Genomic DNA, 112384 nt, shown 5'->3' on the forward strand with positions numbered 1-112384 from the left:
GGGGCTGCCGGCAATACAGTGGGTGGATATGCGGCTGATCGCTGGAACCATCGGCGCTTCCTCACCATCGTCCTGGCGGTGCTGGTCGTGAGTTTCGGTGCTCTTCCGCTGATCCCGGCGTTCCTGCCGGGACTGGCCGGCTGGATCGGGGCAGGGCTGGTGCTGGTGCTGTGGGGCGTTTTCGGCTGGGCTTTCCCGGCGGTGCAGCAGGTGCGCCTACTTGCCATCGACCAGCGCCTGGCCTCGGTCCTGCTGGCCCTGAACGCATCGGCCATCTATCTCGGCACGGCGGCGGGCGCGGCCATCGGCGCCGTGGTGGTCGAGCGCTATTCGGTCCAGGCCGTCGGCTGGGTGGGAGCCGGCACCGAGGTACTGGCGCTCGCCATTCTGCTGGCGACAACCTATCGCCCGGCGCGGGTAACACCGGTGGAGGAGGCGGCCTGCGCCGTCGTCCACCAGGATGCGGCGGAATGACCTCACCGAGTCCGAGCCAAGGCGAATGAACGACAATCTCCTATTTATCAGAGAGATAGGCGAGTTTGTGTAACGGCATCCCGTGATCGCCCGGTCGCAAAGATGGGGAGGACTCAGGCTCATCGCGCCGGAAGTCCTACCCAAGACCTGCCGCAGGCCTTATGTGAGCGTTCGTCTCCTCGGGCAAAGCGCGTTTGAGCAAAACGCCGCCTTGCTCCAACGCCGCGCCCTGACGCGGCTTTGCGATTTTCGGCGAGTGCGCCAGATCGCAATGTATTGGGAATGTACGCCATGGATGCAATCGAGCTTCTGAAGACCCGCCGGTCGGTGCCCCCAGCCATGTTGTCGGCACCGGGGCCGGATGCCGCCCAGCTCGAGACGTTGCTGACCCTCGCAACGCGCGTGCCCGATCACGGCAAGCTCCACCCTTGGCGCTTCGTGATCTACCAGGGCGCCGCGCGCGAGAAGGCAGGGCAGGTCGTCTATGATGCCTTCATGGCTGCTTGTCCCGATGCGGACGAGGGGACCCGCAAGAAGGAATCGACGCGTTTCACCTTGGCGCCGCTGGTGATCGGCGTGGTATCGACGGCTGCCAACCATGTGAAGATCCCGCTCTGGGAGCAGGAGCTGTCGGCCGGGGCGGTCTGCGAGAATCTGGTCATCGCCGCCCATGCGCTGGGCTTCGGAGCGAGTTGGCTCACGGGCTGGATGGCTTATGACGAAAGAGTGCTCGCCAGGCTCGGTATCGGTTCGCACGAGAAGCTCGCCGGCTTCGTGCATATCGGTACACCCAGAGAAACCGTGCCGGATCGGCCGCGTCCCAAGCTCGAAGATCTCATAACTTACTATGGTCAAAATGCAGGTAATTAATTACCTCATATGTAAGTTATTGTTTTTAAAGATAAAAATTTGACACGTGCTTAAAATATCGCGTTGACGCCTATTCGGCTGTCGTGTAGAAGCACTCCAACTCGGCGGCCCCTCAGGCCGCCTTGTCGTTTTCAACCGTCGGATCGACAGCGCAACCATAGGCGACACCATGTCCACCTTTACGCTCAAGACCGCCGATATCGAGAAGAAGTGGGTCATCATCGACGCCAAGGGTCTGGTCGTCGGTCGTCTGGCTTCCGTGATTGCAATGCGCCTGCGCGGCAAGCACAAGCCGACCTACACGCCCCATCTCGATTGCGGCGACAACGTGATTGTCATCAATGCGGAGCAGGTGGTGTTCACCGGCCGCAAGTACAATCAGAAGGTCTATTACCACCACACCGGGCATCCCGGCGGCATCAAGGAGCGCAGCGCCAGGTTCATCCTGGAAGGCAAGTTCCCTGAGCGTATCGTCGAAAAGGCCGTGGAGCGCATGATTCCGCGTGGTCCGCTCGGCCGCAAGCAGATGCTCAACCTGCGCGTGTACAAGGGTACCGAGCATCCGCACGAGGCTCAGCAGCCCGAAGCGCTCGATGTCGGCGCCATGAACGCCAAGAATGTGAAGGGCTGATCCGATGGCCGATACGCTCAATTCGCTGCAGGCTCTCGGCGAGGCTGCCGCCGCCGCCGAAGCGCCCAAGCATGTCCAGAAGCTGGACGCCCATGGCCGCGCCTATGCCACCGGCAAGCGCAAGAACGCCATTGCCCGCGTCTGGATCAAGCCGGGTGCCGGCAAGGTCACGGTCAACGGCCGTGAACTGGACGTTTACTTCGCCCGCCCGGTGCTGCGCCTGCTGATCCAGCAGCCGCTCACCGTCGCCAACCGCACCGGCCAGTATGACATCAACATCACCGTCGCCGGCGGTGGTCTGTCCGGCCAGGCCGGCGCCGTGCGCCACGGCGTCTCCAAGGCCCTGACCTATTTCGAGCCGGAACTGCGTCCGGCTCTGAAGAAGGAAGGCTTCCTCACCCGCGACAGCCGCGTGGTCGAGCGCAAGAAGTACGGCCGCGCCAAGGCTCGCCGTTCCTTCCAGTTCTCGAAGCGCTAAGCTTCCGGACAGGACTTACGAAAACCCCGCTTCGGCGGGGTTTTTTGTTGGCTGGCTTATGGCCGTGGCGAAGCGGTCGAGCCCCGGACCACAAGCTCGGTGGCAAACTGCCGTCGGCCGGTCTCGTCGGGCGTGTCGAGGATCATCTCGACGGCGAGCTGGCCCATCGCCGCGATCGGCTGGGCAATGGTGGTAAGCGGCGGTTCGGAAAAGGCGCTTTCCGGCACGCCGTCGAAGCCGATGACCGAGACATCCTCCGGCACCGACAGGTCCCGCTGGTGCAGCCATTCGAGGGCGGCGAAGGCGATCCTGTCTGACATGGCCAGCAGGGCGGTCGGTGGGGCAGGGGCTGCGAAGAGCTGAGCCATCGCGACGTTGACGTCCGTTTCCTCGTTCTGCGTTTCGAAAATCGGCACGATGCGGGTATCGATGCCATGCTCGGAGAGACCGGCGAAGTAGCCGAGTACACGGTCGCGCGAACTCGAATAGACCGCGGCTTCGACCTCCTGCATGGTGGCAGGCCCGGTCCGGTCGTCGGCGAAGGGCATGGACAGGATGGCGAAGCGCCGATGGCCGAGGCTTGCCATATGCGCCGCTGCTGCCTTGGCGCCGGCGAAATTGTCGACGCCGATGGCCGCGATGGCTTCGTCGCGCGTGCCCAGATGCAGAGCCACGAAAGGAAGTTGGCGTTCCCGCGTCAGCTCCACCAGCCGCGGGCCCTCGTCGATGCAGAACAGGATGAAGCCGTCCACCAGGGCGCTCTGCACATTCCAGGCCAGTTTCTGCTCGTTCATGGCCGAGACCAGGGCAATGCCCGCGCCGCGTTCGTCGCAGGCCTTGGAAATCGCCGCCATCATCAGGCGGGCGAAGGGATCTTCGAAGAAATAGGACAGGGGTTCGGCCGTAACGATGCCGAGGGCGTTGACCTTGCCGGCGCGCAGCAGGCGCCCCTTCGGATCGGGCCCGCGATAGCCGAGGGAGGCGGCGACCGCCTCGACGCGCTCGCGGACTTCCGGTCGCACCAGACGCGGGCGGTTGAAGACGTTCGAGGCGGTGCCCTGCGACACGCCCGCCGCCTTGGCCACATCCGCGAGCCGTATGACCTTATCCAAGGGGCTTCTCCCATTGCGTTAGCGCCGTGTTCGGCATGGCAGGCGTGCCTAACCGACCTCGACGGACAGCGCGCTGCCGATAGTGCACCTTCCCGCCTGCTCCCTTCGGCGGGAAGGCGATGCGACCGACTGTAGCATGTCGTTGGATCGATTCAATTTTGCTTGACCCAGAGCAGGTTTTCCGTTAATTTTTGAATCGATTCAATTGATCGTAAAAGAGTTCTTCGCCCGCAGCTTGCGGGTTGTTTTTGCGCAAGATATTGAATCGATTCAATAAATTCGACCACGGAGCATCCGTCATGATTCCCTCGAGCTATTTCTTCAAGACGGCCTATCGGCGTCGCTGGGAGCAGCCGGTCTCGCCGGAAGCAACACCGGCCGTCCAGCCGAACCGGGCTTGGTACAGCACCCTGGCGACGGCGATCAGCCATTGGCGCGCACCCAAGCCTTCCGGGCGGGGCGGACGCAAGGGGCGGTGAAGAAGCCACGCTCCCCAGCCATCACCCGCCGTGATCCTGCCTGGGCCGGGCAGCGGCCGTCGATCTGTGATCGCTGATCGTCGAGTTGAACACCAGACTATCCGAAGAGAGCAAGGGACATCGCATCGAAACCTCCGAACCGCGTCTCTGGTCGGATTCCCCGCGCAATGGGTGCAGTGGAAGATGCCGCCCCGAACAACTTCTATGGCAAGCTCGGCCCCTGTCGATTCGGAACCGTGCCATGTCCTTCAGCGTCCGCGATATCTGGTTCAAGGGTTACCGTTCGCTGCGCTCCATCCATTTCGAGGTCGGCGACCTCAGTGTGTTCGTCGGTGCCAACGGCACCGGCAAGACCAACCTCTATCGCGGCTTGCAGTTGATACAGGCGGCGGCACAGGGCAGCTTCGCCCATGAGCTGGCTCGCGAAGGGGGATTGGCGGCCGCGCTGTGGGCTGGCATGCGCCCGAGAAACGAGCCGGCCCGCATCCATCTCGATGTCGGCTTGATCAGTGACGGTGCCCGCTATCGCTACCGGATAGAGGCCGGGCTGGTGCAGCAAGCCGGCGGCGTCATTCTCGGCACGGGCTTTCTCGGCGAGCCGCAGGTCAAGGTCGAGACGCTCAAATTCAGCCATCGCGGCCGCGAACAGACGGTGCTGGAGCGCAAGGGACCGGCCGTCAGCATCGCCGGCCCTGATGGCAAGCGGCGCCCGTTCGGCGTGCCGCTATTGGCGTCGGAAACCGCTTTGGCGACGCTGCACGACGCCGATCGCCTGGCCGACCTTGCCTCCGTGCGCCGCACTCTCTTGGAATGGCGTTTCTATCACGGGCTGCGCACGGACCGGGATTCGGCGCTGCGCCAGCCCTGCTATGCCGTCACCACGCCGACCCTAGCTTCCGACGGCCACGATCTGGCGGCTGTCTTCGCCACGCTCGTCCATATCCGCGCCGATGGTGAGGCGCTGTTCGACTCTGTCGACGAAGCCTTTCCCGGTGCCCGCCTGGTGGTGCCGATGCCCGATCGCATGGCCTCCTTCGGCATGATCTTTCCCGACAATCCCAAGCGCGTCTACGAGGCGAGCGAACTCTCCGACGGAACCTTGCGCTATCTCGCGCTGGCCGGAGCGCTGTTGTCCGCACGCCTGCCGCCCTTCATTGCCTTGAACGAACCGGAAGCCAGCCTGCACCCCGATCTCTTGGCTCCGCTCGCCGGCATGATCGTGCGCGCCTCGCGCCGGACCCAAATCTGGCTGGTGACCCATTCGCAAGCCCTGGCCGACGCCATCGAAACCCTCTCCGGCGTGCCGGCGCACCGTGTGATCAAGCGCGGCGGCGAAACCTGGCTTGAAGGTCTGCGGCTATCGGGCGATTTCGCCGAGGATGACCAGGCAGATCCCCCTTGATCGAGCCATGGGCGCGATCAAGGGGGATCTGCAAGATATCAAACAGCTGCAGAGTTCCCGGCGAAACCCATTCGCGGGCCTCGCCGGGAAACTCTGCTTGGAGAGGGAATTCGATATGGCGTGCTCAGCGAGCGCCATATTGCTCGTCGCTGACCTGTTCGAGCCAGTCGACGGCTTTGCCGTTCAACTGCTCCTGGATGGCGGTATGGGTCATTGCCGTGGTGGCAGCGGCGCCGTGCCAATGCTTCTCGCCGGGGGCGAACCAGATCACGTCGCCCGGCCTGATCTCCTCGATCGGGCCACCCTCGCGCTGAGCCAGGCCGCAGCCTGCAGTTACGATCAGGGTCTGACCGAGTGGATGGGTATGCCAGGCGGTGCGGGCACCAGGTTCGAAGGTGACGCTGGCGCCGATGACGCGGGCCGGTTGCGGTGCGCTGAACAGGGGATCGATCCGGACAGTGCCCGTGAACCAGTCCGCAGGTCCGCGCCCGGAAGGCTGCGAGCCGCTCCGCTTGATTTCCATGATGATCCTCGCGATCGATGGGAGAAGGCTGGATCTTAGCGGTGATGGCTGCGTCGTCATAGTCCATTCAGACCCGCCCCTCGCCGGTATGGCGAGAAGCGGGTCCAGCCGGGAACCGCGGTGGGATCAACCTGCAAGCCGGGGATCACGTCGAACGCGGCTAGCGTCGAAGGCGCGCCTATTGGGTGACGGCTTCCGAGGCGTATTTGAAGGCTGGCGCTGCTTCCAGCTGCTCCTTGGTCATCGCCAGCATGCCGCGGGCCGGATAGTCCCGTACCTGGTTGACGGGCTGGGTCTCGGGAGTCACGGGCGCTGCCGATGGCGTGCCTGCAGGTGCCGGAGCGCCAGCGGCGGGTTGGGCCGGGGCCGGAGCGGCGTCCGTCCAGGTTATGGCGGTGTAGGGCAGGGCGACATTCTTTTCCCCCATGCCCAGGAAGCCGCCGACGCCGATGACGACGCCGACGACCGTGCCTTTCTTGTCGACCAGCACGTCGTTGACATTGCCGACATTCTCATCCTTGGCATTGTAGATCTTGACGCCGACGAGCTGGCTGGTCCGGTATTGGCCGGGCTCGGCCTTGGTGACGAAGGACACCGCCCCCACTAGGGCGGGGGTGGTCTGCTGCGCCAATGCCGCGGTGGGCAAGCCCAGCAGGGTGACGAGGGCGACGGTGCAAGTGGCTTTTCTCAGGATCATGGAAACCTCCTTTGATGAGCCGTTCCACCCCATAAAACCAAGCTGGCGATGCGATGTTCCAACGAAACCGGCTCGACGGCTCCATGTGAGGCCGAAACCGCGCCATCGGACATATTCCCTTTGTCACGCATTGCCCTTAAAGCCAGGGGCGATATTCGTAAGCAAAACGCTAAGCAGATTCCTCCTGATCGGGCCACGGGCGCAATCAGGAGGAATCTGCAAGATATCAACATTTGCAGAGTTTCCTGGTGAGGCCCATCCGTGGGCCTCACCAGGAAACTCTGCTTGGAGGAGAATCCCATGGCTGGTCCCACTGATGATCCCAAGCGCCCGCGCCCGACCGACAATGCCGTCTTTCGCAAGGAGGTGCTCGGTGGCGCCACCGAGCCGACCTATGGAGGCATCCTGTCCTTCATGCGCCGGCGTTATCAGCGTGACCTGACCGGTATCGACGTTGCCGTCTGGGGCATTCCCTTCGACGCGGCGGTGTCCAACCGACCCGGCGCCCGCTTCGGACCCCAGGGGGTGAGGCGCGCTTCGGCGATCTTCGATGGCGACCCGCAATATCCCTTCCAGGCCGATCCGTTCGAGCAACTCGCCGTGGTCGACTATGGCGATTGCTCCTTCGACTATGCGCGCCACGGCGAGATCCCGGCCTGCATCGAGACGCAGGCGCGCGACATCATCGACACCGGCACCATGCTATGCTCGATCGGCGGCGATCACTACGTCACCTGGCCGTTGCTCAAGGCCCATGCCGCCAAGCATGGTCCGATGGCGCTGGTGCATTTCGACGCCCACCAGGACACCTGGTACGACGACGAAGGGCGCATCGACCACGGCTCCTTCGTGGCGCGCGCCGTGCGCGAGGGCATCATCCTGCCGGAGCGCTCCATCCAGATCGGCATCCGCACCCATGCGCCGGATGATTGCGGCATCGAGATCCTCTATGGCGAGGATCTGGAAACGCTCAGCGTCGCCCAGGTGGTCGAGCGTATCCGCCAGCGGGTCGGCGATGCCAAAGCCTATATCACCTTCGACATCGACTGCCTCGATCCGGCCTATGCGCCCGGCACGGGCACGCCTGTCGCCGGCGGTCCCTCGTCGCGCCAGGCGCTGATGATCCTGCGCCGGCTCGGCTTTCTCGACATCGTCGGCTGCGACCTGGTGGAAGTCGCACCTGCCTATGACCATGCCGATATCACCTCGATTGCGGGCGCGACGGTACTTCAGCATTATCTGGGCTTGATTGCCGAGCGGAAGCAGGGCAAAGCCGGGGCATGAGCAAGACGCCCAAGAACCCAACGGCCAAGAACCCGACGTCCATGAGCAACGAACGCAAGAACTCGCTGACCTACGCCGACGCCGGTGTCGATATCGATGCCGGCAATGCCATGGTCGATGCCATCAAGCCCCTGGTCCGCGCCACTCGCCGCGTCGGCGCCGATGCCGAGATCGGCGGCTTCGGCGGCCTGTTCGATCTCAAGGCCTGCGGCTTCAAGGATCCTGTCCTGGTCGCGGCCAATGACGGCGTCGGCACCAAGCTGAAAGTCGCGATCGAGACCGGCATCCACGACACTGTCGGCATCGACCTGGTGGCGATGTCGGTCAACGATCTGGTGGTGCAGGGCGCCGAGCCGCTGTTCTTCCTCGATTATTTCGCCACCGGCAAGCTGGCGCCGGGGCAGGGCGTTGCCATCGTCAAGGGCATCGCCGAAGGCTGCAAGGATGCCGGCTGCGCCCTGATCGGCGGCGAGACCGCCGAAATGCCGGGCATGTATGCCGATGGTGACTATGACCTCGCCGGTTTCGCGGTCGGCGCCGTGGAGCGCGATGCCATCCTGCCGCGCGGCAGCGTGGCCGAAGGTGATGTCATCCTCGGCCTGGCTTCCTCAGGCCCGCATTCCAACGGCTATTCGCTCATCCGCAAGATCGTCGAGCTCTCGGGTCTCGGCTGGGACGCTCCGGCGCCTTTCGCCGAGGGCAAGACTCTCGGCGAAGCGCTGCTGACGCCGACGCGCATCTATGTCAGGCCGTTGCTGGCGGCGCTGAAGGCGACGGGTACGGCCGTCAAGGCGCTCGCCCACATCACCGGCGGCGGCTTCCCGGACAATATCCCGCGCGTGCTGCCGGATGGCATCGCGGCGTCCATCGACCTCTCGTCCTTCACCCCGCCGCCGGTCTTCGGCTGGCTGTCGCGCACGGGTGGCGTCGAAGCGCATGAGATGCTGCGTACCTTTAATTGCGGCATCGGCATGATTGTCGTTACGGCCGCGGCCGATGCAGAGGCCGTCGAAGCTGCTCTCGCCGAAGCAGGCCTGCCACCGGTCCGTCTCGGCACTGTGGTGACGCAGGACGGCGCCGAACGCGTCGGCTATCGCGGCACGCTGTCGCTATGAAGGGACGCAAGCGCGCCGCCATCCTGATCTCGGGGCGCGGTTCCAACATGGCCGCGCTCATCGAAGCTGCGAGGGATCCGGCCTATCCAGTTGATATCGTTGCGGTGATTTCAAACCGCCCAGGAGCGCAAGGCCTGGCTCGGGCACGCGAGGCCGGCATCGCCGCCGAAGCTGTGGACCACAAGGCTTTTGCCAGCCGCTCCGATTTCGAGGCGGCGCTGGAAGCGCGGCTGGAAGCCCATGTCGTCGATCTTGTGGTGCTGGCAGGATTCATGCGGTTGATGACGGCGCCTTTCGTGCAAAGCTGGACCGGGCGCATGATCAACATCCATCCGGCCCTGCTGCCGGCCTTTCCGGGGCTTGCCACCCATGAGCGCGCGCTCGAGGCCGGGGTGCGCCTGCATGGCTGCACCGTCCACTATGTCACGCCCGGCATGGATGAGGGGCCGATCATTGCGCAGGCGGCAGTGCCCGTGCTGCCCGGCGACACGGCTTCGGATCTTGCTGCGCGCGTGCTGCTTGCCGAGCACAAACTGTATCCGGCAGCTCTCGCCCGTGTGGCGCGTGGTGAGGCACCGGTCATGGGCGAGCGCGTCGAGATCGCCCCCGGCGATCTGCTGTTCTGCGAGTGACATCGGCGACCGCGTCGCCACCCTATTGTCCGACCCGAACTGTCTTTGACCCAGTTTTTCTCATTTAGGATTTTCGAGGAGCCAGAATGTCGATCATGAACGGTGTCGCGCTTCGCATGAAGAGGGAAACGGCGCTGTCATCAGCCGCTGCGTGCTGCGCCGTCCTGTTGGCCCTCACCAGTGCTACATCTGCCTCGGCCGAACCGGCCACGGCGGAAGGCGCGCGCAAACTGACCGAGACCTTCCAGTCTTATATCGGCTCCGTACCGTTCGAAAAGGGCTTCATCGCTATCGCGCCCAAGGACGACGGTTACGATGTGACCCTTTCCTTCGATGGCACCAAGCTCGACGCCGCCAAGGGCAAGGGCGTCGCCGAGGTCTTGCGCATCAATCCTTACGTGGTGCGCCTGACGCCGCAGGCTGACGGCAATTGGGCTGTGAAGAGCGGCCCGGCGCCCATTGCCGTGGCCTGGAGCCGGGTCTGGAAGGAAAGCCCGGAGACCGGCAGCCTGAATTTCACCGCCTGCGCCAGCCAGGGTGTGTTCGCTCCCAAGCTGATGAGCTTTGCGACCCTGACGGCCGGCTGCGACGGCAGCGCCGCGACGGTTCGCAATCATGATGCCGACATTGATCTGTCGACCGGCAAGTTCGGCTTTGCGACCAGCAGCAAGCCCGATGCGAACGACGGCGTCGACGTCAAGTTCGACAGCGAGTTGCAAGGGCTGAAGGGCAAGGTCCAGGACAAGAAGGATCAGCAATTCCCGGTATCGTTCGAACTGGCCGGCGGCCAGCAGACGTTTTCGGCCACCGGTATGCGCTTCGCGGCGATCTATGATCTCGTTGCCTTCCTGCGCGAGCACCCCTCCAAGGGGCAGATCGTCCTGGCGCAGGACGACCTCAAGACCAAGCTGCGAGCCGCCTTGCCGTTCTGGCAGGAGGTTTCGAGCACGTCCCACATCGAAGACCTCGTGGTCACCCTGCCGTTCGGCCAGGTCAAGCTGGGCAAGGCCCGGCAGGCCTACGGGCTCACCGGCCTGGTGAAGCAGGGCTACTATTCCGACGCACTGAACTATTCCGGCCTCGAGATTCCTGACGTCGTGGTGCCCGAATGGGCCCGCTCGCTGATCCCGGCCCAGGCGAACTACGCCACCAAGCTGTCCCTGAACGGCCTCGACGGCATGGCAGACGTGCTGATCCGGGGCCTCGATGCCACGCAGGATCCGCCCTTCAGCAAGATGATGGCGGTGGCGCTGATGACGCGGCTGCTCGACGGCGACCTCAATTACAAAGTCAATTTCGACATCACCGCTCCCGGCTACACCTTGAAGGGGGATGGCAGCGCGGCGGTCAATCCCGAGCCGACGGCCAGCCTTTCGGTATCCGCCACCGGCTTCGACGCGGTGATGGAGAATCTCGGCAAGGCCGATATCGAGGATGCGCGTAAAGTGGTGTTCTTCCTCTCCTTCGTGAAGGGACTCGCCAAGGAAGAGGCGAACGGGCAACTGGTCTGGAACGTCTCCTACGACATCGTCACGCATAGCGTGAAGGTCAACGACCAGGTCTTCCGCCTGCCACAGCCGGACTAAGTCAAGTCTTGCCGGCGGTGCGCCTGCGGCCGATGAAGGTCGTGAGGCCGCCCACCAACAGAAAGGCCGTGCCGAGCAAGGCGGCAAGGCCTGTGAAGAACCAGCGCCCGAGCAGGCCGTCGAGCGTGGCGTCGGTCGGAATGGCCGGATTATAGGCGACGGTCACGCTGTCGCCTTCGCGCAGGAGGGAACTGCGCACGAGGTTGGTGAAGCGGATGACACTGCCTTGCGGTGTCGAAAAACTGACGACCGGATAGGGATTGACCGAGACGATGGTGCCGGCGGCCGAGGCCGTACGAGGGCTGCGCCGTTCGCTCATGCCGAGCACCGGGGCGGCAAGCAGCCCGGCGAAGCCCAGGATGAGGAAGCTACGCCCCACGATCGACAGGGCTGCCGGGCCTCGGACACGTCGCACGCTCACCATCATGTCATTCCAGTCACAATTCCGATGTCCGGGGTTTACGGCACTTGCCGCTCCGAGGGAACAGGCGGGTTGCGAGATCGGCCGGCAAGCGGCCCGGCGGGAATGCGTTTCGTTTTAGCAGTGCAGTCGCGCTTCCATGTTCACGCCGTGAAGCAGACGTCATTGCGAGCGCAGCCAAGCAATCCGGTCTTGGGTATGCGGCAAATCTGGATTGCTTCGCTGCGCTCGCAATGACGATATTCCGGGTTCGCAATCAAACGGCTGTCGCCCTAGAACAGGATCCGCCTCAAAGGACTGGGCAGCGAGGGCAGTTGCCGCAGCAACCGATCCAATGAAAAGCTGCCGGATCCTGCAATCGACAGGACGAACATGCCGCCGGCGATGGCGAGGTCCTTCTCGAAATGCAGCAATTCGTTCTGGCTTGAAAAGTCCATATGGAAAAGCGTCGCCGTGGCGAGGCAGAACAGGCCGAGCAGAATGGCGCCGATGCGGGCGAGAATGCCGAGAGCGAGGGCCAGGCCCGCCCCCAATTGCAGTGCTATGACGCCGACGACCATGGGGGCGCTGATGCCGACCACGGCCATGGCCTGGACGGTGCCCGTGAAATGCATCGCCAGGGTTGTCCCTTCGTGAACGAAGATCAAGGCGAGCAGCAATCTGCCGGCGAGCAGCACGGCATTGGTGAGTCCTGCCTTGATCTTGCTGATTTGAGTCATCGCAGCCACCTCCGACCGAAAAAGGGCGGCAGGCGCGTTGGCGCCTGCCGGCCCACACGTCATTTCGTCACCTTGGTGTCGATGGCTTTCTGTAGGTCCTCGAGTTCCTCGCAGCCCTGGGGACACAGCTTGCCGAGTTCCGACAATTGCATCTTGGCCTTGTCGACGTCGCCGGTCTCGACATAGAGCTCACCGAGATATTCTCGGGCGGCCTTATGACCGGGCTGCAGTTCCAGCGCCTTGGTGTAATAGGTCAGCGCCGTTTTGTAGTCGCCGGTCTTGCGCAGCGTGAAGCCGAGCAGGTTGTAGACATCGGCCTGCTGGGTATCTTCGGCCAGGCCCCGCAGTTCCTCCAGGGCGCCGGTATAGTTCTTGGCTTCGATCTTGGCCTTGACGGATGTCAGGTCCGGCGCGTCGGTGGATTCGATATTGTCGACGGCATAGGCGGGTATCGAGAGCAGCGTGGTGGTGACCGCGGCCAGTGCCAGCGTGGCCACCGCTGTCGCGACTGCATATTTCAGCATGGTTTTTCTCCTGATGGCGGAATGTCGGTTTTCAGAGCTGTGCGGTCGGCGTGAAGCCGTAGGCATTGCCGTCCTTCACGAAGGTGCCGCTGCCGGGGAATGGGAAATGCGAGCCGCAGATCCTGATGTTGTCGGCGATCACCCGGTCGATGAGCTTGCGCCGTGTTCCGATGGCCATCGGACCATCCTGGTCATAGGCGCCTTGCCAGTCCGGGTGGGGGGCAAGCAGAGCGGGCACATACATGATGTCGGCCGAGACCATGAACTGCTCGTTGCCGGAACCCATGAGATAGACGGAGTGTCCTGGCGTGTGGCCGGGCGCCGACAGGATCTGGATGCCGGGCGCGACTTCGGCCTCGTCCTGCACCAGCTTCCAGTTCTTCCATTTCGGAAAGTTTTCGACGATGCGCTTGCCGGCGGGGCGCCGCCCTTCCGCCAGCTTCTCGACGCGCGACGGGTCCGTCCACCAATTGTATTCGGCGGCGCTGACGATCAGTTCCGCATTGGGGAAGACGGGCGCATTGGTGCCCTTTTCCATCAACCCCCACACATGATCGGGATGGAAATGCGAGATCAGGATGGTGTCGATGGCCTTGTAGTCGATACCGGCTGCGGCCATGTTGGCCGGTAGATGCGTGGCATTGGCCTGCCATTGTCCGACACCCGAGCCGGCATCCATCATGATCAACTTGTCATTGACCTTGAGCACGACCACCGTGAGAGGGATCGGCATGAACTCGGTGGTCAGGCCGGCCTTGGACAAGGCCGCCTTGGTATCTTCCACCGATGCGTTCTTGATGAAGGTCGGGTCGTGGGGCTTGCGCCAAATGCCATCATAGATGGCCGTCACCTCGATGGATCCGACCTTGTATTTGTAGAAGCCCATGCTGGGCTCGACGGGCGTCTGGGCGAGGGCAGGGGCTATGAATTCAAGTTTTCCCGCCAGGCCGAACGCTGCGGCTGCCGCCGCAGAACCCAGCACCGAACGGCGCGTCATCTTCAGCATTCTGGTCACTCCTGTTCAACGGCTCATGCCGGACGGTTGCACTGCCTGTCAGTGCCTCCGCTGAGTGACCAGACCTGGGGACGCATGGAATTATTCCCGTCCGTCGCAAAGTTTTTTCGATCTCCGGGATTCGTGTTGTCGGCGCGCCAGTCCGTGGGGATCGAACTCGACCGTTTCATCCCTCGATGTAGGGCACGGTCGCCGTGCCCTTCCGCCGCCTCATGCGCTCCGTTCGCTGCCTGAAGCGGAAGAGCGGGCAAGATGGGCTTTCACGAAGTCGATCCAACTGCGCACCTTGCGTGGCAGCTGTCCTGCGGCCGGGTAGAGCGCATAGACATTCTGGGCGGGAAAGCGATAGTCCGGCAATGCGTCCAGCAAACGCCCCTTAGCCAGATCGTCCTGGACGAGCCATTGCGGCAGCAGGGCAAAGCCAGCGCCCCGCAGGGCAAAGGCGCGCAGGATCGAAGCGTTGTCGGCGAGAAGGCATGGTTCGCCTGCCGGCCGATAGGCATGGCTGCCACCGGCACTATCCTTCAGGTCCCAGGCAGGCACCTGCTCCAAACGCCGATGCCCGAGCCGCGGATAGTCGTCGAGCGCCGTGGGCGTGTCGATGCGTTTTCGGCCCGATGCGGCAAGCAGGTCGGGTGCGATGACGGGACGCATCTCGAATGTGTCCAGGCGGACGGCCTTGTAGCCGAGATCGCGCAACCGGCTCAGCTCTCCCAGGCGGATGGCCACGTCGAAACGCTCGCGCACGAGATCGGTCTCGAGGGAATGCGTCTCGATCTGGACCCGGAGGGCCGGATGCAGGCGCATGAAGGCCTGCAATGCCGGCACGATCCGCGTCAGACCGTATTCCACCGTGGTGGTGAGGCGCAGGGTTCCGGTGAGATCCGCATGCTCGCCGCGCGCCTCCTCGATGGCGAGACGCGCAGTCTCCAGCATGTCGACGCAACGCGCGTAGAAACGCTCGCCTGCCGCCGTCGGCACTACGCGCCGCGTGGTGCGGCTAAACAGGGGAATGCCGAGATCCCCTTCGAGCTGCTTGACGTTGAAGCTCACCACCGCGCGGGCCTGGCCGATACGGGTGGCGGCAGCCGTAAAGGAACCGGTCTCCACCACGGCACGGAAGATTTCGAGACGGCCGAGGCTGATCAAACTCGTTCTCCATTGTCAAAAATAATACGCCAATATTGTCCAATTATTCGACTTATTTATCGTATTGGCAATCGCTAGGTCTGGGGCAGTTCATCAGCTCTCCATGTCGGTCATGTCGGTTCGTTCAAAAATTGCCATCGTCTACCTGCTGGGCTTCGGCCTCGACCTCGCCAACATGTTCGTCATCAATGCGGCCTATCCGGCTCTCGGGCGGGAATGGCAGGCATCCCCGGCGCAATTGGCCTGGACCGGCAATGCCTACATGCTCGGCCTGACCGTGGTGATCCCGCTCGGCGTCTGGATGGCTGCGCGCTGGGGCGAGCGTCGGGTCTTGCTGGTATCCCTCGGTGTGTTTGCGCTCGGGGCAGGCGGTTCGGCTGTTGCAGGGTCCCTCGCTGCCTTGCTGGCCTGGCGCCTGGCGCAGGGACTGGGAGGCGGCGCGCTGATCCCGGTCGGGCAGGCGATGGCCTACCGCGCCTATCCGCCGAGTCAGCGCGCCGGGCTGACATCCCTGGTGATGATGGTTGCCCTGATCGTCCCCGCCCTGTCGCCGGCGATCGGAGGCGTCGCCGTCGATTTCCTGTCCTGGCGCTGGATCTTCATCGGCATGCTGCCCGTGGCCGGTCTCGCCTTCTGCCTCGTGCAGCTCTGGCTGCCGAGAACGGAGCGCCAGGAGGATCCAGGTCCCCTCGACGTCTCCGGATTCGCGACCAGTATCACCGCCCTTGTCGCGCTTCTGCTCGGGCTGACCTGGCTCGGTGAAGGCGAGCAGGCCTGGCTCGCAAGCGTCGCCATCGGCATCGCCATTCTGGCCGGGACACTGCATGTCAGGCGCGCTTTGGGCAGGTCACAGCCCTTGCTGGAGCTCAGGCTGCTGTCGCGACCACTGCTGCGTGGACCGGCCATCGTCTATCTGTGCGTACCCGGCGTTTTCGTTGGCGTGAACCTGGTCGCCTCCCTCCATCTCCAGGGCGAGCTCGGCCTCACGGCTTCCCAGACGGGAGCCCTGATGATTCCCTGGTCGATCGCGGCTTTCGCAGCGATCTCCTGCACGCGTCTCGCGATTTCCCGATCAGGGCCGGTGCCCCTGCTCGTGGCCGGGATGCTGGTCCAAGCGGGGGGCATCCTGCTGCTCTGCGCCGGTGGTGACTGGCTGATCCCAGCCTATCTCGCGATGGGGTTCGGCGGCAGCCTGTGTTCGAGCGCGGCTCAGAGTGCGGCCTTTCTCGACGTGCCGCATCGGCAGATGGGCCAGGCCAGTGCGCTGTGGAACATCAATCGCCAGTTGAGCTTCTGCCTCGGCGTCGCGGTGATGAGTTGCCTCGTCGGCAACTTCACGGGGACACTGGGCCCGTCGGCGCCATCGCAGGCCTATCTCCATGCCTTTGTCGCGGCCGCGGCGCTTTCGCTTCTGCCCCTGCCGGGGATTCTCCGGCTACCGAACCTCCAGGCCCGGCGCCTGTTGGGCCATGTGGTTCATTCCGAAACCGAATAGGGAGAACAAACATGCATGATTGCTTTGCCCAGGAAGTCATCGACACCTGTGTCGAAATCCGTCTGTGGCTGTCGGGAGAGGGAAATGAAACGCACTTCTCCAGTTTGCTCGAGCGCTTCTCGCCTGCCTTCACCATGGTGACCCTCTCAGGAGCGCAGATCGACTATGAGGGCTTGCAAACCTTCTTCATTCAGGCTCGCGGCAGTCGGCCCGGATTGCGGATCGTGATCGACGAGCTGGAGACGCTGCTCGGCAACGAGGACGGGGCCGTCGTCTCCTATCGCGAGCGGCAGGAGAGCGCCTCGGGTGGGACCACCATGCGGCGATCGACCGCCGTCTTCACGCGTGACGCACAGGGCTCCGTGCAATGGCTGCGTCTGCAGGAAACGCCGTGCCTCTGAGGCGGTGGTGCGATCACGCTGGCCAAGCCTGTTCCGCCTGCAGGAGATCTTGCAGGGATTGGCGAATAGCCGGGGTACAGGCGAGGACCTTGTGGTCCTGCAGCAGGCCAGGTCCGCGCGGAAAATCGCGAGCCCAACCTCCAGATTCCTCGACCAGGAGCAGGCCGGCGAGCACGTCCCAGCTCTTGAGGGAGAGCTCGCAAAAGCCGTCGATACGGCCGCAGGCGACCTGGGCGAGCCCCATCGCCGCCGAGCCGTTCTGGACGAAGGCATAATCGTTTGCGAGGAGGTGGCCGATCAGCCCGAGATAGTCGGCGGTGGGGTGCCGAAGCGAATATCCCGCATCGACAACGGCATCGGAGGGACCACGTGTCGTGCGAACGCTGATGGGGCTCCCGTTGCAAAAGGCGCCCTGGCCGCGCCGGGCGCTGAAGATCTCGTCAGCGATCGGATCGTAGACGACGCCGCTCTCCGTCCTGCCGTCGACGCAAAAGGCGATCGACACGGCGAAGTGGGCGATGCCGCGGGCAAAGTTCAGCGTGCCGTCGATCGGATCGATGACCCACAGATGGCGTGCGGGCGAGCCGCCGGTTTCTTCGGTCAGTATGCCATCGGCCGGGAACGCGCCGGCAAGTTGATCGATCAGGAAACGATCGATTTCCAAATCGGCCTGGGTCACCGGATCGTGCCGGCCTTTTTCGAAGCTGGACAGCGCCTCGTCGGAGCGGAAGTAGCGACGCGCGATCGCTCCGGCCTGCCGGGCGCAGTCCTGGGCGAAGCGATGCCGCCGGTCGATGTCGTCGCCGATCACGATTTCCGCTCGCGCCTTGCCACCAGGGAGCGTTTCACGTCCTCCTCCGCCTCCTCGAGCAAGGAGGTGATGGCCTTGGCGGTCGCGATCGGATCTCGCTTTGCAATGTTGTCGACGACCGCCTGGTGCAGGGCGAGCGAGTGGCTCTGGCCCTCGGGATTGTCGTCCGTCAGGCGAAAGCTGATGACCAAGGCGGTCTCGATCAGCGCGGCGAGGGAGCCGATCAGCTCATTGCCGGACATGCGCAGGATGGCTTGATGGAAGGCAAGATCGGGTATGGCGAAGCGTTCGCTGTCGTCGCCGGCCTGCTGCATTCGCGAGAGCAGGAGGCGCAACTGCGCGACCTGCTCATCGGTCGCCCTCTCGGCGGCCAAGGCGGCGGCCATCGGCTCGATGGCGCGCCGCAGCTCGAACAGGGAACGGGCCTCCTCGGCCGTGGTTCTCGGCCCGTAGCGCCAGACCAGCACGTCGGGGTCCAGGAAGTTCCAGTCCTCTCTGGCGCGCACGCGCGTGCCCACCTTGGGGCGCATCTCCACCATGCCTTTATTGGCGAGCACCTTGACGACCTCTCGCAGCACCGTGCGGCTCACGCCATGGGCGGCACTCCAGTCATCGGCATTCGGCAATTGATCGCCCGGGGCGAGGTCGCCCCGCACGATGCTCTGGCCGATGTCGTTGAGAAGGCGCGAATAGAGGCTGGTGCCAGTGGCGTTCCCTCCCAGAGAGCTCATGGGTGAAACCTTGGAAGGAAAGGCTGCATTCTTCATTCTATTCCTGTTAGCGGCGTATCACGCCGCGGATAAGCAGCTTGGGACGATGGCGGTGAGGTGGCATGGCAAACTTGCCTTGACCAAGCTGCCTCGTCCAATCCTCACCGCGCCGGTATCCTTCAGATCACAGCTTCATGTCGAGATTGACCTTGAAGGCATGGCCCTGGGTGTGGCTGGCAAGCTGGCCGGAATAGGAGGCTCCCAAAGTTGTGTTGGGCGCAAGCGCGATGTCGACGCCAGCCTCGACCGCCAGCGCATCCTTGGCGAGCGGCGCGCCCGCTATCGTGAAGGACGAACCATTGTTGAAGGCGAGCTTCGCATTCTGGGTCACGTCGTCGAAGGCGTGCTGCCAGCCGAGCGTGCCGCGCAGGGTCAGCGTGGTCCCGGCGACGTCGAAGCCGGTCGAGGCATGGAGCCCCAATGTGGTGTAAACGGTGTCCGCCGAACTCTTCTGGCTGGTCAGCGCCGCTGTGGTGCCGCCCTTCTCGGCAAAGCCTTGCGTGTCCAGATGGACATAAGCGAGATTGGCGAAAGGCTCGAAGGCGCTCCGACCGAGATCGAAGCGATAGCTGAGCTCACCGAAGGCCTGTGCCGTCGCAGCATTGTACTGCCCCGAAAGCCTTTCGCGGAAGGCCGGGAATACGACATCGCGCTTGGTGTCGACATTATGCCAGCCATAGATGGCGCCGGTACGAAAACCGAGCCGGCCCCATTGCGTGCCGCCATAGAGGCCGAGCTGATAGTTGTTGCTGGAGCCGTCGGAGGTCCGGGCGGAGACGTCGAAACTCGTATGGCTGTAGCCGGCGAGGACGCCCACGCGCCAGTCCCCGACCGGTGCATCGATACCGCCGATGAAGCCGCCGCTGGTGCGGTCGAAGGAGGCGGCGTCGCCCGAACCCTTGGCCCGGCCGGTGGCGGCGAAGGGCGTGCCCCAGACGACGATGCCGTCGGTGTTGCCTATGGCCGCGCCGCCTGACGTTCCGGCGATACCGCCGAAGGCCGAGCGCAGGCGTCGGTTGGCGGCATCGCGTGGGTAGCGGCTATCCTCGAGGAAGGCGCCCTTGATATCGGCATGGATCTCGCCCGAGAGCGCATTTCCGTAGGGACGCACATAGCGGTAGAAGCCGATTGCGGTCTGGCCGGGATGGTTCGGATCTTCCTCGCGATTCAGGATGTGCATCGACCAGCCGTCGGGCGTGTTCTTGAAGACCAGGCCTTCGACTTCCTGCTCGCCATTGGTCTTGAGATTGCCGATGAGCTCGACCTGGCCGGTCACGAGATTGGCGCGATAGATCAGCTTCTGGTCATTATCGGTCGAAAAATACATCCAGCCGTTGAAGATCTTGCCACCCTGGGCCTGATCGATGGTCTGGGACAGGGGAATGTATTTCTGGAACGACCAGTCTGAAAGGTTGTAGACGGCGAGTTCCGTTGCATTTTCATAGGCCATGCCGTAGCCGACGCCGTTCTTGGCGTCGACGGCCACCCAACTGGCGATGTCATGCGTGCCATGCGGAGGATTGAGCGGAAAAGCCTGGCCGAGATAGGTCAGTGTTTTCGCGTCATAGATCGCGAAGACCGGCCTTTCATATTTGCCATTGGTGGTCGGCGAACGGTTGCTCGTGTCCAAAGAGATGTAGAGCTTGCCGTCGGCATAGTCGATGTCGCCGATATGGTTGAGCCCGATATCGGAATATTGGGAGGGATTCTTCAGCGCATCCGGAATGGCTGAGGTAACCAGCAATTTCGGATCGAAGGAGCCGTTGGTCATTTCCAGGGCATTGGTGCCGGAAAAATACCAATTGGTGCCGTCGGTGGTGACGCCCTGGCCGCGTGAGGCATCGACGCCCGAGAACAGTGATTTCTCGACCATGATCCAGGGTTCCACCGCCAGCGCGGGCAGGCTGGTGGCACCGAGCATCGACAGACCGACGAGGCATGGCCATGCGGTTCTGCTGAGCCAAGGGCGGAGTCCGGCACAGGCGATGGGAGCGAAGGTAGTCTTCTCAGGCGGTTTGCTCGACGTATCAAACGGTGTGGCAGGCATGGTCTCGATCTCTCGGGGCAGGTTCTTGTGAGTGCACAGCGGCGCCCGCCGGCCTTGCGGCCGGCGATGACGTGCGAAAATGCGGCTATGACGAAGTGTCCCGGCCGGCGGCGGCAACAGCCCGGCCCTGGATATTGGCGAGGATTTGGAGGAGACGCGCCAGTACAGATGAACTCGGACTGGCGCGTGTCAGGTACAATCAAGGCATTGGCTTGAAGACATGTACCGGCATCCGCGGTGCGGATGATGTGATCTCGGCGAAATAGCGGGCTGAGTAAGAATTCCTATCGGTGGTCACTAAGCGTGGTCACGAGCAGGCTGCCTCGATGCCATCCGTCCGGTCCGATGGGTAGGATGGCCGGGTGCTTGCTCGATGAGATGCTTCATAGAGACGGCCCGTGACAATAGTATGAATAATATGAAGAATGAAGAAGGTGGTCGCGGTGACAGGCCAAGGCAGCCTTGTCGGCGAGTGGCGGCTTCAAAGCACCTGATTTGTAGTGCGAGGTTTTCTTATTCCGCAGCCGCGCGGTTGAGCGAGGCGATCAGATCGGTGAAACGTTCGCCCTGCACCGCGACGTGATCATAGAGGCGTGTGGAGGCGAGGGCACTATCGCCGGCCAGCAGGGCGTCGACGATGGCTTCGTGCTCGGCCAGCGAGGTGCGCATGCGGTTGCGTACACGGAGCTGGAGGCGGCGGAAGGGAGCGAGGCGTTTGTGCAGGGCGATGGCCTGCTCGGCGATGAAGTCATTGCCGCTGGCCACATAGATGGCGCGGTGGAAGCGTTCGTTCTCGTAGTAATAGACGTCCATGTCGCCGCTGTCGGCCGCCTTGCGGCAGGCTTCAAGCGTCTCTCCCAGCGCGGCCTCGTCGCTCGGCAGCAGGCGGCGGGCGGCCAGGCGCCCGCAGATCGCCTCAAATTCGGCCATCAGGCTGAACATGTCGATCAGGCGCTTGGGATCGGGGGCGCTGACGATGGCGCCACGGTGCGGGCGGATCTCGACCAGACCGGCAGCCGCCAATTGCTGGAGAGCCTCGCGGATCGGCGTCCGCGACACCCCGAATCTGGCCGCCAGCGAGACCTCGTCGAGCCTGTCGCCGGGCTTGGACACCCCTGTGGCGATTTCTTCTTCGATCTGGTTGCGCAGGCGGGTCGCGGGTTTTTCGCTCATGGCCGATATCCTCCGCAATTTCGTACGACTCTCAAGGTGATGGAGTCAATCTCGCAAAACTTGTATACAATTTTATTGTAACTGTTTCAAAACTGCAATAATGGTGAATGCAACCGCAGGCGGAACCAGCCAGCCTCGGATGGATGAGAGGAAATCGCCATGTCGCTTGCCTTGAGGCAGATGTCGCTTACCCGGAGGCAGATCCTGACTGCCGCACTTGCAACGCCATTGATCATCCGGTCGGCCGGGGAAGCCCGCGCCGCCACTACATTGAAGATGTCGCATCAGTTTCCCGGCGGCACCGTCGAGCAGGGGGATTTTCGCGATCGGCTTTGCCGCATCTTCGCCGCCGAGGTGGAAAAGCGCACCAGCGGCGCCTTGAAATTCGACGTCTACGCCAATGCCTCGCTGATGAAGACCAATGCGCAGTTCTCGGCCATGCGGCGCGGCGCCTTGGACATGTCGCTGTTTCCCGTCGCCTATGCCGGGGGCGAATTGCATGCCACCAATCTGGGCCTGATGCCCTGCCTGGTGACGAGCTATGAGCAGGGCGCCGCCTGGAAGAATGCCGAAATCGGCAAGGCGCTCTCCGGCATCCTGGAGGCCAAGGGCATCAAGATCATCGCCTGGGTCTGGCAGGGCGGCGGCGTGGCCTCGCGCGGCAAGCCGGTGCTGACGCCCGACAGCTCCAAGGGGCTGAAGATCCGTGGCGGCAGCCGGGAAATGGATCTGATGTTCACCGCCGCCGGGGCGCAGGTCTCTACCATGCCTTCGAACGAAATCTATATCGGCATGCAGACCAGTGCGCTCGACGCCGCCGTGACCTCGTCGACCAGCCTGATTTCGTTCCGCCTGGAGGAACTCGCCAAATCGCTGACCTCGGCGCGAAAAGGCTCCTTCTGGTTCATGCTCGAACCGCTGCTGATGTCCAAGACGATCTTCGACGCCCTGCCTGCCGATCAGCAGAAGGCGCTCCTGGATGTCGGCATCGAAATGGAAGGCTGGGCCACCAAGCAGGCGCAGCACGACGACGAGGAGGTCGCCAAGGTCTATGCCGCCAAAGGTGTCGAAGTCGCCGATTTCAGCGCGACCGACCTCGCCGAGTGGCGCAAGGTCGCCGAGGCCAGTTCCTGGAAGGATTATGCGGCGCGCTCGAGCGAGGCCGCGGAGTTGCTGAAGCTAGCACAGAAGGTGGCGTGAGATGGGCGGCTCGATCCAGCACGACGCCATTCTCGCCGCCGACGAAACCCGCCCGGCGGAACAGGCGGGAGCGGTGCGGCGGGTGTTCGGGGCTGTCAACGCCGTCGCCTTTCGGCTCTCGGCCGTGGCTCTGCTGGCGGCGGCTGTGGTCCTCACCTTCGGCGTCATCACCGGGCATGTGACGCGCCAGTCCGTGCTCTGGCAGGACGAAGTCACCATCTACCTGATCGCCGGTGCCATCTTCCTGTCGGCGGCCTCGGTGCAGGCGGTACGCGGCCATGTCGGGATCGACATCCTCGACCATTGGCTGCCGGCGACCGCCGGCACCAGGCGGCTGGTCGTCGATGCGCTGGTGCTGTTCTTCTGCGTGCTGTTCGCCTGGAAATCGGGCTCGCTCCTCCATGAAGCCTGGGTGGACGAGCAGACTTCGCACTCGGCCTGGGGCCCACCCTTGTGGATTCCCTATTCCCTGCTGACGGCAGGCATGGTGCTGCTGGCTGCGCAGGTCGCCCTGCAGGTGGCGGAACGATCGCTGCCGGTGTGCATCATCGTGCTGCTCGCCGTGCTCGCCTTCGCCCTGTGGTCGCGCCCACCCCTGCCGCTACTAACCGGCCTGCCGCAATGGGGCATCGGCGTTGCCTACTGTACTGCGACGCTGATCGTGCTGTTCTCGGGCATGCCGATCGCCTTCGCCCTCGGGGTGGTGGCGCTGACCTTCATGATCCTGTTCATGCCGGCCGCCTCGATCGACACGCTGGCGCAGAATTTCTACGAGGAACTGGCCAATGTCATCATCCTTGCCATCCCGCTCTTCATCCTGAAGGGGGCGGCGATCGGTCGTTCCAACGCCGGCAAGGATCTCTATTCGGCCTTGCATGCCTGGCTCCATCGCATTCCTGGTGGGCTCGGCGTGGCCAACACGGTCGCCTGCGGGCTGTTCGCTGCCATGGCCGGCTCCTCGCCCGCCACCTGTTCGGCCATCGGCGCCGCCGGCATCCCAGAGATGCGGGCCCGCGGCTATTCAGGCGGCTTTGCCGCCGGCATCATTGCGGCCGGTGGCACGCTCGGCATCCTCTTGCCGCCCTCGGTCACCATGCTGCTCTATGCGGTGGCGGCAGAGGTATCGCTCGGCAAGCTGTTTCTGGCCGGAATCGGCCCGGGCCTGCTCCTGATGACGATGTTCGCCATCTACGCGATGCTGCATTACCGCAAGGAGAAGCGGCAGGCCCTGGTCCAGGCCGAGCGCACCGGCGTTCGTTCGGCCATCCTGCACGAGGAGAGCTACTCCTTCGCCCAAAAGCTTCGCATGGTCGGCTGGGTGGTGCCCTTCGTCTCCATCCTCGCCGGCGTGATGGTGGTTCTCTATGCCGGCTGGGCGACGCCCTCGGAGACCGCCGGCGTCGGCGCCGTGCTGGCCCTGGTGGTGATCTCGGCCATGTACGGCATCTGGCGGCCTTCCAAGGTGATGCCGATCCTTTCGGGCACGCTCAGGGAATCGACCATGCTCTTGATGATCATCGGCATGTCGCTGCTCTATTCCTATGTGATGAGCTATCTCCAGATCAGCCAGTCGGCGGCAGCCTGGATCATCAGCCTGAACCTGTCGAAATGGCTGCTGCTGACGGCGATCCTGCTCTTCGTGGTGGTCCTCGGCTTCTTCCTGCCGCCGGTCTCGATCATCCTGATGACGGCGCCGATCATCCTGCCGCCCTTGAAAGCGGCCGGCTTCGACCTGATCTGGTTCGGCGTGGTGATGACCATCGTCATGGAGATGGGCCTGATCCATCCACCGGTCGGGCTCAACATCTTCGTGATCAAGAATATCGCGCCGGATATCCCGCTCGGGGATATCATGCGCGGTACACTGCCTTTCGTCGGATTGATGGCGGTGGCGGTGGTGCTGGCCTGTCTGATCCCCGGCCTCGCCACCTGGCTGCCCGATCTGATCATGGGGTAATCCATTGACAGGGTATGGTGAACAGCGATGAGCAGAAACTTCCTGCAGGAATTCCTGGAAGCGGTCGCCGAACGGGGGAGGGGCCTCATCGGCCTCGACCGCCCCTCATCCCAGGTGCGATCGGCCGATCTGCTGGCTCTCAGCAATGCGTTGCTGACCGGCCGGGGCGAGGTTTCCGGCGTCGCCTTAGCGCAGCAATGGCTCGATGCCTATGCTGCGGCCGATGACGAGCATCGCCGCCGCCATCTGGCGGCGCTGGCCGAGGACTTCGGCGCCGATCAGCCGCGCCTGGATGCGGCGATAGAGGCCTATCTCGGTGACAAGTCTCCCCGGACCATGGCCGAACTCAGCGCCGCTGCCGAGCCGAGGCGGCAGGAGCTCTTCCGCCGGCTCAACCGCCCCGCCGGCGGCACGGCCGCCTTGGTGCGCCTGCGCGAGGACGTCCTCGCCAGCCTGCCTGACAATGAGGAGTTGGAGGCTCTCGATGCGGATCTCGCCCATCTGTTCTCGTCCTGGTTCAACCGGGGTTTCCTGATGCTGAAGCGGATCGACTGGACGACGCCGGCGAACATCCTGGCCAAGATCATCCAGTACGAGGCCGTGCACACCATCCATAGCTGGGAGGATTTGCGCAGCCGGCTGGAGCCTTCGGACCGGCGCTGCTTCGCCTTCTTCCATCCGCAGATGGCGGACGAGCCGCTGGTGTTCGTCGAGGTCGCCCTTACGCAGGACATACCGGCGACCATCGCGCCGCTGCTCGCCCTCGAGCGCAAGCCGATCCGGGCCGAGGATGCGACCACGGCGGTGTTCTACTCGATCTCCAACTGCCAGGTCGGCCTGCGTCGCGTTTCTTTCGGCAATCTCCTGATCAAGCAGGTGGTCGAGGAACTCCGGCGCGATCTGCCAAAGCTGAAGAGTTTCGTCACCCTGTCGCCGGTTCCCGGATTCATGGGCTGGCTGAAGCGGGAACTCGCCAAGGAGGAGCCGCATATTCCAGGCGTGGCCGACCTCACGGTGCTGGAGGGGCTGTTCCGGCCTGCGGAGCACGGGGGAACCGGGCCGGCAGAGGCCATGCGTGAAGCGCAACTCGCGGCCGCCGCCCATTATTTCCTGGTGGCCCGGACACCATCGGGTGCGCCGATCGATCCGGTGGCGCGGTTCCATCTGGGCAATGGCGCTCGCCTCGAACGCATCAACTGGCGGGGTGACGTCTCGCCGAACGGGTTGCGCCAGGCCGGCGGTCTCATGGTCAATTATCTCTATGATCTCGATGCCATCGAAGACAATCACGAGGCCTTCGCCAATCAGGGCGTGATCGCCGCGAGCCCGGCCGTGCGCAAGCTTCTGAAAGCTACGGAAACGAAGCCGGTGCGTCGCAAGACAGCCGTACCGGCCCTGCCACCACCCACCCGCAGCGCCGATCCGGCCCCGCGACCTCGTCCCAATCCCTGAGGAAATTTGCGTGTCGAACCATCTGTTCAGCCTGATCCGTTCCCGGATGCCCGAAGCGGGGAGACCCTTCCTGACCCTCTCCGACGGCAGCGGCTTCGACTATGGCGCCGTGCTTGCCTGGTCGGGACGCTATGCCAACGCCCTGCGCGGCTACGGGGTCGAGACCGGCGACCGCGTGGTCGTCCAGGTCGAGAAGAGCCCACAGGCGGTGTTTCTCTATCTTGCCTGCCTGCGCGCCGGCGCGGTGTTCGTGCCCCTCAACACCGCCTACACCAAGGCGGAGCTCGACTATTTCGTCGGCGATGCCGAACCGCGCCTGCTGGTTTGTGCGCCTGAGAAGGCGGATGAACTGGGCGAGATCGGCACCCGGCTCGGCGCTGCCGTTGCAACCCTGGGAGGCCGTGACGACGGCTCGCTCGCCGAGGCAGCCAGGAGCGCGCCGGAAGCCTTCGACGACGTTGCGCGCGGCGAGGACGATCTGGCGGCGCTGCTCTACACCTCTGGCACTACCGGGCGCTCCAAGGGTGCGATGTTGACGCATGGAAACTTGGCTTCCAACGCCGTTACCCTGGCCGCCTATTGGCGCTTCAGCCAGGCCGACGTGCTGCTGCATGCCCTGCCGATCTTCCACACGCATGGCCTGTTCGTGGCCATCAACACCACGTTGATGGCAGGCTCCTCGCTGATCTTCCTGACGCGCTTCGATGCGGCGGAGGTGCTGCGCCACCTGCCCGAAGCAACCTGTATGATGGGGGTGCCGACCTTCTATGTCCGCCTCCTTCAGCAGGAGAGCCTGACGGCCGAGGCGACCGCCCATATGCGGCTGTTCGTGTCGGGATCGGCGCCCCTGCTGTCGGAGACCCATGAGCAATGGAAAGCGCGCACCGGCCATGCCATCCTCGAACGCTATGGCATGACCGAAACCAACATGATCACCTCCAACCCCTATGACGGGGCGCGCGTGGCTGGTGCGGTCGGCATGCCGCTGCCGGGCATCTCGCTGCGCATCACCAAACCCGAGACGGGCGAGGCCTTGCTGCAAGGCGAGATCGGCATGATCGAGGTGAAGGGCCCCAACGTATTCAAGGGCTATTGGCGCATGCCGGAAAAGACCAAGTCGGAATTCCGGCCCGACGGCTTCTTCATCACCGGCGACCTCGGCAAGATCGATGCCCAGGGTTATGTCCACATCGTCGGACGCGGCAAGGACCTGGTGATCACCGGCGGCTACAACGTTTATCCCAAGGAAGTCGAGACGGAAATCGATGGCATTCCCGGCGTGTTCGAGAGTGCCGTCATCGGCGTGCCGCATGCTGATTTCGGCGAGGGCGTGACGGCCATCGTGGTGCGCAAGCCCGGCGCCACCGTGGAGGAGCGAACGATCCTTCAGACCCTGGAAGGGCGCCTCGCCAAGTTCAAGCAGCCCAAGCGCGTGCTCTTCGTCGACGAATTGCCGCGCAACACCATGGGCAAGGTCCAGAAGAACGTGCTGCAGACGACCTATCGCGATCTTTACGCGCGGGGGTGATCGATATTGTCATCCCGGACGCGTTGCAGCACGAAGTGATGCAGCGCACGTCCGGGATCGCAAGTCGGATGAGGCCATATCTCGATGCGGTCCCGCATCTGCGGCGCAGCATTGCATGCTGCACCGCGTGCGGGATGACATTCAGCCGAGCTTCGGCTCGAGCTGGGTCGACCAGAGCGAGGCATCGGCGGCGTCGCGCAAGGTGACGGTCATCACCCGCGTGTCGGCGGCGATGGCGACATGGCCGAAGAACTGCAGGCCGGCCGCGGGCGACAGGTTCTGCTGGCCGCCTTCCGGCGCCTTCACATATTTGAGCTCGGGCCCGAAGGTCATGTCGAGGTCGTTCGGGCCGAAGGTGCCCGAGTGGAGCGGGCCGGAGACGAACTCCCAGAAGGGATCGAAGTCCTGGAAAGCCGCCTTGTCCGGGTTGTAGTAATGGGCGGCGGTGTAGTGGACGTCGGCCGTCAGCCACACCGTGTTCTTCACGCCGGCCGCCTTGATGAAGCGCAGGAGATCGGCGAATTCGAGCTCGCGGCCGAGCGGCTTGCCATTGTCGTTGTTGGAGACGGCTTCGAAGCCCTTCTTCTGGTCGGCCTTGTCCCACACCACCAGAGCGAGCGGCATGTCGGCGGCGATCACCTTCCAGGTCGCCTTGGAGTTGGCGAGTTCGCGCTTGAGCCAGGCAAGCTGCTCGGCGCCGAGGAAGGCGGCTTCCCCACCTTCCGTGGCCTGCAGATTGTCGCCGTTGGGGCCGCGATAGGTGCGCATGTCGAGCATGAAGACGTCGAGCAGCGGGCCATAGGGGATCTTGCGATAGACCCGGCGCGGCTCGGCCAAAGTGGTGGCGATCGGCATATATTCGTGGAAGGCCTGTGCGGCGCGCGCCGCCAGGGCCGCAATCGACTTTTCCTTGTAGCGATCGTCGCTGAGCAGGTCCTTGGAGGACGACCAGTTGTTGGTCACCTCATGGTCGTCCCACTGGGTGATGACAGGAACCTGCTGATAGAGCGCGCGGAAATTCTTGTCCATGAGGTTGTATTTGTACTGTCCGCGATATTCGTCGAGGGTCTCGGCGACCTTGGACTTTTCCGGCGTGACGATGTTCTTCCAGATGGTGCCGTCAGGCAGCTTCACCTCGGGCTTGATCACGCCGTCGGCATAGATGTTGTCACCGGAATGGATGAAGAAATCCGGGTTGTGCTTGAGCATGGCCGAATAGATCTTCATGCCGCCACGGTCGGCATCGATGCCCCAGCCCTGGCCGGCGGTATCGCCGGACCAGACGAAGGAGACGTCACGCAGCCCGGCCGGAGCCGAGCGCAGATGTCCGGTGACGACCTCGCTCTCGACGCCGGTATGGGCGAGATCCTGGAAGCGCACGCGGTAGAAGATCTCCTGGTCCGCCGGCAGGCCTTCCGCCAGGATCTTCACGGTGTAGTCCGTCTCGGGGGAGGCCGTCACCGTCGGCAGCCGGTTCACGGTCTTGAAACTCTCGGTGGTCGACCATTCGAAGATCGCATTGGCTGGGCGGTCGGTGCGCGACCACAGCACGGCTCTGTCGCCGGCTACGTCGCCCGACTGCAGGCCGGCCGTAACCTGGGGACGATCGGCGGCACGGGAGACCCCCGGCATCGCCAGCGAACCCGTTGCACCGAGAAGGCCGGTTGCGGCGGTTGCGGTCAGGAAGCGGCGGCGGGACAAAGGTCTTTCGATGAAGCGCATGGCGACTCTCCGGCTTGAATTGCGCTCCTTCTTGGCCACCGACATGACAGAGGCATGTCAAATAGTTGGAGGAATTGTAAACTGTGCTCGAGAGGGGCGGTGAACGGGTCTCATGCGGTGGCCTGCAGCAAAAATTCACAGGCGGCGCGCATCGGGTTATGGCATAGGGAGACGGGGATCTTCCATGCAGCAGACCGGGTATTTTATGACTTTCTTGAAGAAATCTGAGCGTAAGCACCGTGTTGCGCGCAAGGCAATGCTGGTGAGCGTCGCGCTGATCGGGTTGGTCTCGCCGCCGGCAATGGCAGAACCTGCCACCGAGCAGGGAGCCAAGGCGATCCGAGAAGAGATTGCTCGCTATCTTGGCCCGAAAGTGATCGAGAAGGGTATTGTCACGGTCAAGCCCAATGGCGACAGCTACGATCTCGTCTACGATCTCAGCAGCAGCAAGCTCGGCCTGCCTGCTGACGGTGCACAATTCAGCTTCGGTCCGCTTGCCACCCGCCTTACGCCGCAGGGAGGTGGCAAATATGTCTTCGAGCAGACGGTGCCTTCGCTCGATTTCGTCTACAAATCGGCCAAGGCCGGCCCTCAGAGCGAACTGGTCCAGCGCCTGAAGAATTGCATCGGAAAGGGCATTTTCGACCCTAAGGCCGTGCAATTCACCGATCAAACAATGAGCTGCGAGTCGGCCGTCTTCACGATGCGCTCGCCCATCGAGGACATCGACGCTAGCATCGGCAAGATCGATTTCACCATCACCGGAAAGGTGGGGGATGCCAGCAAGACGGACCTGAACATGACGGGCGACCTCCTGGACCTCGTCGAGACGGTCACCGTCAAAGATCCGGCCAACCCTGCCCCTCCCATGGTGCTGCGCGCCGATCGCGTGCACGAGACCTTCGTAGCCAGTGGCTTCAGCAGCCCGCAGTTCATGCAGGCCCTCGCCTATTTCGCGGCCCGCAAGGCTGGCGACAATGGCAAGGCGGCCCAGGAGCAGGCGCGGGCCAAGCTGAAGGCCGTATTGCCATTGTGGCAAACGCTGACGGCGCAGATCCGCTATGACAACATGACGGTGGGGACGCCCAAGGGCATCATCAAGATTGCCTCGGTTGATACCAATCTCGCCTCGAACGGCTTGGTGAAGACAGGCAATGTCGGCCTGAATCTGGCCATGAGCGGCCTCGTCCTGCCGGACGGCATGATGCCAGACTGGGCCAAGTCCCTGGTGCCGGAAAAAGCTACCCTCGATTTCAACCTGACAGGGCTCGATCTCGAGACGATCGCCGGCAAGATGATCGAGGCTGGCACCGATGCAAAACCTGCCCAGGCCGACGCGTTAAAAGCGGTGCTGATGCCCTTGCTTCTGGCGAACCAGCCCAAGCTCACCTTCGGCCAGAGCCTGACGGCGCCTGCCTATGATGTGAAGGGGCAGGGGGAAACCTCACTGTTGCCCGCCCAGCAGGGCAAGGCGACGGTCTCTACCTCCAATCTGGATGGGGTCGCCGCCGCTCTCGGCAAGGCCGGTGGCTCCGACCCCGGGCCGCAGCGCGCCACCATGGGCATCGCCTTCCTGAAGGGCCTGGCGAAGACCGGGCCGGATGGCCGGCTGACCTGGGATATCGACTTCGACAGTCTCGCCCGCAAGGTCACGGTGAACGGCCAGTCCTTCGGGCCGGGTGCGCAGAAATAGGGCACCTTCAACCTGCAAGCTGTGCGTTCGGAGGGCGGCCTTCCCTGAAAGGCCGCCCTCTTCGCGTCTAGAGCACCGAGGCGATCAGGCAAGCTCCTTGGCCAGCAAATGGCGGACTTCCGTTACCAGGGCCGATTCGCCGGCCTGGGGCGGCAGGATGGAGAATTCGATGTCGGGCATGGCCGGAAGGCCGAAACCGGCGTCGAGAATGGCCATGCCAGCCGGTATGGCGGAACGGTTGAGGCAGGCCACGCCCAGGCCGGCGGCGAGCGCCAGATGCAGGCCGGCGACCCCGGCAGCCGAATGGGCGATCTCATAGTCGATATCGCCCTGGTTGAGCGTGCGGATGATCAGGCGCTGCAGCGCGCAGGCCTCGGGAAGCACCACCAGCGGCAGGCGCTGGCTGCCATCGAGCGCAAGGGTGGGAGAGGCCACCCACGACAGGGGTTCGCGGCCGAGCCGGATGCGGCCGTCCTCGCCCGGCGTGTCGTCGTCGAGAAGGCGCATGGACAGGCCGATGTCGAAGTCGCGGCGGCTCTCGATCATCAGGCTCTGGCGGGTGGCGACATGCAGCCTGAGTTGCGGATAGCGCTCGCGCAGGCGCTTGAGCAGCAGCGTGATCGTCGCCGGGCGGAAATAGTCGGTGATGGCCAGGCGCAGATCGCCGGCAAGTGGCATGCCCAGGACATCGCGAAAAGCTTCCTCGCTGAGCGCCAGCAGCCGGCGCGCATGCACGACCAGGCGCTCGCCCGCCGGCGTGAGGCTTGCACCGAGTTTGCCGCGCACCAGCAAAGTCACGCCGCAATGCTGCTCGAGCTTGCGCATCTGTTCGCTGACGGCCGATTGCGAGCGGTGGACCCGTGGCGCCGCTGCCGACAGGCTGCCTGTTTCGGCGATGGCGACGAGCGTTTGCAGCAGGTCGAGGTCGAAGGGGCGCATTTATCCATCCTATTTTCCGATGGATAATATCGTATCTTCCTGCTTTTCCGAATGAAAGCTTCACTTCATACAGGCGCTGTCCCCCATGAAGGAGCTGACATGCCCGGTATCTTTCTCACCGTTTCCGGCCAGGCCGACGGCAGCCTCACCCGCCGCCTTGCCGACGAAGTCGCGCGTCTCACCTGCACCGTCCTGCGCAAGGAGCCCGATCGCACCCTGGTGACGGTCGACTATCTGCCGCATGAGCAATGGTTCATTGCGGGGCAGTCCCTGGCGGAGCTCGGCAAGAACTCGTTCCGCCTGGAAGTGACGGTCACCGACGAGACCAATACCCGGGAGGAGAAGGCCGCCTTCCTCGCCCAGGCCTTTGAGCTGCTGTCGGGGATAATTGGAAACGTTCATTCCCATTCCAATGTCCACATCGTGGATTGCCGGGCGACGACCTATGGCTATGGCGGCATCACCCAGGATCGCCACTACCATGAGAGCGCGAGAGGATGACCGCCTCGGCGAGCAGTCGGAGTTTCGAATGTCTAGTCTACGTTTGTATATGTTCCAGTCCGGCACCCAGCGCTGCAAGCTGCACCACATCAAGATGAACCAGGGCGAGGGGGAGGACTGCGAGATCCCGGTTCCCTGGTTCCTGGTGATGCATCCGAAGGGAGCCGTGCTGATCGACGGAGGTCTGGCGGCTGAAGGCCTTGCTGATCCCGGTGCCTATTGGGGTGGCAGCGTCGAAGTCTTCCGGCCGGTGATGACGTCCGAACAAGGCTGCCTCGCCCAGCTTCAGGCTCTCGGCGTCCAGCCCGGCAATATCCGCTTCGTGTTGCTCTCGCACCTGCATTCGGACCATAGCGGCGCCGTCGGTCGCTTTCCCAACGCCACGCACATCGTGCAGCGCCGGGAATATGAGTACGCCTTCGCCCCCGACTGGTTCGCAGCGGCAGCCTATGTCCGCCGTGACTTCGACCGGCCGGGCCTCGCCTGGCAGTTCCTCGAGGGGGAGGCGACCGACGATTTCGATCTCTATGGCGATGGCAGCATCCGGATCCTATTCACCCCAGGGCATTCGCCCGGCCATCAATCCGTGCTGGTCAACCTTCCGAACAGCGGGCCGTTCCTGCTGGCGATCGATGCCGCCTATACCTGGGACCACTGGAACGAGAAGGCGCTGCCGGGCCTGATGTGCTCGGCCAGCGACGTGGCGCGGTCGGTACGCAAGCTGCGTTTCCTCGCCGACCGGGTGGGGGCGACCGTGGTGCCGGGCCACGATCCCGAGGCCTGGACCGGTTTCAGGCAGGCCCCGCACTTCTACGACTGACGCGCCCGTTCCCCAGCATGTCTGCCCGCTCAGGCCTCCAGCGCCTGGGCGAGGTCGGCGATCAAGTCCTCGGCATTCTCGATGCCGACGCTGAGCCGGATGGTCGCGTCGGTCACGCCGAGCTGGGCTCTCAGTTCGGCCGGTACGCCCGAATGGGTGGTCGAGGCGGGATGGCTGGCGAGCGACTCGGTGCCGCCGAGGCTGACGGCGAGCTTGAACACCTTGAGTGCGTTGAGCAGCCGGAAGGCCTCGGCCTGGCCGCCCTTGATCTCGATCGAGAAGGTCGAGCCGGCGCCGGTGCATTGGCGCTCGAATACCCGTCGCGCCGGGCTGTCTTCCGGCAGTGCGTGCAAGGCATGCACGGCGGCGACGCCGGCATGAGCGGCCAGGAAGTCGGCAACGGCAATCGCATTGCGTGCGGCCGCCTGCATGCGCAGCGACAAGGTTTCGAGCGAACGGCCGAGCATCCAGCAGGTGTGGGGATCGAGCTGCGTGCCGATGGCACTGCGCAAAGCGCGCACGGGCTTCAGCACGGCCTTGCTGCCGATGGCCGCGCCGGCGATCAGGTCGCTGTGGCCGCCGATATATTTGGTAGCCGAATAGACCACGATGTCGACGCCATGGCCGAGGGGGCGCTGGAAGAGCGGACCCAGCAGTGTATTGTCGCAGACGATCACCGGCCGCGCACCCTGGAGCTCGGCGATGCGATCGGCCGCCTCGCTGATGAGGGAGAAATCGACCAGGGTGTTGACCGGATTGGACGGGGTCTCGATCAGGATGACGCTGACACGGCCCGCCGTCATCGCCTTGTCGGCCGCCTCACTGATTGTTGCGGCATGCAGACCGTCGATGAAACCCGTGTGCCCGATGCCGAAATCGGCAAGTGTACGGGCGAGCAACGTCTCGGTGCCACCGTAAAGCGGCTGGCTATGCAGCACGACATCGCCGGGACGGGCATAGGCCAGCACAGCCATGGAGATGGCCGCCATGCCCGAGGAGAACAGCAGGGCGGCTTCGCCGCCCTCATAGATGGCGAGGCGATCCTCGACGATCTCGGTGTTGGGATGGTTGAAGCGCGAATAGACCAGGCCCGCCGCACTGCCGGCGGGGGGCGAGCGTCGGCCGGAGGTATAGTCGAAGAAATCGCGACCATCCTCGGCCGATTGGAACACGAAGGTGGAGGTGAGGAATACCGGTGGCTTCACCGAGCCTTCCGACAGGGCCGGGTCATAGCCATAGCCCAGCATCAGGGTTTCGGGATGCAGGGGATGATTGCCCAATGTGCGCTTGTGGCTGCGATCGACGGCCATGACCGGCTCCTCTCACGGATTGCCTCGCTGATGGTCCGTGGGATGGTGCTGCCGGCGAGGTCAGTTTGTCAAAAGGCGAGGCGATGGAGGGATGGAAAAGGGGTGAGAAACGTGGCCGGGTGGATTGGCACACGTCGCTCTTCAGTCCCCAGGTGCGGCATGCCTCGGCGTGCCGAGCTTGAACCAGGCCTTGGCGATCCTGCCGTCCTCGACCTCGTAGATCGCCATCACGTCGACCTCGCCTCGGCCCTCTGGGAAATTGCGGGTGACGATTTCGCGGTCCACCACCAGGGTGCCGACCGAGAGCCGGCCGATCAGCTTGCCGTGCAAATCGGGTTCGCGAAAACGAACGAGGTGGCGGGCCCGGATTTCGGCGGCGCCCGCCGCCAGCAAGGTCGAAGGATGCTCGAAGACCAGCGCATCCTCATGCCAGAAGGTCATGAAGGCTTCGATGTCGCGGGCATTATAGGCGGCGAGCTGGCCGGCAATCACGGCTTCTGCTGCGGAGGCGTCCATCTTGGTTGTCCCAAATAGGCAGGTGACACCGTTCGTCATTACGGGAGAAGGGGGCCACGTAAAGGTTAGCCCGGCAGGCCCAACGCGGCCCGCCTCTTCTTCGAGAGGCCCCGCGAGACGATCAGATGGGACTGGCGCAGATAATCGCGCAGATCCTCGTCGCTCAGGCCGGGTTCGGCGTAATGCTGGATCCATTTCATGCCGCGCGAGGCCAGATAGGGCGCCGGGCGCAGACCCGGCTGTTCTTTCAACACCTCATAGGAGATGTCGCTGACCTTGAAGGTGTAGCGCGGTTCGCCGTCCTGCTGGCCGCCGATGGCGAAGACCTTGTCGCCGACCTTCCAGACATGGGCGCCGCCCCATTGCACCACATGGCTGGTGGCCGGGAGCGTGCCACAGAAGGCGTTGTATTCGTCGCGGGTCATGACGCCAAAGCTGGAAGCTTGCGGATGGCGACCTTGTTGTCGTGGAAAGCGCCGCCGCCGACGGGGGCGGGCGCGTCGGCCCCGGTCAAGGTGTTGATGCCCTTGCCGTCTTCATAGGCGCTGTTCGGCCAGATCGATTCCGCCACCAGCACGCCGCGGCGCAGGCCTTCGAAGAGCTTGGCATGCAGTCGCACCTTGCCGCGCGGGCTTTCCAGCTCGACCTTGTCACCATCCTCTATGCCGTGGGCGGCGGCATCGTCGGGATGGATCAGCACATCGGGCCGTTCTTCCTTGGCGAGCGAGGTCGGAGTTTCAGTGAAGCTCGAATTGAGGAAGTTCCGGGCCGGGCTGGTGGTCAGGCGGAAGGGGAAGATGTCGTCGGCCAGTTCGATCGCCGTCCAGTAATCGGGGAAGGCGGGCATGTCGTGCACGGGCCCGAACTTGGCGGGAGCCGCATAGGGGTTCTTCGGCCAGTCGGCCTTGAGGCGGAACTTGCCGTCCGGCCAGCCGAACCCCTTCAGGAAATGGGCGTCCTCGAAAGGCTGCTGCACGTCGAGCCAGCGCTTTTCCTCCAACTCGGCCAGCGTGCCGCGCTTGGAGGCTTGAAGCGTGCGGTCGATCAGCTCGCGCGGATCCATGGCAAAGGCTGGGTGCTCGGCGCCGACGCGGGCAGCGATGGCGCTGATCACCTCGTGATTGTTGCGGCATTCGCCCGGCGGCTCGATCAGCTTGGGACCGAGCAGGATGTGCTGCTGCCCGCCGCCCTGGTAGACGTCGTCATGTTCGACGAACATGGTAGCCGGCAGGATGAGGTCGGCCATGCGGGCGGTATCCGTCATCACCTGCTCATGCACCACGGTGAAGAGGTCCTCGCGGGCAAAGCCCTGCTTCACCAGGTCCTGGTCAGGCGCGACCGCCATCGGATTGGTGTTCTGGATCAGCAGCATCTTCACCGGGCCGCCGCCGCACAATGCCTCGGCATCGCCGGTGAGGATGGGGCCGATGCGGGATTGGTCGAGCTCGCGCACCTTGGGGTCGCGCACGTCCAGCCCCTCGATCAGGGTCTTGCGCCAGCCGAACATGCCTGAATTGGAATGCAGCGCGCCGCCGCCCTCATATTGCCAGGCGCCCATCACCACGGGAATGGCACTGACCGCATGCATCGAGGCCGCACCGTTGCGCGAACGGGCAAAGCCATAGCCAAGGCGGAAGAAGGTACGGGGGCGCTCGCCGAGCAGCCTGGCCAGCGCTTCGATCTCCGCTACCGGCACGCCGGTGATATCGGAAGCCCATTGCGGCGTGCGGCTGGCCAGATGGGCTTCGAACTCGGCCGGGTGATCGGCGAATTTGGCGAGATAGGCCCGGTCGGCATAGCCGTCACGGAACAGCACATGCATGAGGGCGCAGGCCAGCGCACCGTCCGTGCCCGGCTTGAGGATGATCTTGATGTCAGCCTGCTGCATGGTGGCGTTGTCATAGACGTCGACGGCCACGATCTTGGTGCCGCGCTTCTTGCGGGCAGAGGCGGCGTGGGTCATCACATTGATCTGCGTCACCACCGCATTGGTGCCCCACAGCACGATGCAGTCCGATTGAGCCATCTCGCGCGGATCGGTGCCGGTCATGCGGCCATGGCCGGCGAGATAGCCCGACCAGGACAGAGAGGTGCAGATGGTGGAATACTGGCCCGAATAGAGCTTGGCATTGCGCAGGCGGTTGATGCCGTCGCGCATGACCAGGCCCATGGTGCCGGCATAGTAATAGGGCCAGACGCTTTCGGCTCCGAAGTCGCGTTCTGCGGCCAGCATGGCCTCGGCGGTGCGGTCGAGCGCCTCGTCCCAGCCGATGCGCGTATATTGGCCCGATCCCTTTGGCCCGGTGCGCAACAGCGGATGGAGCAGGCGATCCTTGTGATGCACGCGCTCGGCATAGCGGGCGACCTTGGCGCAGATCACGCCCTTGGTGAAGCTGTTGTCGGCGGCGCCATAGACCCGGCCCATCGTGTTGCGATCGAGCACTTCGATCTCGAGGGCGCAGGTCGAGGGGCAATCATGCGGGCAGGCGGAGGCCCTGCGGATCGGGCCGAGCGGTTTGTTCATCGGGGTCTCGTCATGTCACGACGGCATCGTAAGGCGAGGGCGCTATAAGAACCAGCCCTGCCTGCGACCATTGCGAGAATTCATCGATCCATTCACACGATGAATAGGCCGAGTGCGCCTTTGGCACCACGGCTGCGTTTGTTTTATGAAGGGGCGGGAAACACGGAGTGTCAGCCTCTCAGCTCCATCAGGTGATGGAGTGGGGCTGACACTCCAAATCCCGCTTAAATGAAAACCAAGATTGCCATTACGCCAATGCGCGTGCTGCTTCGAGCACTTCGGCGACATGGTTGGCGACGCGCACCTTCGACCAGACGCGGGCGACGACGCCCTTGCCGTCGATCAGCAGCGTGGTGCGTTCGATGCCGAGATAGGTGCGACCATACATTTGCTTCTCACCCCACACACCGTAGGCATTGAGCATATCGAGGCTTTCGTCGGAGGCGATTGCCGTGGTCAATCCGTGCTTTGCCACGAATTTCTGCTGCTTGCGCACAGGGTCATGCGAGACGCCGAGCAGTTCCGTGCCGGCGGCGGCGAAATCCGCCTTGGCGGCTGAAAACTCCACAGCCTCACGGGTGCAGGCCTGTGTATCCGCTTTGGGATAGAAGAAGATCACCAGTTTGCGGCCTTGGAAATCCGCAAGCCGGATCGTGCCGCCATCGGCGAGTGGCAGAGAAAAGGTGGGAGCGGCCTCACCGGCCTGCAGGGGATGCATATGCCATCCTTTCGGCAAAATGGTACGTCAAGGCACAATCGTGTATGTTTCGGAGCAGGCACGGTCCAGGCCGTTTTGCATCCATGGCCCTCATCTATCGGGATGAGGAAGTCCGGTGTGTGTTTGCCCAGCGTATTCGTGAGAAAGACGATATTAAATTGTCGACTTATCTCAACAATTTGCATCTTCATCCTACTGCGTTTCCTTAACGGTGCGGCAACCTGGGTGAGGCCATGATCCCAGCGGCATGCCGTGGGGCATGAAGGATCGAGCGCAAGGGGCTGGCGAATCGTTGATGGCGAGGGACGCACATAACGCAGTGCATGAAACGACGGCTGCCGCCGATGAACCGGCGGCCCTGGAGAACGCTGCGGGCCAATTGCCATACGACCATCCCGTGGAGGCGTTGCCGGCAGATTCAGAAGCACCGCCCGTGGCCTCCCCGGCCCGGCCGCGGCGCGGTAGCGGCCGGGTGCTGTTGCGAAGTGCCGTTTCCGTGGTCGGTACGGCTGCGGTGGTGGTCGGGGCTGCCATTGGCATCTTCTATTGGCGGCTGGGCAATGGTCCTCTATCGCTGCCTTTCATCACCCAGACCGTGCATCAGGCCATCGCCGCCAAATTGCCGCCGGGCTATCGTCTCAGCCTGGACGATGTGGCGATCGAACGCCGCCCGGAGGGGCTGATTGCGATGATCCGCGGCGTGACCGTCAGGGAACATGACGTCGTGATCGCCTCGGCACCGCGCGTTTATGCAGGTTTCGATCTGACGTCGCTGCTGCTTGGCGACGTCACGGCGCGCTCGATCGTGGTGGAGGGCGCCGCGGCTACCGTCAATGTTAGCATCGACGGCCGATTCACGCTCCAGGCCGGGGTCGATACCACGGCCCCACCCGCGGGCGGGGCCCTGTCGCTTGCGGCGGTTCTCAACGGCTTCGACACGATGATCGCCTCGATCGGCTCCATCGACAGGGTCGAGTTGCGCGATGCCGCTCTGGCGGTGCACGACCAGGCGATCGGCCATGACATCATTCATCGCGGCATCGATCTGACCGTTCGCCGGACCGCCGCTGCCGGTGGCCTGTCGGTGGCCCTGGCCGCTGCGGGCGGCTCCATCAATGCCACCACCGAAGGAGGAGACGGCGAACCGCGCTCGATCGATGTCAAGGCCAGCAATATTGGCGTCACCGAACTCGTGGCCGCGTTGGCGCCGGGTGTCGAACAGCCATCGGTCAAGGCCTCCTTCGATGTGCTGGCCCGTGCGACCATCAATCCCGACGGTTCGGTCGAGATGGCCGAGGTCAGCGTTACCAGCGCCGGGGGCAGTTGGAATGTCGAGCCGAAGGAACCGCCCTTCGTGTTCGATGGCGCTCAGATCAGCCTGAGCTGGAACAAGACGGCGGGCACCGTCCAGGTCGCCCAGGCCATGGTCAGATCGGGTGAGGGCATCCTGGATTTCAAGGGCAAGGTCGTTCCGCCTTCCGACGCGACGGGGCCGGTCTGGACCTACGATCTGCAGGCGCCGGACGTGTTGCTGGCAGGCCGCCGCGAGGAACGTCCGCCGCTGAAGCTCGACCGCATCGATCTTGCCGGACGCTATGATCCCGCCACCAATCGTCTCAGCCTGGACAAGGGCGAGGTGCTGGGGCCGACCGTCGCCATTGATTTCAGCGGCGCTGTCGGCTTCGGCGGCAAGACCCCCGCGATCGACCTGACGGCGAAGGCCAAGACCCTGTCGGCCGTGGCGCTGACCCGGATATGGCCCGTCTTCTCGATACCTGAGGCCAAGATCTGGCTGGAGGATCATATCAAGGGCGGTGTCGCCGATGGAGCGACGCTCAAGCTCGCTATTCCCCAGGGAGCGCTCGCTTCGGTCAATGGCAAGACTCCCCCCCTGCCGGACGAGGCGCTTTCCGGCTCGGTCCCGATGTCGAAAGGCATTGTTCAGATCGTCGATACGCTGCCGCCGATCAGCGATGCCGAGGGCAGGGTCGATTTCTCGGGCCGTCGTCTTGCCGTCAGTATCGACAGCGCTTCGGTCGAGACCGGTGACACCGGTACGCTCGCCCTTGCCGACGGGACCTACAAGATCAACGATTTCGCCCAGAAGCCGCCGAGCCAGTCCGCGGTTTTCGGAGTGAAAGGTCCGGCACAGGCGGTAGCCAAGCTGATGACCATGCCGCCGTTGGCCGAGGCCGCCAAGGGCATGGATATCAAGCCGGATGAGGTCAATGGCATAGCCGATCTCAAGGTCAAGCTCGACCTGCCGCTGATCGACCATCCCCGTCCTGACGACATCAAATATGCCATCACGGGCGGCGTGCAGGAAATGCAGATCGATCACGTTGCCGGCAGCAGCTTGCAGAACGGCACGATGAAGCTCTCGCTAGAGCCGGGACTGATGCTGCTCACCGGCAAGGGCGTCTTCGATGGGCTGCCGGCCAATTTCGACCTGCGCAAGGCCGAAGGACAGGAACCGCAGATGGCCCTCAGCGTCATCCTGGATGAGGCGACGAGAAAGCGTAAGGGCTTCGATTTCGGCGATGCGCTGACGGGCCCCGTTCAGGCCGACATTCACCCGGTCGCCGATCCGCGCGATCCGCGCTACGATGTGGACATCGATCTGGCCGCGGTGCGTATCAAGGACCTGTTGCCGGGCTGGCAGAAGCCGGCCGGCGCTCCGGGCAAGCTCAGCTTCAGTTGGGATCCCGCCGACAAGGGCGGCGGCACGCTCGACAAGCTGACGCTGGACAGCGGGCCGGTCTCGCTGCGCGGCACCGTGACGCTCGGCCCGGACAACAAGCTGCGCAAGGCGATGATGGATAGGATCAGCCTGTCGCCTGGCGATGATTTCCAGGGTGTTTTCGAGCCGCTCGGCAATGGTTGGAAGGTATTCGTGCGCGGCAACCGGCTCGATGCCCGCCCCTTGCTGTCGATGCTGCAGAAGCGGGCCAAGGGCGGCAGCGCCAGCACCAGCGTCAATGCCGACATCAGGCTGAGCCAGGTGGTCGGCTTCAACGACGAGACGCTCGCCGATCTCGGCCTGATGCTGGACAGCAAGGGCACGACGATCCGCAAGCTCGATCTCAGCAGCAGGCTGGTCAATGGCCAGCTCACCGCCTCGCTGGGCAATGAGGGGCGTGACGGCAATCTGGTCACGGTCCAGTCCACCAATGCCGGTGCCGTCATGCGTTTCCTGGATCTCTACACCCGTCTGCGCGGCGGTGCGCTCGGTGCCCGCTTCTCACCGGTGATCGACAATATGCGCGGCCGCCTGGTGATGCGCAGCTTCTCGGTGGAGAACGAGACGGCTCTGGGGCAATATCGCAGCACGTTGAAGAATGCGGGCAAACTCTCTTCATATGCGCCTGGCAGCGGCGACTCCGCCCAGTTCACCAGACTCGAACTCGCCTTCACCCGGACGGCCTCGCGTATCGGCATCCTGGATTCGGTCGTCTGGGGGCCGGATGTCGGCGTCAGCCTGTCGGGCGCCCTCGACTATGGCACGGATAGGGTCAACCTCACCGGCACCTTCGTGCCTGCCTATGCCCTGAACAACATCTTCTCCAAGATCCCGCTCATCGGCGGCCTGCTGAGCGGCGGCCAATATGGCGGCTTGTTCGCCATCAACTTCAAGGTATCGGGCCGGGTCAATGCGCCGGTGCTCACGGTCAACCCGCTTTCGGCGATTGCGCCCGGCTTCCTGCGCAAGATCTTCGAGTTCCAGAAGCAGACCAATTGAGAGCTGTCCCGGTACCGCTCCGGCCCTGTACCCTCAGCCGCGCCGAAGGGCCAGCTGCACAAGCAGCGTCAGGAATGCGAAGACCAGGCTGACCACCACGCCGGAGGAAAGCATGGCCACCTCCGTCGCCGGCATGATGACCGCGGTGACCACGGCAAGGCCGCAGGCGCCGCCGACCTGCAGGGAACTGTTGAGAAGACCGGCGGCGAGGCCCTGTTCCTCGTCGGCGACGCCGCTGGTTCCGGCAACCATCAAGGCTGAGATGCTGAGGGCAAAGCCGAAACCCCAGAGCAGCGACACCGGCAGCAAGAGGGTCCACAGCTCCGGCTCCGGACCGAGGCGGAGCGCCAGCAGGTAGCAGGGCACGAAGGCGGCGAGGCCGAGGAGCAGAATGCGGGTAACCCCAAACCTGTCCATCAGCGCGCCGAGCTTGGGGCCGATCATCACCACCATCAACCCCGCGGGTAGCAGGACGAGCGCCATCTGCCAGGGCTGCCAGCCCAGAAGGTTCTGCAGATAGAGGCCAAGCAGGAACTGGAAGCCCATGGCGCCGCCATAGAGCAGGGCCGCGCTCGCATTCGCGGCCACCAGCCTGCGATTGCAAAACAGGCCGAGGCGGATCAGGGGCTCCTCGACACGGCTCTCGATGGCAGCAAAGCCGGCAAGCAGCAGGCCTGCCAGAATGAGGCCACCGATGGTCCATGGCGAAAGCCAGCCGGTTTCGGCGGCGGAGACGAGCGCGAGGACCAAGGTCAGCATGCCGCCGAGCAAGGTCAGCGCGCCGCCGAGGTCGAGCCGGATCCGCTTGGCGGTGGGCGGGTCTGCCGGCACGAAGCGCAGCGCCGCCCACAGGATCAGCAAGGCGACCGGTACCGGCAGGATGAACACGGCCCGCCAGTTCAGCGTGGCGAGCAGCCCGCCGATCAACAGGCCGGAAGAGTAGCCGGAGGCCTCGAAGACGTTGAAGATGCCGAACGCCTTGTTGCGCTGGGGGCCTTCGGGAAAGGTGGTTGTCAGCAATGACATCGCCGCCGGTGCGGTGAAGGCCGCCGCCATGCCCTTGACGAAACGCGAGGCGATCAGCAGCGAGGGATCGCTGGCGAAGGCACCGAACACCGAGACGAGGACGAATACGGCCATGGCCGAGACCAGCATGCGACGCCGGCCGAACAGATCGGCGCAGCGCCCGCCCAGGAGAAGGAAGCTGCCGAAGGCCAGGATATAAGCGCCGGCCAGCCATTGCGCGGTGGCGGCGCTCATGCCGAATTCGCGCTGGATCTGCGGTATCGCCACCACGATCATCGAGACGTCGAGGCCATCGAGCAGGATGACCCCGCTCGAGACGAGAAGGACGATCCACAGGCGGGCGGGCCAGCGGAAGGCCGTGCCTGGATCGGGCGGGGAGGGGTGGGCGAGATCGCCCGGATACGCCTCGCAAGGGGCGGTGCCGACAGACATGCAATCACTCCATATGGGGGTGCCGAGAAGTCAGGTCGCCGCCTCCCGGCCCCTTGATTGTCAAGTCGTACTGTCATGGATGATTGATGAGGCCATGAAAAACGAGTAATTCTCGATGAAACATCAAAATTGGCTTGAAGATCGATGAAGCGAACCCTGCCGGGGACCCGGGCCCTGAAGACGTTCGAGGCGGCGGGCCGGCATCTGAATTTCACCCGCGCGGCCGAGGAGGTCGGCCTGACGCCGGCGGCGGTCAGCTATCAGGTCAAGGAGATCGAGGAACAACTCGGCCTGGTGTTGTTCGCGCGCACCAGCCGCAGAATCCAACTCACTCCGGCGGGTGTGGTTCTGTTCGAGGCGGTCGGCGAGGCACTTCACACTCTGCAGCGCGCGGTCAGCCGTGCCGGGCAACTGCAGCGCGGATCGGCGCAACTCAGCCTGTCTCTTGGCGCCCGCTTTGCCACCAATTGGTTTCTGCCGAGGCTCCCGGCCTTCCGGGCTGCCCATCCAGGCTTGAACCTGCGTTTCGACATCACCGATGAGGTCCGTGATTTCGAGGTCGACGATGTCGACCTCGCCATCCGTTTCGGCGACGGTCGATATGACGGTCTTCGTTCAGTCCGGCTGTTCGACACCATCGTCGTCGCCGTCTGTAGTCCGAAGCGGCTCGAAGCCGGCGACGGCTTCCAAAGGCCGATGGACCTCAAGCGGCAGACGCTGTGCTACCGGGAGTGGCGCCGGGGCGATCTGGTCTGGCCGAATTGGCGCATGTGGATGGCCGCTGCCGGTGTCCAGGATTTCGACGATAGTGGCTGCGTCGCCTTTTCCGATACCAGCCATGTGGTGCAGGCCGTCATCGACAGCGGCGCCATCGGCCTCGCCGATCTCGCCATGATCGCCAACGACCTTGCCGAAGGGCGGCTGATCAGACTGTTCGATGTCGGTGTCAAAATGGCTGGCGACCACACCTATCACCTCGTCTGCGCGGAAGGCCGCAGCGAGGACGCCGGGATCATGTCGTTCCGCGATTGGATGCTCGCCGAGGCTGACGATCAGCGTCAAAAGCTAAAGCGCTTTGCTGTGGAAGAAGACTGGAGCCAGCCTGCTCCCCGTCCGGACCGCATCTGAAAAGTGGCTCTGCGATCGCCAGTCGCTTGGTCGGTCAGAACCTGTAGCGCAGCAGCCGTCCGACCCGACCGAGGACGGGGATGGCCTTGAACAACCAGACGGCCAGGCGGGCAGGGCGGGACATTCGGGCGATCTGCGCGGGATCGTAACCCTGCCTGTCATAGGCGAGCAATTCCTGCATCAGCCTGAGACGCGGGATCTGGCGTTCAATGTCATGGGGATCGCCAAGGCTCCAATGCAGCTGTGCGCCGGTGGCGCGTATGGAGGGCTGCTTGCGGATCATGCGCAGGCCGAGGCTGTTATAGGCATCGAAGGCAATCTCGCCGCTGCGAAAATGCCCGGACAGCCTGTCGAGCAGGGGAACGGCCTGGTTGGCCTGCAGATAGGGAAACATGCCTTCGGCAAGGATCAGCGCCGGGCGACCTTCAGGCACAATGGTCTCGAGCCAGGCAGGATCGGTGACGGAGGATCCGATCAGGCTGTAGCCATCGCGCTCGGGATAGAGCCGGCGCCGGAGCGCGATCACATCGGGATAGTCGATGTCGAACCAGTGCACGCTGGCGGGTGGGTCGATACGGAAGACCCGGGAATCCAAGCCGCAGCCCAGATGCAGCACGATCGCGTCAGGGTGGAAGGCAAGGAAGGCGCGGGCCCAGTTGTCCAGGATGTAGGCGCGCATCGCCAGCCCGATCATCATGTCGCGGTTGATGCCGAGGCGCGAGAAATCGTAATCGATCCGGTCTATCGCCGATGCTGCGAAGCGGTCCTGCAAAAGCGAGTCGGGCAGGTGGCTTTCCTGGCCCTTGGCGTAGAGGGTGATGAGAAGGGTTTCCTTCTCCTGGCTCAGAGAAACCTTTTCCATGGCCCGGCTACGCTACAGGGGAACTGACAGGGCGCCCAGCCGGCTGCCTTGTCCATTGAATGGAACCAATCGCCGCGCTTGGCGCCGACGCCACACATCAGTGGCGCGAGAGGCGTCGAGCATTGGCCCGCACCCGTTGCTCGGCTGGCTTGGCGGCAGCGACGGCAACGGAGATCAAGCCGGACGCCAGATCCTGTGCATCGGCCTTGCCGAAAGCGGCGCGCAGGCCGAGCGCGGCCATCTCGCCAGTCGCTGCAACCGCGCCTTCGGCAAGAGCCTCGAACTTTTCAGTCACCATGAGGCTGGCTTCGATCAGATTGTCGGGGTGGGGCCAGAATGGCAGTGTTGCCAGGATGGGCATACGGTGACCGATGGTGACGGCGCTGGCTTGACTGGTTTCGAGAGCCGAAGACATGGCCCGAATGAACATTACCTGGAAAGAGAGCATGCAGCCTCCGATTCCCAGGCACTGTGGGCCGATATTTGGACAAGGGCAAGCTTGATGGTTGCAGGTCACCATTGCGCGAGATGATCGGCTTGCCTCGAGCGCCTTATGCTCGGGCTATCCCAGCCGGCGCCAGGGCTTGAGCTTGTCGGCCTTGGTTTCGTCGCTGCCGGTCGGCTGATAGCGCTTGTGCGAGATCGGCACCTTGCCGGCTTCCAGCGCGGCGATCGTCGGGCCATTGCTGATGTCCAGGGCATCGAAGCCACAGCGGATCATATAGGCGATACGATCGAACAGGATGTCGCCGACGGCGCGCAACTCACCGGCAAAGCCGTAGCGCTCGCGGGCGATACGCGCCAGGGAGAAGGCCCTGCCATCGCCGAATTTGGGGAAGGCGAGGGCCAGCAGCGGCAGGTTCGGCAGGGCCTCCGCCAGAAGGTCGATGTCGTCGGCCGGCTGCAGCACCACCCCGACCGGCGCGTTGCGGGAAGCGAGGCTGTCCTTTTCGGCCAGGAAGCGCTTCAGCGAGACGATCATGGCGCCGTCCGGCAAGGCGTCCTCGTCGCCGGCGAGCGTATAGATGTCTGCCTCGAAACGGCCATTCTTCCAGAGGGGCACGCGCGTCTCCTAAATCCCCACGCAAAGCGCAGGCTTCTCAACAGTATGGAAGTCGTCTCTCATACCAAATTGCATGGAGCTCGACTCGTCGAGGGCCAGTGCGAGCGGAGCTAAACAGAAGCCCCAATTATGCGCCTTTCGGCGCCTGGACTGCTTCGCTCCGCTCGCAATGATGGTCAACTACAATGTCAATTGTTATCAGATACCACTTCCGGCCTTCTCAGGCGAAACATGAATGCCGCACTCGACCTTGGACTTGCCGCGCCAGCGTCCGGCACGGGCATCCTCGCCCTCGGCGACGCGGCTGGTGCAGGGCATGCAGCCGATCGAGGGATAGCCGTCGGCAACCAGGGGGTGGGGCGGCAGATCGTGGCGTTCGAGATAGTCCGACACGTCCTTGCCAGTCCAGTCCGCCAGCGGGTTGACCTTGATGCGCCCGGCATCCGCCTCGAAGGGCAGCAGGGCACTACGGGTCGAAGCCTGGTGGCGCTTGCGGCCGGTGATCCAGGCCGAGAAAGGCTCCAGGGCGGTGTCGAGCGGGTCGACCTTGCGGATCCAGCAGCACATGTCGGGATTGCTGTAGGCCAGCAGCCGATCGGGGTCTTCCTGTTGTACCAGCGCCTGGCGAGGCGAGGCCGTGCGCAGATCGGTGAGGCCGAGCCGGCGGGCGAGCTCGTTGCGGTAGAGCAGGGTCTGGCTGAACAGCCGGCCGGTGTCGAGGAAGATCACCGGCGTGGCGCGGTCGATCTCCGCCACCATGTGGAGGAGGGCGGCCGATTCGGCGCCGAAGCTCGAGACAAGCGCAATGCCGCCCTTGTAGAGCGACAGCGCCGCACGCAGCACGGCCTGCGCATCGGCGTCGTGATATTGCGCCGCCAGCGCGATGGCCTGCGCTTCCGGATCGATGGCGGGGCTGGCCAAACCGACGGTCACGGGAGCGACCGAAAGATCAAGCACGCTGTCCATAGAGTGCCTCCTTGAAGGGCGGCAGGCCGACACGGCGCACCGCCTCCAGGAATGTTTCCTGTGGGGAGAGACGCAGGCCAAGATAGGTGTCGACCACCTTCTCGACCGCGTCGACGATGGCCTCGCTGCCGAAGCCGGGGCCGACGAGTTCGCCGATCGAGCAGTCCTCGCGGGCCGAGCCGCCCAAGGTGATCTGATAGTTTTCCACGCCCTTGCGGTCGACGCCGAGAATGCCGATCGCCGCGACATGGTGATGGCCGCAGGCATTGATGCAGCCGGAAATCTTGATCGGCAGGCTGCCGATCTCCGCCTGGCGCTTGGCCGAACCGAAGCGCTCGGACAGTCCCTGCGCGATCGGAATGGCGCGGGCATTGGCAAGCGAGCAATAGTCCAGGCCTGGGCAGGCGATGATGTCGGTGATCAGCCCTTCATTGGCGGTGGCAAGGCCCGCGCCCTGCAGCACGGCAAACAGGGCCGGCAGGTCGTCGAGCTTCACATGCGGCAGCACGAGGTTCTGCAGATGGCTAATGCGGATCTCGCCCAGCGAATAGCGATCGGCGAGATCGGCCACCAGATCCATCTGGTCGGAGGAGGCGTCGCCCGGGATGCCGCCGATCGGCTTCAGCGAAATGGTGGCGATGCCATAACCCAACTGCTTGTGGGCGTGAACGTTCACCGACACCCAGTGGGCGAAGTCAGCGTCCGTGTCCCTGGCCTTGTCGAAGACCGGCGTCCCGGAGATCGTCTCGAACGGGCCGGCGACGAAATATTGCTGCATCGCCGCCACCGAATCCGGCGTCAGCTTGAGCGCGCCGTCGCGAATGCGATCGAACTCGGCTTCGACTTCCTTGGCGATGGCGTCGAGGCCCTTTTCATGCACGAGGATCTTGATGCGTGCCTTGTACTTGTTGTCGCGGCGACCTTCGAGATTGTACACGCGCATGATCGCCTCGGTATAGGTGAGGAGATCCGCTTCGGGCAGGAAATCGCGCAAGGCCTTGCCGACCATGGGGGTACGGCCCTGGCCGCCGCCGACGAAGACGCGGAAGCCGATTTCGCCGGCCTCGTTGCGCACGATCTGATAGCCGATGTCGTGGACCTTGACCGCGGCCCGGTCTTCCTCTGCGCCGGTGATGGCGACCTTGAACTTGCGCGGCAAATAGGACAGCTCGGGATGAGCCGTCGACCATTGACGCATGATTTCGGCATAGACGCGCGGATCGGCGACCTCATCGGCGGCGGCGCCGGCGAAATGATCGGCCGTGACGTTGCGCATGCAATTGCCCGAAGTCTGGATGGCGTGCATCTCGACATCGGCAAGCGCCTGCAGGACGTCGGGCACGTCCTTGAGGGCGATCCAGTTGAACTGCAGGTTCTGGCGGGTAGTGAAGTGGCCGTAGTGACGGTCCCAGCGGCGGCCGATGGTCGCGAGGGTACGCAGCTGCTTTGAGGACAGCGTGCCGTAGGGCACGGCAATCCGCAGCATATAGGCATGCAGCTGGAGATAGACGCCGTTCATCAGCCGAAGGGACTTGAACTCCTCCTCGGTGATGTCGCCCGCGATGCGGCGCTGCACCTGGTCGCGAAACTCGGTGACGCGCGCGTTCACAAAGGCGTGGTCGAACTCGTCATAACGGTAGAGGGCACCCATTTTATTCGGCAGCCTCGGCAAGTTCGGTCTTCGGCAGGTAAGCGATGGTCGGGCCGAGCGCCCGGATGGCCTCGCGCAGTTTGGCGGGACGGGGCTTCTCGCCGCTGACGTCCAGCTCGACGGCATAGATCTCGACGACATCCTGCTCATTGGCAGCGGCGGTAACGCCGGCGAGGATCACATCGGCGGTTGCCTGATCAGGCTCGATGGCGCTGTCCGCCACATCGAGCGACCAGTTTCCGCTGGGGGTGCGGAACACCACGCGCCCATCCTTGAGGCGGTTGGCTGTGATAGCGAGCGGCATGATGAAAAACCCCTGATTGGAATTCATCCACGATATCGGTTCTCGCGCGCAATTTGTCAAATAGATTTCAATACGTAAAAATAATGTTATTTATAGGTGTTTTAAAAATTCATTTTATTTATCAATGAGATGACCCGAAAGTCATGCATCCTGAGCAACGCTGCTCGGCGACCATGCAACCTTGCGGCGATAAGAATAACGGCTGACTTCTGTAGAAAAGGCGAGCGAACGGTAGAGGGACCTGCCGATATCGTTGCCAGCCACCACCGGGAGACAGGCTCCTTTCGCGCCCTGTTCGTCCTGGGCCCAGGCAAGCAGGGCGTTGATGGCGCCGTAGGCATGACCCTGGCGCCGAAACTCGGGATCGGTCGCCACGGCGTTGAGGCAGACGATGCCGTCATACACCGCGCCGAAGGCGAGGGAGGCCGGGCGGCCGTCGCCGGCCAGCGAAACCGCATAACCGGTGGGCACGGCGACGGCGCCGAACAAGGCGCGAGCGTTGGCGGCGGCCGCTGCGGAGAATTTCTGGAGGCGGGCATGGGCCTCGAACCAGATGTCGTCGAGACCGGGCCGCACGAGCGCTGCGCTGCCGTTGCCTTGGGGCCGGGCGGTGGCAAAGTCGCGATAGAGTACGCAGGTTTCATCTTCGCCCGGGCCATATCCGGCCTCGTCCAAGGCGCTGCCGATATCCTGCGCCGAAACACTCGACAGGCGAAAGATGGTGGGCAAGCCGTGATGGGTATAGAATGCCTCGGCCAAGCGTATCTGCTCCCGTGGCTGGCGCGTGCCGGGCCAGAGCAGGCTGATGGAATTGGCCCGCTTGGTGTGCCCGTGCGAAAAGCGCAGCAGCCAGCCGTCGAGCCATATCGTCTTCAAGGCTGGCCAGCCGTTCAGGCATGCCTCTTCCACGCGCCGGGCCAGAACGTCGTTGTTGTCTGCCATGGTTGTATGCACTGCCTGTTCGTTGAAACCTCGGTGGTCCGCCGCGAGGTTGGCGACAAGGCGCCATATTTTGCGTCAGACTGATCATCCTTTTGTAGCGCAAGCTTGACCGGATGGTCGACTTGAGCTTTGCGCGGGGCTGCTCCTACAAGGCTGACTACCCTGGGCCGTGTCGTCGGTTATGGATCGCAGCAAAGCCATAACCGACGACACGGCCCGACTGCACCTCGCGGTGCCCGAAGCGTCTTGCGATTGGACGGACTCGCCCGGAATTGCAAAGGCGTGCGGAAACAACAGCTAGAGCAGGCAAGCGTTCAGCCATGAACGCGGCTTGCTCCAGCGCATCGACGTTTATCGGAGCTTGCCATGTTGCGTCTGGACCCCCGCCATACCGCCCTCGTGATGATCGATTTGCAGAATTGGATCGTCGGCCGGCCGGTGGCGCCGCATTCGGGCGAGAATGTCATCGAGCGGTCGCTGCGCATCGGCAAGGCGCTGCGCAAGGCGGGTGGCACGGTCGTCCTGGTGCGCGTGGCTTTTTCCGACGGCTATGGGGATGTGGTGAAGGTTCCTGTGGATGCGCCCCTGATCCTGCCCGAGGACAAAATGCCCCCCGAGGCTGTTGCCTTCGATGACAGGATCAACCCGTCGAAGGCCGATGTGGTGATCACCAAGCGCCAATGGAGCGCCTTTCACGGCACGGAACTGGATTTGCAATTGCGCCGGCGTGGCATAGACACGGTGATCTTCAGCGGCATTGCCACCAATTTCGGCGTCGAAGCCAGCGTCCGCGATGCTTTCGCCTACAACTATGCCGCCATCGTAGCCGAGGACGCCACCAGCAGCATGACGGCCGACATGCATCGCTTCTCGATCGATCATGTCCTGCCGCGCGTCGCCCGCATCCGCTCGAGTGCCGTGATCATCGATGCCATCAAGGAAGCCATGAAGGATTGAGCGGTCGTGTTGCCTCACCCCAGCGACGCTCCGGGCCGATTGATCGACCCGGAAGATGCCGACGGGGCAGCGATTCGTCCGCTCACGATTCTGATCGACCGGCAAGGCGGGAAATCAGATCCTTGGCCAGGCGATCGGCGCTGTTCGGATCGCTGACATTCATCAGGGGGATGTCGTGCCTGGTCGCGGCCTCGACGAAGGCTTCATTCTCGCGAACGGATCGTTCCGCGAACTTGTCGATGGCGATTTTCATCCGGTCGTCTTGCTGGGAATAACGGCTCCCTCTTTCGATGCGCTCCCGCAAGGCCCGAGGCTCGGCGTGGAGACAGATGACCAGTGCCGCGCCGATCGCCCAGTCGGGACAATATTCAGGCCGAAGGGCTGCCCCTTCCAAGACGAAGCCGTTGCCCTCTTGGCGTAGCGCCTGCAACTTGCTCTGGATGAGCGGGCGTATGTTCTCGTGATGGACTCGGAGAAACCAGTGAATGGCGTCGTCCGCCAGGCGGAGATAAAATTCCATGACGGGGTCTGGCACACCCGTCCAGGGACGCCCCGGATGGCGACCCAATTGATCGGTCGAAATCACGGGCCACCCGAGGGCGCTGCCGATGTGGTGGGCACAGGTCGATTTGCCGACATGCGAGGTGCCGAGCAGGAGCAGGGCGGACGGTTTTGTCATCATGGATCGACTATTGCTCTTGAGGGGAACCGATGTCCCATTCCGAGACATTCGCGATTCCGGCCCTAGATTTCGGGAAATGTCGAACGGGCAAACTGTTCGGCGGCAAAATCCAGGAACACCCGGACTTTCGGCACCAAGTGGCGTTTGGAAGGATAGATGGCGAAGATGGAGGTTTCCATGCTGTGCCAGTCCGTCAGGGCCGGCTGTAGCCGGCCGGTGCGCAGATCGTCCTCGACATAGATGCGCGGGATAAGGCTGAGGCCGAAGCCACCCAGCAAGGCCTGGCGGACGGCGAGGCTCGACGTCACCTTGAAGCGGCCTCTCACTGGCACGCCGACTGTTTCGCCATTCCTGTCGAAATGCCAGTGATCGGCATGGGAAGACAGGGTGAAGCGCACGCAATCGTGTTGCCTCAAATCTTCGGGCCGCGCCGGAAGGCCGGCGCGGGCGAAATAGGACGGAGCGCCGCAGACCACATGCGGCACGGCCATGAGCTTACGGGCCACCAGGCTTGAATCCTCCAGGAGATCGCTGCCGCGAATGGCAATGTCGTAGCCTTCCTGGATGATGTCGATGCGGCGGTCGTCCATGTTGAGGTCGAGGGATAGAGCGGGATTGGCGTGCAGGAAATCGGGCAAGGCCGGGGTCAGGCATTTGAGCGCCATGGTCATCGGCGAACAGACCCGCAGGAGCCCGGTGGGGGCTTGCCTCAATGCGCCGATCGAGGCACCGGCGTCGTCGATGTCGTCGAGAATCTGGCGAACGCGCTCGTAATAGAGGGCACCGGCTTCCGTCAGGCTCATGCGGCGGGTGGTGCGGTTGAACAGGCGCAGCGACAGAGTCGCCTCCAGTTCACCGATATTCTTGCTGATTGCCGCCGGCGACAGGCCGAGGGCGCGGGCAGCCTCGGCGAAGCTGCCGCGCTCGGCCGCCTGGCGAAAAGCCTTGAAGGCCGTGAGCTGATCCATTGATTGAACACCGCAGGTAATGAATATCGTAATCTTATCCCATATTATCGTTCTGTGGTGAATTCCTAGATTGATCTGCAGTGATCGCAATACGCGCTCCCCCGACATCAAGCAGGCAAGCCATGACCTATTTCGCCAAGATTCCCGTTGCCGACACCGCACTGGTCGAGGCCCAGTGGAAGGCCGCCATCGAAGGCCGGGTATCGGCCAATCATTTCGATCCTTCGCATCGGCTGTCCGACGCCGACATCGGCGAATTGGTGCGATTGGCGACCTCGGCGCCCTCCGCCTACAATCTGCAGAACTGGCGTTTCATCGCGGTGCGCGAAGCTCAGGCCAAGGCGCGCCTGCGCCAGGCGGCGCATGGCCAGGCCAAGGTCGGCGATGCCGCCGTCACCTTCATCGTCTGCGGCATGCTGGCGGGCTGGGTCGACCTCGCCGCGCGGCTGCGTCCCGCGGTCGAGGCGGGCCTGATGCCGGAAGGCGTGCTGGAGGGCTGGGTCGCGGCGGCCCGGCGCCAATTCGAGGACAATGCCGAGGCCGAACGCGACGAGGCCATCCGTTCAGCGAGCCTGGCGGCTGCGACGCTGATCCTGGCCGCTTCCGCTTCGGGCCTGGCCTCAGGGCCGATGACGGGCTTCGATGCCGAGGCGGTCAGGGCCGGTTTCGGCCTCGGGCCGGACGAGATCCCGGTGATGCTGGTCGCGGTCGGCCGAGCGGCGGAGGGCAATGGCTCGCAAAAGCCGCGGCGGCCTCTGGAAGACGTGATGGTGCTGTCATGAGCAGTCTCAGTCAGGCTTCTTCAGGGAGCGCCATGGGGCACGGCCGGCCTCTCGACGTGTTGATCACCGCCATCGCCCCGGCGGTGTGGGGCAGCACCTATATCGTCACCACGCAGCTCCTGCCGCCCGGCTATCCGCTGACCGTGGCGATGCTGCGCGCTTTGCCGGCGGGATTGCTCCTCCTCCTGCTGGTGCGGCAATTGCCGAAGGGGCATTGGTGGTGGCGCGTCGTGGTGCTTGGCACGCTCAACATCGCCTTCTTCCTGACCATGCTGTTCATCGCCGCTTACCGGCTGCCGGGCGGTGTGGCGGCCACCATCGGCGCCATCCAGCCGCTGATGGTGATCTTCCTGACCCGGGCCGTGCTGGGCACGCCGGTGCGGCTGGCGGCGATTGCGGCCGCCCTGGTGGGTTTGGGCGGCGTGATGCTGCTCTTGATCGCACCGCGCAGTGTCGTGCTCGATCCGGTCGGCATTGCCGCCGGCTTTGCCGGGGCGCTGTCGCTGGCGTTGGGAACGGTGATGAGCCGGCGCTGGCAGCCTCCGGTGTCGACGCTCACCTTCACGGCCTGGCAGTTGACGGCCGGTGGCCTTCTCCTGGTGCCTGTCGCATTATGGGTGGAGCCGCCTTTGCCGGCGCTCAGCCTCGGAAATGTCGCTGGCCTCGCCTATCTCACCCTGATCGGTGCGGCGCTGACCTATATGCTCTGGTTCCGCGGCATTGCCCGTCTCGGCCCCTCTGCGGTGGCCTCGCTGCTCTTCCTGTCACCCCTGACCGCCGTGGTGCTGGGGTGGGGCCTGCTCGGCCAGTCGCTCACGGTTGTACAACTCATCGGCATGGTTCTGGTGATCGGCAGTGTCTGGGCGAGCCAGAAGCTGCAGGCTGGAGTGCGGGGACACTGACGGCTGTCGTGAGTGTCTGCGTATGTATACAAATAAAAATGGCGGCCAATGGCCGCCATTTTTGTCGTAGGTCGTGCGCGCCCTGGTCAGGCCGGTACTGGCGCATCCTCGCGCAGCAGGCCTTCGGCCTTGAGGTCGTCCCAGAGTGTCGCCGGGATCTTGGCGCCCATGATCTCGGCATTGCGCGTGACTTCCTGAGGCGATTGGCCGCCGGGAATGACGGAAACCACCTGGGGATGGCCGAGTGGAAATTTCAGCGCGGCCTCGACCAGCTTGACGTGGTGGGAGGCGCAGACCCGCTCGATCCGGGCAACCCGGTCAAGGATCGCAGGCGGCGCCGGATCGTAATTGTAGAAGGCGCCCGGGCGCGGCCCGGTCGCCAGGATGCCGGAATTGTAAGGGCCACCCAGCACGATGCCGATCTTCTTTTCCGCGCAATAGGGCAGGAAGCTGGTGAGGGCATCCTGTTCGAGCAAGGTGTAACGGCCGGCAAGCAGGAAGACGTCGAAATCACCGGCGCGTGCCAGGGTTTCCGCCACCTGCCACTCGTTGATGCCGGCGCCGATCGCCTTGACCGTGCCCTCGCTGCGCAACTGTTCGAGCGCACGGTAGCCGCCCTCCATCAACTCCTTGATGCGCTGGTCGGAGGCCTCTTTCGAGCCATGGGTGAAGATGTCGACGTCATGGGCGAGCAGCACGTCGATGGTATCGATGCCAAGGCGTTCGAGCGAGAACTCCACCGAGCGCATCACCCCGTCATAGGAATAGTCGTAGACCTGCTGGCGGGAGGGCGTGTCGAAGAACTTGCCGATGCCGGTGCGCTCTTCCGGCGGCACCGCCTTGAGCAGGCGTCCGATCTTGGTGGAGAGAACGTAGTCCTCGCGCTTGCGTCGGCGCAGCAGGGGATTGAGGCGCGTCTCGGCGAGGCCCAGGCCATAGAGCGGGGCGGTGTCGAAATAGCGGATGCCAGCATCCCAGGCCGCGTTGACGGTGAGGGCGGCGACATCCTCGTCGAGTGCCCGGTAGAGATTGCCGAGCGGAGCTGTACCAAAGCCGAGTTCGGTAAAGGGGATCACAGCGCCGGAACGGCTGGTGTGTTTGCGGATGGCGAATTTGCTGTCGGGCAATTTGTTGGTCATGGCCTCTCTCTTCACAGGTCTTCGAACAGTGTGGGATTTTCGGCGGCGAAGGCCACCAGCTCCGTGATGACGGTATCGAGATGCGCTTCCATTGCCCTGGCGGCGGCATCGGCATCGCCGCCTCGCAGGGCTGAAACGATGGCCTGGTGGTCGACCAAAGTGAGGGCAATGTGCCGGGGCGAAGAAAGCAGGCGGCGCACGCGATCGAGATTGGCGCGGGCCGCCTCCACAGCCGCTTTGACGCGGGCAAAGCCGAGGGCTTCAAGCAGAATGAGATGGAATTCGAGGTCGAGCAGGTGGAAGCCGCGCCGGTCGCCAGCCTCGGCAGCCGCCTGCTGGTAGCGCAGATTGCGCTCGAGTGCCGGCAGCAGCCTGTCGTCGTGATCGCGGGCCAGGCTGCGCACCGCCTGGGCCTCCAGGGCACGGCGGATGAACATACTCTGGCGCACTTCAGCCAGTCGGATTCGCGAGACGTGAGTGCCGCGCTGCGGCAGGATTTCCACCAGCCCCTCGGCCTGCAGGCGGGCCAGGGCCTCCGAGACCGGAAAGCGCGACACGCCCAGCCTTTCGCAGATGGCAAGTTTGTCGATGTCCTCGCCCGGCGCGAGTTCGAAACCGATGATGGCTTCGCGCAAGACCGCCAGCACGCGCTCCGTCGTGCCGCCGCGGCCCGTCATGCCAAGCGGCTCGAGGAAGGCATAAGAGGCTTTGACGGTGACATCTGACATGCTAACATGTTAGCAATGGCTTTTGCCCTTGCCTAGAGCAAAGTGCGATTTGTCTAAAATCGCACTTTCTCTCCAACTCATTGTTCTGACGCGTTTTCTCAATCGAAAAGTCTATCAACTTTTCTGGAAAACGCTTTGGCACTTTTCACCTGGATTTCGTCATGCAGATCGTTGCCAAAACCGCCCGGACCTTGCGTCTCAATGCCAAGGACAATGTGCTTGTCGCCATCGACGTGATCGAGCCCGGGGCCGATGTCGAGGGCGTGACGGCGCTGCAGCGCGTGCCCAAGGGCCATAAGATTGCCGTCGTGCCGATTGGCGAGGGCGAGCCGATCGTCAAGTTCGGCCAGATCATCGGGTTCGCCTCACAGGTGATCGTGCCGGGTTCCCACGTCCATTCGCACAATTGCGAGTTCCATGCCTTTGAGCGCGATTACGCCTTTGCACAGGACGCGCGTGAGGAATCGATCCTGCCGCTCGACCAGCAGGCAACCTTCCAGGGCTATCGCCGTCCCAACGGCAAGGCCGGTACGCGCAATTATGTCGCCATCCTCACCAGCGTGAACTGCTCGGCCTCGGTGGCCCGCTTCATGGCGGATGCCTTCAACCAGTCCGGCGTCCTGGCCGATTATCCCAACATCGATGGCGTGGTGCCCTTCGTGCATGGCACCGGCTGCGGCATGGCCGACAGGGGCGAAGGCTTCGAGATCATGAAGCGCACGCAATGGGGCTACGCTTCCAATCCCAACATATCAGCCGTGCTGCTGGTGGGCCTGGGCTGCGAGGTGTTCCAGATCGGTCGCATGAAGACCGAGTATGGCATCGTCGAGGGCGACCATTTCCAGACGATGACGATCCAGGACACTGGCGGTACGCGCAAGACCATCGAGCAGGGCATGGAGCGCATCAAGGCGATGCTGCCGCTGGCCAACCAGGCCAGGCGCGAGACGATCCCGGCCTCCGAGCTGATCCTGGCGCTGCAATGCGGCGGCTCGGACGGCTATTCCGGCATCTCCGCCAATCCTGCCCTCGGTGCCGCCGCCGATATGCTGGTGCATCATGGCGGCACGGCCATCCTCTCCGAAACGCCGGAAATCTATGGCGCCGAGCACCTGCTCACCCGCCGCGCCGCGAGCCGCGAGGTCGGCGAGAAGCTGGTCGAGCGCATCAAGTGGTGGGAAGAGTATACAGCCAAGAACAACGGCTCGATGGACAACAACCCATCCCCCGGCAACAAGGCCGGCGGGTTGACCACCATTCTGGAAAAGTCTCTCGGCGCTGCGGCCAAGGGTGGTACGACCACGCTCACCGCCGTCTATGAATATGCCGAACCGGTGAAGGAGAAGGGCTTCGTCTTCATGGACACTCCCGGCTATGATCCCGTCTCGGCCACCGGGCAGGTCGCAGGCGGCGCCAACGTCCTTTGCTTCACCACCGGCCGCGGCTCGGCCTATGGCTGCAAGCCGACGCCCTCGATTAAGCTCGCCACCAATTCCGACATCTATCGCCGCATGCAGGACGACATGGACATCAATTGCGGCGATGTGCTGGAGGGCGTCTCGATCGAGGAGAAGGGCAAGGAGATCTTCGACAAGATCCTGGCCGTCGCCTCGGGCGAGAAGTCGAAGTCGGAAGAACTCGGCTACGGTTCCAACGAGTTCGTGCCCTGGCAGGTCGGCGCGACGATGTAACTTTCCGGATCGGGTCGGATTGTACGTTGCTTGTCATTGCCGGGCTTGACCCGGCAATCCAGTGCCTCAGGCCGGCATCTGGCGGCCCCTGGATACCTGGGGCAAGCCCGGGTATGACAAATTCTGTGCCGTTCTCTCTTTAAAGACCATCTGCCATGCCCTTTATCTCCCATAACGGTCATCGTACCCACTATCAGACAGTCGGCGCGGGACCGCCCGTCATGCTGTTGCATGGGCATTTGCTGAGCTCGCAATGCTGGCTCGAAGGCGGCTTCGCTGAAGCGTTCCTGACTGATCACACGGTGGTGCTGGTGGATGCGCTCGGCCATGGCCAAAGCGACGGGCCGGCGGATCCGGCCGCTTATCGCCTGGAGGACCAGGCCGGCAAGGTCGCGGCTGTGATGGATGCCCTCGAAATCGAGAGCGCGGACGTCATTGGTCACTCGATGGGGGCGTGGACCGCGGCCGGTATGGCCAGGCACTGTCCCGATCGCCTGCAATCCCTGACGCTCGGCGGCTGGGACCCGGTGAAGGGCGTGTCGGCCGCCTTTCCGCCGGGCTTTGACGGACCGTTGCATTTCGAGCAGGCCCTTGAATTGGCGCGGGCCTTCGTGCCGCATCTGGTCTCGTGGGTGACGCCTGCGGACGAGCCGGGCCTGCGCGCGAGCTGGAATGCGCTCGCCGAAATGGACGGCCTGGCGGAGGCCTTGCTGTCCGGCGGAGCGCCGGTGCTGATGTGGTGCGGCCGCGACGATATTCGAGGGCGCCATATGAAGGTCTTCGCCGAGCGCCATGGCCTCGAGATGATCTGGACCGCGGGAAACCACAACAGCGTCGTCTACGAACACGCGCCGGAAGGGGCGCGAGCCGTCAGGGCCTGGCTCAGGCCAGGTAGCTAGAGCGCTTTGCTCTAGGACGCCCGCCGCTTCTCCGGCACGGCGAGAAAGGCCAGCAACGCGAGCGCCGCGATGATGGCGGCAGCAAAAAAGGGCGCGCCGGGCAATTCGATCACCGCCTCCTTGCCGGCAAACAGGCCGAAAAGCTGGGTCGCCATGGCCGGGCTCAGAATGGCGGTGATGCCCATCAGGCCGGAGATCGCGCCCTGCAATTCGCCCTGTGCATCGTCGTCGACCTGATGGGACATCATGGCGTTGATGGCGGGCATGGCGATGCCGGCAAGGCTCGAGAAGCCCAGCAGCGCGTAGATGATCCAGCCCTTGCTGGCCAGGCCGTAGGCGACCAGCACGACCGCCTCGAGCGCCAGACAGATCGCGGCGGTGCGCCATTCGCCGAGGCGCCGGATGATGACGCCGACTAGACCACCCTGCACGATGCCGGTGATCACGCCGAAGGCCGCCAGCGACAGGCCGACATCGAACTCGCTCCAGCCATAGCGATAGATCGTGTAATAGGCCCAGATGGCCGGGTAGACGTTGTTGGCCAGGAAATGCAGGAACAGCACCAGGCCGGCGCCGAGCAGGAAGGGGTGGTGGCGAAAGGCGATCAGGGTGCCGAGCGGGTTGGCGCGGGAAAGCGCGAAGGGGCGGCGCTTTTCGGGCGCCAACGTCTCCGGCAGCACGAAATAGCCATAGACGAGGTTGGCGAGCGACAGGGCCGCCGCGGCGAAGAAAGGCGCGCGCGGGCCGAACCCGGCGAGCAGGCCGCCCAGTGCCGGGCCCAGCGCGAAACCGACGCCGAAGGCGGCACCGACCATGCCGAAGGCCTTGGCGCGCTCCTCCGGCCTGGTGATGTCGGCGATGAAGGCATTCGCTGCGCTGTAGGAGGCGCCACAGATGCCGGCGATCAGCCGTCCGAGGAAGAGCCAGGCGATGGTCGGGGCGAAGGCGGTCAGCAGATAGTCGATGCCGAGGCCCCCGATGGAAAGCAGCAGCACCGGCCGCCGCCCATGCGCATCGGAGAGATTGCCGAGGATCGGACCAAACAGGAACTGCATGGCCGAATAGGCCACGAACAACCAGCCGCCAATCACCGAAGCCTCGGCGATGTCGACATGCGCGACCCCCTCGATCAGGCGTGGCAGTACGGGAATGATGATGCCAAGGCCGATCATGTCGATCAGCACGGTGATAAGCACGAAGGTGAGGGCGTGGGGGCTGGTCTTCGATTCCGTCATGGGGCACCCTATCTGAAAAACCAGATCCTCCGCAGGTTGCTCTTCCAAGCAAATTCCTGCTGATCGAGCCACGGGAACGATCAGCAGAAATTCTGCTTAGCTGGCCGCAGCCGCGGCGTGCAATCCACGAGGCCGGAGGCGGCAGGATTGGTTCTCACTTGGCGCAACCGCGCAACAATCGTAGAGAGGGCGCGATTGCGTCATTCTGCCCGCTGCGGCGGGGCCAGAGCGTTTTATGATTTGGCGGAATCGCCAAGAATCGCAAAGACGCGTTGAAACAAAGATTTAGAGCAAAAAGACGTTTCCGTTTAAACGCGCTTTGCTCTTGGAATGAAGGAATAGAGGATGTCGACGGATTGGAGCGGAGATGTGACCACGGTGATCCCGCCGGATCACCCGCTGCGCGGACGCGTGGTGCCGCCGGGCTCCAAGTCGATCACCAACCGGGCCTTGCTGGTGGCGGCGCTGGCCAAGGGAACCAGCCGCCTGACCGGCGCGCTCAAGAGCGACGACACCCGTTACATGGCGCTGGCGCTACAGGCCATGGGCGTCACCATCGAGGAGCCTGATGCGACCAGCTTCACCGTCACCAGTTCGGGCCGGCTGATGAAGCCGGCTGCGCCCCTCTTCCTCGGCAATGCCGGCACGGCCACCCGCTTCCTGGCCGCCGCGGCGGCCCTGGTCGAGGGCGATGTCGTGGTTGACGGCGATGCCCATATGCGCAAGCGCCCAATCGCGCCGTTGGTTGCTGCACTCGGCACCCTTGGTATCGCGGCCGAGGCGCCGACCGGCTGCCCGCCCGTCACCGTGCACGGCAAGGGCAGCTTCGGGGCAGGGCGGGTCGAGATCGATGCGGGGCTATCAAGCCAATATGTCTCCGCTTTGCTGATGGCGGCCGCCTGCGGCCAGGACCCTGTCGATATCGTGTTGGCAGGTGGGCGGGAAGGCGAGGAGATCGGTGCGCGCGGCTATATCGACCTGACCCTCGCCACCATGCGTGCTTTTGGTGCCGAGATCGATCGGCCCGACGCCCGGACCTGGCGGGTGTCGCCGACGGGCTATCGGGCTACCGACTATCTGATCGAGCCGGATGCCTCCGCTGCGACCTATCTATGGGCCGCCGAGGTGCTGACATCGGGCGCCATCGATCTTGGCGTGCCGGCTGAAGCCTTCACCCAGCCGGACGCCAAGGCCCATGCGCTGATCGCGGCCTTTCCGCATCTGCCGCCGGTGATCGATGGCTCTCAGATGCAGGACGCGGTGCCGACACTTGCCGTGCTCGCCGCCTTCAACCAGACACCCGTGCGCTTCACCGGCATCGCCAATCTGCGCGTCAAGGAATGCGACCGGGTGGCCGCGCTCGCCGACGGCCTGACCCGCATTCGTCCCGATCTCGCCAGAGAGGAGGGCGATGACCTCATCGTTGCTTCCGATCCCGGGCTTATAGGCCAGACCCTGCCGGCTTCGATTGACAGCTACGCCGATCATCGCATCGCCATGAGCTTCGCGCTGGCAGGGCTGAAGATCCACGGCATCTCCATCCAGGATCCTGGTTGCGTCGCCAAGACCTATCCCGGCTATTGGCAGGCGTTGGCCTCGCTCGGGGTAAAGCTGGAGGAAAGCCACGCGTGAAGGCGCGCTGACCGGGGGCAGAGGCATGGCGACAACGGTTTCCCCCCCGGCCAAGCCCGGTATCGTCTGGTTTCGCGATGATTTGCGCCTGCGCGACAATCCCGCCTTGCATGCCGCCTGCCAGAGCGGGGCGCCGATCCTCTGCCTCTATATCCACGAACCCGCAGGGACGGGCCAGCGCCGGCCGGAGGGCGCGGCGCTCTGGTGGCTGCATGGGTCGCTCGTGGCGCTCGATGCGGCCCTGCGCGAAAAAGGCGGGCGATTGCATGTCCTCGCCGGCGCAGCCGAGGAGATCCTGAATACAATTGTAGACAAGGTCTCTGCCGGCGCCGTCTACTGGAACAGGCGCTATGATCCGGCTGGCCGGGATATCGATACGGGCATCAAGGCGGGGCTGCGGTCTCGCAGTGTCGAAGCCCATAGTTTCAATGGCTCTCTCTTGCGGGAGCCCTGGACGATCTCCTCCCAATCGGGTGGACCCTATTGCGTCTTCGGGGCCTTCTGGCGGGCCTTCCAACAGGGGACCGTCGAGCCACCCTTGCCGGCACCGGCCGAACCCACCTTTGCGCCGCTTGCGGAAGAAGTGGTTCAGCACTTCGGCTATCCAACCGCCCTCGAGCCCGATCCCCAGCGTCCCGATTGGGCCGTAGCGATGCGTGCGGACTGGACGCGCGGGGAAGCGGCAGGGCTCAGCTGCCTGCAGGACTTCCTCGATGAGGATCTCGCGGGTTATGCCAACGATCGTGATCGTCTCGACGACAGGACGACGTCGCGGCTTTCGCCCTTTCTGCGTTTCGGCAATGTATCCGTGCGGCAACTTTGGCATGCGCTCTCGGCACGCCAGCATGGTGGCATGGCGGCCGGCGATCGCGACGTCGACAAGTTCAGGTCGGAACTCGGCTGGCGCGAGTTTTCCTATTCTCTCCTCTATCATCGCCCGCCGTTGCATGAGCGCAATCTTCAGCCGGATTTCGATGCGATGCCCTGGCGCCAGGACGGCAGAGATCTCGCCGCCTGGAAGCAGGGCATGACCGGCTATCCCGTCGTTGACGCGGCCATGCGCCAGCTGTGGGCGACCGGGTGGATGCACAATCGCGCCCGCATGATCGTCGCCTCCTTCCTGGTCAAGCATCTGCTGATCGATTGGCGGGAAGGGGAGTGCTGGTTCTGGGAGACCTTGGTCGACGCCGATCCGGCCAATAATCCGGCGAGCTGGCAATGGGTGGCCGGATCGGGCGCTGACGCCGCACCCTATTTCCGTATCTTCAATCCGGTGACCCAGGGCGAGAAGTTCGATCCGGATGGAGTTTTTGTGAAGAAGTGGTTGCCGGAACTCGAGCGCCTGCCCGCTCCCTTCGTTCATCGGCCCTGGACCGCCTCATCCGCGCAACTCGATGCGGCTGGCATCCGCCTCGGCAGGACCTATCCTCTTCCGATCGTCGATCACAAGGTTGCTCGCGAAAGGGCATTGGCGGCTTGGCGCTCGCTACGTGGATGATGTGCTGCGACGAAGAATAGGTGTTTTGTTTGATAGGCGGCACTGCCCCTCACCCTTACCCTCTCCCCGTAAAAACGGGGCGAGGGGGACTTCGATGGCACGTTTGAATGGAAATGGTCTTATCTCGCCCAGCCGAAGAGCCAGATGAGATCCTTGGTGATAAAATCGCAACGCTTGTGCCCCCTCGCCCCGTTCTTACGGGAAGAGGATAAGGGTGAGGGGCTGCGCTGTGATATCGAAGGAATCATTCAATCCGCGGCCATCTTTGAGATGTCATGGCGAAGGCCGGAACCGCGGCCTGCAGTGACGTCGCAGCCCCTACCGCGATAGCGTTCTTGCCGCTAGGTTGAGGCCCGCTGAGTCTGAAGGGGGGATCCATGGCGGAGTTCAACAGCGCGGTCGCACTGGCCGAAGCGATCAGGAACGGCCGGGCATCCGCCCTCGAAGCGACCGAGGCCAGCCTTGCCCGATCGACTCTGGCGCAGCCAAGGATCAATTGCTTCACCGAGATCTATGCCGAAGAAGCACGCGAGCAGGCCGCCCGCATTGATGCCTTGCCTCTTGCCGAGCGCGCAGGCCAGGCCCTGTGCGGCGTGCCTGTTGGCATCAAGGATTTCACGCCTATCGCAGGCAAGCTGACGACCTTCGGCTCCAAGGTCTTCCGCGATCATGTCGCCGACCATGATCCGGTGATCGTGCGTCGCCTGAAGGCGGCCGGTGCCGTCATCGTCGGTCACACCACCACACCCGAATTCGCCTATTCCGGCAACACCCAGAGCCCCCTCTGGGGCATCACCCGCAATCCGTGGAATACCGAGCTCAGCGCGGGCGGCTCTTCCGGCGGCTCGGGGGCAGCGGTCGCGGCAGGCTGCGTGATGCTGGCCGAAGGCACCGACATGGGTGGTTCGGTGCGCATTCCCGCTTCGCTCTGCGGGGTAGTCGGATTGAAGCCGAGTTTCGGCCGCATCCCGATGGACATCCTGCGCACGCAATATGACACGCTCGCCCATTTCGGGCCGCTGGCGCGCTGCGTCGACGACGCGGCCCTGTTCCTGGCTGTCAGTGAGGGGCCTGACGATGCGGATGCCCTGTCGCTGCCGGCCTTGCCGCCGGCTTTTCCCGTCGCATCGTCGCCGACCCGGCCGCGCCTCGCCGTCTCGCTCGATCTCGACACCCATGCGATCTCGGACGAAGTCGCCGAGTTGTTCCATCGCCTGATCGACGATCTCGCTCGGTCCGGTGCCGAGATCACCTGGGTGAAGACACCGTTCAGCGTGCAGTCGGTGCTCGATTGGGAGGATCTGTGGGCCTACTGCTTTGCGGGCGATGTCGGCCATCTCCTGGAAGGGCATCGCGGCGATCTCGATCCGAACGTGGTCGCGCTGATCGAGGCGGGCCGCAAGCTCGATGCCGTCAAGCTGCGCGCCATCGAGCATCGGCGCACCGCTCTGTGGCGAGCCTTTGCCGAAGTGCTCAAGGGCTACGATGCCCTTCTGTGCCCGACGACCTGCACGACTGCGCCCTTCGCCGATCCTGCCCGGCGCGAGCGCGACGAGATCCTGCCCGACGGTCGCTTCAAATCGGTCGACATGACCGGCCATTTCAACCTGACCAGTTCCTGCCCCGTCATTTCCGTGCCGATGGGCCTCGGCGCCAGCGGCATGCCGGCCGGCGTGCAGATCGTTGGCCATCGGCATGATGATCGCGGCGTGCTGGCCTTGGCCAAATGGATCGAAGGCCTGCGGCCTCCCGCCTTCCCCCCGGCCGCCGTCTGACGCATCTCCGAAACGTTTTTCCTAAGAAAGCCCTTGAAGCCATCATGTGGACACCTCTGCCGGACCTTCCCACCCACAATCCGCCTAAGCCGCTGCATGGCGTGCGCGTGCTCGAACTCGCCCGCATCCTGGCGGGGCCCTGGGCCGGGCAGTTGCTTGCCGATCTTGGCGCCGATGTCATCAAGGTGGAGCGGCCGGGGCAGGGCGACGACACCCGCACCTGGGGACCGCCCTTCATCACCACGGAGGATGGCGAGAATCTCGGCGCGGCCTATTTCCACTCCTGCAATCGTGGCAAGCGCTCGGTCGCCCTCAATTTCGAGACCGCCGAGGGGGCAGAGCAGGTCCGCGCCCTCGTGCGCGAGGCCGATGTCGTGCTCGAGAATTTCAAGGTCGGCGGGCTGAAGAAATATGGCCTCGACCATGAAAGCCTGAAGGCGATCAACCCACGCGTGGTCACTTGCTCGGTCACGGGATTTGGACAAGATGGTCCATATGCCTCCAGGGCAGGTTACGACTTCATGATCCAGGGCATGGGTGGCATCATGGACCTGACCGGCGATCCGAACGGCGAGCCGCAGAAGATCGGCGTCGCCTTCGCGGATGTCTTCACCGGGGTCTATGCCGTGGTCGGTGTGCAGGCTGCCCTGCGCCGGCGCGAGATGACGGGTCTCGGAGGGCATGTCGACATGTCGCTGTTCGACGTCCAGCTCTCGGTACTCGCCAACCAGGCGATGAATTATCTGGCCTCCGGCAAGAGCCCCACCCGCATGGGTAATGCCCATCCCAACATCGTGCCCTATCAGGTGTTTCCGGCCAGCGACGGCCACCTCATCGTCGCCTGTGGCAATGACAGCCAGTTCGTCAAGCTCTGCGGCGTGCTCAACATCCAGGATATCGCGGCCCATCCCGATTATCTCACCAACAAGGACCGGGTGCGTAACCGCGATACGCTGGCGGCCCTGATCGCCGGATTGACCGGGCGGCGGACCAGGGCGGACCTGTTGGCGTCTCTGGAAAAGGTCGGCGTGCCCGCCGGGCCGATCAATTCGGTCGCCGACGCTCTGCACGATGTCCAGGCCACCCATCGCGGCATGATCGTCGACCTGCCGCATGCCGGGGTGAAGGGGGGCTCCATTCCCTCCGTGCGCACGCCCATCCTGATCGACGGCGAGCCGATGGTGGCGCGGACCGCGAGCCCGGACCTGCCGAAGGTGTAAGGGGCGCTTGCGGGGGGGCAAAACACGGAGGGTCGATCTCCAGATCGACCGTCTCCACTCGCTATCATACCCGATGTTTCCAAATTGGTCGATCTGGAGATCGACCCTCCGATTTCGCGCCTACCCCGTCACGATAGTACTCACGAACGAGATGGCGGCTATCCCGAAAAAAGGCCGCCATGCGGCGGCCTCGTTCATGTCATCAACCGGAATTACCTCCGATACGCGCCGATGTCTTCAGGCGTAGACCTTGAAGCGGTCATTGTCGTTCATGAAGCTCTTCTCGGGCAGGGGCTGCTCGTTGGAGCCGAAGGGCATCTGGGCGCGCAGCTTCCAGGACGTCGGCACATGCCATTCCTTCTGGACGGCCTCGTCGACCAGCGGTGCATAGTGCTGCAGGCTGGCGCCGATGCCATGCTCGGCCAGCGCCGTCCACACGGCGAACTGGGCCATGCCGCCCGACTGTTCGGACCAGACCGGGAAGTTGTCGGCGTAAAGCGGGAACTTCTCCTGCAGGCTCTTCACGACATCCTGGTCTTCGAAGAACAGCACGGTGCCGGCGCCGGCGCCGAAGGCATCCATCTTGCCCTCGGTCGAGGCGAAGCTGTCGGCCGGCACGATCTTGCGCAGGATCTCCTTGGTCAGGTGCCAGAACTTGTCGCTCTGCTTGCCGAACAGGATCACGGCGCGTGAGCTCTGCGAATTGAACGAGGAGGGCACATGCTTGATCACGTCCTGGATCAGCAGCGAGATCTCTTCCTGGCTCTTGGGCAATGTCTTGCCCAGGGCATATTGCGTGCGGCGGGTCTTGATATGGTCGATGAAGGTCTTGGACATGGGGAGTCTTCTCTATCTTCTCGACGGCGAGGAGGAGCCGTCATTTGCGGCAGGTTCTATCGCAGCTTTCCATGTCTCGAAAGAGACGCCGTGGAAATCACGATAATCTCGATGGTTAGATCCGAAAAAGTTGAGATGTCGTAGCGCTTGCATCGGAGGGCTGGTCGATTTTGCCAAAAGGCCAGACGGATCGCTTCGATCCGTCTGGCAGTTGGCGACGCAAGGCCGGGCTGGCCCGGCCTTCCTCCTCAGGCGGTCGCAACGGTTTTCCGGTTGTTGAGGACGGCGTCGACGCTGAGACTGCCGGCACCGAAGGCGACGACCTGCAGCAGGCCGCCAGCCATGGCGATGTTCTTGAAGAAGTGGATGAACTGGTTCATGTCGCCCAGATTGTTGTGGAAGAATGCGGCGGCGGCGACCGAGAACGCCGCCATGACGAGGGCGACAAGGCGGGTCTGGTAGCCGACGATCAGCAGCAGGCCGCCGATGAGCTCGACCACGATGGCGATAGCCACGCCGAGATAGGGCAGCGGCAGGCCGACGGTGGCGATGTAGCCGGCAGTGGCAGCAGGGGCCGTGAGTTTGCCGAAGCCGCTGAGAAGGAAGATGGCGGCGATCAGCACGCGGCCAAGGAGCGGGGTGTAACGAACGTCTGAGGACATGGGGGTTTCTCTTTTTTTAAGGAGGGGAGCGGAGGGGCCGCTCAGGCTTTGGTGTCGGTGAAGTGCGCGGTTTCCAGCGCCCTGGCCAGCGCATCCGTGGCACCCGAGGGGGCAAGGGACACGATATGGATCTTCGGCGGTGGCAGGACCTGCTCCTTGACTGGAGCGGAGAGACCGGCTTTGCGTCCGAACAGGCAATCCAACAGGCTGGTGATGAACATGGCGAGCACCTCATCTGAACTTGGCGCTGTTATCTCAGAGATTGATGTTCAAGAAAATCTGGATAATATAGACAATTAGGTTCGAGAAAATTGATATGTCTGATCCGCGCCCCACGCTTGACCAGCTTCAGGTCTTCCTTGCCATCGTCGAGGCCGGTAGCTTCGCCGGCGCGGCCCGCCAGCTCGGGCGTGCAACCTCGGTGGTCAGCTACACCATCGCCAATCTGGAAGCCCAGCTCGGTCTGGAGCTTTTCGATCGCGATTCCACCCGCAAGCCCCAATTGACCGAGGCGGGCAAGGCCATGCTGGCCGAAGCGCGCGTGGTGGCGCGGGGCGTGGGCAGCCTGATCGCCAAGGCCAAGGGCCTGACCTCGGGGTTGGAGGCGGAAGTCACGCTGACGGTCGACGTCATGCTGCCGCCCTGCGCCCTGGTGCGGGTACTGAACGCCTTCCAGGCGGAATTTCCCACCGTGTCACTGCGCCTGCATGTCGAGGCGCTCGGCGCCGTCACCCAGCATGTGCTCGACGGCATCGCCGATCTCGGCGTGGGCGGGCCCCTGTCGCGCGACATCATCGGCATCGAGAGGCGGGGCATCGGCTCGATCCGCCTGATCCCCGTGGCTGCTCCTTCCCATCCTCTGGCCAGCCTCGGTAGCGAGGAGGCCGATGTCCGGGCGCAGGAGCATGTACAACTCGTGCTGACGGACCGCTCCAAATTCACCGAAGGGCAGGAATTCGGCGTACTCAGCTCGAAGACGTGGCGCATCGCCGATCTCGGCGCCAAATTCATGCTGCTCCGCTCCGGCATCGGCTGGGGCAGCATGCCCGAGGACATGGTGAATGACGACATCGCCGCGGGTCGGCTCGTTCGTCTCGCCATGACGGGTTGGGATCGCAATCTCTATCCCCTGCAGAGCATCCGGCGCACGGATACGGCCCTCGGTCCTGCGGCGAGCTGGCTGCTTGCCAAGCTCAAGGCGGCGCTGGACGAGACCGGCGAGGCGCTTGCCGCTGCGCGTAGCGCGGCGTAGGCGCAAGGCACTGGACAGGCTTATGATGACACCAGGTGCGCTGACGAAGCCAGCCTATCGCTGTGCCGTTCCCTTCATCGGCACCACGGTGACCTTGGTGCCGTAGCTATGAAGCGCTTCCAGATGTTCGGGCCTGATGCCGTCATCGGTGATCAATTCGTCGATGGCGGATAGCTCGCAGAAGGTCGAGAACGAAGGCGCCGAGAATTTCGAACTGTCGACCACCACGATGGTGCGCCGGGAGGACTGGATCATCTTGCGCTTGAGCGAAGCGACCTCGAGGGCGGCATCGGTGAGGACATTGCCGCTTACGGCATAGGCGCCGGTGACGCAGACATCGGCATGCACGGTGTTGAAAAAGCTCTCGCCCGGCTCGCCCCAGAGCGAGCGCCAGCCGCCCGGCCGGATGGTGCCGCCGGGCATGATCACGCGCCAGCTCGGCACGTCGGAACTCACCTGGGCAATCTCCAGGCTATTGGTGACGACGGTGAGGGAAAGGTCGCGCAGGGCGGCGGCCCGCACTACCTCCATCACGGTGGAACTGGCTTCGAAGATCACGCTCTCGCGGTTGTTGATGCGCAAGGCCGCTTCGACGCCGATGGCGATCTTCTGGGCGCGTTGCATATGCGCATTGATCTGCGATTCACGTTCGAAGGTCGCCTGCAGCGGCGGCACGAGCAGGGCGCCGCCGTGGGTGCGTTCGAGATAGCCGCCTTCCATCAAATGTTCGAGGTCGCGGCGAATGGTCGACTGCGAACCGCCGATCGAGTCGGCCAGTTCCTGGATGGAGGCGGCCCCATTGATGCGCAGATGCTCCAAGATGAGCGCCCGCCTTTTGGCGGGGATGATCTCGACGCGTTTGGTGGGGGCTTCCATATAAAGCGGACTCCTTGGGGCGGACTGACCATCGAAAGGACCGCGACAGGTACGGGCCGCCTCGACGCAGTCAGACGATATTGCCCAGACTTACGCACAATCTTGCAGATTCTGCCATTAAAGTGCGCTCTTTCCCAGATGGACAAAAGGCGGATCACAGCGACCCGCCTTGCCTGGAGCAAGGTCTGTTCATGACTGAACGCTTGTTTGCCCGAGCTCCATGTTTTCAGCCAGTCCAATGGATTGGCTAGAGCAGCCTTGCTCCAGCCAAAGGGCTGGGACCGTTTCGGTCAGGCGACCTTCTTCAGGGCCGCCGGCTTGAGCACATCCTCGGTGATCGCCAGATCATCGTCCAGGCTGCGCTTGGCCTTGAGGCCATTCTTGGCAAGTTCGCCATGATAGGCCTTGACCGCCTCGTCCGGAGCGACGGTGCCGTCGGCGACCTGACGCATCAGCCCCAGTAGCGCGAGCGGATCCTCAGCCAGGTTGATCTTGCGGCCGAATAGAGCGACACGACCGCCATATTTTTCGGCTTGGTGCAGCAGCTCGAAGGTGTCGCGGGTGGTGCCGGCGCCGCCGCCGAGCACGCCGACCACCAGATCGGGATCGAAGCTCGCCAATTCCTCCAGCGCCTTGGGACCGTTATAGACGATCTTGAGGAATTGCGGCCGGTCCGCCTTGGTCACGCCGGCCAGGCAGCGCAGGATGCTGTCATTGATGTATTCGCCGATCTGGGCCCGATCGAGGCCGCAATCGACATTCGGATTGAAGACTTCGAAGAAGTACTTGAAATTGTTGTCGGCGGCCTCTTCGCGGAAAGCAGCGAAGGCATCGAGCGCCTCGTAATCGTGATCGATGTCGTTGAGGAAGGTCACCGAATAAAGGCCGAGATCGGTGCCGATCACGGGTGCACCGATCGCAGGCTCGTTGGTGCCGTACATGACGCGCGAAAGGTTGGCGGTCCGGAAATGGCGGGAGGGATGCTTGGTATAGGCCTGGTGACGCACGCCACCCCAGCAATCGGTGGTGTCATTGGCGCGAATGGAGGGTTTCACCGCCGAATTGCGGAAGACGCCGCGCTCGTGCAGCAGTTCGAGATTGGAGGCCGACACCAGCATGATGTCGACGATATCCTGTTCGACGATGGTCTGGATCTGATCGAGAAATTCGGCACGCGTGCGTACACGGCCCTGGCCGCCATCATCGCTGCGGGCAAAGCCGGTCGCGGCAAGGCCAGAGCCCATGTCGCCATCCTTGGCATCGGCGATGATGAAATCGGATCGCTTGTAATTGCCCGCTCGGATATTGCGCAGTTTCTGGTCGAGACGGGTTTGGGGATAGGCCATCGCATAGGCTCCTTGGACTGGCGATGAATGCCGCCGCTTCCTCGCTGCGGCGAGTCGCATTCATTTCAATGACACTCATATACGATCAAAATCTTTCAAACCAGTGCAAAGTTTTCCTTTTGCTGGAATTGTCGCCACACCCGGCATGGACTGGAAACCTTGCGGATCGCGATGCAAATTTGCATGGATGAGATGTGTTGTTCGCTCCCGCATTGCGGGGCTAAGGCACCTGCCGATCGCGCCGGGTTGAAGGAGGGATGCCGTGCTGCCGAGTTTCGAAACGCAGCGCCTGCTGGTGCGGCCGCGTACCATGGTCGACTTCGAGGCCTGTCTCGTCATGGATCGCGATGTGGAAGTCACGAAGCATATTCCTGGCCCGTGGCACGATCCGGAGCAGCACGAAGCCTTCGTCAGGCGGCGCATGCAGGCCGATTACGGGCCAGGACTGGGCTATGGGACTGTTGTCGAAAAGCATCAGCCCAATCGCTTCCTGGGCTGGATCCTGCTCATTCCGGCGGACGGCATCGGGCCCGAGATCGAGATCGGCTGGCGGCTGGTGCGGGAGGCCTGGGGCAGGGGATATGCGACCGAGGCGGCGATGCCGGTGATTCGACACGCCTTTACCACGCTGAAGGCTGACAGGGTCATGGCAGAGATCGCTCCCCGCAATACCGCTTCGCTGCGCGTCGCGCAGAAGCTGGGCCTGAGCGACGCCGGCGTGCGCGATGATCAAGGTGCGATCTGGAGACGCTACCAGATGACGCAAAGCGATTTCGCCTCGCTTGAAGAGACCGGGCGTTGAGGCATTCCGCTTCCGGACGCAGAACCCAGGCGAGGACATGCAGCGGCGTGCCGCTGGGTTGGCCGCTGCATGTGAGCAAAGGACTTAGCCGTTGGTCGTAGCGGGCGCTGCCGACAGGGCCTCCTGCAGCTTCTGCTCCTGTTCCGGCGACAGCGAGGTCTTGATCACCCGCCCCTTGAGGCCGCTGAATTCGGCCAGAACCTTCTCGGGCTGGACCTTGCGGACCAGCACGAACAGGGCTGATGAATTGTTGGGAATGGTCTGGCCGAGCGACTTGATGAAGTCGTCGTCGATGCCGTAATCAGCCAAGGAGCCGGAGAGGGCGCCGACGCCCGCGCCGACGGCGCCGCCGATGGCGAAGCCGGCCAGCGGATTGAGGAAGAGCAGGCCGACAAGCCCGCCCCACAGCGCCCCGGAGAGCAGGCCCGAACTAGCGCCGATGCCGGTCAGGTTGATGCTCTGCTTGAGATGAACCTTGCCCTCGGCATTGCGGGTGACCACTACCGCATCTTCGAGATCGACCAGATATTCCTTCTTGAGCGCGTCCAGCTTGAGCAGAACCTTGTCTGCCTCATCGATGGAATCAAAGCCGACGACAATAAGATCGGACATCAAGAGCTCCTGTGTTCACCTGTCATGGCGCGCATTGCGCCATGAAGGAGGTTTATCCCGCAAGCCTATTGAATCCATGTGACCATTGTCGGGCACGGATCGGGCATTCTCCTCGGCGCACGAGGACACCCATTTGAATGTCCTTCCGAGTTGGGTTTCACGGCGATGCCGCGTCGATGGCATAATTGCCGGCGAATTCCTGCGTAGGAGGGATGGGCTTGATCACGTCGATCAGTACGCCATTGGGATCGGCCGTGATGAAATGGCGCTGCCCGAATGCCTCGTCGCGCAATTCGAGCAGGATCGGTAAACCTGCCTGCTTGAGCCGTGCATATTCGGCATCGACGTCGGTGACTTCGAAATTGAGCAGAAGGCCGCCGACCTGCCCGCCGCGCCCCTGTTCGGGAATGGTATGGTGATCGCTGTCGAGCACGGCGAGATTGATGGTCTCGTCGGCCGCCGATTGCAAATGCACATACCAGTCGGTCTCGAACAGGATCCGGAAGCCCAGATGCTCGACATAGAAGGCCGCGGTGGCGGCCACCTGCCTTGTCATGATCACGGGATAATAGCTGGTGATCTTCATGGACATTCCTGCGTCTCCCTTTTAAACATACAGTCTGAATGTTTTTCAGTAACATACAGGCTGTATGTATGCAAGAAGATAGCCGACGCTCCAATCAAGATCGGACGCTGAGAACCCGGGCGGCCTTGATCGCGGCTGCACGGCGCCTGTTCGTGTCCAAGGGCTATGCCGATACGGGAACGCCCGAATTGGTAGCGGAAGCGGGGGTGACCCGTGGTGCGCTCTATCATCATTTCGCCGACAAGCAGGCGCTGTTCCGGGCTGTCGTCGAGGCAGAGAATGCCGCGCTGGCCGACGAGATCGAGCGGGCGGCACCGGAAGAACCCGGCGCGATGGAGGCACTGATCGCCGGCGGCGAGGCTTTTCTGGTCGCCATGTCCGAACCCGGACGTACCCGGCTCTTGCTGATCGAGGCGCCGGCCGTGCTGGGCCGTGAGACGGTGGATGCCATCGATGCCGCCCATGGCGGACGCACGTTGCGCGAAGGCGTCGCCGCCGCTATCGCAAGGGGGCGGTTGCGGCCTGTGCCCGTCGAAGAGGCGGCGCTGCTCCTGTCGGCTGTCTATGACAGGGCGGCGCTGTCCATTGCAGCGGGGGCGAATGGGGAAGAATGGCGGACGCTCATCCGGGCCGTGCTCGACGGCCTTCGTCCTGCGGCCAGATGAGGATCCGATGGCGCAATCCGATCACCAATCCGATGATGCCTCGCTGACGCTCCCCGCCGCGTTGCGCCGGATGGGGCTGCTCGGGCAGAAAGAGACGGCGCGCTTTACAGCGTTGACGGGCGGGGTTTCCTCCGACATCCACCTGGTCGAAACCTCGAACCGGCGCTTTTGCGTCAAGCGGGCGCTGGCTCGCCTCAAGGTGGCAGCCGTCTGGGAGGCGCCGACGAACCGCAATGCGGCGGAGGCGGCCTGGATCCGCCAGGTCGGCCGTTGGTTGCCCGACGGCGTACCCACTTTGCTTGGCGAGGACGAGCAACTTGGCCTGTTTGCCATGGCCTTTTTGTCCCCCGAGCTTAATCCGGTCTGGAAGGCGCAGTTGCTGGACCAGCAGATCGATACGGCATTTGTGGGCCGCGTCGGCGCCGATCTCGGCCTCATTCATGCCGCCAGCGCGCAGGAAGCCGGGCTTGCGGTGCGCTTTGCCAATGACGCGACCTTCGGGCCGATCCGCATCGAGCCCTATCTCATCGCCACAGCCCGCGCCCATCCCGATCTGTCGGCCAAGATTAAGGCCGTCGCCGCCCGCACGCTCGCCACCAGGAAGGCTCTGATCCATGGCGATGTCAGCCCGAAGAACATCCTGTGCGGGCAGACGGGCCCCGTTTTCCTCGATGCCGAATGTGCTTGCTTTGGCGATCCGGCTTTCGATCTCGCCTTCTGCCTCAATCATCTCATGTTGAAGGGGGCTCGGCAGGGCGTGCCCCGCGCGGCCTATCGTGATGCCTTCGAGGCTTTGGTCAACGCTTATTTCGCCAGGATCGACTGGGAGGACCGCGCCGCTTTCGAGGCCAGGGCCGCCGCCCTACTGCCTGTGCTGTTTCTGGCGCGCGTGGATGGCAAGTCGCCCGTCGAATATCTGACGTTGGAGGAGGAACGGAAAGCCGTGCGCCGCTTCGCCAGGCCTCTGATCGCCGATCCCGTTGAAGACCTGATCGCCATCGCCAATGCCTGGACCCGCCAATGATCGATATAGCCATCCGTAGACTTGCTGCCCGCCGTATCTGGGACTCCCGTGGTCGCCCCACCGTCGAAGCCGAAGTCGAGCTCAGCGACGGCACGATCGCGCGGGGGATCGCGCCGGCCGGTGCGTCCCGCGGCAGCCGCGAGGCGCTCGAGCGCCGCGATGGCGGCGAAAAGCTGGGGGGCCTCGATGTCCAAGGGGCAATTGCCAGCGTGCGCGGGGAGATCGCGCCGCTACTGATCGGCCGCGACCCGTTCGACCAGGCGGGGTTGGACGAGGCGCTGATCGCGCTGGACGGCACGCCGACCAAGCAAAGACTCGGCGGCAATGCCACCGTCGCCGTCTCGCTCGCTGTGCTGCACGCCGCCGCCGCCAGCCGAGGCTTGCCGCTATGGCGATATCTGGCAGGGGAGGAGGCGGTCACGCTTCCCCTGCCGGAAATCCAGATCTTCGGCGGAGGGGCCCATGCCGGCCGCCGCACCGACATCCAGGATTTCATGGTGATGGCGCCGAAGGCGGCGAGCTTCGCCGAGGCGCTCGAAACCACGGCCGAGGTCTATCTTGCGGCCGGCAGGATCATGGCCGAGCGCGGCCTGCTGCAGGGCGTCGCGGATGAAGGAGGCTGGTGGCCGGCCTTCAGCTCCAATGAAGAGGCGCTTGATACCCTGGTCCTGGCCATCGAGCGCGCCGGTTTCACGCCGGGCGACGAGGTGGTGATCTCGCTCGATGTCGCCGCCTCCGAATTTGGCCGCGGCGGGCGCTATCGGCTCGGCCTGGAAGGGCGCGAGCTCGATCGGGACGGCATGGCGGATTATCTCCTCGGCTGGTGTGAGCGCTATCCCATTCTTTCGATCGAAGATCCCTTTGCCGAGGATGATGCCGAGGGGCTCGCACGCTTTACCGCGGCCGTGGGTCATCGCATTCAGGTGATCGGCGATGATTTCCTGGTTACCAATGCCGGGTTGGTCGAAGAGGCGGTGAGGAACCAAACCGTCAATGCCGTGCTGGTGAAGGTCAACCAGGCCGGCACGGTCAGCGAGGCGAGGGCTGCCTGCGAGGCGGGACGGCGTGCCGGTTTTGGCACGATCGTGTCGGCCCGCTCCGGCGAGACCGAGGATGTCGCCATCGTACACCTCGCCATTGGCTGGCACGCCGGCCAGCTCAAGGTCGGATCCTTCGCTCGCTCCGAACGCATGGCGAAATGGAACGAAGCCCTGCGCATCGAGGAGACCCTGGGACCCAAGGCACGCTTTGCGGGTATCGAAGCCTTACCCTTCAACCGCCGGCAGGGCGCCGCCTGAGAGACTGCGCCAAGGTGTCTTGTCGGTCCGGTTTGACAGGGAGCTGAACAGGCTGCTTGCCCGCTGGGGTGATAGGGCGCCGGGGCAGCAAGCAAAGAAAAGCCGGAGGAGGGAGCGCCTGTCTTCCTCCTCCGGCTGGCATTTACTTGCATGACGTTAAGTTTTCGCAATCGAAATCTGCACTTGAATGCTAAAGTTAAGCATCTCCTGGCAAATAAGGCGTCTGCAGCTCCATAACTTCATCACAAGCTTGCGCCATCCCGTAACAAAGCTGGCTACACACGGCAATACAAAAAAGTGCCATGCACGATGCCGTCATCGGATAAATCGATTAATTGCTTGAATGGTCGAAAATTGTCTGACATGAACTCCGGCGATATGTGGAAATCCTAAGACAATTCGTGATATTTGAGGCCTGGTCACATCCTCGAATCCCGTCATGGGCTTCCGAGAATAGAACCAGAGTATGACTGGACTGATACCAGAGAGGTACCAAAGCGGTGCCGTTTGGCTGCGGCAATACTCGGTAGCGCCTGTTTGCAGGCCGTGTCATTCGGACATTCTGAGGGCCGGGGAACGTGAACGATCTGAGAGCCCGCAGCCGGATCGAACGCGAGCTCAAGGTTGTGGCGGCGTGTGCATGGCCCTATCACAGCGACGATACACAGGAACGATGCGGAGTGGCGATGACGGCCAAGATCCTGGTGAGCGCCTGTCTCGTAGGGCGACCGGTACGCTATGACGGGGCGGCGAAGACGCTGGATCATCCGGCCCTCGCGCGCTGGCGCGACGAAGGACGCCTCGTCGTCGTCTGCCCCGAGCTTGCCGGAGGGTTCAGCGTGCCCCGGCCGCCGGCCGAGATCGCCGAGGGGCTGTCGGGCCGCGATGTCCTGGCGGGCACCGCGCGCGTGGTCGACCGTAGCGGTGCCGATGTGACCGCGCTCTATCTCGATGGGGCGCGGAGCGCTCTGGCCTTGGCGCGGGCGGAGGGCTGTCGCTTCGCGCTCTTGATCGACGGTAGCCCGTCCTGCGGCAGTGCCTATATTTACGACGGCGCGTTCGCCGGGCGAAAACATGCCGGTGCCGGCGTCACGGCCGCACTCCTGCGGGCGGAAGGCCTGGAAGTTTTCACGCCGTCGGAAATCGCCGCTCTCGAGGCCAGGCTGGAAAGCGTCGACGCAGGCTGAAGGAGGGGCCGCCCGCATCAGGCCAGATCTTTCTCCATATAGACCCTGCGCAAGCCCTTTTCCTCGACGCGATGGGTTTCGACATAGCCGCTACGGGTGTAGAGCGCGATATTCTCCGTCATCGCCTCATTGGTGTAGAGCCTGATCCGCCGATAGGCCGCTTCGCGGGCGAGGTTTTCGGCAGCCTGGAGCAGGCGGCGGCCCAATCCTCGGCCCTGCGCTGCGGGAGCGACGGCGATATTGTCCAGAAGCATCGCATCCTCTTGGGGGATCAGGACGAGGATGCCCAGGACATTGCCGTCGAGAGGGCTCACGCGCACACGCCCTGCGCGCACCAGCGCGGCATAATCATCGAGCATCGGTCCGGGCTTGCGACCGATGCGTGCGATATAGAGGACGTGTATGCCGCCTCGACGATATGTTCGATGGCCGGAAGGTCGGCGGTGGTGGCCAGGCGTAGGGCTTGGACCATGATGTCCTCCTGAAGAACGGCGGGCGACATCCCCGCTCTCTTCGGTCGCCGGCCGGAGAGAGCGGCCGTCGTCAGGTTTGCACACGCTCCAAGAGGGCGCGCCGGATGGCAATCTCCACGGGTGAATAGTCGCCGTCCTCGCGCTGCAGCCGGAAAGGCTCCTTTGGCATCAGGGGAGGTTGGGCCAGAAAGCGCGGCGCCGAGCCCCGATGTTTCTGGGCAGCGTGTACCAGGAACGGATGGCAGAGATAGACCGTGCCGGCCTCACCAGTGGCCAGCGTCTGCTGCCGCCGGGCGCCCATCTGTTCCAGATCCATGTGCGAGCGGCCGGCCTCGCCTGCCGGTGCGAGATAACGAGCCATGTCCAGATGCGAGCCGACACGGATGCGGGTCGGTGCATCCTCGGGCCCGATATCGGAGAACAGGAACAGCATGAGTAGAGCCCGCCCGCGCGAGGTGATGTTCACGCGCCAGGCCGAGAAGTCGGTGCGCTCATTGGGATCGCAGTCCTCGCCTGGAAAGGAGAGGTCGACATGCCAGCCGGCGTCACCCGGATCGTCCGGATGGGGAAAGCGCACCGGGAAACTGCCGAGCCCGTCGCGCGGATACCAGCGCCCGCTGCCGACGAGCTGGTCGAAGGCGGATCTGAGGACGGGCGTATTGGCTGCCTCCTGGAACGGGCCGCCGCCATAGCCGCCGAGCCGGATCACGGGGCTCGTCCAGGTGGCGGGATCGTCGGGATCGCAGGGGATGTCCCGCCATAGGATGGCGCGGGCCTCGTCTGCCAGTTCGCGGGAAAAGGCCCCGTCGATCCGGACGAAGCCGTCTTCGATGAATCGTTCGATCTGCGCAGCATCGAGCGCGCATCCTTCCGGGTGTTTGGGCATGACAATCTCAATCATCGCGCCGTTCTGCCGACAGGGGCGAACGGCGACAGCCGTGTGGTTCACGGCGACAGGTCCGGCGGAGCGGACCGGCGTCCAGTCTTCGGTCAGCCGCTAGCCGACGAGGAAGAAGACGGTGGCGACGTTGAATGTTTGCGTCATCATGGCCGCTCCAGCATAGGCATGCACGTGCGTGGGTCAACCACATCGCCGCTGTTTCTTCATACCAATCAGTGGCGCGGGCGTCCGAGCTGTTCTAAGCAGGGGCGGGCTCGACGCCCCAATCCATGCCGTATCGAGGAGACTTCAGATGACGTCCGCCGCTTCCGCTTCTGCCACGCCGAAATGGGTGACGTTATCAAGCCACCGAGCCTGGCTCTTGCAGCAGGCGGATACGCTGTTCTCCGTATTCGAACAGAACAGTCTCAATCCCCTCGGTGGCTTTTACGACCTCGACATGGCCTGCAAGCCGTTCGCGCCGGGACAGCCGCCCGGCAGCCGGCCAACTCGCCAGATCCATGCGACCACGCGCATGGTGCATTGCTTTGCCATCGCCCATCTGATGGGGCGCCCCGGCGCTGACGTGATGATCGATCACGGCATGGACTTCATCTGGAACGGCCATCGCGACAAGGACAAGGGCGGCTATTTCTGGGGCGTCGGCTATGAAGGGCCGACCGATGATACCAAGCAGGCCTATGGCCATGCCTTCGTGCTGCTCGCAGCCTCCAGCGCCAAGGTCGCCGGACACCCCGACGCCGACCGGCTGCTGGCAGACATCTCCACCATACTGGATGAGCATTTCTGGGAGGCAGGCCCCGGCGCCACCGCGGAGGAGTTCACGCGGGACTGGCAGCCCTTCGACAATTATCGCGGCCAGAACTCGAACATGCACCTGACCGAAGCCCTGATGGCAGCCTTTGAGGCAACCGGCGACAACACCTATCTCAGCAAGGCCGAGCGCATCGCCGATCTGATCGTGCGGCGCCACGCCGCCGAGAATGGCTGGCATCTGCCCGAGCATTTCAGCCGGGATTGGCAACTCAACAAGGACTATTCCGGCAGCCCGGTCTTCCGTCCCTACGGCACCACGCCAGGCCACTGGCTGGAATGGGCCCGCCTTTTGCTGCAGCTCTGGGAACTGGGCGGGCGCAAGCTGACTTGGCTGCCCGACGCTGCTGCCAACCTGTTCCGGCAGGCTGTCAAGGACGGCTGGGATCACGAGAAGGGCGGCTTCTACTATACGCTCGACTGGACCGGCGCGGCGCGCATTCGCGATCGCTATTGGTGGCCCTGCTGCGAGGGTATCGGCGCGGCGGCTTTCCTCAACGCCACTGATGGCGACGGTTTCTACGAAGAATGGTACCGTACTATCTGGAACTTCAGCGCCGCCCGCTTCATCGATAAGGTAAATGGTGGCTGGTTCCCCCAGCTCGGCGACGACCTCAAGCCCAACACCGGACCATTCTACGGCAAGGTCGACATCTACCACGCTCTCCAGGCCTGCCTCATTCCGCTGCTGCCTACCACAGGCAGCATCACGCGCGGGCTGATCACCGAGGGGGTGAAGATCTAGGGCGCCGCGCCGCTCGTTTCCTCACCTCACTCGCTGTCGGACTGGTTCGCCGGATGTGCCTTGACGAAGGCGGGATGTCCTTCGGCCTCGGCCTCGACGCGGCGGATGCGAGGATAGGCGTCGAGCGGCACGCCGAAGCGGCGGGCGGCGTAGAGCTGCGGGATGAGATAGACATCGGCCAGCCCCGGTGTTTCGCCGAAGCAATAGGGGCCGTCGCCGATCAACGCCTCGACTGCCTTCAGCCCCGAGCCGGCCCAGGTCGCGATCCAGGCTTCGACCTCCGGCTCGGCCTGGCCGAGCGTCCGGCGCAGATAGGTCAGCGGGCCGAGATTGTGCAAAGGCTGGATGTCGCAGCCAATGATGGCGGCGACGGCGCGCACCTTGGCTCTCCGCGTGGGGTCGGAAGGCAGCAGTGGCGGTACCGGATAGGTTTCTTCGAGATATTCGATGATGGCAGGGGATTGGGTCAAAGCATTGCCGTCATCGAGCACCAGCGTGGGCACGCGCTCCTGCGGATTGAGAGCCCGATAGGCCGCGCCATGCTGTTCGCCGCCATTGCGCACGAGATGAATGAAGGCCTGTTCCGTCTCCAGGCCCTTGAGGGCAAGGGCGATCCGGACCCGATAGGACGAGGTGGAACGCCAATAGGTGTAGAGTTTCATGGTCGCGTTGCCTTCCTGTCATGGCGATGCGCAGAGCCAATACGCAAGAAATCCGGTGTGCCAATCTCCTCAGTTCCATCACGTGATGGAGCGAGATCGGCACACCAAACCCGCGCCAGCCTCCATCCTTATGGCGAGACTATAGCGCTGGCCGGATCATCGCACGGCATTCCCCGAAGCCGATGGAGGCAAAGCCTTCGCGCCGGCAGCGGCCCTTGAGGATCACCTCGTCGCCATCCTCGATGAAGCGCCGCTCCTCGCCCGTTTCGAGGCGGATGGGGTTCTTGCCGCCCTGGCTGGCCTCGAGCAGGCTGCCGCAGGCGTCCTGTCCAGGCCCCGAAATGGTGCCCGTACCGATGAGATCGCCCGGGCGCAGATTGCAGCCATTGGAGGTGTGATGGGCTAGCATCTGCGCCACGGTCCAATACATGTGCCTCGCATTGGAGCGAGCCAGGCAATGGGCTGCGAGCCCCCGGCTGCGCAATTCGGCAGTCGTCAGCAGGACCTCCAATTCGATGTCGAAAGCGCCCAGGGCCTGGTCGCCTGCATCGTTGAGATAGTCAAGCGGCGCCGGATCGCCTGCCGGGCGGGGCGCCTGCGCGATGCGGAAGGGGGCGAGCGCTTCGGCCGTGACGATCCAGGGCGAGATGGTGGTGGCGAAACTTTTGGCGAGGAAGGGGCCGAGAGGCTGATATTCCCAGGCCTGGATGTCGCGGGCCGACCAGTCGTTGAGCAGGCAGAGGCCTGCGATCTGGTCGCCTGCGGCCGATATCCCGATCGGGGCGCCGAGGTCGTTGCCGGGTCCGACCCACACGCCGAGTTCGAGCTCATAGTCGAGCCGTGCACTCGGGCCGAAGACGGGAATCTCGGCCTCCGGCCGTTTCGACTGGCCGAGCGGGCGCTGGATCGCGATTCCCGAGGGAAGGACGGAAGAGGCGCGGCCGTGATAGCCGATCGGCACATATTTGTAGTTGGGCAGGAGCGGATTGTCGGGGCGGAACAGCTTGCCCACGGCGGTGGCGTGGTGGATGCCGACATAGAAGTCGGTGTAGTCGCCGATCCGGGCCGGCAGCTGGAGCAAGCAGTCGGATGCCTTGTACAGCAAAGGCTCTACCCTGGGACGCAGCGAGCTGGCTTCGGCCAGGAGGCTGGAGAGCGCCTGGCGCAGGGCACGCCGTGGGCCAGGGCCTAGGGCCAGCAAGCCGTTGAGGTCGTTGCCCCGGCTCGCTTCGGCGGCCCGTTCGGCGGCGCCGCTGAGCAGGCCGCCATCGAGGACGGCGCGCAGGTCGAGGATGGCATCGCCGATGGCGACGCCAGCGCGCGGCGTCGCGCCTCCGGGGCTGAAGATGCCGAGCGGCAGGTTCTGGATCGGGAAATCGGCATGGCCGTTCGCGGAGGCGACCCAACTGGTCAAAGCGGGGTCATGGGTTTGATCGAGCTGTGACATCAGGGCCTGTTGGGGTCGAAATGCTTGGTCATCTTGTGGCCGTAGCCGCCATAGTCCTTCTGCAGGGCGTCGGAGCCGGCGGCATAGGCGGACACGCGCTGCGGAAAGCGGCATTCGAACATGAAGGCCAGCGTATTTTCCAGCCGGTGCGGCTTGAGTTCGACACGGCTCGCTTTCTCGAAGGCGTCCAGATCAGGGCCATGGGGTAGCATCATGTTGTGCAACGAGGCGCCGCCCGGCACGAAGCCGCCGCCAGTCTTGGCATCGTACTGGCCATAGACCAGGCCCATGAATTCGCTCATCACGTTCATATGATACCAGGGCGGCCGGAAGGTGTTCTCGGCCACCAGCCAGCGATCCGGGAAGATCACGAAATCGATATTGGCGGTGCCGGGCGTTTCCGAGGGCGAGGTCAGCACGGTGAAGATGGACGGGTCGGCGTGGTCGTAGAGCACCGGCCCGACCGGTGAATAGCGCCTGAGATCATATTTGTAGGGCGCATAATTGCCGTGCCAGGCCACCACGTCGAGCGGCGACTGGTTGATCGCGGCGGACCAGAGAATGCCGCCCCATTTGACATAGAGGCGAGAGGGCACCTCCCGGTCCTCATAGGCGGCGACAGGGGTGAGGAAGTCGCGCGGGTTGGCGAGGCAATTTGCCCCGATCGGGCCGCGTTCGGGCAGCGTGAGGGCGCCCCCGTAATTCTCGCACAGATAGCCGCGGGCCGGGCCATCCCGGAGCTCGACCCGGATCTTCACGCCACGCGGGATGACGGCGATCTCGCCCGGCTCGATATCGATGATGCCGAACTCCGTCGCGAGGCGCAGCGAACCCTGCTGCGGCACGAAGAGCAGCTCGCCATCGGCATTGTAGAAATACTCGTCCACCATCGACCGGGTGATCAGATAGACATGAGCACCCATGCCGGCATGGGTGGCGGCGTCGCCGGCCGTGGTCAAGGTGTGCACGCCGTTGAGGAAGGAAACCGGTTCGGCTGGGATGGGGAGCGGATCCCAGCGTAGCGGCGCGATCGGAACCTCGACCTCGGGGGCGGGCGCGGTGCGCCAGAAACCGATATCGGCCTTGGTGAACGCGCCCCAATGGCTCACCGTTGGCCGGATGCGGTAGAGCCAGGAGCGCTCATTGGTGGTGCGCGGTGCCGTGAAAGGCGAGCCGCTGAGCTGCTCGGCATAAAGCCCATAGGCGCAGCGCTGGGGGGAGTTGCGGCCGAGGGGCAGGGCGCCCGGGAGTGCCTCGGTTTCGAAGCCGTTGCCGAAGCCCGACATGTAGCCGGCCTGGATAGCGCTGACGGCCTCGCCTTTTCGATCGCTGTCTGGTCGGGGAGACTGGAGATCCATGATCGCCTCCTGAATTCGAACGTTCCTGATATAATCGTTGCGTTTGTAACCATCAAAGGTGCGTCCGGTGCTGCAGATCCTCCTGCCCGAAGGGACTGGCGCTGGGCTGGTTGGAGGCGTCGCCATCTGCGGCTCTACCACGGGTCTCCGGCGTCAATATGAGCACCAGCAGGGCCGGCACGACCATCAAAGCCGCATAGATGGCGACTGACATCGGCGTACCCGTGCGCTCGATCAGGAGAGCACCAATCAGCGGCGCGACCGAACCGCCGAGCACGGATGCGGCCTGATAGGAGGCGGAGAGGGCCGTGTAGCGCACGCGCGTCGGGAACATCTCGGTGACATAGGGGGCAAGGCCGCCCAGCAGGAACCCGTGGGCGCACAGGGCCGGGATGGCGCGAAGGTAGAGAGCCGATGGCGCCTCACCCTGCGCGAGGGTGAACAGGGCAAAGGCGGCGGCCGTGGCTCCGATGAAGCCTGCGATCATCACGGGCCGGCGCCCGATGCGGTCGCTGAGCCAGCCCGAACCGAGGATGACGGGCAGGGAGGCGAGCGAAGCGACGAGGACGACATCGATGGCCTGGGCACGGCTGAGCCCGAGCCGGGTGGTCGCCAGCAGCAGGACGAAGGTCGAGAACAGATAGAGCAGGGTGTTCTCGGCTGCCTTGACGAAGAAGACCTTGGCCATCGACAGTTTCTGGGTGGCAAAGGCTTCGGCCAGCGGCGCATGGGCGATTTCGGTTTCCGACTTGATCTCGAGGAAGGCCGGTGATTCATCGACCTGCCGGCGGGCCCAGAACCCGAGGGCGATCAGCACGATCGAAAGCAGGAAGGGAATGCGCCAGCCCCAGGCCAGGAAGGCCTCCTCGCCGAGCCAGAGCTGCACGAGGCCGAGGATGCCGAGGGCGAGGACATTGGCGGCCGGGCCGCTCGCCATCGGAAAGCTGGTCCAGAAACCGCGATTCTGGGCCGGCATCGATTCGGCCACGATCGTCAGTGCGCCGGTTGCCTCGCCGCCGACCGCAACGCCCTGGAAGATGCGGATGAGCAGGAGCAGGAGGGGAGCGGCGACGCCGATGGTGTCATAGGTCGGCAGGAGGCCGATGGCGGAGGTGGCGATACCCATCATCAACAGGCTGACGATCAGCGTGTTCTTGCGGCCGAGCCGGTCACCGATTACGCCGAAGACGATGCCGCCGAAGGGGCGGGCGAGGAAGCCGGCCGCAAAGGTGCCGAGGCCGAGTAGGGTACCCACGAAAGGATCGTCGGCAGGAAAGAACACCTTGTTGAAGACGAGCACGGTGCTCGCGGCGAAGATGAAGAAATCATACCATTCCAGTGTCGAGCCCAATGTGGCGGCAAGCATCACCTTCAGGCGGGACGCCATCGAAGCCATCTTCATCCTCCCGGTCGCGGATCTTTGGTTATGCGACCTCCCGAAGAGAAGCGGCCGCTCATTTATGAAGTTGCAGTTGTAACTGTCGATAATGTAACTATCAAAGCATGGCCAAGCTCACCCTCGAGAACTTTCTGCCCTATCGGCTCAACCGTATAGGAGCGGCGGTATCGCGCGACTTTCGGGCGGTCTATGGCCCGGAGCACGACCTGACGGTGCCCGAATGGCGGGTGCTGGCGACATTGGGCGAATTCGACGAGATGGGCGCGAAGGCGATCGGTGCCCATTCCTCCATGCACAAGACCAAGGTCAGCCGCGCCGTGCGAGCGCTGGAGGAACGCCGCTGGCTCAAACGCCGCGAGAGCATGGAAGACAGGCGCGAGGAGATCCTCAGCCTCACGCCGCTGGGGCGGCGGGTCTATGCCGAGATCGTGCCGCGGGCGCTGGCTTTCGAAGCCGCCTTGCTGGCGGCCCTTGGCCCGGAGGCCAAGGCGCTGTTGCGGGGCCTCGACAAGCTCGAAGCCAGCATGGACCTGCGCTGAGCCTGCCGGGTTTGGAGCGGATGGAATCTCATGCAGGCCGATGTTGGGCTGTCCGGGCTGGCATCCCTCCATCCGCCTCCTGCTGCCGATCGGCGGGAAGGCGCCATCCCTTGACGATGCCATAGATGGCGGGAATTACCACCAGGGTCAGCAGGGTCGAGGAAACCATGCCGCCGATCATGGGAACCGCGATGCGCTGCATCACCTCCGATCCGGCGCCCGTACTCCACAGGATGGGGATGAGCCCGGCCATGATGGCGATGACCGTCATCATCTTGGGGCGAACCCGTTCCACGGCACCCAGCATGATCGCCTCGCGAAGATCCGCCCTGGTAAAGGGCTGCTCCTTGCCGGATCGCTCCGCCTTCACCTCGGCCAGGGCCTGCTGCAGGTAGATCAGCATGACGACGCCGGTCTCCGCCGCGACGCCGGCCAGCGCGATGAAGCCGACGGCAACCGCAACGGACATGTTGAAGCCAAGCCACCACATCAGCCAGATGCCGCCGACCAGGGCAAAGGGCAGTGACAGCATGACGATCAGCGTCTCCGTCAGGCGGCGGAAGTTGAGGTAGAGCAGCAGGAAGATGATGAGCAGCGTGACAGGCACGACGATCTTCATCCGGGCCTCGGCGCGCTGGAGATATTCATATTGGCCGCTCCAGCCGATTGAGTAGCCCGGAGGCAGCACGATTTTCGCGGCCACGGCCTTCTGCGCCTCGGCGACATAGCCGCCGAGATCGCGCCCGTCGATATCCACGAAGATATAGGTTGCGAGCTGGCCGTTCTCCGTGCGGATGGAGGTCGCGCCCCGCGTGAGTTCAACCTTCGCCACCTCGCCCAACGGGATCGTGCCGCCGCCTGGGAGGGGAACTTGCACGTCGGCGGCAATGGCCTGGCGGTTGGAGCGCAGATCGCGCGGATAGCGGATGTTCACGCCATAGCGTTCCCGCCCTTCCACCGTTGTCGTCACGGTCTCGCCGCCGAGGGCCGTGGCGATGACGTCCTGGACGTCGCCTACGGCGAGCCCGTAGCGGCCGAGTGCGTCCCGGTCGGGCACGATGTCGAGATAATAGCCGCCGATGACCCGCTCGGCATAGGCGCTGGAGGTGCCCGGCACGGTTTTGAGAATGGCCTCGGTCTGGCGGGCGATCTTTTCCATCTCGGCAAGATCAGTGCCGAAGACCTTGACGCCGACGGGTGTTCGAATGCCGGTCGAGAGCATGTCGATACGGGCGCGAATCGGCATGGTCCAGGCGTTCGATACGCCCGGAAATTGCAGGGCCTTGTCCATCTCGGACTTGAGGCTGTCGAGGGTGATGCCCGGCCGCCATTGCTCCTTGGGCTTGAGATTGATGATGGTCTCGAACATTTCGGTGGGGGCGGGGTCGGTCGCCGTCGCGGCGCGTCCCGCCTTGCCGTAGACCGAAGCAACCTCGGGGAAAGACTTGATGATGCGGTCCTGCATCTGCAGCAATTCGCCGGCCTTGGTGATCGAGATGCCGGGCAGGGTGGTCGGCATATACATCAGGGTGCCCTCGTCCAGCGACGGCATGAATTCGGAGCCGAGCTGACGCGCGGGCCAGATGCTGAGGGCCAGCGCCGCCACGGCGAGAATGATGGTGAGGGTCTTGGCTTTAAGGACTCCGCGAATGACCGGCCGGTAGAGCCAGATCAGGAGGCGGTTGATCGGATTCCTGTGCTCGGGAATGATCCTGCCGCGCACGAAGATCACCATCAGTGCCGGTACCAGCGTGATCGACAGGAGGGCGGCGGCGGCCATCGCGAAGGTCTTGGTGAAGGCGAGCGGCCCGAACAGGCGTCCCTCCTGCGATTCCAGCGTGAAGATGGGCAGGAAGGAGACGGTGATGATCAGCAGGCTGAAGAACAGGGCCGGGCCGACTTCACTTGCCGCATTGACGAGGATCTGAATACGGGACTGGCCAGGCGCAGCGCGTTCGAGATGCTTATGCGCGTTCTCGATCATGACGATGGCGGCATCGATCATTGCGCCGACGGCAATGGCGATCCCGCCGAGACTCATGATGTTGGAGCCAAGGCCGATCAGCTTCATGGCACCGAACGCCATGAGGATGCCGACGGGGAGCATGAGGATGGCGACCAGGGCGCTACGCAGATGAAGAAGGAACACGACACAGACGAGGGCGACGATCACGCTCTCCTCGAACAGTGTTCTCTTGAGCGTTTCAATCGCCGCTTCGATCAGGTGGGAGCGATCATAGACCGGGACGATCTCGGTTCCCTTGGGCAGGCTTGCGGCGATGTCGGCGAGGCGTTGCTTGGCATTGTCGATGACGGTCAGGGCATTGGCGCCGAAGCGCTGCAAGACGATGCCGCCAGCCACTTCTCCCTCGCCGTTGAGTTCGGTGATGCCGCGGCGCTCGTCCGGCCCGATTTCGACGCGGGCGACGTCCTTGAGACGCAGCGGTACGCCGGCGCTGGTCCTGAGCACGATGTTCTCGAGGTCGGCCGGTGATTTGACGTAGCCGCGGCCGCGCACCATGAATTCGAATTCGGAAAGTTCCAACGTGCGACCGCCCACGTCGCGATTGCTGGCCCGCACGGCGTCGCGCACCATCGACAGGGAGATGCCCTGGGCCTGCAGCCGCAGCGGATCCACCACGATGCTGTATTGCTTGACGAAGCCGCCGACGCTCGCGACCTCGGCCACGCCTTCCGCCTTCGAGGCGGCATAGCGCAGCTTCCAATCCTGCAGCGAGCGCAGTTCGGCGAGCGACATGTCCTTGGAGGTGACGGCATATTGATAGACCCAGCCGACCCCGGTGGCATCAGGGCCGAGGCCCGGGGTGACACCGGCTGGCAGGCGCTGCGCCGCAGCGTTGAGATATTCGAGAACCCGGCTGCGAGCCCAGTAGGGATCGGTGCCGTCTTCGAAGATCACATAGACGAAGGAGACGCCAAAGAAGGAGAAGCCGCGCACCACCTTCGACTTCGGGACCGTCAGCATCGCTGTCGTCAGCGGATAGGTGACCTGGTCCTCGACGACCTGTGGCGCCTGGCCGGCATAGTCGGTGTAGACGATGACCTGGACGTCGGAGAGATCGGGAATGGCATCGAGGGGCAGCGTCTTCAAGGCATAGAGCCCGGATGCGACGGCAAAGGCGGTGCCGACGAGGATCAGCACGAGGTTGCGTGCGGACCAGGCGATCAGCCGGGCGATCATGGCGTGGCCTCCGGACTGGTCATGCCGTTCAGTGCGGCCTTGAGATTGCTTTCGGCGTCGATGAGGAAGGTTGCGGCCGTCACCACGCGGTCACCCGCCGCAACGCCGTCGCGGATCTCGACGAAGCCGCCGCCCTGGGCGCCGACTTTGACTACTCGCGGCTCGAAACGCCCGTCTCCCTTGGCAAGGATGACCGTTTGGCGCGTGCCGGTGTCGATCACGGCGCTGTCGGAGACGGTCACCGCCTCCTTCGCGTTACCGGTCGCGATCTCCACATCGGCATACATGTCGGGCAGCAGAAGGCCTCCCGGGTTCGCGAGCTCGATCCGCACCTTGGCGGTGCGGGTTTCCTTGGCCACTTCCGGATAGATCAACGCGATCCGTCCGTCGAAGACGCGGCTCGGCAGGCTGCGGATCCGAACGGTCACGAGGGCTCCGGGCCTGATGGCGCCGAGCTGATATTCGGGCACATCGGCCAGCACCCATACGGTCGAGATGTCGGCGAGGCGGAAGAGAATGTCGCCGGGCGCCGCTTTCATGCCTTCGGTGACGTTGCGCTGGAGCACGATGCCGTCTCGCTGGGCGCGCCATGTCATTGCTGGCGGCACCTTCCGGTTTCGTTCGAGTTCGGCGATGGCTTCGGGAGGGACACCGAGATTTTCCAGCCGCTGCCGTGCGCCGCCGCCCGTTCCTCCACGCCCGCCATTGCCAAGCTCGGTGAGGAACTGGGCGCCGGCAGCGGCGATTTCGGGCGAGTAGAGCTGAAGGAGCGGTTCGCCCCTGGCGATCCGATCGCCCGTCGTCACATCCGAGACCTTGGTGATGAAGGCATCCGAACGCGTGGCGACCACGCTGATGCGACGCTCGTCGAGCTGCACGCTACCCGGGACGCGCACGGGCCGGACGAGCGCGCGCATTGCCGCAATCTCCGTGCGGACGCCCGTCTGCTGCTGCCTGCCTGCTGCGACCCGGACGGTTCCCGTTTCCGGTTCTTCCCCGGCACGGACGGGGATGTAGTCCATGCCCATGGAATCCTTCTTCGGAACCGGCGACGTGTCCGCGAGGCCCATGGGGTTGCGGTAATAAAGGATGGGACGGGGGGCTACGATGGCAGGTGCCGGGCGCGCGTCGGTAGGCTTCTCGTCGAAGCTTACCTCCTCGCTGGCGTGGACCGCAACGAAGTCGCGGCCATCCGCTGTCCTGGCCGGCGTTGCCGAATAGGCGGGAGATCCATCGGGCGCGCGATAATAGATTACCGGCCCGGTAGGCCCTGCTGCCGCACTCGCCATGGGCGACGAAGGCCCGCCGGTCAGTGCGAGCATTTGCTGCCAGGCCGTCGCGGAAAGGGCCGGGCCATGCCGGCCTGCCCAATAGCCGCCGGCTCCTGCCGCGATGATCGCGATGAGGACTAGGCTTGTTCGACCGACGCGGCTCATGGCACGGCCTTGAAGACGAGCTTGCTTTCGAGTGTTCCGGTTTCGCCCTGGAGCTTGGCGGCGAGCGACAGCCGCCATCCGCCCTCCATGCTCAGCCTTGCCTTGAATCGATAGATGCCGGGTTCATCGGATGTGATGGCTTCGATCGGGGCCTTCATCGCCGCCATGCCGTCCGGCGCCATGTCGACGCGCTGGGTGAAAATCACCGCGTTGGGGGCAGGCTTGCCAGAGCGCCTGTCGACGAGGCGTACGGCGATTTCCGATGTCTCGTTCAGCTTGACCTCGGGCTGGACGAGTTGAAATTCGTAGTCTGCGATATCGGCTCGCGCGGGGGAGGCGGTTGCGCAGGCAAGGCCGATCACTGCCGCAAGGGCGATGCGGTTGGTGCCAAATGACATCATGTCTGAAATATTCCGGGTTCACTCCTGGCCGACGAACGTCTCCCAAGCCTTTGCGATCCGCCGTAATCGACGAAAAACGCAAGAATGCGTCGGAGCGAAAGCCGGGATCGACAGGCGTTTACGCCTGGACCCGCTTTGCTCTGGAGGAGGTTCGATGGCCGCTACTGCTGTCCGGCCCCGAAGGCGCCGGACAGACTGCCCCAGTACGGGGCGCGGATGAATTCAGGCGCGGGGAGGACGGTCCGGCGGCGCCGTGATGAAGGGCGTCCTGTCCAGGTCGTTGCCGGGCGGGGCGAGGCGGCGGGTCTCGAAGAGAGGTGCCTGGGCCATTACCGCGATCGGATCACCGGGGGCGCATTTGGCCATGCAGACGATCGCCACCGGGCAGGACTTCTGCCCTCCGGGCAGCGAGGGGTTCTGTTCGGGGCAGCACGGCATGTCGGCAGCCATGGCAGCCTGGCTCGCCGCGTGCGACGGCACGGCCGCTATGGCAGCCGAGAAGGGCGCCATCGGAGCGCTCAGCAGGCTTGCGATCATGACGATCGAGAGCATGCGGGAAAGGAGATGCCAGCAGGTCACGGCAGAGTGATGTCACGTACTGGGGGAAATGAGAAGTCCTGCCGTATTCACATTCTCGTCGGTGCCCCAAGGCGGGAGAGCGGGCAGGGCGCCCGCTCTGCGCTTCTCAGCCGCCCACCATCAGCTTGACGATCTCGTCATGATTGGTCTCGGCGATCAGGCGCTCGCCCGCCAGGGTGCCGCGGCGTAGCACCACGATCCTGTCGGAGACCGCGAAGATGTCCTGCAGATTGTGCGAGATGAAGATGATGCCGCGCCCCTGGGCCTTGAGGGTCTTGATCAGGGAGACGACCTTGCGCTGCTCGGGCACGCCGAGAGCGGCGGTCGGTTCGTCCATGATCAGCACCTGCGCGTTCCAGTAGACGGCACGGCCGATGGCGACCGCCTGCCGCTGGCCGCCGGAGAAATTGCCGACGGGGGCATCGAGGCGAGTCACGTGGAAATCAAGCTGCGCCATGGTCTCCTGCGCCGCCTTGGCCATCTTCTTGCGGTCGAGCACGGGCAGGAAGCCGAAGGCCTTCGTCATCGGCTCGCGTCCCAGAAAGATGTTGGCGCCGATGGAGAGATTGTCGGCGAGTGCGAGGTCCTGGTAGATCGTCTCGATGCCATGGCCACGCGCGGCCTCGGGGGTCGCGAATTTCACGACTTCGCCCTTCAGCCGGATCTCGCCACCATCGGCCTGGTAGACGCCGGAGATGGTCTTGATCAGGGTCGACTTGCCGGCGCCGTTGTCGCCAGCGAGAGCCACGACCTCGCCGGCATTGAGCTGGAGCGAGACGCCGTTGAGCGCGGTGACGCCGCCGAAATGCTTGGAGACGTCGCGTATGTCGAGGAGAGGCTGGGTGCTCATGAGCGGCGGCCTCCGGCAATGCTGCGCTGGGCCTGGTCGACCAGCACGGAAACGATGATGACGACGCCCACCGAGACGAATTGCCAGAAGGGCTCGACATTGATGTAGACGAGGCCGAACTGGATGACGGCGATGACGAGCGCTCCGGCCAGCGTGCCGGAGATCGAGCCCGAGCCGCCGAACAGGCTAGCGCCGCCGATCACCACGGCGGCGATCGAGTCGAGCAGGAGCGGTTCGCCGGCTTGGGCCGCACCAGCGGTGAAGCGGGCGGCATAGAGCACGCCGCCGATGCCGGCGCAGACAGCCGACAGCACGTAGAGCTTGCGGGTATGCCTGGAGACATTGATACCGGCCCGCAGCGCGGCCTGCTCGCTGGCGCCGATGGCATAGGTGTGCTGGCCGAAGCGCGTCTGCGAAAGCAGATAGTGCATCAGGATGAGGAAGAGGGCGGCCACGATCACCACGACGGGCACCCCGTAGAGGCGGCCATTGCCAAGCGCTGCGAACCAGGCATTCGAAACCGGGACGGTGGTGCCGCCGGCGAGCAGATAGGCGATGCCGCGAGCCACGCCATACATGCCGAGCGTGCCGATGAAGGGAGGGACCCTGAGTTTCGAAATCAGCAGGCCGTTGATATAGCCGGGGACGGTGGCCACGGCGACGCCGGCCACAATGCCGATCAGCATGGCCGGGAAGGGCGGCATGGAGGCGCCCGCGAGATTGGCGGTATGGGCCGCCACCACGGCCGACAGCCCCATGATGAAGCCGATCGAGAGGTCGATGCCGCCCGAAATGATCACGAAGGTCGAGCCGAGCGCCAGCAGAAGCGGGGCGACGGCATAGATCGAGATCGATTGCAGCGTGGGAACCGAGAATACGAAGGTCGAGCCATAGGCGATCCGAGCCCAGCACTCGAAGAAGACCAGGAGCAGGACCAGGAAAAGCCAGGCCCTGAGCTCCGCGATGCGCAGAAGGATGGGATGAGGTCCTGCCGCGGGCTGCGCCCGACTGAGGGAGGATTGGGCTGCCGACATCAGGCGCTCCGTTGAGAGGTCATGAAGAGGCCGCCGGGCCAGAGCGTTTTCCAGAAAAGTTGACAGACTTTTCGATTAAGAAAACGCGTTAAAACAAAAAGTTAGAGAAAAATGGCAATTCGGAGAAAAGTCATTTTCCTCTAGAGCGTCCTGCTCCAAAGGCTCCGGCGGCGCAGATACGAGGAAGGCCTCATTCCTTGTAGATGAAGGCGGCAACTTCCGGCTTGTCGACGTTGGACTTGTCCATCACGGTGAAGCCCGTGCCGATCGAGGCAGGGATCGATTGGCCAGTCAGATGGGCATAGGCGGAAAGCACGCCGAAATAGCCGATCTCCGCCGGATGCTGGGCGATGGCGATGTCGACCAGGCCGGACTTGATGTTGTCGACGATCGTAGCCGGAGCGTCGAAGGCGGCGACACGGATCTTGCCACTCTGGCCAGCCTGCTGCACGCCATTGGCGGCACCCAGAGCGGAGAACAGATTGGCGCCGAACACACCGGCAAGATCGGGATTGCGGGCGAAGACCGACTGCATCTGCGAAGCGGCTTTGTTGGCATCATTGTCATTGAATTGCGTTTCAAGAACAGAGATGTTGGGATAATTCTTCATCTCGTCCTTGAAGCCTTCCTCGCGCTGATCCGTGGTCGAGATGCCCGGCTTCACATTGGACACATAGACCTTGCCCTTCTCGCCGATAGCCTTGGCGAGGGCACGGGCCGCGATGCGCCCGCCCAGAATATTGTCCGAGGCGACATAGGAGAGCGGGAAGTCGGCGTCACCCGCGCCGGTCTGATATTTGCCGGTGCCGATGAAGGTATCGACGGTGATCACCGGAATGCCGGCATCGATGGCCTTCTTCAGCGGCTGGACGAGCTGAACCTTGTCGGTCGGCGCAATCAGGATGGCGTCGGGCTTGCGCGCGATGACGGCATCGAGCACGGGCGTCTGCGTCACCGGGTTGAAGTCGGGCGCGCCCTGGAACACCAGTTCGGCTCCCACCACCTTGGCGGCTGCCTCTGCGCCCTTGCGCATGGAGATGTAGAAGGCGTCGGTGGTCAGGCCCGGGATGAGGGCGATGGTGTATTTCTTGTCCTGGGCCTGCGCCGGAGCGGCGAGCACGCTGGCCCCGATGGCAAGAGCCGCGAGGGCCGTAAGCAGTTTCCTCATGTCGTTTCCTCGGTTTGACGTAAGTCGGATCGATCCCTCCGGCACGGATCCTCTTCTGACGGGAGGTAGCCGGCCGGTCATGGCGGGAAAGGCCGCCGATCAAGGTGAGGAAAGAGATTTTGATTGCGGCCAACGCGAGTAAATTCGCGTCGCGCGCTCTCGTCTTCTCCCTCCCTGAATTTGTTTTTGTCTTTTATTAATTGTCAGACTATGGTTTTGCGTGATGAGCGTCAATTAAAGATATTGCTCATGGAAAAATTGACAAAATGCGCCTTGTTCGGAGGAACGATTTTAGCATTATTGCATTGAACTAAAACATTATATTTTTTGAGAGCAATGATCGGATCAAATTTCCGGGTGGCCAATTTTATGGCATGTAAAAAATAAAATTGTTTGCCTGTGTAAAAATTCAAGGCGAGCTGAACAGGACAGGGAGCGGCGGTTGGTGCGAAAGATCAGGAACATGGCCGAGTTCGCCGAGCTCAGTGGCATTTCGCGGCCAACCGTGTCGAAATATTTCAACGACCCTGGCAGTGTGCGCAAATCGATCCGCACTCGCATCGAGCGGGCCCTGGCCAAGTATGACTATCGGCCGAACCTGTTTGCAGTGAACCTCAACCGAAAGCGGCCCAAGATCATCGGCGTGATCGTGCCCGATACCTCGGACATGTTCTATTCGGAGATGGTGCGTCACATCGAGCGACGTTGCGCGCAGGATGGTTACTTCGTGCTGGTGCTCTCCTCGCGAGGAGATGCCCTGCATGAGGCGCGTTCGGTGGAGACGCTGCTGTCGCTCAAGATTGCCGGAGCGATCATCGCCCCCCTCGGCGCCTATACCGATGCGACACGGATGGAGACCCTGCGTGCCCATATTCCCGTGGTCTATCTTGATTCCTCCCTGCAGGACGGCTCGCCCTTCGTCGGCACCGACAATGAGCAGAGCATCGGTCTGATCACCGATTATCTCTGCCGCACGGGGACGCCTCCCTGCTTCTTTGAAATGCCTGCGGTCAATCACAATGCCGCCGAGCGCAGCAATGCCTATGTCCAGGCAATGGAGCGGCTCGGCTTCCAGCCGGAGATCATCACTGTTGCAGGCAAGCCGGACTGGCGTTTCGAGGAAATCGCCTATGCCGAGGCCCTGCAGGTGATCGACGGCGCGGGGTTTCCGACCTCGACGGTGCTGTGCGCCAATGACCGTATCGCCGTAGGGGTGATGGCCGCAGCCTTCCAGCGCGGCCTGAAGGTCGGGCGTGAAGCCGATTGCCGATTGCGCGTCGCCGGCCATGACGACCAGCCCTATAGCCGTTTCGGCTGTCCGCCCTTGACCACGGTGGCGCAGGACTTTTTCCGCCTCGGCAATCTCGGCGTCGAGCTGCTGCTCGCCCAGGTCGAGGGCGAGGAACCTGCACAAGGACAGCAGCAATTGCGGCTCGAGGCACAATTGATGATGCGGGCTTCGGCCTGATTGCGATCCACATTTTACGGAGACCCTACATGACCAAGCTTCTCGACCTGGCCCCTGCGCGCCGTGCCGGAAGGCCGCGGGGCATCGCCTCGATCTGCTCGGCTCATCCGGACGTGATCGAGACGACGCTGGCACATGGCCGCGAGCGCGGGCGTGAGGTGCTGATCGAGGCGACCTGCAACCAGGTGAACCAGGAGGGAGGCTATACCGGCATGACGCCGGCCGATTTCAGGCGTTTCGTGCTCGGGAAGGCGAAGGCAGTCGGCTATGACACTGCCGGTCTGGTCCTTGGCGGCGATCATCTCGGTCCCAATCCCTGGCGCCATCTCGAGGCGGAAGAGGCGATGGCCAAGGCCGAGGCGATGATGGCGGCCTATGTCGCGGCGGGGTTCGGCAAGATCCATCTCGATGCCAGCATGGGCTGCAAGGGCGAACCCGAGGCGCTCGACGACGAAACCACGGCCAGGCGTGCCGCCCGCCTGACCTGGGTGGCGGAGCAGACAGCCCGCGACAATGGGTTGCCTCTGCCGGTCTACATCATCGGCACAGAGGTGCCGGTGCCGGGGGGCGCCTGGCATGCGCTCGACAGCCTGCAGCCGACCGCGGCGGGAGCGGCACGCCAGACCATCGAGACCCATCGGACCATCTTTCGCCAGCAAGGCGTCGAGGCGGCGCTGGAGCGCGTGATTGGTCTCGTGGTGCAGCCCGGCGTCGAATTTGGCCATGAGGATGTGGTGGTCTACCGACCCGAGAAGGCCCGGGATCTCATCGGCGTGCTGGGCAACGAGCCCTCCCTCGTGTTCGAGGCCCATTCCACCGACTACCAACCACGGGAAAAGCTGGCGCAACTGGTGGCCGATGGCTTTGCCATCCTGAAAGTCGGGCCCGGCCTGACCTTTGCCTGGCGCGAGGCGCTCTACGGCCTCGATCTCATCGCCGGGGAACTCGATGCCTCCTATGGCGAACGCTCGCTGGCCAGGGCGATGGAGGCCCTGATGCTGGCCGAACCCGGCTACTGGCAGCGCTATTATCAAGGCGATGCCGCCGGCCAGCACGTGCTGCGCCATTATAGCTACAGTGACCGCATCCGCTATTACTGGCCGCATCCGGTCGCGGCCCGCGCCGTGGCGCGCTTGTCGAAGGCGCTGGCAGGGCGCACCTTGCCACCCACTTTGGTGCATCAGTTCGTGCCTGCAGCGGCGGGATATGACGGACCGCTGGATATGGCCGCCTGCCTCTCTCTGGCCATACGCGCGGTGCTGGACGATTATGCCGGGGCGACGGCGGTGCAGTGAGTCGGCACCGGCATTTGGTAACAAAGCCGTGAGACCGGCCGTAGAGAGGAAGGCTCGTGCATAATCCCATGCGCGAAGAGGAGTGGGCGGCATGGTTGCGGCAGTCGATCGCTGGAGATGCGCCGGCTTATCGGCGGTTCCTGCAGTCGGTGACGCCCTATCTGCGCGGCACGGCGCGCCGCTATTGCGAGCGTTTCGGTGCCCCGCCGGCGGAGGTCGAGGACGTCGTGCAGGAAGTGCTGCTCGCCATTCATCTCAAGCGTGGAACCTGGGACCAGTCGCGCCCGCTCGGTCCCTGGCTTTCGACGATCGTGCGCAACAAGATGATCGATACCATGCGCCGTCGGGGACGGCAGGTGATGGTGCCGATCGAGGACGTGATCGAGATTCTCGAAGCGCAGGAGCCGGCAACCGTGCTGTCCCAGCATGAGGCCGAGAAAATGCTGGCGCATCTGAAACCGCCGCAGCGGGACATCGTGGAAGCCATCTCCCTAGGGGGCGTCAGCATCCGGGAGACGGCTGCAAAGTTGAAGATGACTGAAGTGGCCGTGCGCGTTGCTTTGCATCGGGGCCTCAAGAAGCTCGCAGCGCTCTATCGGAGTGACCAGTCGTGAAGACCGACGATCTCATCAATGCCATTTCGGAAGATGCGCCGGTCAGATGGTCCCTCGGCAGGGCTTTCGGACTGGCGGTGATCGTCGGGACGGCTTTTTCGGCCATGCTTTTCTTCGTCGGCTTCCGTCCTCGTCCCGATATCGCCGCGGCGGCCGAGACATGGCGCTTCCTGTTCAAGTTCGTGGTGACGGCATCACTGGCCGTGTCGGCCTGTGGCCTGATCCTGCGCTTGGTCAGGCCGGGTGCACAACCGGGGGGATGGCGCCTTGCTTTGGTCGTTGCGCCCTTGCTCTTGATTGGCGCAGTCGCCGTGGAAATGATGGTCATGCCGCCCGCCAGTTGGGGAACACGCTGGATGGGTGTCAATGCCCGCTATTGCCTGATGCTGATACCCTTGCTGGCGCTCGGGCCGTTGGCCTGCATTCTCTATGCCCTGCGCCAGGGTGCTCCCGAGAACCCCGGCAGGGCCGGGGCGGTGGCAGGCCTGGCCGCCAGCGGCATCGCGGCAACCCTTTATGCCAGCCACTGCGTGGACGACAGCCCGTTTTTCGTCGCCACCTGGTATAGCCTGGCGACAGGTATCGTCACCGTCTTGGGATATATCGCCGGCCGTCGTTTGCTGCGCTGGTGAGCACGGCATGGCCTCGTGGCCATCGACATGCTCTGCAATGAAGCGGGTATTTTGAATATCCCTGCAATATGTTGTTATTGTTATTTGTTCTTTGAATTTAAATCTGACTTCCAGGGCGGTGGCTATTTTCCGATAGCCATCACCAAGCCGCTTTGCTTTTTTGCGCGGAAACGAATGATTTGGTTTGAGCCCTATGGTTATCATTCTGTAAAGACTGGTTTTTTTGGGAGATTCTAGCCATTCGATCGATGCCTCTGCAGCGCCTGGATATAGGTGAGGAAGAGTTCGCGTTCCGACGTGATGTCCAGCTTTTCATAGATGCGAAGCCGGTGGTTCTTCACCGTCCCACGCTGGAGCTTGAGGCGCTGGGCAATGGTGGCGGTAGGGTGGCCTTCGAGCACCAGCTTGACGATGTCGATCTCCCGGGGCGTGAGGGTCGGATTGAGCTTGGAGATGATCGTCTGGTCATAATCCGTTGAAGAGGATGCCGATTTCTCTACCGTGAACAGCCAACCTTCCGGTGCGGAGCCATGGGTTGGCGAGATACGGGTCCTGTGCAGAACGGTGGCGTCGTCCAATATGGCTTCCCCGGCATTCTCGGCCGTCAGCCGTTCGGCGGCACGCGGCAGGCCGGCATCCCTGCTTTCCAATTCCCGCCAGGCCTCCGATGCGTGGATGACGCAGCCTTCGAGGTCGCGCAGCATGATGGCCAGCGGCAGGGAGACGCCGCCTGCGCCGCGCCCGATCGCCGCCGCCAGGACCGCATTGACATGCGCGCTCTCCAGCCCGGCAAACAGGGGATAGAAATCTTCCATGGCCGTGCGTTCACTGTCGAGGAAGCGGCCGATGCGACGTTCCAGGAACAAGGCAACGCTGGCCCGTCCCATGGCGGGAAGGAAGTAACCAAGCTCGTCGGTGATGCTGGATTCCTGCAGGAATTCGCGGACATAGCGGCTCTGCCGGGTGGCCGTGGCCGGAAACATGTCGAGGCTGACGACGCCGGGCCGTTCCGTCTGCGCCCAATAGCGATGGAACGGGTCGAAGACATGGAAGGTCGTCTCATATTGGCGGGCCAGGACATCCGAGAAACCGTGATGCATGAGGAAGCTCGGCCGGCCGACCGCCGAATAGCGCACCATGGTGGCGATGTCGTGCGAGACCAGGGAACGGAAGGCCGCGAGCAGGGCGACATAGAAGTCGGATGTTCCTACCAGCCGGGCGGCCTCTCCGATGGCAGCATTGACGGTGGCGAGCGGAAGGCCGGAAGCGATCAGGGAAGATTTCATCCGTACATTCCACGCCGAAGTCGCATTCGGCCACAGGTGCTGTCTGACATAAGTGAGACGCTGCCTTTGTCATGCCCGGACCCTGGTCCGGGCATCCAGCGGCCCCGACTCCGATAACCGGAAGGGAGCTGGTTTCCGGGTCAAGCCCGGCAATGACAAAGGTCGAGCTAATTTAATCCGTCTATTGACCCGCAAACCCTTGGCATAGAGGCAGGGTAGCGTTCCCTGAAGCTTTCTACCAGAGCGCCCCCCCGGTGATCTGGATGTTTTCGGCCGTGATGCCTTTGGCGGCCTGGCTGCAGAGAAAGACAGCGAGACCAGCCACTTCGTCGGGTTGGATGATGCGCTGCTGCGGATTCTGAGACGCAATCCGGGCCATGGCGCTTTCCAGGCTTTCCCCCTTGCCGTCGCGCTCGGCGACCTGGGCGACGTTGCGGCGCATCAGCTCGGTCTCCACCCAGGTCGGTGAGATCATCACGGCCGTGACGCCATGCGGCGCTCCTTCCAGCGCTACGCAGCGCGTCAAGCCCAGCAAGCCGGATTTGGAAGCGCAATAGGCCGGGTTGTCCTTCCAGCCGACACTGGCGGCCGTCGAGCCGATATTGATGACGCGGCCCCAGCCCCGCGCGATCATGCCGGGCAGGAGGCTGCGCGTGGTGCGAAAAGCCCCGGTGAGATTGGTGTCGAGGATCTTGTCCCAGAGTGCATCGGAATGGCCGCTGACCGGCTGTTCGGCCGTGGTACCGGCGGCGTTCACCAGGATGTCGATGGGGCCGCAGGCTGTTTCGGCCGCCTCGATGAAGGCCTCGATGATCTCGCTGGAGCGCACGTCGAGATGGCCGGCATGCACCTTGACGCCCTCAGCCTCGAGCATGGCGCGCACGCGCTGCAGTTCAGCCCGCTCGGGATAGGCGGCGGCATCGCCCAGGCGCGCGCCTTCGCCGATATAGGAGCCGACCGCGACATTGGCGCCGACGCTCGCCAGAGCCTGTGCGATGGCGAGGCCCTGGCCGGTGAGGCCGCCGGTGATAAGCGCGGTACGGCCTTTCAAGCTGGTCATGGTCTTCCCTTATGGCCGGATGAATTCACGGGCCTCGGCCTCGTGATACGATTTCGCCCCGCGATAATATTGCAACGAAGCATCGCTCCAGGGCTGATAATCCCAGGGCGTGATCTTACCGGTGCTCAGCGCCTTGTAGACGAGGCGACGCCGACGTTGGCTGGCGATGATTTCCCGCTTGAGCCTGGACATGTCCCACCGGCGCTCGACCTCGCCGAGCATGTCCCGCACCACGCCCGCATGGCCCGGATCTCCTGCGAGGTCATGCACCTCGTCCGGATCGGCTTCCATGTCGAAGAGCTGCGGCGGGTCGTGCTCGACATAGGTGAATTTGTAGCGGCCCTTGCGCAGCATCACATAAGGGGCCGCCACGCCCTCCGACATCAACTCGCTGACCGCGATACGATCGTCGGCGTCCTGTCTCAGGAGGGAGAGCAGGCTGCGCCCGTCGGGACCTTCGGGGTAATCGTTCCATTCCGGGCCAGCGGCAATCTCGACCAGGGTCGGCAGAATATCGACGAGGGAAGCATTCGCCTTGATGCGGGCGCCTGCCGGCACGTTGGGGCCGGCCATGAGCAGGGGCACGCGCGACGACCAGTCATAGAAGCTCATCTTGTACCAGAGGCCGCGCTCGCCAAGCATGTCGCCATGATCGGCGAGGAAGATCACGATGGTGTCCTTGCCATGCCCGGAGCGCTCGAGCGCATCGAGAACCTCGCCAACTCGCTCGTCGAGATAGGACACGCTGCCGTAATAGGCGTGGCGGGCAGCGCGCACATGCTCATCGCCGACCCCGAACTCTCCGCGATCATATTGTTCCCACAGCCGCCGTGAATGCGCGTCCCGTTCGGCTGGAGGAATGAATGGCACGCGGGGCATATCGATCTTGTCGTGATCGTAGAGATCCCAGAACCGTTGCGGCGTCACATAGGGATCGTGCGGATGGGTGAAGGAGGCAACGAGCAGGAAGGGGCGGTCGTCGCTGTCGCGCGCCTGGTCGAACAGCCAGCGCCGGGCGTTGTGGGCGACCTCCTCATCATAGTCCTGCTGCAGGGCCCGTTCGGCTATGCCGGCGTCGCTGACGTTCTGCATGTTGTGGAACCAGTCCATGGTCCGCCACGGATCGTCCCAGTCGGCCGTCCAGTTGAAATCGGAGGGACAGATGTCGGTCGTTACCCGTTCTTCGAAACCATGCAACTGATCGGGCCCGATGAAGTGCATCTTGCCCGACAGGCAGGTCCGGTAGCCGAGCACGCGCAGATAATGGGCGAAGGTGGGAACATCAGACGGGATCTGCGCGGCATTGTCCCAGGCCTGAATGTTCGAACACAGCCGCCCAGTCATCAACGCCAGCCGCGCGGGAGCGCAGAGGGGAAAGTTGGAGTAGAAATTGTCGAAGACCGCACCGGTTTTGGCGATGCGGTCGAGGTTGGGGGTCTTCACAACAGGATGGCCGTAGACGCCGAGCGCCGGGGCACCCAACTGATCGGCCATCAGAATGAGGATGTTGGGGGGACTCATCGAGCATCTCCCTCGGGTTCAAGAGGCCGCTTGAGCCATTCGCGATAGAAGCCCTCCAGATCCGGCTCGAAATCATGCACGATCGGATAACCGGGAGCGGCTCCCTCGACCTCATGAAGGGTGCCGCAAGACTGGCAGAGGAATTCCCGGATTTCCATCCATTCCGGATCGGGGATATCGGAATTGGGATAGATCTCGCGCAGGGCCTCCTTGGTCCGACGCACGCGGATATGGGCACCGAGTTTCCAGTTCTTCCTGTAATGCCCGAACTCCTGGCCGCATTCGCATTTGGTAACGCGGCCATTCGGCGTGTCGGCGATGAAGAGGTGATCGCCGACCGGCAGCAGGATCGGGTCCTTCCAGGCCATCCGCTCCTGCAGGACCTGGATATAGGTGTGGAAACGGTCGTCGTCCTTATAGGCGCTCATGATCTGCCGGGTCTGGTGCCAGGGCAGGCTGCCTGCAACGAGTTCGCGAATGGTTTCCTTGGGATAGCTGGACATGCTGACCTCAGTAGTGAACCGTGAAGGAGGCGTCGAGGCCCCAGAACTTGCGGAAGTCGGCGGCAAAGCGCGGCGAGAGCTTCATCGCATTGGCGTGCATCTTGGCGACCTCGGGCGCGAAGTCGCTGGCGGCGACGCGCTTGGCCTCCTCGGCGATCCAGGCCGAGACAGGCACGGACGTCGCGATGCGTTCAGCCCGCATCTTCTCGCGCAAGGCGGCGGTGGCGGCGAGATCGGCCTCCAGCCGATCCGTCTGCGGGACTTCTCGGATGACGATGCCGAATACCTGCTCGGATGCTTCCGGGGTGAGGTAGCCGTTTTCCACATCCTGCGCGGTCTTGATCGGATCGCGCTCCAGCACGTCGCCGTAACCGCCGCCGCCATTATAGGAATGGGTGAAGATGTCGCCGGACTTGTGCGGCGCGGTGATATAGGGGCCTTCCTCGGTGATGTGCCGGCCTTCGACCAGTTTCTCCAAGTCCGAATGGGCCGGGTCAGTGCCGATGGTGTGGGGGAGAGGCCGCCTGTCGGCGATGATCTCGGCAAGATTGGTATCGCGCACGGCCCGGTGCATCTGGCAGGTCGGCGCAGGATAGCCGCCGCACATCCCGCCATTGTCGAAGACTCGCGAGGAGTGCTCCGAGGTCATCAGGCGTAGATGCGACGTCTTGTTGATCAGCCAGGTCGAGATGAAGGCACAGCCGCCGCGATACTTGCCCGACCCGCCGGAGTTGGGCAGGATCGAGCGGCCGATATAGAGCATCGGCATGTTCTGTTCCCATATCTCGATATTGCCCATGTCGGATTCCGGGTTCCAGCCGACATAGGCGGTGTCGAGCCCGTCCTTGATGGCGAGGGCACCTGAGCCGGCAGCCGCGCATTCGAAATGGGCCATGCCGAACAGGGTGCCATATTGGCTCTCGCCGCCCATCTCGATCATCGGCGAGTTGACTTGGCCGACGAAGACCTCCTCGACGAAGCCGCGGGCGAGAAAACCGCGGGAGAGCAGGCGCTGGAACACGCCATAGGCTGGCAGCAGCAGGGCCCAGGAGGTCGCTGTCGCGACCATCTCGTTGTCGGGGTTGGTCCAGGTGCCCTTGGGCAGTTTCAGTTCAGTGGCGAGCCAGGCGCCATCATTCACCAGGCCCTCGAAGTTCATGTGTTGGGTCAGGGTGACGAACATCCCGCCATCCATGCCGGCCGGTGTGCAGTTCATCGAATGATAGCCCCAGGGCTGGGTGCCCTCGAAGTCGAGTGTGATCTTGCCGTCGGTGGTGATCTCCATCTCGACGGGTATGTTGTAGAGCCAGTTCGGATCGCCCAGGGGCTGGAAGCCCGGCTTGCCCTCGGTGACATGGCCATAGAAGGTGTGGCCGCGATAAAGGCCGGGCACGGTAAGCTGGCGCGTGCGGGCGAGTTGGCTGATGCGGCCTTCCTCGATGAATTCCTTGGAGATCTGCTTCCAGTAATCCAGGCCGATCTCGTCGACGAGGGCGATCAGGTTTTCCCGGATGTCGATGCACGAGGCGACCTTGGCCTTTTCGTCGAGCACCCAGTAGATCGGCATGCGCAGATTGCGCTCGCAACGGATGACGTAATCGCGGCGGATCTCGTCATTCGTGCCGATCTTCTCGGCACAGACGAACAGGCCTTCGGTAAAGCGCTCCTGGGCCAGGCAGACGTCGCCACCTGGCGTGATGCCGCCGGCCTCGAGTTCGTGGCACACGGCGCCGGCCCAGCCGATCAGTTCACCCGAATGGAAGATCGGCACCACGTCCATCACGTCGGGCACCTGTACGGTGCCGATGAAGGCGTCGTTGTTGGCGAAGATGTCGCCGGGATTGATGCCCGGATCGGCTTCATAACCTTCGCGGATCATCCATTTGATGAAGCGGCTCATGGTGTGGACATGCACCATGATGCCGTTGGAGAGCGCGATGGCGTCGCCCTCCGGGGTGTAGAGGGCGACGACCATCTCGCCGACCTCGCGCACGCCGGGTGAGGCGGAGATGCGGCGGGCCATTTCGCGCGCCGAGACGCAATAGGCGCGCAGCTTGGTATGCAGCGTCTCGAATTTCAGAGGATCCTGCTTGCGCAGCCTCAGCGAGGTGATGCCGTCATAGCAGCCGGTTTCTTCCATCAGCCGCTCGGATTCCAACATCCGTTCGCGAAGCGGCATGCGTGCTTTCACGTGGTCCAGCATGGGTTTAATCCTCTTCGCTCAAGCGTGGCGGTAATGCAGCAGCGTCCACTCGTCGATGAAGACGCTGTCGCCGGGATGGACCACCAGCGTGGTGGCGGGATGTTCGATGATGGCGGGACCCTTGACCTCGTGGCCGGGCTGAAGATCGTCCATCTCGTAGAGGTCGGCCTTGTGCCAGCGCCCGCCCATATATGTTTCACGCGTACCCTTATGGGCCGGGGCCGGATTGGTCGCGCCCAGCGGACGCCTGAGCAGGGTCGGCTTCACCTTGTCGGCCGTGGCGATCAGGCCGAGTTCCATCACCGAATAGCCGGCCGAACCGTAGCGTGAGACGCGGTGGTTGATCTTGCCATAGACCTCTTCGAAGGCGGTGATGATGGTGCGCATGTCATCCGCCGTTGCCGCCTGATGGAGCGGCGCGAGCACCTCCACGTCTTCGAGTTGGCCCGTGTAGCGCATCATCAGGAAGGGCTCGGTCCGGATCTTGTCGAGAGCGTGCCCGTCGGCGGCCATTTCCTTGATTGCGGCGTCGCGCAATTCTTCCCACACGCCCGAGATCCGGGCCGCTGTCGCTGCCAGGCTGTCATCGCCGGCCGAACTCGAAATGTCGATCTGCGTCGAGATCGAGTGGCGGCGCATATAGTCGGCCGTGGTACAGCCGAAGGCCGAGAAGGCTGCGGCGAACTGGAAGGTGATGATGTCGCGGAAGCCGATGCCGCGGCTACAGCCGGCCAGATGCAGTGGCCCGGAACCGCCATAGGAGAGCAAGGTGAATTCGGAAGGATGAATGCCCTGGCCCGAGATCACGCGTCGCAGAGCATTGTTGGCGTCGGCCTCCAGCATCTCGATCATGCCTTCGGCCGCCTCGTGCAGAGGCACGCCGAGGATGTCGGCGCATTGCTCCTTGAAGGCCCGTGTCGCCTTCTCCACGTCGAGCTTCACCTTGCCGCCGAGAAAATAGTCGGGGTTGAGACGTCCGAGAATGGCGTCGCAATCGGCGATGGTCGGCCGGGTGCCACCCCGGTTGAAGCAGATCGGTCCGGGATCGGAACCGGCGCTCTCCGGGCCGAGGCTGATCTTCCGGGTCAACGGGTCGACCTTGAGGATCATGCCGGCGCCGGCACCGATGGTGTCGAGATGCAGCGTCGGCACGTTGAGTTTGAACCGGTCCATGATCGGTTCGTTCTCGATGCGGGTCTGGCCGCGGGTGATCACGCCCATGTCGAAGGAGGTGCCGCCCATGTCCGAGCAGATCAGCGAGTCGTTGCCGATCAGCTTGCCGACATAGGCTGCGCCGAGAATGCCGCCAATCGGACCGGAGATCATGGTTTCGTGCAGGCGGGGATGGTCGATCGAGGTGAGGCCGCCGAAGGAGAGCAGCGTCTGCACGCGATAGCGGTAACCGTGTTTTTTCGAAATGTCCTCGATGCCCTTGAGCTGCCTGCGACCGCGCGAGGTGGCATAGGCTTCGATCAGCACCGAGTTGAGGCGGGACTGCTCGCGGATGACGGGGCGGACCTCATGGCTGGTATAGACCAGGATCTCGGTGCCCGCCGCGGCGATCTCCTCCCGGGCGATCTCGGCGATCCGCTTCTCGTGCGCCGGATTGACATGGGAGAACACCGTCATGATGCAGATGGCGTCGACCTTGTCGGCAATCAGCTTGCGTACCGCCGCGACGACTTCATGCTCATAAAGCGGGATGATCACATCGCCGAACTGGTCGACGCGCTCGGTGACCCCATGCGTGCGGCGCCGCGGCACCAGGGGATCCGGATGGTGATGGGTGATGGCGTGCAGGCGATCGGCATAGGAATAGTCGGCCCAGGCCTGCAGGCCACGGCCCATCAGGATCATATCCTCCAGGCCCTTGGTGGTGATCAAGCCGAGCTTGCGTCCCGTACGCGAGAGCAGGGTGTTGAGCATGCCGGTGCCGGAGTAGAGCACCACGTCGATGCCGGAGAACAGATCGTCCAGCGAGATGCCCCAGGCATCGGCTGCATCGGCGGCCGAGATGATGAAGCCTTCCGATTCATCGCGCGGCGTGGTCGCTGCCTTGCCGATCTTGAAGTGGCCGTTGCCGTCGACCAGGATCGTGTCGGTCATGGTGCCGCCGGCATCGATGCCGATGACGATGGGGTTGCCGATTGTCTCTGCGCCTGCCGTTGTCATCGCGGTTCCCGTCCCAGATGAGGTTGGGGAACAAGCTAGGCGGGGGGCGGCGCGATCCGCCATGTGCCTGCGGTCACTATCGGGGAGCGTGGACATCGTGACATGCAAGCATGTCGCGATGTCCACGCTCCAGATCATCTTGCCTGATAGATCGCCAGATTTGCGTAAGCCGCTGACAGCAGGGGTGTTTCCATTCCTGCCTCCTGAGCTCGCACCAGCAGGTCCCCGATGATCTGATCCGCCTCGATCGGCGCGCGTTTCTGCAGGTCCCGATACATCGAGGACGCCATGGCCGAATCCTTCTGGGTCAGCATCGAGAGCGCCATGTTCAGGATGGGCTCGCCCGGCAGCTTGCCCACGGCTTTCACCACGCCGACCACCTCCTCGAAGAAGCGTTGCACGAAGGCGCGGCCGCCTGGTGCCGCTTCGATCTCGCCAACCGAGCCGCGCATCAGGCAGCAGATGCCGCCAAGACTGGCAAGCGTGATCCATTTGCCCCACATGTCGCGCTCGATGTCATCGGAAAGCTTGGCGTTGAAGCCAGCCCCCTGCATGGTCGCATCGACTGCCTCGACGCGCTCGGACCGCTCGCCACTCATCTCGCCATAGATGAGGTTATGCATGGGCGTGAGCTGCACGATGCGATCCTCGTCGTCGATGGTGGCGGCGATCAGGCAGACGCCGCCGAGCAGGGCCTTCTCGCCGAAGCGGGCCTTGATGAGATCGACATGGTGCATGCCGTTAAGCACAGGCAGGATCATCGTCTCGGAAGCGACGGCGGGTGCGATGTCATCAAGGGCAGCTTCGAGCCCATAGGCCTTCACGGTGAGCAGCACAAGGTCGTAGGGGGCGGAGATGCTGCCGGTGGTGACCAGCTTCGGAGCAAGGTCGGCATTGCCGAACGGGCTGACGATCCTGAGGCCTTCCTTCCGCAGCTTTTGCGCTCGCGCGGGCCGAACCAGGAAGGTGACGTCACGGCCCGCCTGCATCAGGCGGCCGCCAAAATAGCCGCCTGTCGCGCCAGCACCGACAACCAGAATGCGCATGGTCCCTCCGCCATTGGTTGGCTGTATTCGAGCCTGAGGTATAGGTCTCCGTGAATTCGCGGACAAGCAAGCCAGGCCTGCACTATCCGAATTGCGGCTTCATCAGCATCAGCCAGAGAATGGCGAGCACGGCGAAGAAAGCCGGAAAACCGCAGGCAAACCAGATGCGGAAAAGCCTATAATAGTCTGAAGGAAGGGCCGAATTTTCTTGCACGGCCTTCCTGGCGAGATCACGCATTTTGACCTGGATGACGACGACGGGCAGCCAGAACAGGCCGGTGAAGACGTAGAGTCCCAGAGACAGCGCGATCCAGGGCGAGCTCAGCGGCCAGCCTATCTCCAGGGCCAGGAGGGCGCCGGTGAGAGGCTGCAGCACCACGGCGGTGGCGGTGAACAGAAGGTCCGCCGTAACCACGGTGCCGGCGACATGCGCGATCAGCCGGGCATCGTCGGTGCGGTGGGCGACGAGCATGAAGAAGGCGATGCCCGCCCCGGTGCCCAACAGCACGGTCGCCCCGATCACATGGAGCCAGAGCAGCAGGTCGGCATAGGTCATCGCGCGTCCTTGATGGCAAGCGCCACCAGAGCGAGGACGGCCGCTGGTAGCGTCTTGAGGAAGGGACCGAGCGGGTCAAGCCAGAGGTCGGGCGTGAACGCGCTGCCGGCAAGCAAATAGGCGAGGGTGATGCCGATCATGCCGATCGCTGCGGCCGGCATCGTCCGTCGCCAAAGCATGGCTGCGCCGAGCAGGATGTCGACGATGGCACCGCCATGGACGAAGAGGGCCGCGGTAATTGGCGCAAAGCCTCGCGCTGTCAGCACGGCCTCGGCTTGGTCCGCCGCGATGAGACCAATCAGTCCCGAGAGCAGCCAGAACAGGCCCAATGCCGTGACGATAATCGGCTTGAGCAGGAAGAGGCGCGCGAACCAGCGTTCGCGCACTGTGCCGCCGATGGCTTCGAGGATCTCCGGCAGGGCTTTGAGCGAGCGGCCGTTTGCTGCCCCGAGCGGCGCCGGATCGCCATCAATGCCGGCCAGTATCTGGTCGAGCGAGGTCGTGCGCATGGGCGGGCGCCAGCCGAGCAGGCCCGCTACATCGCCGAAGCGAAAGCCAAGCCGGAAGATCCACAGGGGCCAGCGGACGAAACGGGCGGGCGGCAGGCCGAGCCTTGCCCGCAGCGTGGCGACGATCTCCTGAAGGCTATGCGCTTTGTCCTCGACGAGATCATAGATGCGCCGATGCGGCAGCCGTCCTTCCACTACGGCCAGGGCGGTTGCGGCGACGTCGTCGAGCGCCACGCTGCGGATCGATGGCGCGGGCGGCAGCGGAATGAAGCCCGGCAGGCTAGCGAGGGCGTGCAGCAGGGCACTGCCGCCATAGGCCGAGGAGCCCAGCACCAGGCCGGGACGCAAGATGGTCCAGTCGAGCGACGAGCCCTCCAGCGCCTCGTCGGCATTGCCCTTGCTGCGCATGAACACGGTGGCTGCGTCAGCCGAGGCGCCAACGGCGGAGATCTGGACGACATGCCTGACTCCGGCCTGCTCGCAGGCCTCGAAAAGGGCGACGATGGCGAGGGACTGGGTCACCATCACATCGTCGCCAGGGCCGCTCTGCAGCACGCCGGCGGCATTGATCACGGCATCGATATCGTTCAGGAGCGGGCGCCACGCCTCGGCGCTTATGAGATCCTTGAGGTCGTGCTGAAGCCAGCGCGCACGGGGTTCGAGCAACCGCGCCTGGCCGACGGAACGACCGAGACCCGTGACCTCGTGGCCGGCCGCGAGCAAAGCCGTAACGATGGCCGAGCCGATCAAGCCGTAACCGCCGGGAACGAGAATATGCATGGAGGCCGTTTGCCCGGTTTGCCATGACGAGGCAAGCAAGAAGAAGAGCTGGTGCGCAGTAGGGGGCTAGCGCTTGGCGATTTCGTCCATCACGGCACGCCAGGTCTTCACCAGTTGGCTGCGCCGTCCGGGATAGCGCTCGCCGATCTCGCTGGCGGCCGCGATGCGATCGGTGCGGAAATGGCGGAAGTCTGCACGCAACTCGCACCAAGCGGCGAGCATGCGCGCCTCGTTCATGAAGCCGATGGCAATCGGCCAGATCACGCGGGTGGTCGCCTGGCCATTGAGGTCGCCATAGTCGATGCGCAATTTAGTTTGGGCACGGATGGCGCTGCGAAACACCTCGATCGCGACCCTGTTGTCGGGGAAGCTCTTGTGGCTGGGTCCGGGCAGGGCGATCGGATTGCGGGCGATTTCCTGCGCTGCAGGCGGCAGCACCGCCTCGATCTTGGCGAGAGCCTCCCGGGCCGCGCCGCCCAGCGTGTCGTCGCCGCGCTGCTCGACATAGCGCAGGCCAAGCACGATGGCCTCGGTCTCGTCCTCCGAGAGCATCAGAGGGGGCAGGAACAAGCCGGGCCGCAGGATATAGCCGATGCCGGCTTCGCCCTGGATGGGAGCGCCCTGGGCGACCAGTTCGGCGATGTCGCGATAGAGCGTGCGTTCGGAGACGGCGAGTTCCCCAGCCAGGGCAGCCGCCGTCACCGGCCGGCGCTTGCCGCGCAGGATCTGCAGGAGCGAGAGGAGGCGGCTCGTTCGGGCCATGGCGTCTCATCCGACGTGGAATCGTTATTTTATACGCCCGACTGACAGATGATGTCAGGAGGCTTTCTCTCGTTCGGCGTTATCGGGTGCAATAAATAATTTGCATGCTTTTAATTAGGATGCTAATTATTAGGCATGGAAAAGATTGACGCCTTGCGCTTTGCATTGACCGGGAAAACCCAGCAGATCGGCCGCCATTGGCGCCGTCTGGTGCATGACATCGTCGCGGCCCATGGCGTCTCCGACGCCGCCGCGGTGCCGCTCATCCAGATCGAGCGCATGGGCGGCGGCGTGAATCAGACCGAAGTCGCCGATGCGATCGGCATCGAAGGAGCCTCCCTGGTGCGCCTGCTTGACCAGCTTTGCGTCAGCGGCCTGATCGAGAGGCGCGAGGGCGCAGATCGCCGGGCCAAGACGCTCTGGCTGACGGCCGAGGGCGAAAGGGTGACAAGCGTGATCGAGCAGGAGCTCGTCGCCTTGCGCGCCCGCATTCTTGGCCATGTGTCGCAGGAGGACATCGAGGCAACGCTGCGGGTGTTCCGCGCCATCGAGGAGGCGTCGGCCCGCCAGCAGGCGGAGGCGGCGACATGACCGCCGGCTTTCCCCTTCCGACCGTTCGGGACTGGGTCTTCTCGCTCAAAGCTTTCTCGGCCTCGATGGTGGCGCTCTATATCGCGCTGGCCGCCGGGCTGGAGCGGCCCTATTGGGCGATGGCGGCTGTTTATGTCGTCGCCAATCCCCTGGCTGGGGCCACGACGTCGAAAGCGCTCTATCGGGCACTCGGCACCTTCATCGGCGCGGCCGGGTCGATCCTGCTATTGCCCATTTTCTCGTCCGCGCCCGAATTGTTCATCATCATCGTCGGCCTGTGGACCGGCGTCTTCCTGTTCGTCTCCCTGCTTGACCGCACGCCG

General features: G+C 63.7%; 106 protein-coding genes and 1 pseudogene (2 of these 107 only partly in view). 45 read left to right on the plus strand and 62 right to left on the minus strand.

Going from position 1 to position 112384, the window contains the following annotated elements; all coding sequences use genetic code 11:
- From ACN6KF_RS05515 to rpsI, 4 genes are all read left to right on the plus strand, one after another.
- On the plus strand, nt 1-474 hold the final stretch of the coding sequence (locus ACN6KF_RS05515; RefSeq protein ID WP_434955872.1) for an MFS transporter. It extends 741 nt beyond the left edge of the window; 474 of the gene's 1215 nt are visible here — the last part of the coding sequence; the start codon falls outside the window, past its left edge; it ends in the stop codon at nt 472-474.
- 291 nt (nt 475-765) lie between these two features.
- Entirely contained in the window at nt 766-1344 is a 579-nt protein-coding gene (locus ACN6KF_RS05520; RefSeq protein ID WP_434955873.1) for a nitroreductase family protein, read from the plus strand.
- Between the two features lie 169 nt (nt 1345-1513).
- Nucleotides 1514-1975, plus strand: coding sequence for a 50S ribosomal protein L13 (gene rplM, locus ACN6KF_RS05525; protein ID WP_068289828.1), 462 nt, complete (start codon nt 1514-1516; stop codon nt 1973-1975).
- 4 nt (nt 1976-1979) lie between these two features.
- A complete protein-coding gene (rpsI, locus tag ACN6KF_RS05530) occupies nt 1980-2453 on the plus strand; it encodes a 30S ribosomal protein S9 (RefSeq protein ID WP_434955874.1) in 474 nt (157 codons plus the stop codon).
- Between the two features lie 56 nt (nt 2454-2509).
- On the opposite strand, the gene ACN6KF_RS05535 is transcribed toward rpsI, so the two are convergent.
- Nucleotides 2510-3565 (minus strand): LacI family DNA-binding transcriptional regulator, encoded by a 1056-nt coding sequence (locus ACN6KF_RS05535; protein ID WP_434955875.1) that lies wholly within the window; start codon nt 3563-3565, stop codon nt 2510-2512.
- 299 nt (nt 3566-3864) lie between these two features.
- On the opposite strand from ACN6KF_RS05535, the gene ACN6KF_RS05540 reads away from it, so the two are divergent.
- Both ACN6KF_RS05540 and ACN6KF_RS05545 read left to right on the plus strand, forming a co-directional pair.
- Entirely contained in the window at nt 3865-4044 is a 180-nt protein-coding gene (locus tag ACN6KF_RS05540; RefSeq protein ID WP_434955876.1) for a hypothetical protein, read from the plus strand.
- A 241-nt stretch (nt 4045-4285) separates the two neighbouring features.
- Nucleotides 4286-5446 carry an AAA family ATPase gene (locus ACN6KF_RS05545; RefSeq protein WP_434955877.1) on the plus strand — a complete coding sequence of 387 codons (1161 nt, stop codon included), beginning with the start codon at nt 4286-4288 and terminating at the stop codon, nt 5444-5446.
- Between the two features lie 124 nt (nt 5447-5570).
- Here ACN6KF_RS05545 and ACN6KF_RS05550 read toward each other — a convergent pair whose 3' ends face one another.
- Entirely contained in the window at nt 5571-5969 is a 399-nt protein-coding gene (locus tag ACN6KF_RS05550) for a (R)-mandelonitrile lyase (RefSeq protein ID WP_434955878.1), read from the minus strand.
- A 178-nt stretch (nt 5970-6147) separates the two neighbouring features.
- Nucleotides 6148-6666, minus strand: a complete 519-nt coding sequence (locus ACN6KF_RS05555) for a PRC-barrel domain-containing protein (protein WP_434955879.1) — start codon at nt 6664-6666, stop codon at nt 6148-6150.
- Nucleotides 6667-6966: 300 nt separating this feature from the next.
- On the opposite strand from ACN6KF_RS05555, the gene speB reads away from it, so the two are divergent.
- From speB to ACN6KF_RS05575, 4 genes are all read left to right on the plus strand, one after another.
- The gene (gene speB / locus ACN6KF_RS05560; RefSeq protein ID WP_434955880.1) at nt 6967-7950 is read left to right on the plus strand and encodes an agmatinase; all 984 of its coding nucleotides are present in this window, start codon (nt 6967-6969) and stop codon (nt 7948-7950) included.
- Between the two features lie 41 nt (nt 7951-7991).
- Complete coding sequence (gene purM, locus ACN6KF_RS05565; protein WP_434959618.1) at nt 7992-9065, plus strand: phosphoribosylformylglycinamidine cyclo-ligase; 1074 nt, start codon at nt 7992-7994, stop codon at nt 9063-9065.
- Nucleotides 9062-9697, plus strand: coding sequence for a phosphoribosylglycinamide formyltransferase (purN, locus tag ACN6KF_RS05570; RefSeq protein WP_434955881.1), 636 nt, complete (start codon nt 9062-9064; stop codon nt 9695-9697). The genes purM and purN overlap by 4 nt, the downstream gene beginning before the upstream one ends.
- A gap of 86 nt (nt 9698-9783) precedes the next feature.
- Nucleotides 9784-11283, plus strand: a complete 1500-nt coding sequence (locus ACN6KF_RS05575; RefSeq protein WP_434955882.1) for a hypothetical protein — start codon at nt 9784-9786, stop codon at nt 11281-11283.
- 1 nt (nt 11284) lies between these two features.
- Here the strand turns inward: ACN6KF_RS05575 and ACN6KF_RS05580 are convergent, their stop codons facing one another.
- From ACN6KF_RS05580 to ACN6KF_RS05600, 5 genes are all read right to left on the minus strand, one after another.
- Complete coding sequence (locus tag ACN6KF_RS05580) at nt 11285-11698, minus strand: DUF3592 domain-containing protein (RefSeq protein ID WP_434955883.1); 414 nt, start codon at nt 11696-11698, stop codon at nt 11285-11287.
- A gap of 278 nt (nt 11699-11976) precedes the next feature.
- The gene (locus ACN6KF_RS05585; protein WP_434955884.1) at nt 11977-12423 is read right to left on the minus strand and encodes a DoxX family protein; all 447 of its coding nucleotides are present in this window, start codon (nt 12421-12423) and stop codon (nt 11977-11979) included.
- A 59-nt stretch (nt 12424-12482) separates the two neighbouring features.
- Nucleotides 12483-12947, minus strand: a complete 465-nt coding sequence (locus tag ACN6KF_RS05590) for a tetratricopeptide repeat protein (protein WP_434955885.1) — start codon at nt 12945-12947, stop codon at nt 12483-12485.
- Nucleotides 12948-12978: 31 nt separating this feature from the next.
- Nucleotides 12979-13953, minus strand: coding sequence for an MBL fold metallo-hydrolase (locus ACN6KF_RS05595; protein WP_434955886.1), 975 nt, complete (start codon nt 13951-13953; stop codon nt 12979-12981).
- Between the two features lie 219 nt (nt 13954-14172).
- On the minus strand, nt 14173-15111 hold the full coding sequence (locus ACN6KF_RS05600; RefSeq protein ID WP_434955887.1) for a LysR family transcriptional regulator: 939 nt from the start codon (nt 15109-15111) through the stop codon (nt 14173-14175).
- A 112-nt stretch (nt 15112-15223) separates the two neighbouring features.
- Between ACN6KF_RS05600 and ACN6KF_RS05605 the strand changes: the two genes are divergently transcribed.
- Both ACN6KF_RS05605 and ACN6KF_RS05610 read left to right on the plus strand, forming a co-directional pair.
- Nucleotides 15224-16606: an MFS transporter gene (locus ACN6KF_RS05605; RefSeq protein WP_434955888.1), complete on the plus strand. Its 1383-nt coding sequence runs from the start codon at nt 15224-15226 to the stop codon at nt 16604-16606.
- An 11-nt stretch (nt 16607-16617) separates the two neighbouring features.
- Nucleotides 16618-17007: a hypothetical protein gene (locus ACN6KF_RS05610; RefSeq protein WP_434955889.1), complete on the plus strand. Its 390-nt coding sequence runs from the start codon at nt 16618-16620 to the stop codon at nt 17005-17007.
- A gap of 13 nt (nt 17008-17020) precedes the next feature.
- On the opposite strand, the gene ACN6KF_RS05615 is transcribed toward ACN6KF_RS05610, so the two are convergent.
- The 4 genes from ACN6KF_RS05615 to ACN6KF_RS05630 form a co-directional block, all read right to left on the minus strand.
- Nucleotides 17021-17818, minus strand: a complete 798-nt coding sequence (locus tag ACN6KF_RS05615) for an inositol monophosphatase family protein (RefSeq protein WP_434955890.1) — start codon at nt 17816-17818, stop codon at nt 17021-17023.
- On the minus strand, nt 17815-18549 hold the full coding sequence (locus ACN6KF_RS05620; RefSeq protein ID WP_434955891.1) for a FadR/GntR family transcriptional regulator: 735 nt from the start codon (nt 18547-18549) through the stop codon (nt 17815-17817). Before ACN6KF_RS05620 ends, ACN6KF_RS05615 begins: the two co-directional genes overlap by 4 nt.
- A 163-nt stretch (nt 18550-18712) precedes the next feature.
- Nucleotides 18713-20509: an autotransporter outer membrane beta-barrel domain-containing protein gene (locus ACN6KF_RS05625; protein ID WP_434955892.1), complete on the minus strand. Its 1797-nt coding sequence runs from the start codon at nt 20507-20509 to the stop codon at nt 18713-18715.
- 639 nt (nt 20510-21148) lie between these two features.
- Nucleotides 21149-21808 carry a GntR family transcriptional regulator gene (locus tag ACN6KF_RS05630; protein WP_434955893.1) on the minus strand — a complete coding sequence of 220 codons (660 nt, stop codon included), beginning with the start codon at nt 21806-21808 and terminating at the stop codon, nt 21149-21151.
- A gap of 159 nt (nt 21809-21967) precedes the next feature.
- On the opposite strand from ACN6KF_RS05630, the gene dctP reads away from it, so the two are divergent.
- The 5 genes and pseudogenes from dctP to ACN6KF_RS05655 all read left to right on the plus strand — a co-directional run bounded on the left by dctP (nt 21968) and on the right by ACN6KF_RS05655 (nt 27945).
- Complete coding sequence (gene dctP / locus ACN6KF_RS05635) at nt 21968-23008, plus strand: TRAP transporter substrate-binding protein DctP (protein WP_434955894.1); 1041 nt, start codon at nt 21968-21970, stop codon at nt 23006-23008.
- A gap of 1 nt (nt 23009) precedes the next feature.
- A pseudogene (locus ACN6KF_RS05640) lies at nt 23010-23525 on the plus strand (TRAP transporter small permease); the annotation flags it as partial.
- Between the two features lie 96 nt (nt 23526-23621).
- Nucleotides 23622-24965, plus strand: a complete 1344-nt coding sequence (locus ACN6KF_RS05645; RefSeq protein WP_434959619.1) for a TRAP transporter large permease — start codon at nt 23622-23624, stop codon at nt 24963-24965.
- Between the two features lie 27 nt (nt 24966-24992).
- Nucleotides 24993-26417 carry a malonyl-CoA decarboxylase gene (locus ACN6KF_RS05650; RefSeq protein ID WP_434955895.1) on the plus strand — a complete coding sequence of 475 codons (1425 nt, stop codon included), beginning with the start codon at nt 24993-24995 and terminating at the stop codon, nt 26415-26417.
- 10 nt (nt 26418-26427) lie between these two features.
- A complete protein-coding gene (locus ACN6KF_RS05655; protein WP_434955896.1) occupies nt 26428-27945 on the plus strand; it encodes a malonate--CoA ligase in 1518 nt (505 codons plus the stop codon).
- 141 nt (nt 27946-28086) lie between these two features.
- Here the strand turns inward: ACN6KF_RS05655 and ACN6KF_RS05660 are convergent, their stop codons facing one another.
- Nucleotides 28087-29667 carry an alkaline phosphatase D family protein gene (locus ACN6KF_RS05660; protein WP_434955897.1) on the minus strand — a complete coding sequence of 527 codons (1581 nt, stop codon included), beginning with the start codon at nt 29665-29667 and terminating at the stop codon, nt 28087-28089.
- 262 nt (nt 29668-29929) lie between these two features.
- Here ACN6KF_RS05660 and ACN6KF_RS05665 point away from each other — a divergent pair, with 262 nt between their 5' ends.
- Complete coding sequence (locus ACN6KF_RS05665) at nt 29930-31360, plus strand: hypothetical protein (RefSeq protein WP_434955898.1); 1431 nt, start codon at nt 29930-29932, stop codon at nt 31358-31360.
- 84 nt (nt 31361-31444) lie between these two features.
- Here the strand turns inward: ACN6KF_RS05665 and ACN6KF_RS05670 are convergent, their stop codons facing one another.
- Complete coding sequence (locus ACN6KF_RS05670; protein ID WP_434955899.1) at nt 31445-32299, minus strand: LysR family transcriptional regulator; 855 nt, start codon at nt 32297-32299, stop codon at nt 31445-31447.
- 99 nt (nt 32300-32398) lie between these two features.
- Here ACN6KF_RS05670 and ACN6KF_RS05675 point away from each other — a divergent pair, with 99 nt between their 5' ends.
- A complete protein-coding gene (locus tag ACN6KF_RS05675) occupies nt 32399-32800 on the plus strand; it encodes a tautomerase family protein (RefSeq protein ID WP_434955900.1) in 402 nt (133 codons plus the stop codon).
- Nucleotides 32801-32828: 28 nt separating this feature from the next.
- Nucleotides 32829-33620, plus strand: a complete 792-nt coding sequence (gene attM / locus ACN6KF_RS05680) for an AttM family quorum-quenching N-acyl homoserine lactonase (RefSeq protein WP_434955901.1) — start codon at nt 32829-32831, stop codon at nt 33618-33620.
- 29 nt (nt 33621-33649) lie between these two features.
- Here the strand turns inward: attM and ACN6KF_RS05685 are convergent, their stop codons facing one another.
- From ACN6KF_RS05685 to ACN6KF_RS05705, 5 genes are all read right to left on the minus strand, one after another.
- The gene (locus tag ACN6KF_RS05685; protein ID WP_434955902.1) at nt 33650-34930 is read right to left on the minus strand and encodes a cystathionine gamma-synthase family protein; all 1281 of its coding nucleotides are present in this window, start codon (nt 34928-34930) and stop codon (nt 33650-33652) included.
- Between the two features lie 141 nt (nt 34931-35071).
- On the minus strand, nt 35072-35446 hold the full coding sequence (locus tag ACN6KF_RS05690; protein WP_434955903.1) for a nuclear transport factor 2 family protein: 375 nt from the start codon (nt 35444-35446) through the stop codon (nt 35072-35074).
- A gap of 65 nt (nt 35447-35511) precedes the next feature.
- On the minus strand, nt 35512-35871 hold the full coding sequence (locus ACN6KF_RS05695; protein WP_434955904.1) for an MmcQ/YjbR family DNA-binding protein: 360 nt from the start codon (nt 35869-35871) through the stop codon (nt 35512-35514).
- Entirely contained in the window at nt 35868-37970 is a 2103-nt protein-coding gene (locus ACN6KF_RS05700) for a molybdopterin-containing oxidoreductase family protein (protein ID WP_434955905.1), read from the minus strand. Before ACN6KF_RS05700 ends, ACN6KF_RS05695 begins: the two co-directional genes overlap by 4 nt.
- A 247-nt stretch (nt 37971-38217) precedes the next feature.
- Entirely contained in the window at nt 38218-38688 is a 471-nt protein-coding gene (locus ACN6KF_RS05705; protein ID WP_434955906.1) for a peroxiredoxin, read from the minus strand.
- A gap of 295 nt (nt 38689-38983) precedes the next feature.
- On the opposite strand from ACN6KF_RS05705, the gene ACN6KF_RS05710 reads away from it, so the two are divergent.
- The gene (locus ACN6KF_RS05710; RefSeq protein ID WP_434955907.1) at nt 38984-42427 is read left to right on the plus strand and encodes a YhdP family protein; all 3444 of its coding nucleotides are present in this window, start codon (nt 38984-38986) and stop codon (nt 42425-42427) included.
- A 33-nt stretch (nt 42428-42460) separates the two neighbouring features.
- Here the strand turns inward: ACN6KF_RS05710 and ACN6KF_RS05715 are convergent, their stop codons facing one another.
- Nucleotides 42461-43885 carry an MFS transporter gene (locus ACN6KF_RS05715; protein WP_434955908.1) on the minus strand — a complete coding sequence of 475 codons (1425 nt, stop codon included), beginning with the start codon at nt 43883-43885 and terminating at the stop codon, nt 42461-42463.
- A gap of 144 nt (nt 43886-44029) precedes the next feature.
- Here ACN6KF_RS05715 and ACN6KF_RS05720 point away from each other — a divergent pair, with 144 nt between their 5' ends.
- Nucleotides 44030-45013, plus strand: coding sequence for a LysR substrate-binding domain-containing protein (locus tag ACN6KF_RS05720; RefSeq protein ID WP_434955909.1), 984 nt, complete (start codon nt 44030-44032; stop codon nt 45011-45013).
- A 34-nt stretch (nt 45014-45047) separates the two neighbouring features.
- On the opposite strand, the gene ACN6KF_RS05725 is transcribed toward ACN6KF_RS05720, so the two are convergent.
- The 7 genes from ACN6KF_RS05725 to ACN6KF_RS05755 form a co-directional block, all read right to left on the minus strand.
- The gene (locus ACN6KF_RS05725) at nt 45048-45875 is read right to left on the minus strand and encodes a class I SAM-dependent methyltransferase (protein ID WP_434955910.1); all 828 of its coding nucleotides are present in this window, start codon (nt 45873-45875) and stop codon (nt 45048-45050) included.
- A gap of 97 nt (nt 45876-45972) precedes the next feature.
- The gene (locus ACN6KF_RS05730; protein ID WP_434955911.1) at nt 45973-46323 is read right to left on the minus strand and encodes a hypothetical protein; all 351 of its coding nucleotides are present in this window, start codon (nt 46321-46323) and stop codon (nt 45973-45975) included.
- 114 nt (nt 46324-46437) lie between these two features.
- Nucleotides 46438-46938 (minus strand): DUF934 domain-containing protein, encoded by a 501-nt coding sequence (locus tag ACN6KF_RS05735; RefSeq protein ID WP_434955912.1) that lies wholly within the window; start codon nt 46936-46938, stop codon nt 46438-46440.
- 198 nt (nt 46939-47136) lie between these two features.
- Complete coding sequence (locus ACN6KF_RS05740) at nt 47137-47904, minus strand: phosphoadenylyl-sulfate reductase (RefSeq protein WP_434955913.1); 768 nt, start codon at nt 47902-47904, stop codon at nt 47137-47139.
- Nucleotides 47888-49555: a nitrite/sulfite reductase gene (locus ACN6KF_RS05745; RefSeq protein ID WP_434955914.1), complete on the minus strand. Its 1668-nt coding sequence runs from the start codon at nt 49553-49555 to the stop codon at nt 47888-47890. The genes ACN6KF_RS05740 and ACN6KF_RS05745 overlap by 17 nt, the downstream gene beginning before the upstream one ends.
- Before the next feature lies 1 nt (nt 49556).
- On the minus strand, nt 49557-49859 hold the full coding sequence (locus tag ACN6KF_RS05750; RefSeq protein WP_434955915.1) for a DUF2849 domain-containing protein: 303 nt from the start codon (nt 49857-49859) through the stop codon (nt 49557-49559).
- 141 nt (nt 49860-50000) lie between these two features.
- Entirely contained in the window at nt 50001-50801 is an 801-nt protein-coding gene (locus ACN6KF_RS05755; protein ID WP_434955916.1) for a GNAT family N-acetyltransferase, read from the minus strand.
- Between the two features lie 366 nt (nt 50802-51167).
- On the opposite strand from ACN6KF_RS05755, the gene ACN6KF_RS05760 reads away from it, so the two are divergent.
- On the plus strand, nt 51168-51758 hold the full coding sequence (locus ACN6KF_RS05760; protein ID WP_434955917.1) for a hydrolase: 591 nt from the start codon (nt 51168-51170) through the stop codon (nt 51756-51758).
- An 82-nt stretch (nt 51759-51840) separates the two neighbouring features.
- On the opposite strand, the gene ACN6KF_RS05765 is transcribed toward ACN6KF_RS05760, so the two are convergent.
- Nucleotides 51841-52440 (minus strand): hypothetical protein, encoded by a 600-nt coding sequence (locus ACN6KF_RS05765; protein WP_434955918.1) that lies wholly within the window; start codon nt 52438-52440, stop codon nt 51841-51843.
- A 62-nt stretch (nt 52441-52502) separates the two neighbouring features.
- Nucleotides 52503-53408 (minus strand): LysR family transcriptional regulator, encoded by a 906-nt coding sequence (locus ACN6KF_RS05770; RefSeq protein WP_434955919.1) that lies wholly within the window; start codon nt 53406-53408, stop codon nt 52503-52505.
- A gap of 122 nt (nt 53409-53530) precedes the next feature.
- Here ACN6KF_RS05770 and ACN6KF_RS05775 point away from each other — a divergent pair, with 122 nt between their 5' ends.
- Nucleotides 53531-54190, plus strand: coding sequence for a nitroreductase family protein (locus ACN6KF_RS05775; RefSeq protein WP_434955920.1), 660 nt, complete (start codon nt 53531-53533; stop codon nt 54188-54190).
- Complete coding sequence (locus ACN6KF_RS05780; RefSeq protein WP_434955921.1) at nt 54187-55092, plus strand: EamA family transporter; 906 nt, start codon at nt 54187-54189, stop codon at nt 55090-55092. The genes ACN6KF_RS05775 and ACN6KF_RS05780 overlap by 4 nt, the downstream gene beginning before the upstream one ends.
- 86 nt (nt 55093-55178) lie before the next feature.
- Here ACN6KF_RS05780 and ACN6KF_RS05785 read toward each other — a convergent pair whose 3' ends face one another.
- Nucleotides 55179-56231 (minus strand): aldo/keto reductase, encoded by a 1053-nt coding sequence (locus tag ACN6KF_RS05785; protein ID WP_434955922.1) that lies wholly within the window; start codon nt 56229-56231, stop codon nt 55179-55181.
- A gap of 11 nt (nt 56232-56242) precedes the next feature.
- Nucleotides 56243-56959 (minus strand): GntR family transcriptional regulator, encoded by a 717-nt coding sequence (locus ACN6KF_RS05790; RefSeq protein ID WP_434955923.1) that lies wholly within the window; start codon nt 56957-56959, stop codon nt 56243-56245.
- A gap of 161 nt (nt 56960-57120) precedes the next feature.
- On the opposite strand from ACN6KF_RS05790, the gene ACN6KF_RS05795 reads away from it, so the two are divergent.
- Nucleotides 57121-58650 (plus strand): UxaA family hydrolase, encoded by a 1530-nt coding sequence (locus ACN6KF_RS05795; RefSeq protein WP_434955924.1) that lies wholly within the window; start codon nt 57121-57123, stop codon nt 58648-58650.
- Nucleotides 58651-58805: 155 nt separating this feature from the next.
- Nucleotides 58806-59549, plus strand: a complete 744-nt coding sequence (locus tag ACN6KF_RS05800; protein ID WP_434955925.1) for an alpha/beta fold hydrolase — start codon at nt 58806-58808, stop codon at nt 59547-59549.
- Between the two features lie 11 nt (nt 59550-59560).
- Here the strand turns inward: ACN6KF_RS05800 and ACN6KF_RS05805 are convergent, their stop codons facing one another.
- Entirely contained in the window at nt 59561-60784 is a 1224-nt protein-coding gene (locus ACN6KF_RS05805) for a TCR/Tet family MFS transporter (RefSeq protein WP_434955926.1), read from the minus strand.
- A gap of 345 nt (nt 60785-61129) precedes the next feature.
- Here ACN6KF_RS05805 and ACN6KF_RS05810 point away from each other — a divergent pair, with 345 nt between their 5' ends.
- The 4 genes from ACN6KF_RS05810 to ACN6KF_RS05825 all read left to right on the plus strand — a co-directional run bounded on the left by ACN6KF_RS05810 (nt 61130) and on the right by ACN6KF_RS05825 (nt 66909).
- Entirely contained in the window at nt 61130-62416 is a 1287-nt protein-coding gene (locus ACN6KF_RS05810) for a 3-phosphoshikimate 1-carboxyvinyltransferase (RefSeq protein ID WP_434955927.1), read from the plus strand.
- Nucleotides 62417-62441: 25 nt separating this feature from the next.
- Entirely contained in the window at nt 62442-63914 is a 1473-nt protein-coding gene (locus ACN6KF_RS05815; RefSeq protein WP_434955928.1) for a cryptochrome/photolyase family protein, read from the plus strand.
- Between the two features lie 377 nt (nt 63915-64291).
- Nucleotides 64292-65689 (plus strand): amidase, encoded by a 1398-nt coding sequence (locus tag ACN6KF_RS05820; protein WP_434955929.1) that lies wholly within the window; start codon nt 64292-64294, stop codon nt 65687-65689.
- A gap of 44 nt (nt 65690-65733) precedes the next feature.
- Nucleotides 65734-66909: a CaiB/BaiF CoA transferase family protein gene (locus ACN6KF_RS05825; protein ID WP_434955930.1), complete on the plus strand. Its 1176-nt coding sequence runs from the start codon at nt 65734-65736 to the stop codon at nt 66907-66909.
- A gap of 237 nt (nt 66910-67146) precedes the next feature.
- On the opposite strand, the gene ACN6KF_RS05830 is transcribed toward ACN6KF_RS05825, so the two are convergent.
- From ACN6KF_RS05830 to ACN6KF_RS05840, 3 genes are all read right to left on the minus strand, one after another.
- Nucleotides 67147-67746, minus strand: a complete 600-nt coding sequence (locus ACN6KF_RS05830; protein ID WP_434955931.1) for a nitroreductase family protein — start codon at nt 67744-67746, stop codon at nt 67147-67149.
- A gap of 248 nt (nt 67747-67994) precedes the next feature.
- The gene (locus tag ACN6KF_RS05835) at nt 67995-68408 is read right to left on the minus strand and encodes a DoxX family protein (protein WP_434955932.1); all 414 of its coding nucleotides are present in this window, start codon (nt 68406-68408) and stop codon (nt 67995-67997) included.
- Nucleotides 68409-68449: 41 nt separating this feature from the next.
- The gene (locus ACN6KF_RS05840) at nt 68450-68629 is read right to left on the minus strand and encodes a hypothetical protein (protein WP_434955933.1); all 180 of its coding nucleotides are present in this window, start codon (nt 68627-68629) and stop codon (nt 68450-68452) included.
- Between the two features lie 95 nt (nt 68630-68724).
- On the opposite strand from ACN6KF_RS05840, the gene ACN6KF_RS05845 reads away from it, so the two are divergent.
- Nucleotides 68725-69660: a LysR family transcriptional regulator gene (locus tag ACN6KF_RS05845; RefSeq protein WP_434955934.1), complete on the plus strand. Its 936-nt coding sequence runs from the start codon at nt 68725-68727 to the stop codon at nt 69658-69660.
- Between the two features lie 54 nt (nt 69661-69714).
- Here ACN6KF_RS05845 and ACN6KF_RS05850 read toward each other — a convergent pair whose 3' ends face one another.
- Nucleotides 69715-70536, minus strand: a complete 822-nt coding sequence (locus tag ACN6KF_RS05850) for a DeoR/GlpR family DNA-binding transcription regulator (protein ID WP_434955935.1) — start codon at nt 70534-70536, stop codon at nt 69715-69717.
- Nucleotides 70537-70826: 290 nt separating this feature from the next.
- On the minus strand, nt 70827-71882 hold the full coding sequence (locus tag ACN6KF_RS05855) for a hypothetical protein (protein ID WP_434955936.1): 1056 nt from the start codon (nt 71880-71882) through the stop codon (nt 70827-70829).
- Nucleotides 71883-72144: 262 nt separating this feature from the next.
- Here ACN6KF_RS05855 and ACN6KF_RS05860 point away from each other — a divergent pair, with 262 nt between their 5' ends.
- Entirely contained in the window at nt 72145-72684 is a 540-nt protein-coding gene (locus ACN6KF_RS05860) for a GNAT family N-acetyltransferase (RefSeq protein WP_434955937.1), read from the plus strand.
- Between the two features lie 84 nt (nt 72685-72768).
- Here ACN6KF_RS05860 and ACN6KF_RS05865 read toward each other — a convergent pair whose 3' ends face one another.
- Both ACN6KF_RS05865 and ACN6KF_RS05870 read right to left on the minus strand, forming a co-directional pair.
- Nucleotides 72769-73296: a DUF1269 domain-containing protein gene (locus tag ACN6KF_RS05865; RefSeq protein WP_434955938.1), complete on the minus strand. Its 528-nt coding sequence runs from the start codon at nt 73294-73296 to the stop codon at nt 72769-72771.
- A gap of 157 nt (nt 73297-73453) precedes the next feature.
- Complete coding sequence (locus tag ACN6KF_RS05870; RefSeq protein ID WP_434959620.1) at nt 73454-73882, minus strand: VOC family protein; 429 nt, start codon at nt 73880-73882, stop codon at nt 73454-73456.
- 68 nt (nt 73883-73950) lie between these two features.
- Between ACN6KF_RS05870 and ACN6KF_RS05875 the strand changes: the two genes are divergently transcribed.
- From ACN6KF_RS05875 to ACN6KF_RS05890, 4 genes are all read left to right on the plus strand, one after another.
- Nucleotides 73951-74547, plus strand: a complete 597-nt coding sequence (locus ACN6KF_RS05875) for a TetR/AcrR family transcriptional regulator (protein WP_434955939.1) — start codon at nt 73951-73953, stop codon at nt 74545-74547.
- A 7-nt stretch (nt 74548-74554) separates the two neighbouring features.
- Entirely contained in the window at nt 74555-75571 is a 1017-nt protein-coding gene (locus tag ACN6KF_RS05880) for a phosphotransferase family protein (RefSeq protein ID WP_434955940.1), read from the plus strand.
- The gene (eno, locus tag ACN6KF_RS05885; RefSeq protein WP_434955941.1) at nt 75568-76869 is read left to right on the plus strand and encodes a phosphopyruvate hydratase; all 1302 of its coding nucleotides are present in this window, start codon (nt 75568-75570) and stop codon (nt 76867-76869) included. The genes ACN6KF_RS05880 and eno overlap by 4 nt, the downstream gene beginning before the upstream one ends.
- Nucleotides 76870-77555: 686 nt before the next feature.
- Entirely contained in the window at nt 77556-78056 is a 501-nt protein-coding gene (locus ACN6KF_RS05890) for a 2-thiouracil desulfurase family protein (protein ID WP_434955942.1), read from the plus strand.
- Nucleotides 78057-78073: 17 nt separating this feature from the next.
- On the opposite strand, the gene ACN6KF_RS05895 is transcribed toward ACN6KF_RS05890, so the two are convergent.
- Together ACN6KF_RS05895 and ACN6KF_RS05900 are read right to left on the minus strand one after the other, a co-directional pair.
- Complete coding sequence (locus ACN6KF_RS05895; RefSeq protein ID WP_434955943.1) at nt 78074-78415, minus strand: GNAT family N-acetyltransferase; 342 nt, start codon at nt 78413-78415, stop codon at nt 78074-78076.
- 184 nt (nt 78416-78599) lie between these two features.
- Nucleotides 78600-79415, minus strand: coding sequence for a phytanoyl-CoA dioxygenase family protein (locus tag ACN6KF_RS05900; RefSeq protein ID WP_434955944.1), 816 nt, complete (start codon nt 79413-79415; stop codon nt 78600-78602).
- A gap of 307 nt (nt 79416-79722) precedes the next feature.
- On the opposite strand from ACN6KF_RS05900, the gene ACN6KF_RS05905 reads away from it, so the two are divergent.
- Nucleotides 79723-80988, plus strand: a complete 1266-nt coding sequence (locus tag ACN6KF_RS05905) for an AGE family epimerase/isomerase (RefSeq protein WP_434955945.1) — start codon at nt 79723-79725, stop codon at nt 80986-80988.
- Nucleotides 80989-81014: 26 nt separating this feature from the next.
- Here ACN6KF_RS05905 and maiA read toward each other — a convergent pair whose 3' ends face one another.
- The 4 genes from maiA to ACN6KF_RS05925 form a co-directional block, all read right to left on the minus strand.
- A complete protein-coding gene (gene maiA, locus ACN6KF_RS05910; protein WP_434955946.1) occupies nt 81015-81650 on the minus strand; it encodes a maleylacetoacetate isomerase in 636 nt (211 codons plus the stop codon).
- 139 nt (nt 81651-81789) lie between these two features.
- Nucleotides 81790-83097 (minus strand): fumarylacetoacetase, encoded by a 1308-nt coding sequence (fahA, locus tag ACN6KF_RS05915; RefSeq protein WP_434955947.1) that lies wholly within the window; start codon nt 83095-83097, stop codon nt 81790-81792.
- Complete coding sequence (gene hmgA, locus ACN6KF_RS05920) at nt 83097-84455, minus strand: homogentisate 1,2-dioxygenase (protein WP_434955948.1); 1359 nt, start codon at nt 84453-84455, stop codon at nt 83097-83099. Before hmgA ends, fahA begins: the two co-directional genes overlap by 1 nt.
- A 52-nt stretch (nt 84456-84507) precedes the next feature.
- Nucleotides 84508-85851 carry an MFS transporter gene (locus ACN6KF_RS05925; protein ID WP_434955949.1) on the minus strand — a complete coding sequence of 448 codons (1344 nt, stop codon included), beginning with the start codon at nt 85849-85851 and terminating at the stop codon, nt 84508-84510.
- A gap of 107 nt (nt 85852-85958) precedes the next feature.
- Here ACN6KF_RS05925 and ACN6KF_RS05930 point away from each other — a divergent pair, with 107 nt between their 5' ends.
- On the plus strand, nt 85959-86393 hold the full coding sequence (locus ACN6KF_RS05930; RefSeq protein WP_434955950.1) for a MarR family winged helix-turn-helix transcriptional regulator: 435 nt from the start codon (nt 85959-85961) through the stop codon (nt 86391-86393).
- Nucleotides 86394-86421: 28 nt separating this feature from the next.
- Here the strand turns inward: ACN6KF_RS05930 and ACN6KF_RS05935 are convergent, their stop codons facing one another.
- The 7 genes from ACN6KF_RS05935 to ACN6KF_RS05965 form a co-directional block, all read right to left on the minus strand.
- Nucleotides 86422-89595 (minus strand): efflux RND transporter permease subunit, encoded by a 3174-nt coding sequence (locus ACN6KF_RS05935; protein ID WP_434955951.1) that lies wholly within the window; start codon nt 89593-89595, stop codon nt 86422-86424.
- A complete protein-coding gene (locus tag ACN6KF_RS05940; protein WP_434955952.1) occupies nt 89592-91031 on the minus strand; it encodes an efflux RND transporter periplasmic adaptor subunit in 1440 nt (479 codons plus the stop codon). Before ACN6KF_RS05940 ends, ACN6KF_RS05935 begins: the two co-directional genes overlap by 4 nt.
- Nucleotides 91028-91432 carry a FixH family protein gene (locus ACN6KF_RS05945; RefSeq protein ID WP_434955953.1) on the minus strand — a complete coding sequence of 135 codons (405 nt, stop codon included), beginning with the start codon at nt 91430-91432 and terminating at the stop codon, nt 91028-91030. The genes ACN6KF_RS05940 and ACN6KF_RS05945 overlap by 4 nt, the downstream gene beginning before the upstream one ends.
- A gap of 222 nt (nt 91433-91654) precedes the next feature.
- A complete protein-coding gene (locus ACN6KF_RS05950; RefSeq protein ID WP_434955954.1) occupies nt 91655-91984 on the minus strand; it encodes a hypothetical protein in 330 nt (109 codons plus the stop codon).
- 133 nt (nt 91985-92117) lie between these two features.
- Nucleotides 92118-92861: an ATP-binding cassette domain-containing protein gene (locus ACN6KF_RS05955; protein ID WP_434955955.1), complete on the minus strand. Its 744-nt coding sequence runs from the start codon at nt 92859-92861 to the stop codon at nt 92118-92120.
- Complete coding sequence (locus ACN6KF_RS05960; RefSeq protein ID WP_434955956.1) at nt 92858-93895, minus strand: ABC transporter permease subunit; 1038 nt, start codon at nt 93893-93895, stop codon at nt 92858-92860. Before ACN6KF_RS05960 ends, ACN6KF_RS05955 begins: the two co-directional genes overlap by 4 nt.
- Nucleotides 93896-94085: 190 nt before the next feature.
- Entirely contained in the window at nt 94086-95063 is a 978-nt protein-coding gene (locus tag ACN6KF_RS05965) for an ABC transporter substrate-binding protein (protein ID WP_434955957.1), read from the minus strand.
- Between the two features lie 463 nt (nt 95064-95526).
- On the opposite strand from ACN6KF_RS05965, the gene ACN6KF_RS05970 reads away from it, so the two are divergent.
- From ACN6KF_RS05970 to ACN6KF_RS05985, 4 genes are all read left to right on the plus strand, one after another.
- Nucleotides 95527-96531 (plus strand): LacI family DNA-binding transcriptional regulator, encoded by a 1005-nt coding sequence (locus ACN6KF_RS05970; protein ID WP_434959621.1) that lies wholly within the window; start codon nt 95527-95529, stop codon nt 96529-96531.
- A gap of 29 nt (nt 96532-96560) precedes the next feature.
- On the plus strand, nt 96561-97826 hold the full coding sequence (locus ACN6KF_RS05975; protein ID WP_434955958.1) for a D-tagatose-bisphosphate aldolase, class II, non-catalytic subunit: 1266 nt from the start codon (nt 96561-96563) through the stop codon (nt 97824-97826).
- 68 nt (nt 97827-97894) lie between these two features.
- Nucleotides 97895-98440 carry a sigma-70 family RNA polymerase sigma factor gene (locus tag ACN6KF_RS05980; RefSeq protein ID WP_434959622.1) on the plus strand — a complete coding sequence of 182 codons (546 nt, stop codon included), beginning with the start codon at nt 97895-97897 and terminating at the stop codon, nt 98438-98440.
- The gene (locus tag ACN6KF_RS05985) at nt 98437-99072 is read left to right on the plus strand and encodes an NrsF family protein (protein ID WP_434955959.1); all 636 of its coding nucleotides are present in this window, start codon (nt 98437-98439) and stop codon (nt 99070-99072) included. The genes ACN6KF_RS05980 and ACN6KF_RS05985 overlap by 4 nt, the downstream gene beginning before the upstream one ends.
- Nucleotides 99073-99305: 233 nt before the next feature.
- On the opposite strand, the gene ACN6KF_RS05990 is transcribed toward ACN6KF_RS05985, so the two are convergent.
- The 10 genes from ACN6KF_RS05990 to ACN6KF_RS06035 form a co-directional block, all read right to left on the minus strand.
- Nucleotides 99306-100358: a helix-turn-helix transcriptional regulator gene (locus ACN6KF_RS05990; RefSeq protein ID WP_434955960.1), complete on the minus strand. Its 1053-nt coding sequence runs from the start codon at nt 100356-100358 to the stop codon at nt 99306-99308.
- Between the two features lie 235 nt (nt 100359-100593).
- Complete coding sequence (locus tag ACN6KF_RS05995) at nt 100594-101418, minus strand: SDR family NAD(P)-dependent oxidoreductase (protein WP_434955961.1); 825 nt, start codon at nt 101416-101418, stop codon at nt 100594-100596.
- A 9-nt stretch (nt 101419-101427) separates the two neighbouring features.
- The gene (betC, locus tag ACN6KF_RS06000) at nt 101428-102939 is read right to left on the minus strand and encodes a choline-sulfatase (protein WP_434955962.1); all 1512 of its coding nucleotides are present in this window, start codon (nt 102937-102939) and stop codon (nt 101428-101430) included.
- The gene (locus ACN6KF_RS06005) at nt 102936-103442 is read right to left on the minus strand and encodes an acetone carboxylase subunit gamma (protein ID WP_434955963.1); all 507 of its coding nucleotides are present in this window, start codon (nt 103440-103442) and stop codon (nt 102936-102938) included. Before ACN6KF_RS06005 ends, betC begins: the two co-directional genes overlap by 4 nt.
- A gap of 7 nt (nt 103443-103449) precedes the next feature.
- The gene (locus ACN6KF_RS06010) at nt 103450-105645 is read right to left on the minus strand and encodes a hydantoinase B/oxoprolinase family protein (RefSeq protein WP_434955964.1); all 2196 of its coding nucleotides are present in this window, start codon (nt 105643-105645) and stop codon (nt 103450-103452) included.
- A gap of 18 nt (nt 105646-105663) precedes the next feature.
- Nucleotides 105664-107817: a hydantoinase/oxoprolinase family protein gene (locus tag ACN6KF_RS06015; protein WP_434955965.1), complete on the minus strand. Its 2154-nt coding sequence runs from the start codon at nt 107815-107817 to the stop codon at nt 105664-105666.
- 134 nt (nt 107818-107951) lie between these two features.
- Nucleotides 107952-108863 carry a 2-dehydropantoate 2-reductase gene (gene panE, locus ACN6KF_RS06020; protein ID WP_434955966.1) on the minus strand — a complete coding sequence of 304 codons (912 nt, stop codon included), beginning with the start codon at nt 108861-108863 and terminating at the stop codon, nt 107952-107954.
- A gap of 82 nt (nt 108864-108945) precedes the next feature.
- Nucleotides 108946-109419, minus strand: a complete 474-nt coding sequence (locus ACN6KF_RS06025; protein ID WP_434955967.1) for a DUF2269 family protein — start codon at nt 109417-109419, stop codon at nt 108946-108948.
- Nucleotides 109416-110708 (minus strand): SDR family oxidoreductase, encoded by a 1293-nt coding sequence (locus ACN6KF_RS06030; RefSeq protein WP_434955968.1) that lies wholly within the window; start codon nt 110706-110708, stop codon nt 109416-109418. The genes ACN6KF_RS06025 and ACN6KF_RS06030 overlap by 4 nt, the downstream gene beginning before the upstream one ends.
- A gap of 66 nt (nt 110709-110774) precedes the next feature.
- Entirely contained in the window at nt 110775-111470 is a 696-nt protein-coding gene (locus ACN6KF_RS06035) for a helix-turn-helix transcriptional regulator (RefSeq protein WP_434955969.1), read from the minus strand.
- Nucleotides 111471-111605: 135 nt separating this feature from the next.
- On the opposite strand from ACN6KF_RS06035, the gene ACN6KF_RS06040 reads away from it, so the two are divergent.
- Both ACN6KF_RS06040 and ACN6KF_RS06045 read left to right on the plus strand, forming a co-directional pair.
- Nucleotides 111606-112061, plus strand: coding sequence for a MarR family winged helix-turn-helix transcriptional regulator (locus ACN6KF_RS06040; RefSeq protein WP_434955970.1), 456 nt, complete (start codon nt 111606-111608; stop codon nt 112059-112061).
- Nucleotides 112058-112384, plus strand: the start of a protein-coding gene (locus ACN6KF_RS06045) for an FUSC family protein (RefSeq protein WP_434955971.1). Its footprint extends 1782 nt past the window's final position; only the first 327 of its 2109 coding nucleotides appear in the window; its start codon is at nt 112058-112060; its stop codon lies off the right edge, out of view. Before ACN6KF_RS06040 ends, ACN6KF_RS06045 begins: the two co-directional genes overlap by 4 nt.

Source organism: Labrys methylaminiphilus subsp. lupini, assembly GCF_051161885.1.
In the GTDB taxonomy this organism is placed as follows: domain Bacteria; phylum Pseudomonadota; class Alphaproteobacteria; order Rhizobiales; family Labraceae; genus Labrys.

Bases quoted from the DNA above. Each gene is read 5' to 3' on its own strand.
- ACN6KF_RS05520 (WP_434955873.1), top strand. From the start codon at position 766: ATGGATGCAATCGAGCTTCTGAAGACCCGCCGGTCGGTGCCCCCAGCC.
- rplM (WP_068289828.1), top strand. From the start codon at position 1,514: ATGTCCACCTTTACGCTCAAGACCGCCGATATCGAGAAGAAGTGGGTC.
- rpsI (WP_434955874.1), top strand. From the start codon at position 1,980: ATGGCCGATACGCTCAATTCGCTGCAGGCTCTCGGCGAGGCTGCCGCC.
- ACN6KF_RS05540 (WP_434955876.1), top strand. From the start codon at position 3,865: ATGATTCCCTCGAGCTATTTCTTCAAGACGGCCTATCGGCGTCGCTGG.
- ACN6KF_RS05545 (WP_434955877.1), top strand. From the start codon at position 4,286: ATGTCCTTCAGCGTCCGCGATATCTGGTTCAAGGGTTACCGTTCGCTG.
- ACN6KF_RS05550 (WP_434955878.1), bottom strand. From the start codon at position 5,969: ATGGAAATCAAGCGGAGCGGCTCGCAGCCTTCCGGGCGCGGACCTGCG.
- ACN6KF_RS05555 (WP_434955879.1), bottom strand. From the start codon at position 6,666: ATGATCCTGAGAAAAGCCACTTGCACCGTCGCCCTCGTCACCCTGCTG.
- speB (WP_434955880.1), top strand. From the start codon at position 6,967: ATGGCTGGTCCCACTGATGATCCCAAGCGCCCGCGCCCGACCGACAAT.
- purM (WP_434959618.1), top strand. From the start codon at position 7,992: ATGAGCAACGAACGCAAGAACTCGCTGACCTACGCCGACGCCGGTGTC.
- purN (WP_434955881.1), top strand. From the start codon at position 9,062: ATGAAGGGACGCAAGCGCGCCGCCATCCTGATCTCGGGGCGCGGTTCC.
- ACN6KF_RS05575 (WP_434955882.1), top strand. From the start codon at position 9,784: ATGTCGATCATGAACGGTGTCGCGCTTCGCATGAAGAGGGAAACGGCG.
- ACN6KF_RS05585 (WP_434955884.1), bottom strand. From the start codon at position 12,423: ATGACTCAAATCAGCAAGATCAAGGCAGGACTCACCAATGCCGTGCTG.
- ACN6KF_RS05590 (WP_434955885.1), bottom strand. From the start codon at position 12,947: ATGCTGAAATATGCAGTCGCGACAGCGGTGGCCACGCTGGCACTGGCC.
- ACN6KF_RS05595 (WP_434955886.1), bottom strand. From the start codon at position 13,953: ATGCTGAAGATGACGCGCCGTTCGGTGCTGGGTTCTGCGGCGGCAGCC.
- ACN6KF_RS05605 (WP_434955888.1), top strand. From the start codon at position 15,224: ATGTCGGTTCGTTCAAAAATTGCCATCGTCTACCTGCTGGGCTTCGGC.
- ACN6KF_RS05610 (WP_434955889.1), top strand. From the start codon at position 16,618: ATGCATGATTGCTTTGCCCAGGAAGTCATCGACACCTGTGTCGAAATC.
- ACN6KF_RS05620 (WP_434955891.1), bottom strand. From the start codon at position 18,549: ATGAGCTCTCTGGGAGGGAACGCCACTGGCACCAGCCTCTATTCGCGC.
- ACN6KF_RS05625 (WP_434955892.1), bottom strand. From the start codon at position 20,509: ATGCTCGGTGCCACCAGCCTGCCCGCGCTGGCGGTGGAACCCTGGATC.
- ACN6KF_RS05630 (WP_434955893.1), bottom strand. From the start codon at position 21,808: ATGAGCGAAAAACCCGCGACCCGCCTGCGCAACCAGATCGAAGAAGAA.
- dctP (WP_434955894.1), top strand. From the start codon at position 21,968: ATGTCGCTTGCCTTGAGGCAGATGTCGCTTACCCGGAGGCAGATCCTG.
- ACN6KF_RS05650 (WP_434955895.1), top strand. From the start codon at position 24,993: ATGAGCAGAAACTTCCTGCAGGAATTCCTGGAAGCGGTCGCCGAACGG.
- ACN6KF_RS05660 (WP_434955897.1), bottom strand. From the start codon at position 29,667: ATGCGCTTCATCGAAAGACCTTTGTCCCGCCGCCGCTTCCTGACCGCA.
- ACN6KF_RS05670 (WP_434955899.1), bottom strand. From the start codon at position 32,299: ATGCGCCCCTTCGACCTCGACCTGCTGCAAACGCTCGTCGCCATCGCC.
- ACN6KF_RS05675 (WP_434955900.1), top strand. From the start codon at position 32,399: ATGCCCGGTATCTTTCTCACCGTTTCCGGCCAGGCCGACGGCAGCCTC.
- attM (WP_434955901.1), top strand. From the start codon at position 32,829: ATGTCTAGTCTACGTTTGTATATGTTCCAGTCCGGCACCCAGCGCTGC.
- ACN6KF_RS05685 (WP_434955902.1), bottom strand. From the start codon at position 34,930: ATGGCCGTCGATCGCAGCCACAAGCGCACATTGGGCAATCATCCCCTG.
- ACN6KF_RS05690 (WP_434955903.1), bottom strand. From the start codon at position 35,446: ATGGACGCCTCCGCAGCAGAAGCCGTGATTGCCGGCCAGCTCGCCGCC.
- ACN6KF_RS05695 (WP_434955904.1), bottom strand. From the start codon at position 35,871: ATGACCCGCGACGAATACAACGCCTTCTGTGGCACGCTCCCGGCCACC.
- ACN6KF_RS05700 (WP_434955905.1), bottom strand. From the start codon at position 37,970: ATGAACAAACCGCTCGGCCCGATCCGCAGGGCCTCCGCCTGCCCGCAT.
- ACN6KF_RS05705 (WP_434955906.1), bottom strand. From the start codon at position 38,688: ATGCATCCCCTGCAGGCCGGTGAGGCCGCTCCCACCTTTTCTCTGCCA.
- ACN6KF_RS05710 (WP_434955907.1), top strand. From the start codon at position 38,984: ATGGCGAGGGACGCACATAACGCAGTGCATGAAACGACGGCTGCCGCC.
- ACN6KF_RS05715 (WP_434955908.1), bottom strand. From the start codon at position 43,885: ATGTCTGTCGGCACCGCCCCTTGCGAGGCGTATCCGGGCGATCTCGCC.
- ACN6KF_RS05720 (WP_434955909.1), top strand. From the start codon at position 44,030: ATGAAGCGAACCCTGCCGGGGACCCGGGCCCTGAAGACGTTCGAGGCG.
- ACN6KF_RS05725 (WP_434955910.1), bottom strand. From the start codon at position 45,875: ATGGAAAAGGTTTCTCTGAGCCAGGAGAAGGAAACCCTTCTCATCACC.
- ACN6KF_RS05730 (WP_434955911.1), bottom strand. From the start codon at position 46,323: ATGCTCTCTTTCCAGGTAATGTTCATTCGGGCCATGTCTTCGGCTCTC.
- ACN6KF_RS05740 (WP_434955913.1), bottom strand. From the start codon at position 47,904: ATGGACAGCGTGCTTGATCTTTCGGTCGCTCCCGTGACCGTCGGTTTG.
- ACN6KF_RS05745 (WP_434955914.1), bottom strand. From the start codon at position 49,555: ATGGGTGCCCTCTACCGTTATGACGAGTTCGACCACGCCTTTGTGAAC.
- ACN6KF_RS05750 (WP_434955915.1), bottom strand. From the start codon at position 49,859: ATGCCGCTCGCTATCACAGCCAACCGCCTCAAGGATGGGCGCGTGGTG.
- ACN6KF_RS05755 (WP_434955916.1), bottom strand. From the start codon at position 50,801: ATGGCAGACAACAACGACGTTCTGGCCCGGCGCGTGGAAGAGGCATGC.
- ACN6KF_RS05760 (WP_434955917.1), top strand. From the start codon at position 51,168: ATGTTGCGTCTGGACCCCCGCCATACCGCCCTCGTGATGATCGATTTG.
- ACN6KF_RS05765 (WP_434955918.1), bottom strand. From the start codon at position 52,440: ATGATGACAAAACCGTCCGCCCTGCTCCTGCTCGGCACCTCGCATGTC.
- ACN6KF_RS05770 (WP_434955919.1), bottom strand. From the start codon at position 53,408: ATGGATCAGCTCACGGCCTTCAAGGCTTTTCGCCAGGCGGCCGAGCGC.
- ACN6KF_RS05775 (WP_434955920.1), top strand. From the start codon at position 53,531: ATGACCTATTTCGCCAAGATTCCCGTTGCCGACACCGCACTGGTCGAG.
- ACN6KF_RS05780 (WP_434955921.1), top strand. From the start codon at position 54,187: ATGAGCAGTCTCAGTCAGGCTTCTTCAGGGAGCGCCATGGGGCACGGC.
- ACN6KF_RS05785 (WP_434955922.1), bottom strand. From the start codon at position 56,231: ATGACCAACAAATTGCCCGACAGCAAATTCGCCATCCGCAAACACACC.
- ACN6KF_RS05790 (WP_434955923.1), bottom strand. From the start codon at position 56,959: ATGTCAGATGTCACCGTCAAAGCCTCTTATGCCTTCCTCGAGCCGCTT.
- ACN6KF_RS05795 (WP_434955924.1), top strand. From the start codon at position 57,121: ATGCAGATCGTTGCCAAAACCGCCCGGACCTTGCGTCTCAATGCCAAG.
- ACN6KF_RS05800 (WP_434955925.1), top strand. From the start codon at position 58,806: ATGCCCTTTATCTCCCATAACGGTCATCGTACCCACTATCAGACAGTC.
- ACN6KF_RS05805 (WP_434955926.1), bottom strand. From the start codon at position 60,784: ATGACGGAATCGAAGACCAGCCCCCACGCCCTCACCTTCGTGCTTATC.
- ACN6KF_RS05810 (WP_434955927.1), top strand. From the start codon at position 61,130: ATGTCGACGGATTGGAGCGGAGATGTGACCACGGTGATCCCGCCGGAT.
- ACN6KF_RS05815 (WP_434955928.1), top strand. From the start codon at position 62,442: ATGGCGACAACGGTTTCCCCCCCGGCCAAGCCCGGTATCGTCTGGTTT.
- ACN6KF_RS05820 (WP_434955929.1), top strand. From the start codon at position 64,292: ATGGCGGAGTTCAACAGCGCGGTCGCACTGGCCGAAGCGATCAGGAAC.
- ACN6KF_RS05825 (WP_434955930.1), top strand. From the start codon at position 65,734: ATGTGGACACCTCTGCCGGACCTTCCCACCCACAATCCGCCTAAGCCG.
- ACN6KF_RS05830 (WP_434955931.1), bottom strand. From the start codon at position 67,746: ATGTCCAAGACCTTCATCGACCATATCAAGACCCGCCGCACGCAATAT.
- ACN6KF_RS05835 (WP_434955932.1), bottom strand. From the start codon at position 68,408: ATGTCCTCAGACGTTCGTTACACCCCGCTCCTTGGCCGCGTGCTGATC.
- ACN6KF_RS05840 (WP_434955933.1), bottom strand. From the start codon at position 68,629: ATGTTCATCACCAGCCTGTTGGATTGCCTGTTCGGACGCAAAGCCGGT.
- ACN6KF_RS05845 (WP_434955934.1), top strand. From the start codon at position 68,725: ATGTCTGATCCGCGCCCCACGCTTGACCAGCTTCAGGTCTTCCTTGCC.
- ACN6KF_RS05850 (WP_434955935.1), bottom strand. From the start codon at position 70,536: ATGGAAGCCCCCACCAAACGCGTCGAGATCATCCCCGCCAAAAGGCGG.
- ACN6KF_RS05855 (WP_434955936.1), bottom strand. From the start codon at position 71,882: ATGGCCTATCCCCAAACCCGTCTCGACCAGAAACTGCGCAATATCCGA.
- ACN6KF_RS05865 (WP_434955938.1), bottom strand. From the start codon at position 73,296: ATGTCCGATCTTATTGTCGTCGGCTTTGATTCCATCGATGAGGCAGAC.
- ACN6KF_RS05870 (WP_434959620.1), bottom strand. From the start codon at position 73,882: ATGAAGATCACCAGCTATTATCCCGTGATCATGACAAGGCAGGTGGCC.
- ACN6KF_RS05875 (WP_434955939.1), top strand. From the start codon at position 73,951: ATGCAAGAAGATAGCCGACGCTCCAATCAAGATCGGACGCTGAGAACC.
- ACN6KF_RS05880 (WP_434955940.1), top strand. From the start codon at position 74,555: ATGGCGCAATCCGATCACCAATCCGATGATGCCTCGCTGACGCTCCCC.
- eno (WP_434955941.1), top strand. From the start codon at position 75,568: ATGATCGATATAGCCATCCGTAGACTTGCTGCCCGCCGTATCTGGGAC.
- ACN6KF_RS05890 (WP_434955942.1), top strand. From the start codon at position 77,556: ATGACGGCCAAGATCCTGGTGAGCGCCTGTCTCGTAGGGCGACCGGTA.
- ACN6KF_RS05895 (WP_434955943.1), bottom strand. From the start codon at position 78,415: ATGCTCGATGATTATGCCGCGCTGGTGCGCGCAGGGCGTGTGCGCGTG.
- ACN6KF_RS05900 (WP_434955944.1), bottom strand. From the start codon at position 79,415: ATGCCCAAACACCCGGAAGGATGCGCGCTCGATGCTGCGCAGATCGAA.
- ACN6KF_RS05905 (WP_434955945.1), top strand. From the start codon at position 79,723: ATGACGTCCGCCGCTTCCGCTTCTGCCACGCCGAAATGGGTGACGTTA.
- maiA (WP_434955946.1), bottom strand. From the start codon at position 81,650: ATGAAACTCTACACCTATTGGCGTTCCACCTCGTCCTATCGGGTCCGG.
- fahA (WP_434955947.1), bottom strand. From the start codon at position 83,097: ATGTCACAGCTCGATCAAACCCATGACCCCGCTTTGACCAGTTGGGTC.
- hmgA (WP_434955948.1), bottom strand. From the start codon at position 84,455: ATGGATCTCCAGTCTCCCCGACCAGACAGCGATCGAAAAGGCGAGGCC.
- ACN6KF_RS05925 (WP_434955949.1), bottom strand. From the start codon at position 85,851: ATGGCTTCGATGGCGTCCCGCCTGAAGGTGATGCTTGCCGCCACATTG.
- ACN6KF_RS05930 (WP_434955950.1), top strand. From the start codon at position 85,959: ATGGCCAAGCTCACCCTCGAGAACTTTCTGCCCTATCGGCTCAACCGT.
- ACN6KF_RS05935 (WP_434955951.1), bottom strand. From the start codon at position 89,595: ATGATCGCCCGGCTGATCGCCTGGTCCGCACGCAACCTCGTGCTGATC.
- ACN6KF_RS05940 (WP_434955952.1), bottom strand. From the start codon at position 91,031: ATGAGCCGCGTCGGTCGAACAAGCCTAGTCCTCATCGCGATCATCGCG.
- ACN6KF_RS05945 (WP_434955953.1), bottom strand. From the start codon at position 91,432: ATGATGTCATTTGGCACCAACCGCATCGCCCTTGCGGCAGTGATCGGC.
- ACN6KF_RS05950 (WP_434955954.1), bottom strand. From the start codon at position 91,984: ATGCTCTCGATCGTCATGATCGCAAGCCTGCTGAGCGCTCCGATGGCG.
- ACN6KF_RS05955 (WP_434955955.1), bottom strand. From the start codon at position 92,861: ATGAGCACCCAGCCTCTCCTCGACATACGCGACGTCTCCAAGCATTTC.
- ACN6KF_RS05960 (WP_434955956.1), bottom strand. From the start codon at position 93,895: ATGTCGGCAGCCCAATCCTCCCTCAGTCGGGCGCAGCCCGCGGCAGGA.
- ACN6KF_RS05965 (WP_434955957.1), bottom strand. From the start codon at position 95,063: ATGAGGAAACTGCTTACGGCCCTCGCGGCTCTTGCCATCGGGGCCAGC.
- ACN6KF_RS05970 (WP_434959621.1), top strand. From the start codon at position 95,527: ATGGCCGAGTTCGCCGAGCTCAGTGGCATTTCGCGGCCAACCGTGTCG.
- ACN6KF_RS05975 (WP_434955958.1), top strand. From the start codon at position 96,561: ATGACCAAGCTTCTCGACCTGGCCCCTGCGCGCCGTGCCGGAAGGCCG.
- ACN6KF_RS05980 (WP_434959622.1), top strand. From the start codon at position 97,895: ATGCGCGAAGAGGAGTGGGCGGCATGGTTGCGGCAGTCGATCGCTGGA.
- ACN6KF_RS05990 (WP_434955960.1), bottom strand. From the start codon at position 100,358: ATGAAATCTTCCCTGATCGCTTCCGGCCTTCCGCTCGCCACCGTCAAT.
- ACN6KF_RS05995 (WP_434955961.1), bottom strand. From the start codon at position 101,418: ATGACCAGCTTGAAAGGCCGTACCGCGCTTATCACCGGCGGCCTCACC.
- betC (WP_434955962.1), bottom strand. From the start codon at position 102,939: ATGAGTCCCCCCAACATCCTCATTCTGATGGCCGATCAGTTGGGTGCC.
- ACN6KF_RS06005 (WP_434955963.1), bottom strand. From the start codon at position 103,442: ATGTCCAGCTATCCCAAGGAAACCATTCGCGAACTCGTTGCAGGCAGC.
- ACN6KF_RS06010 (WP_434955964.1), bottom strand. From the start codon at position 105,645: ATGCTGGACCACGTGAAAGCACGCATGCCGCTTCGCGAACGGATGTTG.
- ACN6KF_RS06015 (WP_434955965.1), bottom strand. From the start codon at position 107,817: ATGACAACGGCAGGCGCAGAGACAATCGGCAACCCCATCGTCATCGGC.
- panE (WP_434955966.1), bottom strand. From the start codon at position 108,863: ATGCGCATTCTGGTTGTCGGTGCTGGCGCGACAGGCGGCTATTTTGGC.
- ACN6KF_RS06025 (WP_434955967.1), bottom strand. From the start codon at position 109,419: ATGACCTATGCCGACCTGCTGCTCTGGCTCCATGTGATCGGGGCGACC.
- ACN6KF_RS06030 (WP_434955968.1), bottom strand. From the start codon at position 110,708: ATGCATATTCTCGTTCCCGGCGGTTACGGCTTGATCGGCTCGGCCATC.
- ACN6KF_RS06035 (WP_434955969.1), bottom strand. From the start codon at position 111,470: ATGGCCCGAACGAGCCGCCTCCTCTCGCTCCTGCAGATCCTGCGCGGC.
- ACN6KF_RS06040 (WP_434955970.1), top strand. From the start codon at position 111,606: ATGGAAAAGATTGACGCCTTGCGCTTTGCATTGACCGGGAAAACCCAG.